A 115,343-nucleotide genomic window follows, 5' to 3' on the forward strand; every position below is an offset into this window, starting at 1 on the left:
ACATTGATAGTGACTGACCCACCGCCTTCGCGAGCAAGCTTCGCTCCTACACAGGCGCTGTTGCGCACACAAATTTCGCACTCGGCAAAGATCCCCTGTAGGAGCGAGGCTTGCCCGCGAAGGCGGTTTCACATTCAACATTGATGGCAGCTGACCCACCGCCTTCGCGAGCAAGCTTCGCTCCTACACAGGCGCTGTTGCGCACACAAATTTCGCACTCGGCAAAGATCCCTTGTAGGAGCGAGGCTTGCCCGCGAAAGCGATTTCACATTCAACATTGATATTGGCTGACCCACCGCCTTCGCGAGCAAGCCCGCTCCCACAGGGGATTTGTGTTTCGGCCCCAACTAAATGCATTTATTTCATATTGAACATCACGATAATCAGCTTACTTAATAATTAGCATATAACCAGAAAGACTTTCCCAAGCGCTTTTTATAGAGATAACGTCAACTCCAGACCGACCCCTTCTCCAGGCGGAGGCAATACGAAGCACAACAACTCGCCTGGAGCATCTCATGTCACTCAAACCACTGTTGTTGAGCCTCTTCTGCACTCTGGGCTTTACCGCCGCCAGTTACGCCGCCGACCTGCAACCGCTGCTGGTGGCCAATCAAAAATCCTCGATCAAAGTGCTGCTGGAAGTCTCCGGCGAATTGAAGGATGTGCCCTACGAAATCCAGTTTTCCGAGTTCCCCGCCGCCGCACCGCTGGGCGAGGCATTGAATGCCGGCGCGGTGGACATCGGCGCCCTCGGCGATGCGCCTTATGTGTTCGCCCTCGGCGCCGGCGCACCGCTGAAAGTCGTCAGCATCATCCATGCCGAGGGTCGCTACACCACGGCCATCCTCGCGCTCAAGGATTCGCCGCTGAACAACGCCAGCGACCTCAAGGGCAAGCGGATCGTCACCACTCGCGGTTCCATCGGCCACTTCCTGGCGATCAAGGCCTTGCGCAGCGTCGGCCTGAGCACCCACAACGTGCAGTTCATCTACCTGTTGCCGAGCGAGTCGCGAATCCTGCTGGACAACGGCAGCGCTGATGCCTGGTCGACCTGGGACCCGTACACCACGATTGCCACCACCCAAAGCCAGGCCAAGGTTCTGGCCAGCGGCGACTCGCTGCTGACCAACCATTTGTACCTCGCCGCCACCAGCCAGGCGATCGCCGGCAAGCGCCAGCAACTCGACGATTTCGTCGCCCGGGTCGATCGCGCCTACCGCTGGACCAACAACCATCCCGAGGAATACGCCGCCGCCCAGGCCAAGGTCACTGGCCTGCCGCTGGCCGTGCATGTCGCCGTGGCCAAGGGCACGCACATGCAGCCCGTCGCCATCGACGACACGGTGATCAAGGGCCTGCAAACCACTGCGGACATCTATCAGGAAGAAGGAATTCTGACCAAACACATCGACGTCTCCCAAGGCTTCGACAAGAGCTTCAACGCCCAGCGTGCCCCCACCACCCAGGCATCGCGCTAATTCAGGAGTAGAACCATGAGCAAACAACGTCAATTGAAACTCGGCGCGATGGTGCATGGCGTCGGCCACGGCTGGGGCGAATGGCGCCACCCGCAGGCGCGGCCAAACGCCAGTGTGAACTTCGATTTCTACAAGCAGCAGACGCAACTGGCCGAAGGCGCGAAGTTCGACTTCGTGTTCATCGCCGACAGCCTGCACATCCACGAAAAATCCAGCCCGCACTACCTCAATCGCTTCGAGCCACTGACCATCCTTTCGGCGTTGGCGGCCACCACAAAACATATCGGCCTGGTGGCGACCGTCACCGTCAGCTACACCGAACCGTTCCAGGTCGCACGCCAGTTCGCCTCCCTGGACCACATCAGCGGCGGTCGCGCCGGCTGGAACGTGGTGACCTCGTGGCTCAGCGGCACCGCCGATAATTTCGGCAAGACTGAGCATCCGCCGCATGCCGTGCGCTACCGCATCGCCAAGGAGCACGTGAATGTGGTCAAGGGTTTGTGGGATTCCTGGGAAGACGACGCCTTCGCCTACGACAAGCAAAGCGGCGAGTTTTTCACCCCCGGCAAACTGCACGCGCTGGAGCACAAGGGTGAATTTTTCTCGGTCAAAGGCCCGCTCAACATTGCGCGTTCTCAGCAAGGTCAGCCGGTGATTTTCCAGGCCGGCACCTCCGAGGCCGGACGCAATTTCGCCGCCGAGAACTCCGATGCGATTTTCGTCAGCCCCGAGTCCTTCGACGAAGCCCGCGCCTACTACAAGGACCTGAAACAACGCGCCAGCGGTTTCGGTCGGGATGCACAGAAACTGTCGATCCTGCCGGGCATCCGCCCGATCGTTGGTCGCGATGAAGCAGAAGTCGAAAGCCGTTACCAGCAAGCGGTGGAACTGGTGGGCATCGAGGATGCGATTGTCGCCCTCGGCCGGCCGTTCAATGACCATGACTTCAGCCAGTATCCATTGGACGCACCGTTCCCCGAATTGGGTGATCTGGGTTCCAACAGCCAGAAAGGTGGGTCCGACCGGATCAAACAATTGGCCAAGGACGAAGGCCTGACCTTGCGCCAGGTCGCCCTGCGCTTCTCACGACCACGTCGAGACTTCGTCGGCACGCCGGAGCAGGTCGCCGATGCTTTGCAGACCTGGTTCGAAGAAGGCGCCGCCGACGGTTTCATCATCAATTCGCTGCTGCCGGATGGCCTGCAATATTTCACCGAACTGGTAGTGCCGGTGCTGCAACAGCGCGGTCTGTTCCGCGATGAATACAGCGGCTCTACTTTGCGTGACAACCTCGGGCTCGACGTGCCCGCCAACCGTCACACCACCCCTCAAGTTCACGAAAAAAGCGAGGCAGTGGCATGAGCGAATCCCTCAATCAACTGCTCGCGAACCTGCATGCCGAACGCGTCGCGACCTGGGAGCCGGCGGCCCTGCAAGTCAATATTGATCAGCGTCAACGGCTGGTGAATGAAGCCAGGCTCGACGATTTCGTCAAGGTCGGCGACACGCTGGAGCCGTTCACTCTGCTGAAGGTCGAAGGTGGCAGCCTGAGTCGCGACGAATTGCTCTTCAACGGTCCGGCGGTGCTGATTTTCTTCCGCTTCGCCGGCTGCCCGGCGTGCAACATCGCCCTGCCCTATTACCAGCGCCGGCTCTATCCGCAACTGCATGCACTGGGGGTGCCGCTGGTGGCGGTCAGCCCGCAAGTGCCGGAGCGCCTGATCGAAATCAAGACCCGCCACACCCTCGACCTGCATGTGGCCAGCGACCCGGATAACCAGCTCGGCCGGCGCCTGGGCATTCTCTACAGCTTCGATGAAGCCTCGCGCAACGCCGCACTGGCCAAGGGCAAGGGCATCGGCGAAACCACCGGCACCGGCACTTGGGAGTTACCGCAGCCGACCGTGGTGGTGATCGCCCGGGACGGCAGCGTGGCCTTCGCCGAGGTCAGCCCGGACTGGCTCGTGCGCACCGAAGCCGACCCGGTATTGCGCGCCGTTGAACAATTGCTGGGGCAAACCGCCTTGCAACTCGCTATCTGACCAGAGCCTGACCATGACGAAAAACATCTCACAGGGGCAGTTCAATCGTCGCCGCTTCCTGACGGCCAGTTCGATTGCCGTCGGCGCGCTGGGGTTGTCCTCGCTCGGCTTGAGCCCGCGTGCATTCGCGCAAAACACCCAGCTCTCGGACGTGACCCTGGGCGTCGCCACCTATCGCGGCCAGGAATCGTATTTCACCGAAGATGCCGGCACCGCCAACCGCCCTTACAAGGTCGATTACGCGGAATTTGCCGGCGGCAACCTGATCGTCGAAGCGCTGGCCTCGGGCAGCCTGGACATCGGTTCCATGAGCGAAATCCCGCCGATTTTCTCGATCCAGAGCCATCGCCAACCGAAGCTGATCGCGGTGATTCAGGGCGACGTGAACAATCAAGTGTTCCTGATCCCCAAGGATTCGAAACTCGAATCCGTCGGCCAGTTGCGCGGTAAACGCGTCGGGTACGTACGCTCCACCACCTCGCACTATTTCCTGATCAAGGCCCTGAAGGAACAGGGCTTGACCATGAAGGACATCACTGCAGTCGCGCTGACGCCGCAAGACGGTTTCAGTGCGTTCCAGAGCGGCCAGCTCGATGCGTGGGTGATTTATGGGGTGTTTATCCAACTGGCGAAATTCCGCAGCGGCGCCCGGGTGTTGAAGACCGCGCAGGGTTATTTGTCCGGCAACTATCTGATGGCCGCCCGCCCCGCCGCCCTCGAAGACCCGCTGCGCAAGCAGGCGATTCAGGACTATGTGCAGCGCACCGCACGCACGCTGGAATGGATCAACAACAACCCCGAGCCGTGGGCGACAAAATCCGCGCAGTTGCTCGGCGTGGACAAAGCGGTGTTCCTCGACATGTACAACAGCCGCAGCCAGCCGTGGAAAGTCCTCGAAGTGGATGACCAGGCGATTGCCTCGCAGCAGGAAGTCGCGGATCTGTTCTTTGATGCCGGGGTGCTGAGTGAACGGCTGGATGTCGGGCCGTTGTGGGATCGGCAGTTCAAGTTGTTGCCGTTATGAGTCCTAAGGCCGAGCGCAAAACCCTGTGGCGAGGGGTTTACCCCCGTTCGGCTGCGAAGCAGTCGCAAAACCTGCTGGCACGGTATGACTGAAAAAATGCTGGGGCCGCTTCGCGACCCAACGGGGGTAAACCCCCTCGCCACAGTTGATCGCGCCGGCATAGATATCGATTCCAAGCCATTTTTGATCGAGTGATTCCATCATGAGTCTTTCTTCTCAACACGCCCCGCCGCTGCGCTCTATCGAAGCGGCCAATTTCGAAGCACTGCTGGAAACCCTCGGCGCGCAACTCGGCGCCACGGCCCACGTCTATGACGAAAGCGGCGCCTTCCCCCATGACAATTTCAAGCTGCTGCACGAGCATGGCCTGGTCGCTTTGACCGTGCCCAAAGCCCTCGGCGGTGGCGGCGCGAGTCTGGTTCAGGCACGCAAGGCAATCAGCGCAATCGCCAAGGGTGAACCCTCGACAGCGTTGATCCTGGTGATGCAATACCTGCAACACACACGCCTTCAGGACAGCAAAACCTGGCCCGAAGCGTTGCGCCTGCAAGTGGCCCGTGACGCGGTCGAGCACGGCGCGCTGATCAATGCCCTGCGGGTCGAGCCCGATCTCGGCACGCCGGCTCGCGGTGGTTTGCCGGCGACCGTCGCCCGACGCACGTCCGCCGGGTGGCGCATCAGCGGGCGCAAGATCTATTCCACCGGCAGCCATGGCCTGACGTGGTTCAGCGTTTGGGCGCGCAGCACCGATGAAGACCCGCTGGTCGGCGCCTGGCTGGTGCACAAGGACACGCCGGGGATCAGCATCATCGACGATTGGGATCACCTCGGCATGCGCGCCACGTGTAGCCATGAAGTCGTGTTCGACAACGTGCTGGTGCCGCTGGATCACGCCGTCAGCGTCAGCCCCTGGAGTGCGCCGCAACCGGAACTGGATGGCGATGGTTTCCTGTGGATGTCGGTGTTGCTGTCGTCGGTCTACGACGGCGTTGCCCAAGCTGCCCGCGACTGGTTGGTCGGTTGGCTCGAACAACGCAAGCCGTCCAACCTCGGTGCGGCACTCTCGACCCTGCCGCGTTTTCAGGAAACCGTCGGCCATATCGACACGCTGCTGTTCGCCAATCGCAGCCTGCTGGATGCCGCCGCCGAGGGCCGCACACCCGCGAGTAACGCCGCGCAGCTGAAATTCCTGGTGACCGGCAACGCCATCCGCGCCGTCGAGCTGGCCATTGAAGCGTCCGGCAACCCCGGTCTGTCGCGGCACAATCCGCTGCAACGGCATTACCGCGATGTGCTGTGCAGTCGCGTCCACACCCCGCAAAACGACGCCGTGCTGCAAGGCGTCGGCAAAGCCGTATTCGCCCAGCGCCAGCCAAAGGACAGCCAATGAGCCAGCTCGTGATCGCCAGCCAACTGGACGCAGATTTCAATGAGGTGATCCGCCAGCGCCTCGCCCTCACGCACCCGGGCGCTGAAGTATTGGACGTGCCGGCCGGAGTGCCTAGCGACCTGCCGGCCGAGGTCAGCATTCTGCTGGCGCGCCCGATCAACGTGCGCGGTTACCTGGCGCCGGACACGCCTCCTCCGGGTTGGCCCTATGGTTTGAAGTGGATTCAGGTGGTGTCGTCCGGTATCGACTTCTACCCGAAATGGCTGTTCAACGGACCGCCAGTCAGCACTTCGCGCGGCAGCGCCGCCGAGAACATCGCCGAGTTCGCCCTGGCCGCGATTTTCGCCGCTGCCAAGCATCTGCCGGACATCTGGGTGCATGACTCACAGTGGAATTTCACCGCGCTGACGCCGCTCAAGGGCACCACGTTGGGGATTCTCGGTTTCGGCGCGATTGGCCGCAGCCTCGCGACCAAGGCCCATGCCTTGGGCATTAATGTGGTCGCGTTGCGGCAGAGTGAGGCGCCGTTCGAGGTGGAAGGCGTCGAGGCCGCGCGGGATATCCATGACTTGTTTGCCCGCGCCGATCACTTGGTGCTGGCTGCGCCGCTGACCGGTGCGACGCGGCATATCGTCAACAGTGCGGTGCTGGCCAGCGCCAAGCCGGGCCTGCACCTGATCAACATTGCCCGGGGTGGTTTGCTCGATCACGGGGCGTTGCTTGAAGCGCTGGACAGCGGCGCGATAGGCCTGGCTTCGCTGGATGTCACCGAGCCCGAGCCGCTACCCGATGGACATCCGCTCTACTCCCACCCGAGGGTTCGCCTGTCGCCGCACACCTCGGCGATTTCCAGCAACAGTCGGCATGAGATTGCGGACAGTTTCCTGGCCAATCTTGAGCGCTTCCTCAATGGCTTGGCGCCGGAGAATCTGGCGAATGTAACGCGCGGGTATTGAGTCCGGCCGATCCACCGCCTTCGCGGGCAAGCCTCGCTCCTACAGGGGAATGCATTCCCTTGTAGGAGCGAGGCTTGCCCGCGAAGGCGTTTTATCATCCGCCACAACAACATCAGCTTTACGCATTTCAACTCAGAACTTAATGCCTATTTTTTATAATTAACTTATAACTAATCGGACTTTTACAGCGCCGTATTATACAAATATTGTTACAACCATCACCGACCCCTGACCAGGTGGAGGCCCACGGAACTGCATGTTTTTCCGGCCGACACCACTCCACGGTCAACCGCCACACCCAAAACCTGAAAACGGCTAAAGCCCCCGCTGCCATGGCTTTCAAACCATGGCCCCGGCAACGCTTTGCCTAAAAAAAACCTGACATCGCCAACGCTGCACTTACACACCTGGGGCTCACCATGCACAACACCTTCACTGCAAACCGTCTGACGCTGGCCGTCTCGCTGGCCCTGTTCGGCTTGTCGGCCCACGCCGATGAAAACACCAAGGATGGTGCCCTCCCCGTTGTCACGGTCACCGCCGAACACCACAGCGAAGACCTGCAAAAAACCCCGCTGGCGATCTCGGCGTTCGATGAGAAAACCCTCGACGACAAGCAGATCAAAAGCATCCGCGACCTCTCCGGGCAAGTGCCGAACCTGACCCTCAGCCGCCAGTCGATCTCATACAGCGCCCAGACCTATGGCATTCGCGGCATCGGCGAAACCGACCCGATCCAGGAATCCGCGGTCGCGGTGTACGCCGATGACCTGTACATCCCACGGGCAATTTCCTCGATGCTCGACTTCAACGACGTCGAGCGCGTCGAAGTGCTGCGCGGCCCCCAGGGCACGCTCTATGGGCGCAACAGCAGCGCCGGTGCGATCCGCGTGATCACCCGCGATCCGACCCAGGAAACCCGTGGTTTCTTCGAGCTCGGCGCCGGTAATTACAACGCGCAGAACGGCCGCTTCCTGATCAGCGGACCGCTGGTGGACAACGCCTTGTTCGGCAGTTTTTCGGCGATCCGCCTGACCCGCGACGGCACGGTCTCCAACCCGACGCGCGGCAAGGATGTGAACAACGTCGACATCCAGTCCTATCGCGGCAAGTTACGCTTCAACCCCATCGATTCGCCGTGGGATGTGCAGTTGACCCTGGCCGGCACCTTCGACCGTGGCGACACCACCAGCTACACACCGTTTGATGCCAACGGCCACTTCGACAAATTCAAGACCTACAGCAGCCTCGACCCGAAGAACCGCCTCGATCAAGGCAGTTCGGTACTGCGCGCGATCTATACGATCAACGATAACTTGAGCTTCAAATCGGTGAGTGCCTATTCGGCGTTCAACCAGCCGGTGGACTATGACAACTCCGGTCAAGCCGCGCTGATCCAGAACAACCTGATCACCTACAAGCAGGACTACGCCACCCAAGAATTCCAGCTCAACGGCGACTACGACAAATTCAGCTTCAGCACCGGCCTGTACCTGTACCGCGAAAAATTCGAAGCCGACCGCGACAACCTTACCTATTCCGTGGCACGCAACCGCGTGATCGGCCAGGGCCAATACAGCACGACCAACACCGAAAGCTACGCGCTGTATGGCCAGGGCAGCTACAAGATCACCCCGCAACTGTCGCTGATCGCCGGGCTGCGCTTTACCCGCGAGCACAAGAATTTCGATTACACCAACTACGCGATCAACACCAACCGGCAGATCACCGGGACCAACTTCACGGCTGATTCGAGCAAATCCTGGCAGTCCACCAGCCCGAAAATCGGCTTCGAATACGCCTGGACTCCGCACCTGAACCAGTACGCCTACGTCGCCAAAGGCTTCAAGGCCGGCGGCTACGACAACCGCGCACCAACCCGCGCTGCCGCCGAACAGGCGTTCTCGCCGGAAGACGTAACCACTTGGGAAACCGGCTTCAAGGGTGACTTCTTCGACCAGCGCCTGCGGGCCAACGTCGCGGTGTTCTACAACGACTACAAGGACCTGCAAACCAATGCCTACGATCCGGCGTTGGGCGTGAGCCTGCGGACCAACGTTGGCCAGGCCCACACCTACGGCGTCGAGCTGGAAACCCTGACCGCCCTGACCCGCGACCTGCAACTGACCGCCAACGTCGGCTACCTGCAAAGCCAGTATGACGACTTCGAAAACGCCAGCGGCCCCGGGGTCGATGCCAACGGCAAGCAACTGGTGTTCTCGCCGCGCTGGAACGCCAGCCTCGGCCTCAATTACACGATCCCGGCCGGACTGCCCGGCACCTGGCTGGCGGGCACCGATGCGCAATTCCAGACCAAGTCCTACGCCAACGCGTTGAACGACGACGTGCAGGAAATCCCCAAGCAGACCTTCTGGAACGCCAACACCCGCTACATCTCCAGCGACGGTCACTGGACCACCACGCTGGCGGTGAAAAACCTGCTCGACCGCGCCTACCCGCAATCGGTCGGCTACGTGCCGTCCAGTGGCGCCCGCTACTACTCGATCAACGACCCACGAACCCTGTTGTTGTCGGTGCGTTACGACCTCTGATCTCCGAAAACATCGACACCTACCAAAGCAAGTACATCAAGGAGCTGAACCATGGCCTTCTCCCGTAGGGAAATGATTACCCGTATCGCCGCTGTCGGCGGTTATGGTGCCGCTGTCGGCGCTCTCGGCGCGCTGGGGCTCACGCCTCAAGCCGTAGCCGCGAGCTTCAAACCGTTGCAACTGGGCAGCAGTGGCAAAGGTAAAAACGTGGTGATCGTCGGTGCCGGCATCTCCGGACTGGTCAGTGCCTATGAACTGCGCAAGGCCGGTTTCAACGTGACGATTCTCGAAGCCCGCGAGCGGGTTGGCGGACGCAACTGGACTTTGCGGCGTGGCACGAAAGTCGATTTCGACGACGGCGTCAGCCAGACCGTCGACTTCGATGAAGGGCAGTTCTTCAACGCCGGCCCGGCACGGATTCCCAGCCATCACCAGACCATTCTCGGCTACTGCCGGGAGTTGGGTGTCGAGCTGCAAGTGCTGGTCAACAGCAGCCGCAACGCGCTGGCCCTGCCGGACCCGAGCAAACCGGCGTTCCAGTTGCGCCAAGCGGTCAATGATACGCGCGGTCAGTTATCAGAATTGCTGGCAAGGACCGTCAGCCGCAAGGCCCTCGACCAGGACTTGAGCGTCGACGACCGCAAGGCACTGTTGAATTTCCTCAAGGTCTACGGCGACCTCAACGCCGATTTCCAATACAAGGGTTCGGTGCGCTCCGGCTACACCCGCGTGCCCGGTGCAGGCGATCAAACCGGTGTGACCCGCGCACCGCTGGAACTGCAAACCTTGCTCAATCCCAAGCTCTGGGGCGCATTGGTGTTCGATGAAATCCCCGAGTTCTCCTCGACCATGTTCCAACCGGTCGGCGGCATGGACCGAATCCCCTATGCGTTCTACGACAAGCTCAAGGACGCGGTGCGCTTCAACGCCGAGGTCAGCGATATCCAAACTTCCGAGAACGGCAGCCGCATCACTTATCGGGATCGCAAGACTGGCAAGACGCAAACCCTGAGCGCCGATTACGCCGTGGTCACTGTGCCGTTGCCGCTGCTGGCGAAACTGCCGAGCAACTTCAGCCCGCCGTTCAAGCAAGCGATTCTCAGCGCGCAAAGTGATCAGGCCAACAAAGTCGCCTGGCAGTCGCCGCGTTTCTGGGAAACCGACTTCAACATCTACGGCGGCCTCTCGTACCTGGATCACGAAGTCAAAGGCCTGTGGTATCCGAGCGATCGGCTGAACAGCGCCCAAGGCATTCTGGTCGCGGCCTACAACACCAGCGAATCAGCCCAGGCCTTCAGCAAAAAATCCCTCGCCGAACAGTTTGCCTCGTCCCGGCAAGCCGTCGAATTGCTGCACCCCGGTCACAGTGCGCAACTGCAAAAACCGGTGGCGATCAACTGGGCCAAGGTGCCGTTCAGCAAAGGCCCGTGGATCGTCAACGACGAAGTCGGCGAGAGCGCCTACCAGATTCTCAACGAACCCCAGGGCCGCACCTACCTGGCCAGCGACGCCCTCGCCCACGGCGGCGTCGGCATCTGGCAGAACAGCGCCGCCGACTCGGCGCGACGCATTGTCGGGCTGATTGGCCGGCATGCGGAGCGCACTCAATCGGGCGTTGCTGCCTGAAGCGCAAACCCCTGTGGGAGCGAGCCTGCTCGCGAAAGCGGTGTATCAGCCGCCATCAATGTTGCCTGACACACCGCCTTCGCGAGCAGGCTCGCTCCCACAGGTCATCGACTCATTTAAAGGAATAACCCATGAAAGCCATTACCTTGCTCACAGGATTGCTCATGACCGCCACCGCCCTCACCAGCCAGGCCGATGAAATCAAACGCATCGCCCTGCCCAATTCGAACTTCCCGATCTCGCTGGCAGTGTCGGTACCGGCGCAAACCGAATTGCTGTTCGTCAGCGGATTGCTCGCCGATCTGCACGACCCGAAAGCCCCCAAGGATTCCTTCGCCGCTTATGGCGATACCGCGACCCAGACCACTTCGATCCTCAACAAACTCAAGGGCGTACTGCAAAGCCAGGGCCTGGACCTCGGCGATGTGGTGCAACTGCGGGTGTTCCTGGTGGGTGATCCGGCCAAGGGCAACAAGCTCGATTTCGCCGGTTTGCAGGAAGGTTATACGCCGTTCTTTGGCAGCACCGCGCAACCGAACAAACCGGCACGCACGGCGATTCAAGTCGTAGCACTGCCGCTGCCCGGTGGCCTGGTGGAAATCGAAGCCGTCGCCGCACGCAAGAAATGACACGGAAAACACCCGAAATCCAGGAGCTTCACCTTTATGCGCAACTGCCAAGTACCTGCTTATCGCCCCTTATTATTGCCGCTGTCCTTTGCTTGCAGCCTGACCTCGTTCAGCCTCGAAGCCGCTGAAACCGGTGCGCCGACCCTCGACACTGTCGTCGTGACCGGCAACCGTGGCGCCGAGCAACGCACCGTCACCACCAGCCCGACACCGATCGATGTGGTGACCGGCGAACAACTGCGTTCCGTCGGCAAACCGAGCCTGCTCGAAGCGCTGAGCAAATTCATTCCCTCGTTCAACCTGCCGGACCGCGCCGGTTGGGACGCCAGCGGCGTGGTGCGCTCGGCGACTCTGCGCGGGTTGACCGCGTCCCATGTGCTGGTACTGGTCAACGGCAAGCGTCGGCACACCAGCGCCACGCTGAATATCAACGGGATCAACAGTGGTGCGGCACCGAGCGATCTGGACTTGATCCCGGTGGCGTCCATCGACCATATCGAGGTGCTGCGCGACGGTGCGGCGGCGCAATATGGTTCGGATGCGATTTCCGGGGTGATCAACATCATCCTCAAGCAGACCACCGGCGGCAGCTCCGACACCACCCTCGGCCAGGGTTATGACGGCAAGCGCGGCACCGGGCAGGAAGCGCTGAATTATGGTTTCCAGGTCGGTGAGGCGGGTGTGCTCAACGTGTCCCTCGACACCCGCTATCAGGAGCGCGACAACAAGGCCGGCAGCAACGGCTACAGCGCCCATTACTACCCGCAGGCCGACGGCTCGCCCGACCCGCGCGAAGCCGACGCCAGCCATCACACCTACAAGGGCTACGGCTTGCCGCGCAGCCAGTTGGCCGATGCCGGCTACAACCTCGACTTGCCGCTGAACGATGCGCTGACCCTGTATTCGTTTTCGACCGTGGCCACCCGCGAGAACAACGACGGCCAGAACTTCCGTCTGCCCAGCGGGCGCAACACCATCACCACCGGCCCCAACGGTTATCCCGATGGCTACAGCCCTTATTGGCTGGTCAACGAAACCGACTTCCAGTCCGCGTTCGGCGCCAAGGGCGACAACTTCGGCGGTTGGGCCTGGGATTTGAGCAGCACCTACGGGCGCAACTACGCCAAGCAACGCACCTACGACAACCAGAACCCGTCGCTGGGGGAAAACACCCCGAACAAGTTTACTTCCGGCATCTACATCGCCGATCAACTGACCAGCAACCTCGACCTGAAAAACAGCTACGAGATCGGCCTGGCCAAACCCGTGGACGTGGCCTTCGGTTTCGAGCATCGACGCGAAAGCTACGAAACCCGCGCCGGCTCCGAAGCTTCGTATATCGATGGCGGCTACGTGTTCCCGGTCGGTCATCCACGGGCCGGGCAACGTCCGGATCCGGGGGCGCAGGTCACCAACGGCATCACCCCTGAAGATGCACAGAAAGTCAGCCGCAACAGCGTCGCCAGCTACATCGATCTCGGCTTCTATCCGGTGGAACAGTGGTACGTCGGCGTCGCCGGGCGTTACGAGCATTACAACGAAGGCGTCGGCGGCACCCGCAGCGGCAAGCTCAGCACCCGCTACGAATTCAACCCGGTGTTCTCGGTGCGCGGCAGCGTCAGCAACGGCTTTCGTGCGCCGTCCCTGGCGAACCAGATTTTCACCGCACGCTCGACCGGGTTCGACACCATCAATGGCGTCTACCAGTCCTATAACTACGTGATCTTGCCGGTGGACTCTGCGGGTGCTCAGGCCTTGGGCGCCGAAGCATTGAAACCCGAACGCTCGACCAACTTCAGCCTCGGTTTCGCCCTGACGCCAAGCGAAGACTTGAGCCTGACCGTCGACGGTTACGTGATCAACCTGCGTGATCGCCTGGTCCTCAGCGAACGCTTCCAGGGCCCCGGCGTGGCCGCCCTGCTCGACGGCATCGGTGTGCCGGCCACGGCGGGCGCGCAGTACTTCACCAACGGCGCCAACACCCGCACGTCCGGGGTCGATGTGGTGGGTAATTATCGGCAGAACCTGAATCGCTACGGCACGGTGAAATGGACGGCGGCGCTGAACTACAACCACACGCAGATCCTCAGCGTGAACGACACGCCGGAGCAACTGACTGCGCTGGGCAACTTTCAACTGATGGGCCGCCAATCCCGGGCGCTGATCACTAAGACCTCGCCGAGCAGCAAGATGATTTTCGCCGCCGATTGGGGCATCAACGACTTCGACGTCAACCTGCGCCTGACCCGCTATGGCACCTACACCGAGGTCAACAGTTCGAGCGATCCAAGCCTGGACCGCGAGTATTCAGCCAAATGGATCACCGACCTCGACGTCGCCTATGCCCTGAGCAAACAACTGACCGTGGCCGTGGGCGCGCAGAACCTGTTCGACAAATACCCGGACCATATCGGCGTGTCCAACTCGTCGTTCGGCGATAACTGGGGCAGCTATTCGCCGTTCGGTTTTACCGGCGGTTACTACTACACCCGGTTGCAATATGCGTTTTGATCGCAGCTTCTTTTGAGGGACAAATCGCAGGCAAAAAAAAATCCCAGGCAGCTGATGGACGCCTGGGACTTAAAAATGCATAAACCGTGGTGGTGAACGCGGGGCAATATTAACCTACTAAAACACTTTGAAACAATATATTTCTGCGCACCGTTCGGTTAATTAAAATCGTAAGCCCTTATATATCAACACTATTTGTGCGGACTTCCACGCCTCAGGCGATCGGAATCAGCGGATCTGCAGCCGCCCACGCCGTTTCACGATTGGCCGCTGGCGGGTAAATCCACACGGTGTTGATCTGGGTTTTAAGCTCTTTGCCTTCCTGCTTCACCAGTTTCACCTGGCGATCCCAACCCTCGGTGTACACCGCTCCCCAGGCGCCCAGGTCCAGGCACGTCACGTACTTGGGCTGGCTGTACGGCGTCGGGTCTACGCCGAGAATCTGCGCGGCCACGTTGTTGCCGGCATGACGACCGAGGACGATGGCGTGTTGGCAAGTCATCAACGCGTGATTGCCGATGTCGTCGGAGGCTGCATAAGCCACGTCTCCGGTCGCGAAGATATCGTCCTGGCCAATGACTTTCAGGTGCTCGTCCACGTGCAGACGGCCAAGGTTATCGCGTTCACCCGGGATCTGTTCGGTCAGCGAGCTGGCGCGCACGCCAGTGGTCCAGATCACGGTGTTGGCTTCGATGCGCTGGCCGTCGGCCAAAGTCACACCGTTTTCGTCGACCGACACCACCGTCGATTTCAGCTGCCACTTCACCCCCAGTTCAGTACTGGCTTCGGCGATGGATTGGCTGATTTCAGCGCCCATGGACGCACCGACTTTTTCGCCGCGATCAACGATGATCACGTTGATGTCGGCGCGATCACCCAGGATCGCTCGCAGGCGGGCGGGCATTTCAGTCGCAGTTTCAATCCCGGTAAAGCCGCCACCAGCCACCACAACGGTGTTGCGGGCGTTGCTTTCTGGCAGGTTGGCGAGGGATTTCAGGTGGTTTTCCAGGCGCACGGCTTGTTCGATCTGATCGACGTCGAAGGCATGTTCGATCACGCCGGGGGTGTTGGACGACGCCAGACGGCTGCCGGTGGCCAGAACGAGTTTGTCGTAGCTGCACACCTGTTTGGCGCCCGACGCATCAATGTAGCCAACCTGTTTTTGCTCGACGTCGATGGTTTCGGCGGCGCCCTGGAGGAACTTCACGCCGACCGCGTCGAACAACTCGCCAATCGGCGCAGCTAGTTGATGCGCATTCGGTTCGTAGAAGCGCGGACGCACGCGCAGCTCGGCCTGTGGGGCCAGGACGGTCACTTCAACGGCGTCGTGATTGTGAATATCGAACAGACGCGTAGCGCTCAAAGCCGTCCACATGCCACCGAAACCTGCACCAATGACCAGAATCTGTTGTTTCATTTTTAACTCCGAGTGGAAAACCAGGTAATGAATTTGTTTAGGGTCAACGACCGCTGCCGACCGAACAACTACGACTCTATTAGTCGCCTTTAAATCAAACAAGTCAACATTACTGATCATTCCAATCGGTTTATCAGATCTGTTTGTGCAACCCTTCTAAACCGGCCATCACTGGCCCGGCGCATCTTAAAAACATGAAGCACCCAGCAACCGCAGCCGATGAAGCGCGTTGCCGCCCTCCCGTTTCGCTGCTAATATTTACGACTATATTAGTCGGAGATCACTATGTCTCTTTACAGCGCAGGCGTTGAGTACGGCATTCATTGCCTGCTTTTTCTGGTGGGCAATGGCGGCGACTCCCGCGAGGCGAGCGTGCGCGACCTCGCGGAGCTGCAAGGCGTGCCGCTGGATTATCTGGCCAAGATCTTCACCAAACTGGCCAAGGCCAAACTGGTGGTGGCCACTGAAGGCGTGCGCGGTGGTTTCAAACTGGCCAGGTTTGCCGATGAAATCACCCTGCTGGATATCGTCAACGCCATCGACGGCCAGAAGCTGATCTTTGATTGCCGCGAGATTCGTGGACGTTGCGCCTTGTTCGAAGGCTCGGCGCCAGCCTGGGCGCTGGACGGTGGCTGCGCAGTGCACGGGGCAATGATGACCGCGCAGAAACGTATGGAAGACGCCCTCGCCCAGACCACCATTCTGGACCTGGCCCGAAAGGTCGGACGCAAGGCCCCGCCGGAGTTTGCCGGGCAGGTGGATGAATGGCTGGTGGATCGACGGGAGAAGAAAGGCATCGGCAGCGAGCAGAACATCACGCTGACCGACATCACCGACTAATTAACTGTGGCGAGCAAGCTCGCTCGCCACAAAAAAAAGCCGAAGCTGGAATCATCCGGCTTCGGCTTTTTGCATATTCAATACCCAGTCTTACAGGCAGTCGCGCACCGCCTGCCGCATCGCCGCCGATTTCGCCCACGGCGGCCCCTGATACAACGACACCCGGCTGCCATCCTTCGACTTCACGATATCCAGGATCTCGTCCGCCGTGATGATGCTCGGCGCGGTCAGGCGATAGCCGTTGGAAATGCCAATCTGAGTGGTCTTGGGAATCTGCTGCTGCCACAACGGCAGCACGCACGCGACGTAGTCTTTGGGCGGCTTGCTGCTGTATTTGCTGACATTGGGCTCGCCGGGAACCAGGGACGCGGGCAATGAGCAACCCGCCAACATAGCCACCGCTACCCCCGCTATCAACATCCGCATGATGCTTCCTTATCCTGAAAAACGGCGAATGTAACGCGTCGTTGCAAAGACATCCAGCGAACGATTGGTAAAAGCGACAGACCGCCACGCGGCCTTACGAACGGAACACCCGGCGCGGCAAACGGGGCTAATCTTTCGTAGCGGGGATTTTGCAGGAGATCATCATGTGGCTTAACGAACTCGAACAGGAACTTCGGCGCGACCTCCAGGGCGTGGAGTCGAATCTGCGGTGGTCGGCGGTAGAACTTTTGCGCCTGGCGGAGCAGTTTCGCCAGGCCGGCAATGAAGTGGATGCGCAAGTAGCCCTACGTCTGCGGGAAGTGCTCCAGGGGGACGAAGAACGGCTGAAGAGCTACGCCGAGGAGGTCAAGGCGCGGCACATCAGCCGAACGAAACCTCAATAACGCCTCTCCCGGCTCACCGGCGGCATGGGCAATGATGGCGGTCGCCCCCCCCATAAAAAAAGCCCCGACACAGGCCGGGGCTACTCGTACGACATTAACTACTGGCTACGCGCCGGCCGACTCGCCCGCGCCTTGTAGGCCGGCAAGGATGCGGCGAATGCGAGTGCCTCTTCACGGCTGCCAAAGGCACCCAGGCGGTCACCTTTGGTGCACACCCGCCATGGGCCGTGGTTCACGCTGAGTACGTCGTAACCGTTCATGTGCATCTTGGTCAGCATCTCAATGCTCATAGTCACCTCCTTTTGGGCAGTGAAAATCAAAGATTGACCGGCCTACCTTACACCCGGCCCCGGCGCGGGTGCCGACCAGACGTCGCGACATCGGGTGGCACTTTCGGCTTGCGCGGCAACTCCAACCCTTGAAACCGCCGAAATACGGGGCCTTGGCCCTAATATTGCAGTTTTATGACTGTTTTATGACAAACGAGCAATCAGGTAACACATGAAAGTACGCGCCACCGTTATTTGCGAGCAAGACCGACACGTCCTCTTGGTGCGCAAGCCAAGGTGTCGCTGGACCTTGCCCGGCGGAAAGGTCGAGCCAGGCGAAACCAAAATGGACGCCGCTGTGCGGGAACTGGCGGAAGAAACCGGGCTTGGGGTCGACGGCATGCTGTACCTGATGGAGCTGGAGGACGGCAGCACCCGCCACCATGTTTATGAAGCGTCGGTGGTGAACCTGCATGAAGCCCGGCCGCTCAACGAGATTATCGATTGCATGTGGCATCCACTGGACGCCGTCCACAACCTGAAAACCAGCGACGCCACGCTGCGAATCGTCAAAGCGTTTCAGCGCCGCTTGTAAGGTGCTCAGCCCAGATCGCCACCGCCCACCGGCATGATCATCCCGGTGATGTACGAGGCCTCGTCGCTGGCCAGAAACAGGATAGCGCTTGCCTGCTCATCCAGCGTGCCGTAACGCTTCATCAAACTGCTGTCGAGGGTCTGGTCGACGATCTGTTGATACCAGACCTGTTCCTGGGCACTTTGCCCGGCGCTGTTGCGCGGAATCGCACGCGGTGGCGCATCGGTTCCGCCGGGCGCCGTGGCATTCACCCGAACCCCGCGCCCGGCGGTCTCGAAGGCCAGGCACGCGGTCAGTGCATTCACTCCGCCCTTTGCCGCGCCGTAAGGCACGCGATTGAGGCTGCGGGTGGCAATGGAGGACACATTGACGATCGCGCCGCTGCCTTGCTCCAGCATGAATGGCAGCGCGGCATGGCAACACCACAGCGTCGGAAACAGCGAGCGCCGGACTTCGGCCTCGATCTGCTGTTCTTCGTAATGCTCGAACGGCTTGGCCCAGATCGTCCCGCCGACGTTGTTGACCAGCACATCCAGGCGCCCAAAGCGCTCGACGGCGGTTTTGATCACGCGACTGCATTCGCTGTACTGCTCAAGATCGGCGGTCAGCGCGAGCACCTGATGGGCCTGGCCCAATTGCTGTTGCACCTCGAATATCAGCTCCGAACGATCGACCAGAATCAACCGCGCGCCCTCCGCCGCCATCCGCTCGGCAACCCGCCGGCCGATGCCTTGGGCGGCGCCGGTGATCAGCACGACTTTTTCCTGAAACCTGTTCATATATCCCTCACTTGCACAAAACGCGATCTGTAGCAGCTGGCGAAGCCTGCGTTCGGCTGCGAAGCAGTCGTAAAACCTGAGCGCGAGGTCTTCCTGGAATACCGCGTCGCCTGATATCACGACTGCTCCGCAGCCGAACGCAGGCTCCGCCAGCTGCTACAAAAATAAGTTGTGGCGAAGATAGTCACGCCGCGCTGGCGGCAAACTTTTCGTAGTAGAAATTGGCCGGCGCGATGCCCTGCTCGCGGATGAACTGGCTGACCGCTTCGACCATCGGCGGCGGGCCGCACAGGTAGACGTCCACGTCGCCATCGTTCAAATGCCGGGGCTCGATGTGCTGGGTCACGTAGCCCTTGAGCGGATGCTGGCTGTCGGGGTTGGCCACGCAGGCGCTGAAGCTGAAATTCGGGATGCGCGCAGCGAAGGCTTCCAGTCGATCCAGCTCCACGAGATCGAAGTCATTGGTCACGCCGTAAATCAGATGCAGCGGTTGCTCACTGCCCTGCTCGGCAATTTTCTCCAGCATCGCGGTGAACGGTGCCAGGCCGGTGCCGCCCGCCAGCAATAACAGCGGTCGGCGGATTTCACGCAGGTAGAAACTGCCCAGCGGTCCGGCCAGGGTCATGCTGTCGCCAGCCTTGGCCATGCCGGTGAGGAAGCTGCTCATCAAGCCGCCGGGCACGTTGCGAATCAGGAAACTGACCTCGCCGTCACGCTGCAACGAGCTGAAGGAATACGCACGGGTCTGCTCGCTGCCGGGCACCCCGAGGTTCACGTATTGCCCCGGCAGGAACGCCAGTTTGCTCAACGCCTCGCCCTTGATCGACAGCGCGATGGTGCTGTCGGACAACTGGCGCAGGTTGCTGATGGTGGCTTCAAAACTGGCCTGGCGAGTGCGGCAGACATCCGACGCAACCGGCACCCGCACCACGCAATCGCTCTGGGCACGCATCTGGCAGGTCAGGACAAAACCCTGCTCGGCTTCATCGGCGCTGAGAGCGTCTTCGATGTACTCGTCGCCCAAGTCATAACGACCGGCCTCGGCGAAACATTTGCAGGTGCCGCAGGCGCCGTCACGGCAGTCCAGCGGGATATTGATTCCCTGGCGGTACGCGGCGTCGGCCACGGTTTCGTCGGGATTGGCGTCGATGAACCGGGTGACGCCGTCTTCGAAATTGAACGCGATGGAATGAGTCATGACGGCCGCCTCACAAGTGGTAAACGTCGATGACCTGGCGAACGTAATCGTTCTTCAGGATCACTTTCTTGGCCTTGATCAGCGGGTTTTCGCCGCGCACATCGAGGGTGTAGAAACTGCTGCCGAAATAGCTGTCGACGGTCTTGTAGCGAAAGCTCAGGGTGTGCCAGTTGAAGCGCACCTTGCACAGGCCATCGGCGTGTTCGAGCAGCTCGATATTGCTGATGTTGTGTGAGGTGCGGGTGTCCGGAATGCTCGCGCTGGAGCGCTCGGTCTTGATGCGGTAGATGCGGTCTTCCAGGCCGGTGCGATTGCCGTACCAGATCAGCGAGATTTCCCGCTGCGGGTCTTCGGTGAGCTCGTCGTTGTCGTCCCACGACGGCATCCAGAACGACGCATCGGCGGCGTACAGTTCCAGCCAGTCGTCCCATTGTTTGTCGTCGAGGTAGCGCGCTTCGCGGTAGAGAAAGTCGCGCACGGCTTCGTAGGTGATGGTCATTGCACGGCCTCCACGTCGATCAGCTCGGGCTGTTCAGCGGCCAGCGCCTTGAGCATCGTCTGTTGCCAGTATTTGTGTTGCAGCACGAACAGGCCTTCGTCTTCAGTGCGCACACCGCTGAGCAACGGGTGCAGGTCGATTTCCCGGGCTGCGTCATCGGCACCTTCGACCCAGTGTTCGGCGCCACGGGACATGTCGTTCCAAGTGGTGACGCTGCCCTGATAGCCGGTCTGGCACGAGCGAAATTCCTCCAGATCGTCCGGGGTGGCCATGCCGCTGACGTTGAAAAAGTCCTCGTACTGGCGAATCCGGCTCGACCGCGCACTGTCGCTTTCACCTTTGGGAGCGATGCAATAAATGGTGATTTCCGTGCGGTTGACCGAGATCGGCCGGGCGATGCGAATCTGTGAGCTGAACTGGTCCATCAGGTACACGTTCGGGTACAGGCACAGGTTGCGCGAGTTCTCGATCATCCAGTCGGCGCGGGCCTGGCCGAAGTCTCGGGCCAACTCGTCGCGACGTTCGAACAATGGACGGTCCTCGGGGTTGGACCAACGGGTCCAGAGCAGCATGTGGCCCTTGTCGAACGAGTAAAAACCGCCGCCCTGCTTGGCCCAGGTGCCGGCGCTCATGGTGCGGATGTCTTCGCCGGCCTCACGCTGTTTGCGCTGGTTCTGGGTGGCCGCGTAGTTCCAGTGTACCGAGCTGACGTGGTAACCGTCGGCGCCGTTTTCGGCGGTGAGTTTCCAGTTGCCTTCGTAGATGTAGCTGGAGGAACCGCGCAGCACTTCAAGGCCATCGGCGGACTGGTCGACGATCATGTCGATGATCTTCGCCGACTCTCCCAAGTGCTCCACCAGCGGCACCACATCGGCCTTGAGGCTGCCGAACAGGAAACCGCGATAGGACTCGAACCGCGCGACCTTGGTCAGGTCGTGGGAGCCCTCGCAGTTGAAACTCGTTGGGTAACCCGCTTCGGCCGGGTCCTTGACCTTGAGCAGCTTGCCGGAGTTGTTGAAGGTCCAGCCGTGAAATGGGCAGGTGTAGGAGCTTTTGTTGCCGGTCTTGTGCCGGCACAGCATGGCGCCGCGATGGCTGCAGGCATTGATGAATGCGTTGAGTTCGCCAGCCTTGTTGCGCGCGATAAAGATCGACTGGCGGCCCATGGTGGTGGTGTAGAAATCGTTGATATTGGGGATCTGGCTTTCATGTGCCAGGTACAGCCAGTTGCCTTCGAAGATGTGTTGCATCTCCAGGTCGAACAGGCGCGGGTCGGTGAACATCTCGCGTTTGCAGCGGTAGATGCCGTGTTCTTTGTCGTCTTCCAGCAGGGAGTGAAGGTATTCGGGTCGCAGGGAAATGGCCGCCGCCTCCATTGTTTTTATTCAGGCAGGGCCATGCTAGGACGGGGGGACGGGGCGGACTATCCGATGGGTGCAGACCTTTATCCGTTTAGTGCAGCAGCAGATGCACACGCACACGCACACGCACAAGTACACTTAAACGTACACGTAGCAGCTGTCGAGCCTGCGAGGCTGCGTTCGAGTGCGAAGCGCTCGCAAAATGGCTCCCCGGCATTGCAGGCAGAGCGCGTTGTTCCTTGGCGAGCGCTTCGCACTCGAACGCAGCCTCGCAGGCTCGACAGCTGCTACAGGTGCTTTGCGATGTTTCAGTGCCGGCGCTTGAGGGTGTCCGACGGCAACTCGCCAAACTGCTTGCGATAGCTGTCGGAAAACCGTCCCAGATGCAGGAAGCCGTAATCCATCGCCACTTCCGTGACGTTGCGCACGTTGCAGGTCGGGTCGCTGAGGCAGGCGTTGATGCGCTCCAGGCGTTTCTGGCGGATGTAGTTTTTCGGCGTGGCCCCGGCGTTACGTTCGAACAGGCCATACAGCGAACGCACACTCATCCGCGCCTGACGCGCCAGTGCTTCGCTGTCGATGTCTTGCTTGAGGTTGCGCGCAATGTAGTCGGCAATCCTCTCGAAGTTGGCCGACGGCGCGCCGAGGCTGACCCGGCTCACATTGGTTTTCATCAGGCTGAGCATCTTGCTGATGATGATCTGCGCGTAATGCTCCTGCACTTTAAGAATCTGCTCGGTGGCCTCGGCCTCCTGGCAAATCATCGCCAGCAGGTTGACGAAGCCCTCCAGTTGATCGAGCTGATAACGGTTCTGCAGAAACCGCACGCCCTGCCCCGGATAACCCCAGCGCTGCTCATCACACACCGACTCCAGCAACCGGGTCGGGACTTTAAGGATGAATTTTTCGCAATCGTCGGAATAGGTCAGGTCCACCGGATCGTCGGGGTTGATCAGCAATAACTCGCCGGGTTCGAAGTAGTGTTCCTGGCCATGCCCGCGCCACAGACAGTGGCCGCGCAGCAAGACTTGCAGGTGATAAATGCTGTGGAGCGCACCCGAGGTGACCCGCACGCTGGCGCCGTAGCTGATGCGGCACAAGTCCAGGCTGGCGAATTTGCGGTGATCGAGACTGGCCAGCGGCTGGCCGGCACGGGGCATCAGCAGGCAATGGTTGCCGACGTGCTGATTGACGTAACCCGACACCGCGTAAGGGTCGGCGTGGTCGAATACTCTGCTGCGCTGACTCAACAGTTGCGCGTGCATCATCGGGTCACTCTCGTTGTTATTGTTGATGTGTGTGTGGGAGCGAGCCTGCTCGCGAAGGCGGAATCAGCTTCAACATCACCGTTGACTGATACTCCGCTTTCGCGAGCAGGCTCGCTCCCACAGGGGACCTGTCAGTCTTCCAGGGCACGCACCCGCTCATGGCGCTGTTGTTCCTCCGGCTGGGCGGACGACTGCAAGGTGAAGTCGAAGTCGATTTCGGCAAATCGACCGCTGACACCGTGGGCCGCCGCACGCTGCGGATCGTCGCTGAAAGTGATGTGTGCAATCAGCTCATCACGGGTGGCATAGGCGAAATCGTCGTGCAGGTATTTGTCGCCGTCGAGGTTGATCTGGGTGGTCAGGTGGCGATGGTCCGGCGCCGAGATAAAGAAGTGGATATGCGCCGGCCGCTGCCCGTGACGACCCAGTTGATCGAGCAATTGCTGGGTCGGACCGTCCGGCGGGCAGCCGTAGCCCGACGGCACGATGCTGCGCAAACGATAACGGCCCTCGGCATCGGTGACGATCCGGCGACGCAGGTTGAATTCGGATTGCGTGGCATCGAAGTACGAATAGGTGCCACCGGTATTAGCGTGCCAGACATCCACCACCGCCCCGGCCAACGGTTCGCCAGCGGTATTCAACACCCGGCCTTGCATGAACAGGGTCACCCCCGGATCGACACCGTCATCCAGCCGCGACTCACCTTCCGACAATGGCGCACCGGCCACATACAGCGGCCCTTCGATGGTCCGCGGCGTGCCGCCAGACTTGCCGGCCTGCTCGTCTTCGGCGTCCATCAACAGGTCGAGGTAATGTTCCAGGCCGAGCCCGGCCACCAACAAACCGGCCTCCTGACGCGCACCCAGCACGTTGAGGTAATTCACGGCTTTCCAGAACTCTTCCGGGGTCACGGCGAGGTCTTCGATGATGTTCACCGAATCCCGCAGGATCCGGTAAACCAGCGACTTGACCCTTGGATCACCGGCCTCGTTGAGCAGACCGCTGGCCTCTTCGAGAAACTTCTGGGCGCTGGCAGTGTGGGAAATCTTGACGTTCATGGTGGTTCCTCATCTTGTAGTTATTAGCGTAGCGAACTGAACGGGCCGGGGTCAGCGGTCATCCTCGCGAATCGAAGACGGATGCCGGCACAGCGCATCGATCTCGATGGCCATGTACGGAAACAGCGGCAACTGCATCAGCAGGTCGTGCAACTCCTGAACGCTATCGACATCGAACACGCTGTAATTGGCGTAGTGCCCGGCGATGCGCCACAGGTGGCGCCATTTGCCCTGCTCTTGCAGGCGCAGGGCCAGGGCTTTCTCGTCGGCCTTGAGCCGGGTGGCGAGTTCGGGGTTGATGTCGAGCGGCAGGTTCACGGTCATTTTTACGTGGAACAACATGATGCTCTCCTCAGGCTTGATAAACGGCAGTGGAAGATTTGTCGCGGCGCAAGAACGCCAGGCGCTCCTCATCCAGGCTCAGGCCCAGGCCCGGCGTGTTCGGTACGTGCAACTCAAAATCGCGATAGATCAGTGGCTCGCTGAGAATGTCTTCGGTCAGCAGCAACGGGCCGAACAGCTCGGTGTCCCAGGCGAGTTTGTTCAGGGTGATAAACGCGTGGGCCGAGGCCAGCGTGCCGATCCCGCCTTCGAGCATGGTGCCGCCGTACAGGCCGATACCGGCTGCTTCGGCAATCGCGGCGGTTCTTAGCACCGCGCGCGGGCCGCCATTCTTGGCGATTTTCAGCGCGAACACTGAGGCAGCACCTTCGCGGGCCAGGTTGAAGGCATCTTCGACGCATTCTATGGACTCGTCGGCCATGATCGGCGCCGGGCTGATCGCGTTCAAACGTGCCATGCCGGCGCGGTTGTTGCGCGAGATCGGTTGTTCGATCAGGTCAATGCCGTTGGTGCCGAGGATCCGGCAGGCGCGCAGTGCCACCGCTTCGTCCCAGGCCTGATTGACATCGACCCGCACACTGGCGCGATCGCCCAGGGCTTTCTTGATCGCGATGACGTGGGCCAGGTCGCGGTTGACTTCGCCAGCACCGATTTTCAGCTTGAAGATCCGGTGGCGGCGCAGGTCGAGCATTTTCTCCGCTTCGGCGATGTCCTGCGCGGTGTCACCGCTGGCCAGGGTCCAGGCCACCGGCAGTGCTTCTCGAACCCGACCGCCCAACAGCTCGCTGACCGGCAGGCCAAGGCGCTTGCCCTGGGCGTCGAGCAACGCGGTTTCGATGCCGGATTTGGCAAACGTATTACCCCGAATGCAGCGCTCCAGACGCAACATCGCCGCGTTGATGTTGCCGCTGTCCTCGCCGATCAGTAGCGGCGCGAAGTGTTTGTCGATGTTGGTCTTGATGCTGTCCGGGCTTTCATTGCCATAAGCCAGGCCACCGATGGTGGTGGATTCACCGATGCCTTCGATGCCGTCGGCGCAGCGCACACGGATGATCACCAGGGTCTGGTTCTGCATGGTGTGCATCGCCAGTTTGTGCGGGCGGATGGTCGGCAGATCGACGATGATCGTCTCGATCGATTGAATGGCTGTTGCACGCATGTCGATACCCGTCAGGTTCTTAAAGTTCTAAATCGGATTCTCATACGGCTTTTCCGTGGCGGCCAATATAGAATTGGTCTGGCTCGATACCTTAAAGGTATCCAACCTGTCAGTGCCCGGAGGCTCCATGGAACTGCGTCACCTGCGTTATTTTCAGGTGTTGGCTCAAACCCTCAACTTCACCCGCGCCGCCGAACTGTTGCACATCGCCCAGCCGCCATTGAGTCGCCAGATCCAGCAACTGGAAGACGAACTCGGAGTGCTGTTGCTGGAACGTGGGCGGCCGCTGAAACTGACCGACGCCGGACGGTTTTTCCATGAGCATTCCAGTGCACTGCTGGAGCAACTGGGCAAGGTCTGCGACAACACGCGGCGGATCGGCCTCGGTGAAAAGACCTGGCTGGGCATCGGTTTTGCGCCGTCGACGCTGTACGGCGTGCTGCCGGAACTGATTCGGCGATTGCGCAACCCCGAGGGTATGGAGTTGGAACTGGGGCTCTCGGAAATGACCACCCTGCAACAGGTGCAAGCGCTCAAGGCCGGGCGCATTGATGTGGGTTTCGGGCGGATCCGTATCGACGACCCGGCGATCATCCAGACCGTGCTCACCGAGGATCGTCTGGTCGCCGCCCTGCCCGCCGGCCACCCGCTGTTGGCAGGACCTATCAGCCTGCGGGAGCTGGCGAAAGAACCCTTCGTGCTCTACCCCGGCAACCCGCGCCCGAGCTATGCCGACCATGTGATCGCCCTGTTCGAATCCTATGGCGTGAGCATCCACGTGGCGCAATGGACCAACGAACTGCAAACCGCGATCGGCCTGGTGGGCGCTGGCATCGGCGTCACGCTGGTGCCGGCCTCGGTGCAACTGCTGCACCGCGACGACATAGGCTTCACCCCGCTGCTGGAAGACAACGCCACCTCACCGATCATCCTCAGCCGACGGGTGGGCGATGTGTCACCGGGATTGAGCCATTGTTTGCAGATGATTGATCAATTGCTGCCACGAAACTGAACCGTGATCCAGCACCCAGGCTGGCGTCAGGCCAGTCGGGTCGGCCGAGTTTGCTCGCAAGCTCCCCGGCCCATTCACCACAAATCCCTGCGTCCATCACCCTTTCTTATCCACCATGACTTCCCCCCAAACCCGGCGCATGTTGTGATTTCAACCGGAGGGATTCGTCATGCTCAATGCACTCAAACAGATCAATTCAACTTCAGCCTTCAACCGCTGGGCTGGTTTTGAAGTGACCCGCGCCGAGAGCGGTGAAGCCGACCTCACTATGGCGTTTCGAGAAGAGGATATGGCGCAATACGCCGGTTTCCTGCACGCAGGGCTGATCGGCGCGCTGCTCGACACCGCCTGCGGGTTTGCTGCCGGGACGGTGGCCGGGAACGTGCTGGCGTCGCACTTCTCGGTCAACTGCCTGGCCCCGGCGGTCGGTGAAGTGTTTATCGCCAAGGGCCGGGTGGTGAAGGCCGGCAAGAAGCAAGTGTTCGCCCGTGCCGAGTTGTTCGCGCAAACCGGTGACCAATTGAAACTGGTGGCGACCGGCGACGCGATTCTGGTGCCGGTCGAAAGTCGCTGAGGGTCTAGGCTGTCTTGAGTCCATTCAAGAACCGCCGGAGGTTGTCATGCAGCTCGAAGGTTCGTGCCATTGCGGCGCGGTGTCGTTCAATCTGACCAGCGCCCACCCCTACCCTTACCAGCGTTGCTATTGCTCGATCTGCCGCAAGACCCAGGGCGGTGGCGGCTATGCGATCAACATCAGTGGCGACGCCAACAGCATGAAAGTGCGCGGGCGCAAACACATTGCGATCTACCATGCGCGGCTCAAGGAAGACGGCGATAAACGCGCGCATAGCAGCACCGCAGAACGGCATTTCTGTTCGGTGTGCGGCAGCGGGTTATGGCTGTTCAGCCCGGAGTGGCCGGAGCTGATCCACCCGTTCGCCTCGGCCATCGACACCCCGCTGCCGGTGCCGCCGGAGCACACGCATTTGATGCTGGGTTCGAAGGCGTCTTGGGTGGAGGTTGAGGTGAAGCCCAAGGATCAGGAGTTCGATGTTTACCCAGAAGAGTCGATTGCCGAGTGGCATGAGCGGTTGGGTTTGAGCCAGTGACACCAACTGAACACACTCCCTGTGGCGAGGGGGCTTGCCCCCGTTCGGCTGCGAAGCAGTCGTAAAACCAGGGGACTCGGTGTATCTGGCAGATTGCGGGGGCCGCTTCGCGCCCCAACGGAGGCAAGCCCCCTCGCCACAGCAAGCTCCCTCGCCACAGGTTTTGTGCTCGGAATCAGATTATTTTCCACCCCGCAGTTCCCCTTTGCGTTTTTCGTTCGGTTAACCCTTCAGAAGCATTCAATTACCGACCGATTGATACAAAGGGACCGCCATGCCGCACCACCTCGCCGCGCGTTTTCGTTTTGCCTTGTGCCCTTTGGCACTGGCCCTTCCGGCCGCCCTGCTGAGCCTTGCCTCCGCCGCCCAAGCCGCTGAAACCGGCACTTCGAAAGGCGATGCATTGCAACTGGACGCCACCAACATTTCCGCTCAGGGTTTGGGCGCGACCACCGAAGACACGCATTCCTACACCACCGGCCAGACGTCTTCGGCCACCGGCCTGCCGTTGTCGCTGCGGGAAACCCCGCAATCGGTCACCGTGATCACCCGTCAGCAAATGGACGATCGCGGTGTGCAGAGCGTCGGCGATGCGTTGCGCAATACCCCCGGCATCTCGACGCAAAAATACGACAGCGACCGCACCGAGTTTTCCGCCCGTGGTTTTGCCATCACCAACTTCCAGTACGACGGCGTGAACCAGCCTTACGACGGTGTGTATGGTGAAAACCCCAACAACAGCGACGACTCCGCCAGCCTCGACCGCATCGAAGTGATCAAGGGCGCGACCGGCCTGATGACCGGCTCGGGCGATCCGTCCGCCACCGTCAACCTGATCCGCAAAAAGCCGACCAAAGAATTCAAAGCCTCGATCAGCGGCACCGTGGGTTCGTGGGATGCCTATCGCAGCGTTGGCGATATTTCCGGTTCGCTGAATGAATCCGGCAGCGTGCGCGGTCGTTTTGTCGGTTCGTACTCGGACAAGAATTCCTATCAGGATCACTACAGCCAGAAGAAAGACCTGTATTACGGGATTCTCGAAGCCGACCTGACGCCCGATACCCTGCTGACCTTCGGCATCGACAAATCCAGTGCGACCCCGCGCGGCAGTTCCTGGACCGGCAACCCGACATACTTCTCCGATGGCGGGCGCACTGACTTCCCGCGTCACTTCAACCCGGCCGCCGACTGGAGCCGCCGCGATTTCGACGAAACCACCTATTTCGCCTCGCTGGAGCAGGCCCTGGCGAATGACTGGAAACTCAAGGTCAGCGTCGATCAGAAAACCACGGTTCACGACACCCAACTGGCCTCGGCCAGCGGCGGCAACCCGGATCGCGCCACCGGCGAAGGCATGTTCCTTTACTGGGGTCGCTGGGAAGGTCATCGGGTGCAGAACACCGCTGACGTGAACGTCTCCGGACCGTTCAGCCTGGGTGGTCGCGAGCACGAACTGGTGGCTGGCGTCATGACGTCCCACTCGCGCCAGACCGGTTCGACCTACGACACCAGCGCCTTCGAACTGGTGCCGGGCAGTATTTATGACTGGAACGGTCATCTGCCGAAACAGGAGTTCCCGAAGAACGGCAAATACGAGCGCACCCAGAGCCAGAACGGCGTGTACCTGGCCACACGCCTGCGCCCGACCGACGACCTCTCGGTGATCCTCGGCAGCCGCTTGAGCACTTTCAAGTACAACGAAGATTACGGCTACAACCCTGGCGCCGGCCTCGACGACACCCACGCCAGTTACAAGGAACACGGCGTGGTCACACCTTACGCAGGGGTGATCTATGACCTGAACGATGTGTACTCGGTTTACGCCAGCTACACCTCGATCTATCAGCCACAAACCTACAAGGACATTAACGGCACGACCCTGGCCCCGATCGAGGGCGACGCCTATGAAACCGGTCTGAAAGCGGCTTATTTCGACGGCAAACTGAATGCCAGCCTGGCCTTGTTCCGCATCGAGCAGGACGGCGTCGCGGAGTCGATCGGCACCAACGCGATCACCAACGAAGGCATCTACAAAGCGGTCGATGGCACCAAGACCCAAGGTATCGAGCTGGAACTGGCCGGTGAACTGGCGGACGGCTGGAACCTGTCGGCCGGCTACACCTACGCCCGCACCCGCGATGCCGACGAACAACGGATCTTTGGCTTCCCGCTGTCCACCAGCAAACCGGAGCACGTGGTGCGCACCTTCACCACCTATCGCCTGCCCGGCGCGCTGGACAAGGTGACCGTCGGTGGCGGCATCAGTTGGCAGAGCGCCTTCTACGGCAAGATCTACAGCCCGACCGTCGGCGACTACACCCAGATCAAACAGGGCGGCTACACCCTCGTGGACCTGATGACTCGTTATCAGTACAACGAGCATCTGAGCTTCACGGCCAATGCCAACAACGTGTTCGACAAGCGTTATTTGACGGGTTTGGGCAACTTCGACACCACGTTCTATGGCGAGCCGCGGAATTTGACGTTGACCACGAAGTGGGATTTCTAAGGTCGGACGGACAGCTTTTGTGTGGCTGATGGACTCTTCGCGGGCAAGCCTCGCTCCTACAGGTCATGTATCGATCATGAATACATCGATAACCTGTAGGAGCGAGGCTTGCCCGCGAAGGCGTCCTCAAGAACGGCACTAATCCAAATGCGCCCAGGTCATGCGAAACGACGCCCCACCCCACGGCGAATCCGCCACTTCCACCTGCCCGCCATGGGATTGCGACACCCGTCGCACCAATGCCAATCCCAGCCCGAAACCACCAGTACGCCGATCCCGACTGGCATCCAGCCGCGAGAACGGTTCGAAGATTTTCTCCCGCCCATCCACCGGCACGCCCGGCCCATCATCATTGACCTGCACTTCGTACTGATCGCCGCTGCGCACCAGCGACACTTCGACCCGCCCGGCCGCATAACGAATGGCATTGCGCAGCAAATTGATCACCGCCCGCGCCATGAAACGCGGCTCGATCCGCACTTCGTCAATCTGACATTCGACAATCAGCAGCTGCACCCCCGCCGCTTCCGCTTCCAGCGCCACGCTGCCGACCACGCTGTCTAGCCAACTGCTGGCCTGGATATTCTCCCGGGTGATCACCGTGGCGCCGCGTTCGAGGCTGGCGTAGGTCAGTAACTCCGAGACCATTTCTTCCAATTCGCCAAGGTCGGCGTACATGTCGGCAATCAGTTCGCGGTTCTGCGCCGGATCGGGTTGTTGCTTGAGCTGATCGAGCTCGAATGACAACCGCGCAATCGGCGTGCGCAACTCATGGGACACCGCGTTGGTCAGCTCGCGTTGATTGGCGATCAGGCCTTCGATGCGCGCGGCCATCAGGTTGAAGTGTTCGGACAAATCGCGAATGTTCGAGCGCTTGGACAGCTGGATCCGCGACGACAAATCGTTATCGCCGAAACGCTCGGCAGCCAGGCGCAGTTTTTCCAGATCCCGCCAGTGCGGTCGCACCCAGAAGAACAGCACGATGCCGATCAGCACCGCCAGCATCAGGTAGGCCGCCGTGATGTAGAACGGCATCAGGCTCGGTTCCGCCGGCAACTTGATGCTCAGCAACTGCGGACCGCCATCAATCGAAGAAATGAACTGCGTGTACTTCTCCCGAATCACCAGCAGGCCTTCGGCCAACAAGGCTTTTTCCTGATCATCGAGGGCAAGATCGTCAGCATTGACCAGCGTCAGACCCAAGCCGTAATGCGGGCGCAACGCATCCAGTTCTTGCTCGCGCCCCGGCCCTTCCAGACCGCGAATCTGCTCCACCAGCGAATACGCCTGCCCGCGCACGGCCTCGCGGTTATACGCCTGCATCTGATTATCGAGCAGTGCGTTAAAGGTGTGTTCGACGGTCTGCAACGCCAACACCAGCCCAACGGCCAGCATCAGGTACAACCCAAGAAATAACCGCAGCATCTAAAGCTCCCACGCGAACGGATTGAACAGGTAACCCTTACCCCAAACGGTCTTGATGCACACCGGCTCCCGAGGATTGTCCCGGAGCTTGGCGCGAAGCTTGCTGATGTAGACGTCGACGCTGCGATTGAGGCCATCGAAAGCGATGCCGCGCATCCGGTTGAGGATGTCATCCCGGGACAGAATCTTGCCGGCGGCACTGGCCAACAACCACAGCAGCTCGAACTCCATGGTGGTCAGCTCGATGCCCTCGCCCGCCAGGCGCACTTCGCGGCAGCTGCGGTCGATGCTCAGATGGCCGAACTCCAGAGCGCTGCACACGGCGGTTTCCGGCACTTGCCGGCGTTGCAAGGCGCGCAGACGGGCCAGCAGCACCGGCGGTTTGATCGGTTTGATCACGTAGTCGTCAGCGCCGGATTCCAGGCCGAGGATGTGGTCGAGGTCGTCTTCCTTGGCGGTGAGGATGACGATGGGCGTGTCGGACACGCTGCGAATCTCGCGGCACACGTGCAAGCCGCTCTGGCCCGGCAACATCAGGTCGAGCACGACGATTTTCGGTTTGAATTCCAGAAACGCGGCCAACGCCAGGTCGCCACGGTGCACCGCCCGAACCTCGTAGCCATGTTGGGACAGGAAATGCGCGATCAGCCCGGCGAGCTTCTCGTCATCTTCCACCAGCAAAACTTTGCCAAAACCCAGGTTATCCATAACGACCGTCTGCCAACCCTTGTTTGAAGTGGGCGGCATTATGGCGGCAATCGATGGCGGGACGGTGACGGCAGGCGGCAAAAACCGGCCACGGGGGCCGGTTTTGGGTGATGTTTCATACTCTTAAGAGTTTTTAACAATATTGAATCAAAACATCACGGGACTGCGGATAACGCTTTTTGTAGGAGCAAGGCTTGCCCGCGAAGGCGATTTCGAGGACGCCTTCGCGGGCAAGCCTCGCTCCTACAGGGGATTAGGCCGCGGTTGGTAGGGATAGGCCGCGGTGGGTAGGGTTAGGTGGCGGTTGGTTGGGTTAGGTGGCGGTTGGTTGGGTTATGCGGCGGTCGGGATACCGCTGTGGAAGCGGAATTCCACGTCCGGCGATTCGATCAATTCCTGCTCGGCGGCACGCGCCCGGTCGATGACCTGGGCGATGTCCTTGGCGTCGCCGTACTGGTAGGCCAGTTTCAGGTAACCCTGGAAATGCCGGGCCTCGCTTTTCAGCAAGCCAAAGTAGAACTTGCCCAGTTCTTCATCCAGATGCGGCACCAGCGCCTCGAAACGCTCGCAGCTACGGGCTTCGATGAAGGCGCCGACCACCAGGGTATCCACCAGTTTCACCGGTTCGTGGCTGCGCACGACTTTGCGCAGGCCCGAGGCGTAACGCCCGGCGGAGAGCTGGCGCAGTTCGATCTTGCGCTTTTTCATCAGGCGCATGACCTGTTCGTGGTGCACCAGTTCTTCCCGGGCCAGGCGCGACATCAGGTTGATTAGATCGACATGCGAGTGATACTTGGCGATCAGGCTCAACGCCGTGCTGGCGGCCTTGAATTCGCAGTTCTTGTGGTCGATCAGCAAGGTTTCCTGATCGGCCAGCGCGGCCTGGACCCAGCCGTCAGGGGTGCGGCAGCCGAGGAACTCGTGAATTTCGGGAAGGATCATGGGGCTCACGGATAAAAGGTTCAAAACGAAGGGCGCCGATTATACGGGCTTGTCGGCAGACCACCAGTCGCCGCCATTGATATGCATCAAGTCCCGTGTTGCCGGGCAGCAACTATAGTTGTCCAACGCAGTGTTTTTCATCTTCAGGAGATCCCGATCATGCAAGCCATACGCAGCATTCTGGTGGTCATCGAACCCGAACACTCGGAAAGCCTGGCGCTCAAGCGGGCCAAGCTGATCGCGGGCGTGACCCAGGCCCATCTGCACTTGCTGGTGTGTGATCGCAAGCATGATCACAGCGCGATGCTGGGCGTTCTCAAGGCTGCGCTGGTGGAGGACGGCTACAGCGTCACCACCGAGCAGGCCTGGAACGAAAGCCTGCACGAAACCATCGTCGATGTGCAGCAAGCCGAGGGCTGCGGGCTGGTGATCAAGCAACATTTCCCCGACAGCCCGCTGAAAAAGGCCCTGCTGACCCCGGCGGACTGGAAGCTGCTGCGTTACTGCCCGACCCCGGTATTGCTGGTGAAAACCTCGAAACCCTGGACCGGCGGAGTCATCCTGGCGGCTATCGACGTCGGCAACACCGACGGCGAACACCGCACGCTGCATGCCTGCATTGTCGATCATGGGTACGACATCGCCAGCCTGGCGAAGGCGCAGTTGCACGTAATCAGTGCGCATCCGTCGCCGATGCTCTCGTCAGCCGACCCGACCTTCCAGCTCAGCGAAACCATCCAGGCGCGCTATCGCGAGCAGTGCAAGGCGTTCCAGGCCGAATTCGACATTGATGATAACCACCTGCATATCGAGGAAGGCCCGGCGGATGTGTTGATTCCGTTCATGGTGCATAAACTGCAGGCGGCGGTGATCGTGATCGGCACGGTGGCGCGGTCCGGGTTGTCCGGGGCGTTGATCGGCAATACGGCAGAAGTGGTGCTGGATGCGGTGGAGAGCGATGTGCTGGTGCTCAAGCCGGATGAGATCATGGATCATCTGGAAGAGGTTGTGACGCGGCATTGAGAGGTGTGGTGTCAGTAAGGACGCCTTCGCGGGCAAGCCTCGCTCCTACAGGGTATGTGTCTCACACAAATTTTGTGATCAACACGATTCTGTAGGAGCGAGGCTTGCCCGCGAAGCTTTTAAGCTTTAGCCACCAAAGGCATCCTTGAGGAAACCCGGTGCGATATATCGCTGGTAATGCGCTTCCGACAGCAGGAAAAACTCCCGATCAATGGCATCGCGCAATTCCGGCAGGTTCCAGTCGCGGAACTCCGGCATCAGCACCATCCCGTAAGCCTCCAGATTATTGATGACCCGCGCGCCACGGGCGATCAACTGATAGGCCCAGCAATATTCCGACTGATGCGGCACAAAGCGGATTTTTCGCTGTTCGAGCTGCAAACGCAGGCGCTGCGGGTCGAAAACTTCCAGTTTGCTGGCCATCACCTGGGACAGCAGTTGCTCCAGACGCAACCACACCGCGCGTTTTTCTTCCTCGTTGTAACCGTTCCAGTTGATCACTTCGTGGTGGAAACGCTTGCAGCCACGGCACACCAGGTCACCGTAAACGGTGGAGCAGAGGCCGACGCAGGGGGTCTTGATGGTCTGATTGGGCATAGGTAGGCAAAACACGGGAAAGCAGAACAGGTCGGCATGTTAGCCCTTTGTCTAACATTGATCACCCCTCAAAGTTCAGGGGCTAACTTACGTTTATATTTTTTTTGCCGTAGAATCAGCCAGCCTTTTAAGGCGCCAATGTCCGTTAGAAGCTGTTTTCAAAGCGTCACGAGCACAGTCGTTCCTTCAGAGCGGTGTTGGCGAAGGGTTTTTCCAGCGGGGAAAAGCTCTACGCCAACCCTCATCAGCTCCCCGTTCTGCAGGCGTAAAACTTTGAAAGCAGCTTCTGTAAGGAATTGTCGGTAATTCTGGCTAAGTGGCCCACAACGCCACGCAGCGCATGAGTACGGCAATTTCGGGATGAGCGTCCCGGACACCCATTTGGGACCACTGATGAGGGTAATAACTGTGCTTGAAGCCTACCGCAAACATATCGAAGAGCGTGCAGCACTGGGTATCGTTCCCCAGCCGCTTAACGCCGAACAAACTGCAGGCCTGGTCGAGCTGCTGAAGAATCCCCCGGCTGGCGAAGAAGCTTTCCTCGTTGACCTGATCACCAATCGCATTCCACCTGGCGTGGACGAAGCAGCCTATGTAAAGGCCGGTTTCCTGTCTGCCCTGGCCAAAGGCGAAGCAACTTCCCCTCTGATCGACAAGAAACGCGCTGTTGAACTGCTCGGCACCATGCAGGGCGGCTACAACATCGTGACCCTGGTTGACCTGCTCGACAGCGCCGAACTGGCTCCAGTCGCTGCCGCTCAACTCAAGCACACCCTGCTGATGTTCGATGCGTTCCACGACGTTGCGGAAAAAGCCCGCAATGGCAACGAACACGCCAAAGGCGTGATCCAGTCCTGGGCTGATGGCGAGTGGTTCCGCAACCGTCCAACCCTGGCCGACAAGATCAGCCTGCGCGTGTTCAAGGTCACCGGCGAAACCAACACCGACGACCTGTCCCCTGCCCCGGACGCCTGGTCCCGCCCGGACATCCCGCTGCACGCCCTCGCCATGCTGAAAATGGCCCGTGAAGGCATCGTGCCTGACGCCCAAGGCGTTACCGGCCCGATGAAGCAGATCGAAGAAATGCGCGGTCAAGGCTTCCCGATCGCCTACGTCGGTGACGTGGTCGGTACTGGTTCGTCGCGTAAATCGGCAACCAACTCGGTACTGTGGTTCTTCGGCGACGACGTTCCTTACGTGCCGAACAAGCGCGCTGGCGGTTTCTGCTTCGGCAGCAAAATCGCTCCAATCTTCTACAACACCATGGAAGATGCCGGCGCACTGCCAATCGAGTTCGACGTCACCAACATGAACATGGGCGACGTGATCGACCTGTACCCGCATGCTGGCAAAGTCTGCAAACACGGCACCGACGAAGTCCTGACCACCTTCGAAATGAAGACTCCGGTGCTGTTGGACGAAGTTCGTGCCGGCGGCCGTATCCCGCTGATCATCGGCCGCGGTCTGACCGACAAGGCTCGCGCTGAACTGGGCCTGGGCCCTACCGATCTGTTCAAACTGCCTGAAGCACCTGTCGACACCGGCAAGGGCTACACCCTGGCACAGAAAATGGTCGGCAAGGCGTGCGGTTTGCCAGAAGGCAAAGGCGTTCGTCCTGGCACCTACTGCGAACCGAAGATGACCACCGTCGGTTCCCAGGACACCACCGGTCCTATGACCCGTGACGAACTGAAAGACCTGGCGTGCCTGGGCTTCTCGACCGATCTGGTGATGCAGTCGTTCTGCCACACCGCGGCTTACCCTAAGCCGATCGACGTGACCACCCACCACACACTGCCAGACTTCATCATGACCCGCGGCGGCGTTTCCCTGCGTCCGGGCGACGGCATCATCCACAGCTGGCTGAACCGTATGCTGCTGCCGGACACCGTCGGTACCGGTGGTGACTCCCACACCCGTTTCCCGATGGGCATTTCGTTCCCGGCCGGTTCCGGTCTGGTTGCGTTTGCTGCTGCCACCGGCGTTATGCCGCTGGACATGCCGGAATCGATCCTGGTGCGCTTCAAAGGCAAGATGCAACCGGGCGTTACCCTGCGTGACCTGGTTCACGCCATTCCTTACTTCGCGATCCAGGCTGGCCTGCTGACCGTCGAGAAGAAAGGCAAGAAGAACGCTTTCTCCGGCCGCATCCTGGAAATCGAAGGCCTGGACAACCTGAGCATCGAACAAGCTTTCGAGCTGTCCGACGCTTCGGCTGAACGTTCGGCTGCCGGTTGCACCATCAAGCTGTCGAAAGAGTCGATCACCGAGTACCTGAACTCCAACATCACCCTGCTGCGCTGGATGATCGGCGAAGGCTACGGCGATGCGCGTACTCTGGAACGTCGCGCTCAAGCGATGGAAGCCTGGGTTGCCAACCCTGAGCTGATGGTTGCCGATGCTGACGCCGAATACGCTGAAATCATCGAGATCGACCTGGCCGACATCAAGGAGCCTGTGCTCTGCGCGCCAAACGATCCGGACGACGCCCGTCTGCTGTCCAGCGTTGCTGGCGAGAAGATCGACGAAGTGTTCATCGGTTCGTGCATGACCAACATCGGTCACTTCCGCGCTGCCGGTAAGTTGCTGGATCAGGTCAAGGGTCAGCTGCCAACCCGTCTGTGGCTGTCGCCGCCGACCAAAATGGACGCTCACCAACTGACCGAAGAAGGCTACTACGGCATCTACGGCAAGGCTGGCGCACGCATGGAAATGCCGGGCTGCTCGCTGTGCATGGGTAACCAGGCACGTGTAGAGCCGAATTCGACTGTTGTGTCGACTTCGACCCGTAACTTCCCGAACCGTCTGGGTGACGGCGCGAACGTTTACCTGGCCTCGGCTGAGTTGGCGTCCGTTGCTTCCATCCTGGGTCGCCTGCCGACCGTCGAGGAGTACATGGAATACGCTGGCAAGATCGACAGCATGGCGGCTGATGTCTACCGTTACCTGTCCTTCGACCAGATTGCCGAGTTCCGTGAAGCTGCTGCGAACGCCAACATTCCGGTCGTTCAAGCCTAACGCTGCAACGCAATAAAAAACGCCGCCCATCGTGAGATGGAGCGGCGTTTTTTTATGCCCACAAGATTCACACTAACCCCTGTGGGAGCGAGCTTGCTCGCGATAGCGGTAGCACATTCAAATCAATATTGCCTGACACACCGCCATCGCGAGCAAGCTCGCTCCCACAGGAGGCGGTTATGCGTTTGGTCTGAGGGATTGTTGGACCGCACCGTCAACACTCAACCCACTGAGTATCACCTGTTCCAACTCCTGCGCCGGCAACAACGCCAGCACCGCTTTAGCCTCGTGCTTAAGCCGCGCCAGGATCAACAACTTGTCCTCCGCCCGCACCTGCAAAAAGAACGCTTCCAGCGCTTCGATGCTGGTGCCGTCCAGATCGGGCGACTCTTCCAGGCTCAGTATGATCGTGTGCACCGGCGGTGACGCATGCCGGGCCAGTCTTAGCGCGCCGCCGAGAATCCGTTCCACGTTGGCAAAAAACAGCGCCTCGCTGGGCCGCACAATCAGCACGCCAGGGATCTGCAGGGCGTCGGGATGGCGTTGCACATCGACGTAATCATGTCCGCCGCCCATTTGCCCCAGCACTTGGATATCTGCCGACGACATCTGTTTCAGCATCAGCACCACGCTGATCGCCACCGCCACCAGCAAGCCGTCCAGCACACCCAACACCAGCACTGCCGCCACCGCGCAGATCACCAGCACACGGTCGCGACGCCAGATGAAATAACGGCCCAATGGCTGCAAGCTCAAGCCTCGCGCCAGGGCATGAATGACGATGGCGGCCAGCACCGGTTCAGGCGTCAGGGCGATGTAGGGCAACACCGTCAGGACGATCAGCAACACCACCGCTGCCGCAACCATGCCGGCCAGCCTTGAACCGGCACCCGCCGCCTCGTTCGCCGAGGTCGCGGAGTAACCGGCACCCGCCGGCATGCCATGGAACAGGCCGGACAACAGATTCGCCGCGCCGAGGGCCAGCAGGTCGCGGTTCGAGTAAACCCGGTCGCCATGCTTGAGCGCGAAGGAGCTGATTGAGCCGTAGGATTCGGCGTACAGAATCATCACCATGGCAATCGCCAGCTCCCCGAGGCGCAACCAGTCTGCAAACGGCAACACCGGCAGCCGGGGCACTTCCAGGCGCAGGTCGATCACGCCGATCAGGTCTACCCCGTAAGCCGGCAGGTTTAGCCACTGGCCGGCGGCGATGCCGAGCGCCACCACCAGCAATCCGCCCGGCACCCGCCGAAACCTTGCGCACACCCACAACACCAGCAGCGCTACCGCAGCCACCAGCAAGCCGACGCGGTTCCATTGCGGCCACTGCTCCAGCAATTGCGGGACGAAACGGATCAGGTTGCCGTTGCTCAGGTGCACGTCAACGATGCTCGCAACCTGCTTGAGGATGATGGTCGCCGCCAGACCCAGGGCAAAGCCACGCAGTACCGGTTTGGCGATAAAAGAGGTGACACTGCCGAGCTTGAACAGCCCGGCCAGCAGAAAGAACCCGCCGGTTACCAGCACCAGGCCGATGGCCAGGGTCATGCGCAGGCCGGCATCGCCATTGGCCAACGTGGCGGTGGCGGCTGCGAGAACTGCCGCTGAAGATGAGGTCGCAGAAACGATGGCAAATCGGCTGGTGCCCAACAGTCCGTAGCACAGCAAACCGGCAAACAGCGCAATCACCCCGGCCTGGGGCGGCACGGCGGCGATACTGGAGTAGGCCACCGCCTCCGGCAACAGCAAACCGGCAATCGACAGCCCGGCCAACAGGTCTCGCCAACGGTTGGGATTATCGGCAAGGGACAGCGCACGAGCCATGAAGCGTCTCCAGAGAAAATCGACAGGCCGTCGAAGACGCGTCAATGAAGGCTCTAGGTTAGCCGTTTATCGGGCTCGGCGTGTGCTCTGGGTCATGGCGTGCGTCATAAAAAAACGCCACCCCTTCCGTAGGAGCGAGGCTTGCCCGCGAAGAACGATAATGCGGTTGTTCAGATACACCGCGTTATCGTTCTTCGCGGGCAAGCCTCGCTCCTACAGGGGGATGCGTCAGGCGGTCAGCGAATAGATCAACGCCGAAATCGCCACCAGGCCCACCGCCGTCACGAACACGTTCGACGCCTGGCCGCGATAGCGCGCCATGGCCGGCACTTTGCGGATCGCGTACATCGGCATCAGGAACAGGATCGCCGCGATAACCGGGCCACCGAGGGTTTCGATCATGCCGAGGATGCTCGGGTTCAGGGTCGCGACGATCCAGCACACCACCAGCATGAACGCGGCAGTCATGCGGTCCAGGGCTTTGGGCGAAGGACGCTTGCCGCTCTTCACGATCAGGCCTTTCAAGCCTTCGCTGGCGCCGATGTAGTGGCCCAGGAACGACTTGGAAATCGCCACGAAAGCAATCAACGGCGCAGCGAAGGCGATGGTCGGGTTGCTGAAGTGGTTGGCCAGGTACGACAGGATCGACAGATTCTGCGCCTTGGCTTCGGCCAGTTGCGCCGGGGACAGGGTCAGCACGCAACTGAAGACGAAGAACAGCACCATCACCACCATCAAGGCGTGGGCGCGGGACAGGATCTGCGAGCTGCGCTCTTCAGCGTGTTCGCCATAGCGACGCTTCTGGTCCACCGCAAACGCCGAGATGATCGGCGAATGGTTGAACGAGAACACCATCACCGGAATCGCCAGCCACAACGTGTGCAGCAGCGCCGACGGTTCAGGCAGCGTGGACGCGGTGCTGAGGATGCCGCCGTTCCAGTGTGGAATCAGGAACACCGCCAGAAACAGCAGCGCCACGATGAACGGATAGACCATCAGGCTCATGGCCTTGACGATCACCTGCTCGCCGCAACGCACCACCGCGAGCAGGCCGAGGATCAGCACGAACGACAGAATCGCCCGTGGCGGCGGCATGATGTGCAGTTGGTGTTCGAGGAAGCTGCCGACGGTATTGGTCAGCGCCACGCTGTAGATCAGCAGGATCGGGAAGATCGCGAAGAAGTACAGCAAGGTGATCAGCGCACCGGCCTTGATGCCGAAGTGTTCTTCGACCACTTCGGTGATGTCCGCGCCTTCGCGACCGGACAACACGAAACGGGTCAGGCCACGGTGGGCATAGAACGTCATCGGGAACGCCAATACCGCCAGCACCAGCAGCGGCCAGAAACCGCCCAGGCCCGCGTTGATCGGCAGAAACAAAGTACCGGCCCCGATCGCCGTGCCAAACAGGCCCAGCATCCAGGTGGTGTCCTGGCGATTCCAGCCTTCAATAACTACTGGTTTCGCCGCTACATAGCGTTCGTCGACGCTATTGGCCTGATCATTCATCCGGTGGGATCTCCGCATTCCGGTCAGTTGCTACCCGGTCAGGACGAGTCGGAAAAACCCGACAGGCAGCGCCCTGGCCGAAACAGGGGCGCGATTGTCCGGGATTAATGAACAGAAGCAAAGACTTAGCTGAGGAGCGGTTATGCGGATCAGATGGCAAAAGCGCCGCGAGGCCACAGTGGCAGCGACTTAAGACCTGTGGGAGCGGGCTTGCTCGCGAAAGCGATTTCACCTTAAACATTAATGTTTGCAGGTATTCCGAATTCGCGAGCAGGCTCGCTCCCACACCCTCCTTGCGTCGGGATTTAATAGATGCTCTGAAAAATCTATTTAATAAAAGACAGCCGTCATGTATTTTCAATCTCACCTGCTGACCGGCAGCTTCACTCGCGGAGCCCTCCCATGCCACTCGTTCGCATCGACATCAAAAAACACCAGGACCCGACCTTCGCCAAGCGTGTCGGCCAACTGATCTACGCGGCCATGCACAGCACCATCAACGTTCCCGAGAACGACAACTTCCAGATCCTCGCCGAACACGATGAAAACCACTTCATCTACGACCCGACCTTCATGGGCATCAACCGCACCGACGGCTTGGTGATCATTCAGATCACCCTGATGGAAGGCCGCACCACCGAGCTGAAAAAACTGCTCTACAAGACCATCGCCGAGAGCCTGAATACTGAACTGGACGTACGCCTGGAAGATGTGTTTATCAACCTGGTGGAGGTCAAGCGCGAGAACTGGTCGTTCGGCAATGGCATCGGCCAATTTGCTGGCTAAGCGATCTAACTCGTCACCTCGTCAGGGAGACACGGCGCCGGCAGTTGCCTAAGATGCCGGTCATCGATACGTTTAAGAATGTGAGCTGCCCATGCCCCGAGTCTCCCGCAAACAAGCCGAACTCAACCGCGAAATCATCGTCGAGGCCGCCACGCGGTTGTTTCGCGAGCGCGGCCTGCATGGGATCAGCGTCGTCGACGTGATGGGCGCCGCCGGCCTGACCCATGGCGGGTTCTACGGCCACTTCGAGTCCAAGGAAGCCCTGGCGCAAGAGGCCTGCAGCCGGGCGTTCAGCCAATCGCTGGAACGCTGGAAGCAGAGAATCGACGACAGCAGCGATCCACTCTCGGCCCGCGAAAGCATCATCGCGCCGTACCTGTCAGTGGCCAATCGCGACAATCCGGGGGAAAGCTGCCCAGTGACCGCGTTTGCCGGCGACATGTGCCACGAAACGGCTGAAAGCGGTTTGCACCAGACCTACACCCAGGGCCTGGAAGCCTTACTGCAAATGCTCACGCCACTGATGGGCGCGGATCAGCCCGACGCCAATCGGCAACGAGCGTTGGTGGATTATTCGTTGATGGTCGGCGCCCTGACCCTGGCTCGCGCGACTCGTGGCGATACCCTGTCTGATGAGATTCTTGATGCGACGCGGGCGTTTTTGACGGTCGAAGATGGCGTTGACAAGCCCGACGCCGCGACAGCATGATCGGCCTCATGAATTTTCCTGCGCTGAACCTCACCCGTACCACCACGACCGCTTCCGGCGGGTCGTGGGGTGGCTGGCTGAGATAAACCCAGCGCAGTGAACCCAAGGCCCCGCCAGCAATGGACGGGGCCTTGTTGTTTCTCCCGTCCGTTCGGCACTTCACGGAGAAACACCTATGTCATCGGCACTTTTGATCATCGATATGCAGGTCGGCCTGTTCAATGGCCCGGACCAACCCCACGACGGCGAACGGATACTGGCCAACATCCAGCAGCTTATCCGCCGTGCCCGGGAGCGCGACATACCGATTTTTGCGGTGCGCCACACCGGCCCGCAAGGCTCTCCGATCGAGGTCGGCAGTGCCTTTTGGCAGTTGCTGCCTGCCCTGGAGCTGAATCCCGGCACCGACATCCTGTTCGACAAGCGCAAACCCAATGCCTTTCACGGAACGCCGCTGGCGGAGCAGTTGCGGGCCGGCGGGATCGACGAGTTGCACATCGTCGGCATGAAAACCCAGTACTGCATCGACAGTACCTGCCGGGCGGCGGCCGATCTGGGGTTCAAACCGGTGCTGGTGGCCGATGCCCATACCTGCATGGACACACCCGCCCTGCCGGCCCGGGCAATCATCGAGCACCATAACGCGACCTTGAACGGTGCGTTCGCCAAGGTCTTGAATACCGTAGACGTCATTTTCTAGCGTGCTGAAAGATCGCAAGCTTCGCCAGCTCCTACACTGTGTGAAGCCTGCGATCTTTGGCGATTGCCAAACCGCTCTGGAATCAGCAATCTGAAGCGACTTTCGAGCCCCCCGACATTTCGATGCCCACAGGAGCCCAGCATGACTGCAACCGTCCTGGTATTGGTTGAAACCATCAATGACTATTTACCGATTCTCGAACATCAGGGCTTTCATTTGATTCTGGCGCCTACGCCTGCCGAACGAGCCCAAGCCATTGCTTCCCACGGATCGCGCATCGATGCCGTGCTGACTCGCGGCCCGCTGGGTTTATATGCCGAAGAGATTGCCGAGTTGCCCGCGCTGAAAATCATCTGCGTGATCGGCGCCGGTTATGAACACGTCGACCTGCAAGCAGCCAGCGACCGCGGCATCACCGTGACCAATGGCGCCGGGGTCAATGCCTCGTCGGTGGCCGACCACGCGATGGCGTTGTTGTTGTCGCTGGTGCGTGACATTCTCCGAGCCGATGCCGCCGTGCGCCGTGGCGAGTGGCCGAAGATCATGCGCCCTTCCCTGTCCGGCAAACGCCTGGGCATTCTCGGGCTGGGGGCGGTCGGCATGGCAATCGCCAAGCGTGCGGCCAACGGGTTCGACATGAGCGTGAGCTATCACAACCGCCAGCACCGCAGCGATGTGGCTTACCACTACTGCTCGACGCCGACAGAACTGGCCAAGGCGTCGGACTTCCTGATCATCGCCACGCCTGGCGGCGTGGGCACGCAGCACTTGATCAACCGCCAGGTGCTGGACGCGCTGGGGCCTAACGGTTTTCTGGTGAACATCGCCCGCGCCAGTGTGGTGGTCACGGCGGATCTGATCAGCGCCCTGGAACAACGCAGGATTGGTGGCGCCGCGCTGGATGTGTTCGACCACGAACCCAAAGTGCCCGACGCCCTCAAGGCGTTGACCAACGTAATCCTGACGCCCCATGTCGCCGGCCTATCCCCGGAAGCGACCCAAGGCACCGTGGAACTGGTGGGCAAAAACCTGGTGGCATTCTTTGCCGGCCGGCCGGTGTTGACGCCGATTACATTGCCGATGTCTGTGATTACCCGGACGGTCTGACCCCAGATTTCCAGGCCATACACACAACCCCTGTGGGAGCGAGCTTGCTCGCGAAGAGGCACGTTGACTGACACACCGCTTTCGCGAGCAAGCCCGCTCCCACAGGGGAATGTGGTGGATGCAAACTCCCGACTCACCACCGAAAAAATGTGGGAGCGGGCTTGCTCGCGAAGAGGCCGTGTCAGTCGGCATCATCGTTGACTGACACACCGCCTTCGCGAGCAGGCTCGCTCCCACAGAGGGATGTGGTGGATGCAAATTCCCGACTCACCACAGAGAAAATGTGGGAGCGGGCTTGCTCGCGAAGAGGCCGTGTCAGCCGGCATCATCGTTGACTGACACACCGCCTTCGCGAGCAGGCTCGCTCCCACAGGGGGATGTGGTGGATGCAAATTCCCTATTCACCACAGAAAAAATGTGGGAGCGAGCTTGCTCGCGAAGAGGCCGTATCAGTCGGCATCATCGTTGACTGACACACCGCCTTCGCGAGCAGGCTCGCTCCCACAGTTGTTTTGTGGTGTGCCGAGGTTAGAGGACGCCCAGTAGCGTCCAGAGCCGCCGCGATTCAGCATCCGCTGAGATCAGTTCACCCAACAATTCACTCAACGGCTTGTTGCCCCACTCCACTCCTCGCCGGATCAAGTAAGGCACCGGGCTGTGGGGTTCGGTGCGGGCCAGGTATTCGGCGATCAGCAGCAATTGCCGATACGCCTCTTCACGACTCGCGGGTTCACGAAACACCTGTGGCGCTACCGCGACATCCACAGGAGCCGAAGCCAGCACCGGCGCGGCTTCAACAGGTACCTCGACGGACTGTCGTGGGTGCATGGCGATGAACTCCTCAACCAGCGTCAATAACGCCGTGATGACATCCTGCAAGCCTTTGAAGCCTGGCGCCTGGTCGCCGAGATAGGCATCGCTCCAAACTTCCAGCCGTTGCAAATGCTGCAGGCTCAACAACAGGCTGCCTTGGTTGTGGAGCCAGAAGGACAACGGCGTGGCGCGAATCTGCTCGTTGATTTTCTTCTGTTCGCCCCGAGCGTTTTCCGCCGAGGTTTTCGCGACCTTGCTGTCATTCACCAGCACCTGCTGCACCTGTAGACGCCGCCAGGCGTCCAGGCACAAACCATCGAATTCACCGTTTCGCGGCTCCAGCAGCGGCACCCGGGTCAGCAGCACTTCGGTGTAGCGCCGGGCCAGCCATTCGAGCGGAATCACCCGCCACGACTGATCACCGTCCTCCGCCTGCGGATGCAGGTGCTCGGGATAGCGCTCGCACAACCCGGCGACCAGCGCCAGGCTGCCCGGCAACCCCTCCAGCCCATCCTGATGCAACCACGCCTCGCCAAGCCAGGCACTGAGCATCAAGTCTTTGCTGCGCTCCAGCAGCAGACTGGTGGTCAGTTTCTCTAGCTCGGGCCATTGCGCACGTTTGATCGACGACTGCCAAACCCCGGTCGGCAGGCTCGTATCGTCCTCCCGGCGCAACTCCCGGGCTTGGTCGAATTCACGTTCGTAACGCAAATCCTGACCACAAGGCGCCTCGCTGCTGATCGGTTCCAGCAAGCGGTCAATCAATTCCGGCAGCGGTGTCGAAGGCATATTCAATAGCCCTCCTCCTGAGTCATGGCCGTGGTGGACGCGGTTGCCCGGGTCTGCATAAACGGCGAGCGCGGGGCGCGGGTGGGCAGCGGTTGAATCGACAGCGGCAGCTTCGAGCCCTGGCTCATCAATGACAGGCGTACAAACATCAGGGTTTGCTCGGCCGTGCTGGATTGCGCGGTGACCGGCAGGCGCAGGGTCAGTGGGAAATCCGTGAAGTCCATGTTCGGTTGACGTGTCACCGACTGGTGCGAACGCATCAAGCGCAGCAGCGACCAGGGCCCGCCGTACTCCCAACCGGCCTCAAGGTCGCGCACCACCAGGTTCGGCTGCAACTGATCGTTAGCCGGACGCTGGGAACCATTGCGCGCCCAACGCAGCGTCAGCCGCACCGGTTGCCCAACCATCCAGCGCAAGTTCGGCTGCGCTTCGCCGGGGTAGCTGATCTGCTGATTGCCGGCATTCAGACTCCAGGCGATGACTTGGTCGGCACCGCGTTCTTCCTCGCGATCGGTGCGCCAGCGCACGTCCATTTCCACCCCGAGGATGCCACTCTTGTCCCGCACAAACAGCGGCGTCAGCCAGGTACTCGCCTGCTTCAGACGATTGAGAAAATCCTCGGCGGCCAGCCGTTCCGGGGTCTGGCTCAAGACCAGACCGGCTTGGGCCACCGGCAGGCGCTTGTCGATCAGCTCCAGAAAATGCTCAACCCGCGCCGGATCGGCATCCGCGACCCGCACCCCATTGGCAAACGGAAAGCGCTCGGCCAGGTATTGGTTGAAATAGTTGGCCAGGTCGTTCCACGCCGCCGAGGCTTGCTGCTGTTGCAGCATCTGGCAACGCTGCATGGCGGTTTGCTGCAGTTCCAGAGCACGCATGGCCAACGTGCCACGTCCGCCGGACAAGCTCGCGGTTTGCAGGATCTGGCCGCAGGACGTGGTGTCCATTTCGATGAAGTCACGGCTGACCAATTGCTCGATCTGCGCGGGCGAACTGGCAGGATTCGCATCCTTGTACTTGAGCAGTTCGTCGTTGAGCGCACTGAATTGCGTCACCCGCTCGTAATCCAGTGCCGAGAGATTTTGCTGCTGGGTTTTCAACCATTCCAGCGCCGAAGTACGCCGCTCGGTGATGCCGAGCATGGTGTTGAATTGCTGCTTGAGGCTCAGCTTCAAATCCTGCACATCACTGGCGCCATACAGTTGCAGGCCGAGGTTTTTCGAGCCGTCCCACTGGCTGATTTCAGTGCGCCCGCTGAACAGCGGTTGCGCGGTGATTTCATCGAGGCCGCCGACCACCTGATCCAGCGCACGCCGGTTCAAGGCACTTTGCAAACGCGTCGCGAGGTCGCCACGGCGCAATTCAATAAAGGCTTTCTGCAACGCCACCGCTTGCGGCGCCTGCACGTTGAACACCCCGTAGGCGTGGGATTGGTCATTGTGATCCTTGAGGCTCAGCCACATGGCCTTGGCCACCGCACCTTCGGCGGCGGCCAGCACCGCACCGCGATACGCCGGCGGAATGCGCGGCAGTTCTTCGGCGGAGTAACTCTTGTAACTGGCGAAATAATTCAGCGCGCCATTGAGGTCATCACCATCGACGTTTTGCCCCTGCACATCGGCGCCGTCCTGATCCGCACGCAAGGCAATCGCCACGAAGTCGCGTTTGAACAACGCTTGCACCGCGTTATTCAACTGACTCACATGTTCCTGCAACACCAACTGTCCGCTGCCTTGTTGCACCAACAAATTGCCCCTGGAACCGGCCTGGGCAATCCACTGATCGCGAAAACTCTGCTGCAACTTCGAAGCCTGCTGCTCCAGTTGCTGCTCGACCTGCGGGCCGAGCAAGACGCTCTGGCGCACCTTGTCCATCATCTCGCGGTAACCGGGCACCAGGTCCTGGCCCTTGCCGCGACTCCACGCCGAGTTGGTCAGGCCGATCAGTGCTTGCAGGTCGTCGATCAGCGCGCGCAGGTCTTCAAGTTCGGTCAGGGAATTGCCACCGCCCGCCTCCAGGCGTTCCAGGTGCAACTTGAGATAACCGGCCTGGCGCACGAAGTTGTCGGCGAGGAAATACTGGTCGAGCCAACGCTCCATCAACCCGGAAAAGTTTTCCTCGATCACCGGACGCTCCATGCTCAGGTCCAGCGATTTCAGGTTGCCGTCATCGGCATCCAGCAATACCCGATTGTAAAAAGCCGCGCGACGCAAGGTGCCGACGTTGAGGTTAAGGGACAGCGCGTTGTTGCTCAGCGACACCAGGTCTTCCAGCGGTGCCTTGGGGTTGTTCAGGGCCTGATTGAACCACTGGTTCTGTTGTTCCAGGCGCACCGCGCGTGCCACCAGGTCCTTGGCCTTGACGTAGTTTTGCCATTGCGCCGGGTCCTCACTTTCCACATTGCCCCGGCGTTCGGTATTGCGAATCGTCTTGAGTTGCGCCAGTTCCGTGGTCAACAGTTCGTGCAACGGCTCCAGCAAATGACTCTTGGCGGTGGTGCGCAGTTCGTTTTCCAGTTGCACGTCCAGGGACGAGAACCAGGAGGTCGGAAACACCAACGAAGTGAAGGTCCAGCGCGGCGCCTTTTCCAGCACCCGCCAGAACCCCTGGACGTTGCGCCGGGTCGCGTCCAGTCGATGGGATTCATCGGTGACCGCCACGTAGTTCTTCTGTGCACCTTGCAACAGGCGCGACAGTTCATGGGCATCCTTGACCGAGTCCTGCCAGACCCAGAGCATGCCGGCGATCCAGATCACCCCGACCACCAACGCAATCGCACCGGTCAAACGCTGCCAGCGCTGACGCAGACGCAACAGCCGCGGCACAACTTGGGCCAAGCCTCGCTCGGCGACCACCCGCCGCTGCCACAACTGCCGGGCGAACACACTTTGCTGCAGGCCGCTGTCATCGGCGGAAAACCCGTCGAGGGCATCATCCGACGCCTGGTTGGCGGTGAAATACACCCCGCGAAAACGCGGGGCCTCGCCTTGGGCGTTGCCCTGGAATACCGGTTCCAGCAGGGTTTGCAGATTGCGGCGCAAGGCTTCCAGGCGTTCCGGCAAGCCGTACAAATCGCCACTCAAATGGCCGGACAAGGTGCCGAGTTCGATGATCGATTCCGCCAACGCCCGGTTGACCTGATCCAGCGCCTGATCGCTCCATTGTGATTGCCACATCGTCTCGACGCCGTGGGGCGACGACCAGCCCAGCGCTCGCTCGCGGCTTTCTTCCGGCAGTGCACTGATCAGCTCCTGAAAGCCCGGCAGTTCTTCCATGCCGGTGATCACCACGTACACCGGCAGGCTCAGGCCGAAGCGTTGCAGCAAATCGATAAAGCGCCGACGCGCCGCCAGCCCGAGGTTCGCGGCCTGTTCGACATTGCCCAGGCGACTGACCGGCACGGTCCAGATAATCCCGTCGAGTGGCCGTTTGCTGCGCAGGCGCAGGATCAAGCCGAGCAAGCGCCACCAGCCGCCGCGTTGCAGGTTCATGCCTTCATCGGGCAGGAACAGTGCTTGCGGCACCACCAGCACCGCGCCTTCAGGGTCCGACCACCAACGCCCGAACCAGGCCGGTTTGTCGGTCGGTTGCAGGCGCCACTGGCTGCACAATTGCGTGCCCTGGGTTTCGTTGCCGAGCATCAGCAGCCACGGAATCTGATAACGATCCTGCGCGCCCTGCTCCTGCTCCATATGGCGTACCGCCGCATAAAAACTGCGGATCGCCGCGCCACTCTGGGTGCGCAACCACCACAACGCCACGACGATCAGCGCCAGCAACACCAGCAGCGCGATGACCAGGCCGACAATCTGCAGGGTGCTCATGAGTCTTGCTCCGACACGGCAACGGAATCGGTCATCTGCAACACCGGCTCCAGTTCCTGGCAGATATCGCGCCAGAACAATTGCCCCAGCCCGGTCAATAACAACACCATGGCGACAATCCCCAGGCCGAGGCGAAAGCCATCGGGCAACGACAGGCGCACCGGCAACTGCACCGGCGGCGCCGTCGCAGGCTGCGCGAGCCGGGTGCTGACATCGGCATAATCCGCCTCGTGCTGCCAGGCAAAGGTGAACAGCGCCAGGCGCAACTTCTCATGCTGGACCTGACTGTGTTCGCCACGCAGCCGCCCTTGAAACCCGAGCACCAGACATTGCAAATAAACGTTGGCGAGGTCGCGGGTGGTGGGAATTTGCTGGTCCAGCAGCTCTTTGATCGCCGATGGCAGTCGTTCACCGGCCTGACGGCTGGCATACATCCGCGATTCCAGGGGTTTGTCCTGCCAGGCGGACTGGCCCGGCCACGGGGTGAACAGCAGGGTTTCATCAATCAGCGCGACAAAGGCATAGACCAGCGCCTTGACCTGCTCGGTCGCCGCATCGCCGACCCGGGCGAACGCGGTGCGCCACAAGCGCTGGGAAATTTGCGTGGACAGTTCGACCACAGCCTCGACCAGCACCGTTTCATCGCTGTCCTTGGGCAGCTGATTCCATTCCTCGGACCATTGCAACCAGGCCTGGCGAAAGGCGCTGCTCAGCGGTGCTTCGTGGAGGCCCCGTGTACCCGCCCCGGCATTCCCTTCAGACATACGACGCCCCTTCCTTGATCAAGCGCTTTCACTGGCCTGGGCCACAAACAACACCACTTGCCACGGACTGCTCGCAGGCTTGGACGCCGGCGCGGCAATCAGCAACGGCAACTGCCCGTCGAACCATTGGCCTTCGGCCGTCACCACGAACAACCGCGTATCGTCGCCGACGCTATAGGCGACTTGCTCGTTGCGGCTCATGGCCTGATGCGCCAAACCACTCATGCGCTGGCGGCTAAGCAACGGGATATGCGGCTGCGAGGCAATGATCGCGCCGCTCAGCCATTCGCTCGCGGCCTGCTCGCCAACACCGTTGGGCATGCGCAAACCGATCACAAGGCGTTGGCTCGGTTGATCGTCGGGCAGTTGAATCGAGAAGCTCTGTTCGCTGCGGGCAAACGGCAGGCTGCGATAGCCGGCACGGATCAATTCGAGGGTTTTCTCCAGCCAGTCGAGGACTGTTTCATAGCCGCGTTGCAGCTCCAGAAAATCCAGCGGAGCGAACGGCGGAACACCGGCCAACGGGTCCAGCGCCGACCAGGCACCCGCCAGCCCGAGCAACCCGCCATAAATGGTTTGCGGGTTGGCCTGGCGGCTACTCAGCGAACCTTCGACCTCCGGCAGCCGCGCCCAAAGCGCGGTCAACTGACGACGGATTTCCAGCACATCATCCTGATTGCCGGCCTGCTGCGCCTGGCGCAAACGGCCGCCGAGGAACATGCATTTCTCTCGCGCCCGGGCACACAAACCGGCGACGCGACGGCCGATCACGGACTCCGGCAACAGGATTGGCGTGGGTGGTGTATACGGCAACGGGATAAAACCGCCGCCCTCTTTACGGATCTTCAACAGCGGCAGGCAGATGGAATCAGCCTTGTTCAGTTGCGTGCACAAACGCGGATTCGGCCGCCACACGGTGATCGATTCGGGGTACTCGCCGCTGGTCAAATCCGGCAGCGCATCGCCGACTACCGATTGCAACCGGCCCTTGAGCGGCAGCAACTGCCCGGCGCGCCATAACGGGCTGATCGCGAGGTAAACCGTAACCGTGGCATCGTCGGTGGCATTGATCGCTTCGCCGACGTCGAGCTCCAGGGTCGGCCCGATTCCGGCCTGCAGATTGACCGGCAACCCGTCGGGCATCGTCGCTTGCAGATTGATCAGTCGCACCAGTCCGGCACTGAGGGCGCCAGGGTCGACTTCGATGCGATTCACGCCCCAGAACCACGGGTTACACGCCTGGGCAAAATGCGCGACCAGCGCCTCGGCCCGCAGCCCTTGCAACTGAAAATGCTGGGGCAACAACTGCATGCCCTCGTGCCAGCAAACCGCATCAGGTAACAGGCTCATACGATTCCTTTCGAGGTCATGGTTTCGCCGCGCAACGCGGTGTTCTTGCAAGGTGTTCAGTTCGCGCTGTCGCCCACCAGCGTCATCTCGCGACTGTCGAACTTGAGCCAGGCATTGCTCTGGTCATCCAGCCGCAACCGGTGGGCTCCGGGAGTGTTATAGCTGGCGAAGACCAAAAGTCCAGCCGCCCGCTTGCCCCCCAGCGGGAAGGGTTGTTTGTCGATGAATTGCCCCGGCACCAACTCCAGGCCCCAGACCGTCATCAGCTGTCGGTAGTCGCGCTGGTACTGCTCGCGCTCGGTGAACCACTGGCGGGCGGTGATGCCCGACAGTTGCTTGAGCAGGTCGGGGTCGTTCACGGCGATGAAATCCACTGCAATCGGTGTGTCGTCGTTGGCCCTCGGCGCGACGTCGAGGGTCAGGTTATCGAGGTCCACCCGTGGCCCGAACAGCGAACATCCGGCGAGGGACAAAAACACGGCGCAGGCAAAAAAACGTGCAAACAAAATGAATTTTCCTTTTCTCATGACAGTCCTAAAAAGGTTTTCCCTTGCTTTTTTATAGACCTGTTCTAGCGTCTTGGGTAGTTCGGCCCACACGGCGAACGAGGAAGGTTTGTCAAAGGAACGACAGGTCCATCTGCCACCCTTTCTAACCTACGGTCCAGCAAGGGAAAGCGATGAACGGGCCTCCCGATGCATTGCGCCCGCTCATGCATCGGAGTCACTCAACATGGCAGAAAGTACTCAGCACAAGCTCGACAGGGTTCGCCCGCCCCGGGTGCAAATCACCTACGACGTCGAAATCGGCAACGCCATCGAGAAAAAAGAATTGCCACTGGTGGTGGGCATTCTCGCCGACCTTTCCGGCAAGCCTCTCAACGCACTGCCGAAGCTGACCGAGCGGCGCTTCACCGAGATTGATCGCGACAACTTCAACGAAGTCCTCGCCTCGATCGCTCCCCGCGCCACCTTGCAGGTCACCAACACCCTCACCGGCGACGAGAGCAAGCTCAACATCGAACTCAACTTCAAGCACATCGACGATTTCGATCCGGTGAAAGTGGTCGAGCAAGTCACGCCATTGCGGCGCTTGTTCGAAGCCCGCCAGCGTCTGCGCGACCTGTTGACCAAGCTCGACGGCAACGATGATCTGGACAAGTTGCTGCGCGATGTCATCGCCAACACCGAGGGCCTGCAAGAGATCAAGTCAGCGCGTCCGGACACCGCTGCGCCTGCCGCCGCTGGCGACAGTGAAGCACCGGCCGAACCGCAAGCCTGATCACTCATTCACTTAGGGAGAAGTCGCCATGCCCGCTTCAGCCGCCGCCAAAACCAGTGAAAGCACCACAGAAAGCCTGTCCCTGTTAGACCGGATCATCGCCGAAGGCCGCATGGCCCATGACGACAGCCAGCAGGACTATGCCCGCGACATGCTCGCGGAATTCGCCACCCAGGTACTCGACGAAGGCATGGCCATCGACAAGGACACTGTGGCGATGATCAACGACCGCATCAGCCAGATCGATGAGCTGATCAGCGCGCAACTTAACGAAGTGCTGCACCACCCGGACATGCAGAAACTCGAAGCGTCCTGGCGGGGCTTGCACCTGCTGGTGCAGAACACCGAGACCAGCTCCCGGCTGAAACTGCGCCTGCTCAACGTGACCCAGAAGGAGCTGCAAAACGACCTGGAAAAAGCTGTCGAGTTCGACCAGAGCGCGCTGTTCAAGAAGATCTACGAAGAAGAATACGGCACCTTTGGCGGCCACCCGTTCAGCCTGTTGGTGGGTGACTACACCTTCGGCCGGCACCCGCAGGACATCGGTCTGCTGGAGAAACTCTCGAACGTCGCCGCCGCGGCCCACGCGCCATTCATTGCTGCCGCCAGCCCGCGTCTGTTCGACATGAACAGCTTCACCGAACTGGCCGTGCCACGTGACCTGTCGAAAGTCTTCGAGAGCCAGGAGCTGATCAAATGGCGCTCCTTCCGCGAAAGCGAAGACTCGCGCTACGTGTCGCTGGTGCTGCCGCACTTCCTGCTGCGCCTGCCCTATGGCCCGGAAACCTCGCCGGTGGAAGGCATCAACTACGTGGAAGACGTCAACGGCACCGACCACGGCAAATACCTGTGGGGCAACGCTGCCTGGGCCTTGTCGCAACGCATCACTGAAGCCTTCGCCAAGTACGGCTGGTGCGCGGCGATTCGCGGTGCTGAAGGCGGTGGCGCGGTCGAAGGCTTGCCAGCGCATACCTTCCGTACCAGTTCCGGCGACCTGTCGTTGAAATGCCCTACTGAAGTGGCGATCACCGACCGCCGGGAAAAAGAGCTCAACGACCTCGGCTTCATCGCCCTGTGCCACAAGAAAAACAGCGACGTGGCGGTGTTCTTCGGCGGGCAGACCACCAACAAGTCCAAGCTCTACAACACCAACGAGGCCAATGCCAACGCGCGGATTTCGGCGATGTTGCCGTACGTGCTCGCGGCGTCGCGTTTCGCGCATTACCTGAAGGTGATCATGCGCGACAAGGTCGGCAGTTTCATGACCCGCGACAACGTGCAGACCTACCTCAACAACTGGATCGCCGACTACGTGCTGATCAACGACAACGCGCCGCAAGAGATCAAGGCGCAGTACCCGTTGCGTGAAGCCCGGGTGGACGTGACCGAAGTCGCCGGCAAGCCCGGTGCCTACCGGGCGACGGTGTTCCTGCGGCCACACTTCCAGCTCGAAGAACTGACCGCCTCGATCCGCCTGGTCGCGACCCTGCCGCCACCGGTAGCTGCCTGACCGCTGAGCCTGTGGCATCACTGATAGCTGGGGCAACACTAAAACTTGTGGCGAGGGGGCTTGCCCCCGTTGGGCTGCGCAGCAGCCCCAAAAAATAGGGCCGCTTCGCGCCCCAACGGGGGTAAACCCCCTCGCCACAGGTTCGGTGTTTGGTTTTGCAGGTTCAGTGTTCGGCCTTACAGGTTTGGTGTTCGACTCGACAGCCCATTTGCCTAATTTGAATTTCTTCAGGAGTTTCATGCGATGGATGCAATTATTCTCGACCTCGGCGGCGACATCAAAGGTGACAGCCTGCTCGAGGGCTACGCGGACAAAATCGAAGTCATGTCCTACAGCCACAACGTGGCGATGCAGGTCACCAACGACGTCAGCAACTCGGAACGGACCTCCGGCAAACCGCACATCGGCGAGTTCACCCTGACCAAATTCGTCGACAGTTCCACGCCTTCCCTCAACGAATACTGCTGCGCCGGCAAACCGATCCCGGAGGCCAAGATCACCATCGGCCGTAACGCCGCCGAAGGCAGCGGCAAGCTGATGCCGTTCATCATCTACACCCTGACCAATGTGGTGTTGTCCAACGTCAGCGTCAGCGGCGGCACGGGCGGCAAACCGGTGGAAACCATTTCCCTGAACTTCACCAAGATCAAATGGGAACTCACCGCCCAGAAAGACGATGGCACCAAGGAAGGCACGGCCGCCTCGACCTGGGACATGGCCGCCAACAAGCTCGTCAAGTAAGCGGGCGCGTCGGCCATGGCAGGCACCGGCATTCTTCCTCCGCTGTTCGAACGACTGTCCTCAAGCGACGCCGACACGGTGCAAGTGTTCGATCGCCAGGGCTTGCTCGACTCGGTGCAAACGGAGTTACTGCGCCTGTTCAACACCCGTCGCGGCCAACGCCCGTTGACCTCACCGCCGAGCATTCTCGACTACGGCATCGCTGACTGGACCGCCCTGCAACAGCAGCGCAGCGATGACCGTCGTCAGTTGGCGCGGGAAGTGCGCGAGGCCATTACCCATTTCGAACCGCGCCTGAAACTGGGCGAGGTTCAGGTCAATCCAGTCCCTGGCCATCCGCAGCAACTGAGCATTCGTCTGCTCGGCGAGTTGCGCAGCGGCCAGCAGCTCTGGCCCGTGGCATTTGTCATCGAGAAGGCCGGCGATGGCCTTGAGGTGCGTCATGAGCGACTCGATTGACCCGCAACTGCTCGACTACTACCAACGGGAACTGACCTGGCTGCGACATGCCGGGAGCATTTTCGCCGAACGTTATCCCAAGGTCGCCCGGCGCCTGGAACTGTCCCCCGGCGAATGCCCTGACCCACACGTCGAGCGCCTGCTTGAAGGCTTTGCGCTGCTGGCGGCGCGCCTGCAACGACGGCTCGACGACGACTACGCCGAATTCAGCGATGCGCTGCTGGAGCAACTTTACCCGTTGGCCATGCGCCCGTTGCCGTCCTGCGCGATCGTGCAATTCCAGCCAGACCCGAGCAAAGGCAACCTCGCCGGCGGCTATCCCCTGCCCCGGGACACACCGCTGTTCGTCACCACCAGCAAAGGCGAAAGCATCCACTTTCGTACGAGTGCCGCGGTTCAATTGTGGCCAGTGGAAATCAACGAAGCCCTGCTGCTGGGCAGCGATGAAGCCCAGGCCCTGACCGGTGTTCCCCAGGCCCGCTCGGCGCTGCGCCTGAGCCTGCGTTGCCTCGGTGAAAGCCAATGGTCGGAGCTGAACATCCAGCATTTGCGCATCCATCTGGCCGCCTCCCCGGTGGTCAACGCCTGCCTGTATGACCTGCTCGGCGCACATGCGGTGAACGTGTTGGCCGGGCCGGCGGGCAGCGTGCCGAAAGCGTTGATGGGGCTGCCGCAGATTGTCGGGTTTGCCAGCAATGAAGTCTTGCTGCCGGACGAAGACGGTGTGCATCCGGGCATGCGCCTGCTGGCCGAGTACTTTGCTTTCCCGGACAAATTCAACTTCTTCGACCTGCCCCTGGCCGGCGCCAGCAGCGACAGCCAGACGCTGTTTGTGTACATCGTCTTCGACCGCCCACCCACCAGCCGCATGCACCTTCAGGCCAGCGACATCGCCCTCGGTTGTGCGCCGGTGATCAACCTGTTCCCGCGCACTTCCGAGCCCCTGCGCCCGGACGGCACCCGCAGCGAGTATCGACTGGTGGCCGACAGTCACCGCGAAAACAGCGTCGAGATCCACAGCATCCGCGCGGTGCGCGCCACCACTCGCCAAGGCGTGCAACGGGTGCCGGCCTACTACGGCAGCCAGCACGGCGGCGGCGACAAACAGTGCTACTGGCACGCGCGACGGGTCAGCGGCATGACCCCGAATCGACTCGGCACCGACCTGTTGATGAGCCTGGTGGACACCCGACTCGATCCGCTCTCGGAAAAAGTCGAATACAGCCTTACCGCCGAGCTGCTGTGCACCAATCGACACCTGGCGCAAAGCCTTCCCGCCGGGACGCCGTTGGGTTTTGAGCGGCCGGGTCCGGTGGCCTGGGCGCGTCTGCGCAACCCGCCGAGCCCGCAGAGTCTGCCGCGACTGGACGGCGAATCGCGCTGGCGGCTGGTGTCGCAACTGACCCTCAATCATTTGTCGCTGGTCGAAGGGCCTCAAGCGTTGGACGCGCTCAAGGAAATTCTCCAGTTGCACAACCTGCGCGATGAGGCCAGTGCTTTACGGCAGATCGAAGGCCTGCTGAGCCTGAGTTGCGAGCGGGTCATCGGCCATGTCGGCGAAGACGCCTGGCGCGGTTGGCGCAATGGGCTGGAGGTGCAACTGCAACTCGATGCGCAGCATTTTGTCGGCAGCAGCGCGGTGTTGTTTTCGGCGGTGCTGGCGCAGTTCTTTTCCCTGTATGCCACGGCCAATCGCTTTGTGCGCACGGTGCTGGTCCAGTCAGACAAGGAGGTGAAAACATGGCAACCCCAAGCCGGCATGCCGCTTTCCCTCTGAACCTGAGTGAAAAGCTGCGCCGCGATCCGCAGGCGTTTGAGCTGTTGCAAGCGCTGTTGCTGCTGGAGCGTGAACACCCGCAGGCTGAATCCCTGGGCAGCGGCACCTCGCCCCAGGCAGAAGCCATTCGCCTGCGCGGGCCGTTGACGCCACTGTTCGCCGCCAGCGAAATCGAAAGCCTGACTCAGCAAACCGATGAGCAACCGGTCCTCAGCACACCGGTGTTCGGCCTCGGTGGCCCCGACGGCCCCCTGCCCTACGCCTATCAGGAATGGCTGCAACAACGGGCTCGGGCGAAGGATCACGCACCGGCGGAATTCCTCGACCTGTTCCAGCACCGCTTGTTGAGCCTGTTGTACAAGGTGATGCGCAAACACCGGATCGCCATTGGCTTTACGGTGCCCGGCGCCTCGCCGGTCCAGTCTCAATTGCGCGCACTGACCGGGCTGCTGCCCAAAGCCTTGCAGGAACGCGGGGCCATGCCCGACTCGGCGGTGTTGGCGTGCAGCGCGTTGTTCGCTGACGGGCGCCGCTCCCTCGCCGGTTTCGCCGCCGTAGTGCGCGAACATTTCGAACTGCCGGTGGAACTCAGCGCCTATGAAGGCGCCTGGCGCGAGATCCCGCCCGCCAGCTGCAGCCGCATGATTCCAGGCGGGCGCAATCTGCAACTGGGTCGCACGGCAGTGGCCGGCACTCGGGTCTGGGATGAACACGCAGGTTTCAGAATGACCCTCGGCCCGTTGTCCTCGGCCCAGGCTGCAAAGTTTTTGCCGGACGGCGAATCCCACCCGGCACTGGCCAGCCTCAGCGCTCTGTACTTCGGCCCGGACCTGGATTGCACTTTGGTGTTACTGGTGCGCGGCGCCGGCCCGATGAAACTCGGTCGCGAGGCGCCGCCACTGCTGAGCTGGAACGGTGGTTTGCAACGTCAGACCAGCCTCGCCGTGCAACGCATCGAAACCCGTCTTCGTCAGCTGGAGATCACCTGAACATGGAACTGGCCAGCCTGATCGGACGCCTCAACCCGGACAACCGCCGCGCTCTGGAACGGGCTGCGCAACGCTGTCTGCAACGGGGTCATCATTACGTCGAAATCGAGCACTTGCTACTGGAACTGCTGGACATCGAGGGCGGTGACTTTGCTTATCTGCTGCCGCGTTTCGGCCTGGAACGCGATGCCCTGACCGCCGAAATCAACAAGGCTCTGGAGCTGTTCAAATCCGGCAGCACGCGCACGCCGGCGTTGTCGACCCACACCACCGGGTTGCTGGAAGACGCAGTGGTTCAGGCCAGCGTATTGGGGCTGGACAGCATTCGTTCGGGCTTGCTGCTGTTGGCGTTGATCGACCGCGACGAGCGCCGCAGCTTGTTGCTCAACAGTGCGTCGTCGCTTTTGAAGATTCCTCGCGAAGCGCTGCGTAGCAACTTGCTGGAATGGACCGAAAGCTCTCGCGAACATGTCGGCGGTGTGCGTTCGGTTAGTTCGGGTAACTCGCCGCCCAAACAGGATTCGGTGCTGGACCAATACACCCAGGACCTGACCGCCGATGCGCATGCCGGGCGCATCGATCCCATCGTCGGGCGCGACGGCGAGATTCGTCAGTGCATCGACATCCTGCTGCGTCGCCGGCAGAACAACCCGATCCTCGTCGGAGCGCCGGGTGTGGGCAAGACTGCGGTGGTCGAAGGCCTGGCCCTGCGCATCGCCGCCGGGGATGTGCCGCCGTCGTTGCAGGAAGTCAGCCTGCGAGTGCTCGACCTCGGTTTGTTGCAGGCTGGCGCCGGGGTTAAAGGCGAGTTCGAACAACGGCTCAAAGGTGTGATCGACGCGGTGCGCAGTGCGGAAAAACCAATCATCCTGTTCATCGATGAAGCCCACACCTTGATCGGAGCCGGTGGCGCGGAAGGTGGCAGCGACGCGGCCAACCTGCTGAAGCCGGCCCTGGCCCGTGGCGAGTTGCGCACCCTGGCGGCGACGACCTGGCTGGAGTACAAAAAATACTTCGAGAAAGACCCCGCCCTTGCCCGGCGTTTTCAACTGGTGCAAGTCGAGGAACCGGACGAAATCACCGCCGTGGAAATGCTCCGTGGCGTAGCGGCGAAACTGGAACAGCATCACGGTGTGCAGGTGCTCGATGCGGCGATTCACGAAGCGGTGAAATTGTCCCATCGCTACATTTCCGGTCGGCAGTTACCGGACAAAGCCATCAGCGTGCTCGACACCGCATGCGCCCGGGTTGCCCTCGGTCAGCATGACGTTCCGCCCCCGCTGGAAAGTTTGCGGCATCGACAAAACAGCCTCAAGGATGAAGTCGAACGTCTGCGCCGGGAACAGGCCACCGGGCTCGATCACCGCGAGCGCATCACCCTGCTGGAAAGCGAATCCATCAGCAACGTGCAGGCGATTCGCGAACTGGAAACCCGCTGGAATGAAGAACGGGTCGCCGTGCGTGAACTGCTGGAAACCCGCCGCGAGCTGCTGGCCTTGAGCGAGCGTGCCGACAGCGATAAACCCGACGAAAACATCGACAGCCGCATCGATCACCTGGCCGCCGAACTGGTGCGCCTTGAAGCCGGCCTCGACGCGATTCGCCAGGACGATCCGCTGGTGCCGGAACAGGTCGACACCAAAACCGTCGCAGCCGTGATCGCCGGCTGGACCGGGATCCCGGTCGGCAAAATGCTCGCCGACGAAGCCCACGCCGTGCGCACCCTCGGCCAGCGCATGGGCCAGCGCGTGATGGGCCAAAGCATCGCCCTCGGCACCATCGCCCAACGCTTGCAGGCCTACCGCGCCGGCCTCACCGATCCGCAAAAACCGGTCGGCGTGTTCCTGCTGGTCGGCCCCACGGGCGTGGGCAAAACCGAAACCGCCTACGCCCTGGCCGACGCCCTGTACGGCGGCGAACGCAACCTGATCAGCATCAACCTTTCCGAATACCAGGAAGCCCACACCGTCAGTCAACTCAAAGGCGCCCCGCCTGGTTATGTCGGTTATGGCAGCGGCGGCGTGCTCACCGAAGCCGTGCGGCGCAAACCGTATTCGGTGGTGTTGCTGGATGAGATTGAGAAGGCCCACCCGGACGTATTGGAGGCTTTTTATAACGTCTTCGATAAAGGCGTGATGGAGGACGGCACCGGGTTGGTGGTGGACTTCAAGAACACCGTGATGCTCGCCACCAGCAATGTCGGGGCGGAGTTGTTGCTGGATACGCCCGTCGCGCAACTGGGCACCGATGCGTTTAACGAAGCGTTGCATAAGGTGCTGTTGCAAGCATTCAGACCGGCGTTTTTGGCGCGGATGACGGTGGTGGCGTATCGGCCGCTGGATGAGGCGACGCTGGAAGGGATTGTGTTGGCCAAGCTTGAGAAGTTGCGCGGTCGGTACAAAGCCGCGACCGGCAAGCAGTTTGAGTTTGATGCCGGGATTGTGCAGGCGGTGTTGGCCAAGTGCAGTGCTGCCGGGGCACGGGATGTCGAGAATGTGTTGATGACGCAGGTGACGGGGAAGTTGGCGGAGTGGGTGTTGGAGTGACCACTGCCGAAGACACACTGGAAAAAAGGAGCCTCCGATGCCGTTAGGTCACTGGGGAAAAAATCTAAAAAGAAAAAATTTCAGCGAAATAACTTATCTCGGCATTTATTCCTTGCTGATGTTTTGGTGCATGAAAAATGACAATTACGATTTTGACAGCGTTGAGACCAAAAGGGACTTTGCTGCCCTGAAAGAGACGGAGCGCAAGCTTCTGGAAACCGATTACCTAGCACAAACCATGGGCAATTGCGGCGCACTGGCTAACTATTTCCTGGAATACGGTGAAAAGCTGGCCTCTGTCAAAACCCCGCTCAAGCATATTACCGACACGTTCGAGAGCAACCCGTGCGGTGTCTTCCGGGTTTCCGTCGGCCAGTCACATACCTTTATAGGAATCAAGAGCACCGATCCTTCATGTCCTATAGAGCTGCTTCAAGCCTGGGAAAACGAATACACGATCGATGACTGGTTGAGCCGAAATGACAATGTGTTTGCCGTGCCGGACTTTCTGGAATTACTGGAAAACCTTTCTGACGTGGCTACTTACAAGGCAGCTTCGAACAGGCTGTTTAAAACGAAAAATAAAGGCGGAGTCGCCCAGCAAGTAAAAATCACGTCATTTGCCTTCAAGAAATTTGAAACTGTCGAGGCGTTGAATGGCTTTTTCACACTGGAAACAACACCGCCCGAGCATGTAGCGCTCAAAGGGGGCAAGTATGAATGGGATGCCTGACCGCAGGTGCAGATATAAAAAGTCGACTGACGGCGCATAGGCCCAACCTCAATGACCTGGATGATGAAAGGAAGCAATCATGCCTAACCTGCTTGATGAAGCCGCACAAATTGCCTTGGCGATTCTATACACCTACCATCATGTCGATGTCAGGGTCGAGGCGCCCACCAAAGCGACTGTCCAGGCAGCGGCGGATCAAGCGCGAGCAACTTATCAAGGGCCCGGAAAACCTCCGAATGCCCCAAAAGCACTGGCGACGGCCCAGGCCCACGCTGTCGCAACCATCAATCACGAAATCACAACACTGAAAAGCGAGCGAGGGGATGCTCTGGTGGCTCATGTCTCCGACAACTTGCTACTTTACAAAGGCTCAGAGATTGATCTGGATACGGTGGCCATCACCGCACAGGGCACCACACTCTACATGGCCTGCAACTTCAAAGTTCGCAGAAACAAACCCTCCGACCAACTCAGTTCGATAGGAAACTTCAACTACTTCCGGTTCAACAAAGTTGATCCGGCGGTGTTTAGTGCCATTGCCGGTGACGTCTGGAAAATGCTGGACGAACAACCGAGAGAGCGCATGGGAGAGTCGCGGGCAAGGCACATGAACGCCATCGAGTTCATCAGCACCATAGAGGAGGCTACCGATGCTTATCAATCAGCCGCCCCTCACGCGGAAATGCAGATAATCAGTTATCTATACCGGCAGAACCTGAGCTTTATGGATTTGTACATGGGCGTCTCGAAACAGTGTTGTAAAAAATGCGCCATTATCCTTGACGCCTTGACTGTTAAATACAATGACCAACACGACAATACCGTTAAAAACTGGTTTCACCCTAAAGCGCTCAGTACCACCAGCATTATGACGGCACCTCGCTGGGCCTGATGCCCGGCGCGAAAACCGACATGCACTTTTGCTCAACAAGCCCATAAGAAGGAGCGTTGCATGTACTCAATCATGATCTGGAACGCCCAGCACTTTGATAACCAGAAGGCACAGCTTTCCAGTGCCTACACCGAAAAGAAAAAGTTCCTTGATTATTACATCGCGCAGAAAAAGCCCGACATTATCGCCCTGTTCGAAGTGGGCAAGACCGGAACGGTCAACGAGAGTCTCATCAGCGACTTGATGGACAGTTACTCACCCGTTGCCTTACTGGAGCAGGAGGGTGGAAAAAAGAAACATACAACACTGGGTTCGATGGTGTTGATTCGAAACGCTATCGCATCAGAGTTCGACGATGTGACGGGGCGCTATATCCTTTCACACACAGAACAACGGGCGCCGCTGATCATTCGGCACAAGAAGACCACTTATGGCTTTGCTTTTTATCACGCCAACGCCTCCTTCATGGCGCCCAGCAACATTGTTGATACGGTGGGCTTCATTGAAAGCAATGCCGAAAACTTGGGAATAAAGGGATTACTGTTTTTTGGCGGCGATTTAAATGTAATTGCTTCAGAGGCATCAAACGACATACTCGGCATGACCAAACTGTTGCCAAACGGCGCCGGATTCACGCATGTGAGCGTGCGTAATGTCACGTTGCAAAGAGCAACTAATGAACTTCGAGACCTGCATGAACGAGGGCTGTATAGAAACAATACGCCACAGTCGTACTTGCAAGAATACATGATGGCCCAGGGCATAGAAAAATGTGAGCTGCAGCCGATCTTGTTATTACTTGACTATGCTTATGTGCACCATCCAAACGCCTGGAAAGCTGTGTGCGAAGGCAGTTTGCATGTTAAAAGCGACGGCGACGGCAATGTAGTGGCCGTCGTGCCACTTTGCGCGGGCCAACCAATTCGAAGCGATCATTTCCCTGTGTTGTTCACCCTCAACGCCACACTCGGATGACTGGCCGCTCACTGGGTAAACAGGACAATGAATACCCCATGAGCAACACAATAAGGAAAGCTTAATCAAGGAACGCAGATGAACACACTATCGGCGACTAACCCCTCTCACTTGTGCATCCTCAGTTCAGTGCTCACCGTCATTGGCAAGAATATAGACTCCAAAGGAGAGGAAATTACCGAAATCCAGGCCTACACGAACACCGGCGGCAATATCATCTACGTGGCCGGCAACCCAGGTGAGTCAAAATACGTGCACCTGGCCTGCTGCGTGTTGCTGGATACAATAAAATCCGGCCCTACCAATGTTAAAACCATCATGGAAGCGACACGTCTGCTGCATATTATGTTTTCAAGAGATGCGGACAAAGCCATCTCTAAAATCCCCCGATACAGCGAAGAAAACAAATGGCTGCAATCGGCGCGTAACGGCAACCTCAACGGCGACTGGACGACCCCTCAAGATATAAAGGCAATAAAAGCCCGATTGATGCCAGCGCCCGTAGCTCCGCCTAAAAAGCCCGGAAAAGCAAAAGGCGCGTCCACCACGGATACACCGGATGAAAATACGCTGGTGATCAAGCTCACCGAAGGCCAAATAGCGGGCGTCATGGCAACCCTCGATAAGTTATCCGAAAAAAACTACCCGATTGAACCCATCAAGAAACTGACAACATTAAAGAAAACCATCACCTACGATGAACCCGAATCACTCGTCTGCATCGCCAGCACCACCTCCCATGCAGAGATAACGCTGATGATGGCCGCCATCACAGGCAAGGGCTATGACCTGTCCATAAAGGGCAACCTTGGAGGCAAGAAAAGACCCTGTGTGGCCTGTGAAAGTTGGTTCTCCGAATTCACCGCTGCCACCGGACATGTCTTCGACCCCAGCCTGGCCGATGAGCGAGATTTCAGCACGGTCGATTCGGAGAATCGCTCACAGGGCTCAGCCCATGACAACTGGGAACCCCCGACGTTTGCCGATCCGGGAAACAACGTTGCTTTTAACGCGCTAAAACTTCAATTCGCGACTATTCCTCTAAGGTCAGGGAAACCGATGTTGGGTTTCAAGTAAATCAATGACTGCCAGCGAGTCTGATTAATGTCCCGCGCCACCGACAGCAACACCAGCCTTTCCCTCACCGCCACTTCACTGTCGGCGCTTTACCCTGAATCATTGTCTGGCGAGGAAGCCCTCAACTCACTCGGTTCACAAATCCTTAACGGCCTCAACGACGGCGCCTCCCTCAGCCTGACCACCGCCGTCGCCACCCACGTCACCACCACCCTGCACAACGACGCCCTGCTCCGCCCCTTTGACGCGCTGGTCGCCGAAATCCGCCAACTGCCCGCCGACGCCACCGCCGAGCGCTATCAACTGGTGCTACGCCCATGGCTGTGGTGGTTGACCCTCGCCAGCAACAACCGCGTGTTCCAGAACCTCAGCACTTCGGACATCGTCACCACGATTTTCAAGGCTCACGGCTTTACCGATTTCAAGCTGTCCCTGACCGGCAGCTACACCCCGCGCGAATACTGCGTGCAGTACGGCGAAACCGATTTCGCCTTCGTCTCGCGGTTGCTGGAAGAAGAAGGAGTTTTCTGGTTTTTCACCCACGACGACGGCAAGCACACCTTGGTGCTCGGGGACAGTAACGACGCCTTCCCGCAGATCCCCAACGGGCCGACCGTCACCTATCTCGGCCAGCAGTTGGGCGAGCGCGAGTTGCATGGCATTCGCTCCGGCCAGGTCTGCATGCAAGCGGTCGCCGGGGTGTATCGCGCGACGGATTACGAGTTCACCACGCCGACCACGTCGCTCTACGGCCAGGCCGAAGCCGTCGCCGGGCCGCTGTCTATGTACGAGCATCCGGGCGGCTATAACGCCAAGGCGCGGGGCGACGCGTTGACCAAGCAGCGAGTCGATGGGTTGCGCAGTCAGGAGAAACGTTTTATCGGTGAAAGCGACTGTCGCTGGCTGGTGCCGGGGCATTGGTTCACCCTCGCGGGGCACGATGATGCGAGCCTGAATATCGATTGGGTGGTAACGGCGGTCACCCACGAAGCCAGTCACGAAAACTATCGAAATCGCTTTGAAGCGATCCCCAAAGCCACGCGGTTTCGTCCGGCGCGGACCACGCCAAAACCACGGATGCATACGCAAACCGCGATCGTCGTCGGCAAGTCCGGCGAAGAGATCTGGACCGATGAATACGGCCGGATCAAGTTGCAGTTTCCTTGGGATCGCGACGGCAAGAATGACGAAACCAGTTCCTGCTGGGTGCGGGTCGTGTTGCCCTGGAGCGGCAAGGGTTTCGGCATGCAGTTCATCCCGCGCATCGGCCAGGAAGTGATCGTGACCTTTATCGATGGCGACCCCGATCGGCCGCTGGTGACCGGTTGCGTCTACAACGGCGACAACGCCCTGCCCTACGCGCTGCCGGCGAATCAGACCCAGTCCGGGATCAAGACCCAGTCGTCCAAGGGCGGTGGCGGGTTCAACGAATTGCGTTTCGAGGACAAGAAGGATGCCGAAGAGGTGTTCTTGCAGGCGCAGAAGGATTTCAAGATCAACGTGCTCAACGACACCACCGCCACGGTCGGCCACGACGAAACCCTGACCGTGCAAAACGCGCGCACGCGTACGGTGAAGGACGGTGATGAGACGGTGACGCTGGAGAAAGGCAAACGCAGCGTGACGATCCAGACCGGCAGCGACACGCTCGATGTGAAGGACAGCCGCACGGTGACTGTCGGCGCTGATCAGACCCACAGCACGGGTGGCAACTATGAGCACAAGGTCACCGGCAATTACAGCCTGACGGTGGACGGCAATCTGACGATCAAGGTATCCGGCACGCTGACCCTGCAAAGTGGCGGCAGCTTCAGCATTAAGAGTGGCGCCGATTTGGCGGCGGAGGCCAGCACGTCAGTCACGCAAAAGGCCGGCACATCCTTGAGCAATACCGCCGGCACTTCGCTGACCAATAAGGCCGGCACCACGCTGACCAATGACGCCGGGGTCAGCCTGATGAACAAGGGCGGCGCCGAGCAGACCGTGGACGGCGGCGGCATGCTGACCATCAAGGGCGGGTTGGTGAAGGTCAACTGAGGAGGTTTACGACGATGTCATCCAACAAAGTGGACCTGGACCGTGGTGACAGTCACATGGACGGGCGTCTGGTCGATGAGCGCCTGGAAGGCCCGTTGCATATCAAGGAAGCCGGGCGGCCCCAGGCGGATCTGAATTACAGCCAGGGGGAATTGCAGGGCACCAGCTTGCTGTATCACCCCAACGGCAAGGTCTCGGCGCATTTGCCCTTTGTGCGGGACAAATTGCAAGGCGTCGCCAGTTTCTATGCGCCTGAGGGTTGGTTGCAGCGCAAGGCCAGTTACCGCCGGGGTTTGTTGCATGGTGAGGCGAATAATTACTTCCCGGACGGGCAATTGGCCGAGGCCGAGTTTTATCGCGACGGTGTGCGTGAGGGGCGTTATCAGCGTTTTCATCCCAACGGTAAACCGGCGGTGGATGCGCGGTATTTGAATGGGCAATTGGTGGAGCCGGAGCGGGGTTTTGCCAACGATGGGCGACCGCTGGATGCCGAGGGCAAGCCGATTTCCCGGGTGCGTTGGTGGGTTCGGCGGTGGACGGATCCCGAGCAGGTTTGAATTTTGTGTTGGTAGTGAGGGCCTCTTCGCGGGCAAGCCTCGCTCCTACAGGTTTTGTATTGCCCGCAATCGACACATAACCCTGTAGGAGCGAGGCTTGCCCGCGAAGAGGCCAGCAAAGACAACAAAAATCCTCAGGGAATGAGCATCTGCATCTGCCCCGGCATGGCGATTTTGATCACGCCTGCCCAGTTGCACATCAGGATGCTGTTGGCGTCCAGCGCCGGCATGTTGCCCAGCAGCACGGTTGGCGCGCCGGGGAGCCATGGCGAGGTGGTGGCCGGGATGCAGGGCATCGGGGTCAACACGCCGAGGGCCGCTGCGGTGGCGGCCGCGACCATCGGGTTGGCCATGCTCATGCACACGCCGAAAGGCATGACGTTGACCAACGGAATGTGGTCCATGATGTTGGCGGCCGGCATGCCGCCGGTCAGGGTTCGGTTCACCGGCAACACGTTGAGCACGGCGGGTGCCGCGCCGAAACTGCATTGCAGGGTGGCGGTGGCACAGACTTGCGGACAGCCCATTTCTAAGCTCCTTCCTGGAAACACTGCATCCCCAGAACCATAGACCGCCGCGCCGGTTCTCGCATCAGGAACGCTGATTATCCAGCAACACGCTAACCTATAAGACCGAGCCGCGCTTGTGGCACGCCCGTCTCACCATTAGATTAGCCAATGATGTCTGGCCTCCAAAATAAGCAGAAGGGATAAGCATGGCGCTTACTGACCAGTCCACCCGTATCCGCTCCGGCGAAGAACTCGATGCCAGCCTGATCGATCCGTACCTCAAGGCGCATATTCCGGGCTTGAGTGGCGAACCTGTGATCAGCCAGTTTCCTGGCGGCGCGTCGAACCTGACCTACTTGCTGGAATACCCCGAACAGGAATTCGTCCTGCGACGTCCGCCGTTCGGCCACAAGGCCAAGTCCGCCCACGACATGGGCCGCGAGTTCCGCATTCTCAACCAGCTCAAGGACGGCTTCCCGTACTGCCCCAAGGCCTACGTGCACTGCACCGACGAATCGGTGATCGGCGCCGAGTTCTATGTGATGGAACGGGTCAGCGGCATCATCCTGCGCTCGGAACTGCCGCCGGAACTGGGCCTGGATTCGGCCAAGACCGAAGCGCTGTGCAAAAGCTTTATCGACAAGTTCGTCGAGTTGCACCGGGTCGACTACAAGGCCTGTGGACTGGCCGATCTCGGCAAACCCGAAGGCTACGTTGCACGGCAGATCAAAGGCTGGAGCGAACGCTACGAGAAAGCCCTGACCCCCGACGCGCCACAGTGGGAAGCGGTCAAGGCCTGGCTCAACGACAAGATGCCGGCCGATCACCCAACGTCGAGCATCGTCCACAACGATTACCGCTTCGACAACGTGATCCTCGACCCGAACAACCCGATGGAGATCATCGGCGTGCTCGACTGGGAACTGACCACCCTCGGCGACCCGCTGATGGATTTGGGCAACACCCTCGCCTACTGGATCGAGGCCGGCGACCCGGCACCGGTGCAACTGATGCGCCGCCAGCCAAGCCATGCGCCAGGCATGCTGACCCGCCGCGAATTCGTCGATTACTACGCCGAACGCTCAGGCATCCAGATCGACAATTTCGACTTCTACTACACCTACGGCCTGTTCCGCCTGGCCGGTATCGTGCAGCAGATTTACTACCGTTTCTTCCATGGTCAGACCCAGGACAAACGCTTCGCGCAGTTCATTCACATGAACAAACTGCTGGAGCAGATGAGCTTGCAGGTCATTTCGAAATCCAGTCTCTGATCCAGGCTGTCTAATAAGACTTTTTATAAGAGAATCCCATGTCCAAGACTCAGTTGTTCGACCTCGACGGCAAGATCGCTTTCGTCTCCGGCGCCAGCCGTGGCATCGGAGAAGCCATCGCCAAACTGCTGGCCCAGCAAGGCGCCCATGTGATCGTGTCGAGCCGCAAACTCGACGGCTGCCAACACGTGGCCGACGCGATCATTGCCGCCGGCGGCAAAGCCACTGCCATCGCCTGCCACATCGGTGAGATGGAACAGATCACCCAAGTCTTCGCTGCCATCCGCGAACAGTTCGGGCGCCTGGACATTCTGGTCAACAACGCCGCGACCAACCCGCAATTCTGCAACGTGCTGGACACCGACCTCAGCGCCTTCCAGAAAACCGTCGACGTGAACATCCGCGGCTACTTCTTCATGTCGGTGGAAGCCGGCAAGCTGATGCGCGACAACGGTGGCGGCAGCATCATCAACGTGGCGTCGATCAACGGCATTTCGCCTGGGATCTTCCAGGGCATCTATTCGGTGACCAAGGCGGCGGTGATCAACATGACCAAAGTCTTCGCCAAGGAATGCGCGCAATTCGGCATCCGCTGCAACGCCCTGCTGCCGGGCCTGACCGACACCAAGTTTGCGTCGGCGCTGGTGAAGAACGATGCGATTCTGAAGACCGCACTGCAGCAGATTCCGCTGAAGCGCGTGGCGGATCCGAGTGAGATGGCGGGCGCAGTGTTGTATCTGGCGAGTGATGCGTCGAGCTATACGACTGGGGTTTCGTTGAATGTGGATGGTGGGTTTTTGTCCTGATTTGATTCGCCGGGTACATGAAGGCAGCCTCAGGGCTGCCTTTTTTGTTGAGTTTGAGGGCCCCTTCGCGAGCAAGCCCGCTCCCACAGGGGATTAGGGCTGGCTGCAAATATCGCATCCGCGCAGATCCAATGTGGGAGCGGGCTTGCTCGCGAAGCAGGCAACTCGGTCTCACAGACCCGCTCAACGCAAAGAAATTTAATTCCAACATTTGCAAATAACGAATATTTATTCCATAAATAGCCTTCCTGAAAACAAAAATCCAAAAGGACCCCGGCTATGCGCGAACTTGGTATCGGACTCATCGGCACAGGTTTCATGGGCCGTGCCCACGCCCTGGCGTTTCGTAACGTCAGTGCGGTCTTCGAGCTGCCCTTGAAGCTCAAACTCGCCGCCCTGGCCGATGCCGATCCACAGCGCGCGCGGCAGTGTGCCGAGGCCTGGGGTTTCGACGGCGCCCACAGCGACTGGCAACTACTGATCGACGACCCGAAGGTCAACCTGATCGCCATCACCACGCCCAATCATCTGCACTACCCCATGGCCATGGCCGCCCTCGCCGCTGGTAAACCGGTGTATTGCGAAAAGCCTTTGGCGGTGAGCCTCGAACAGGCCAACGCCATGCGCCTGGCGGCCAAAGCGGCGGGTGTGGTGACGCGGGTTGGTTACAACTATCAGCACAACCCGATGATTGGTCTGGCGCGGGAACTGATTCAGAACGGCGAGTTGGGCGACCTCATCAGTTTCCAGGGTGAGTTCAGCGAAGATTTCATGGCCGATGCCGCCTCGCCCTGGTCCTGGCGTTGCGACGCCGCGCATGCCGGTGGTGCGCTGGCGGACCTGGGCAGTCATTTGCTGGCGATGGCGCGCTATCTGATGGGCGATGTCGAAGCGGTGTGCGCCGACACCCAGACTGTGCACCGGCAGCGCCCCGCCGCTGCCGGCAGCCGGGAACAACGCAGCATCGCGGTGGACGATCAGGTGCATGCGCTGCTGCGGTTTGCCAATGGCGCCCGGGGCACGTTCAGCAGCAGTTGGCTCAAACACGGCTACAAGAATCACCTGAGTTTCGAGATCAGCGGCACCAAAGGCACCCTCGCCTTCGATCAGGAACGCTTGAATGAATTACGCCTGTTTCGTGCCGGTCAGGATGGCTTCCAGCGTTTGCTGGCGGGGCCGAACTTGCCGGGCTACGCGGCGTTCAGCCCGGCGGCCGGGCATCAGCTCGGCTACAACGAACTCAAGACACTGGAAGTGCACGATCTGGTGATGGCGTTGGCCGGGTTCAGCCAGGGCGGGACAGATTTCGAGCAGGCGTGGGAAGTCGAGCGATTGGCGACCGCGATACGTCTGGCTGCCGACGAGTCGCGCTGGGTCAGGATTGAAGAGGTGTAAGGCCTGTGTGGCGAGGGAGCTTGCTCCCTCGCCACAGGTTATTCAGTGTCCGCTTGATTATTGAGTCACGCAGCGGGTGGTCGTGGTAGTTCGAGTCACCTGCTCGTCCTGGCGAGCGTCGCCCATCACATCGGTATTATTCAGGGTTTCACAGGTACGTTCAGGCGGTGGCGGTGGTGTCACGGGGGGCGGAGGTGGTGGACTGGCACAACCACTGAGTATCAACGCGCAAAATGCGAGCGACAGTGGCGTAAAAACGCGTTTCCCAAGACTGTTCATAGGCAGACCTGCGGTGGGTAATCGACGTATTTCCGCGACACAAAAAAACACCGCGCAGCCGCGGACCGGTCACAGAAAAATAAGTACCACGCATTTCTTATAGCCTAGCTATCGGCCAATGCCAGTAAACACCATGAAACGAGGGGGATGTATCGATCACAAATGGCGAGAACACCATCAATCTACTGTGGGAGCGGGCTTGCTCGCGATGACGGTGTATCAGTCAACAATGATGTTGAATGTGATGGCCTCATCGCGAGCAAGCTCGCTCCCACAGGGGTATGACTTACGAAGTTTCGGGGCGATGCAAGCCATTGCTCTCAAGCTCATACCGCAGCTCTTCGATTAATGCGACCACTGCATCCGGGGTCCTGAGGTTCGCCACACTCAACCCGCTGACCACCAGATCCACCTGGCCAGACGCCGGGTGATAGAGCTTCACGGTCAAGGAGTTGTCGCCCGTGAGCGTGCATTCACAAGCCAGCGGCGAAAAACTGCGCTCCAGTTGAGCACGCAACTGCGCTAGATAAATCATCCGATTCACCCGACCAACACTGCTTGATCGAACACTTTATTGAATTTTTGATAAGCCATCTGGCTGTTCCTCTAGCTGTTTCGAAGGGGACGCGATAGCGCTCCGAAGACGCCTTTCGCACCCTGACAGACTAAGAACTGTCGCCCCCCTTCAGAACATCCATTTGCACCCTCCCCACTAGTGCATTTGCACCTTATCGCTGGCCCTTTGGTCGCCACTCGCTGGAGAACAAACCACGCTCCCGCGCCCAGACAATCGCCTCGCTGCGACTGTGCACATCCAGCTTCGAATACACCGTGGAAACGTGATTGCGCACGGTGTTCGGTGCCAGTTTCAACCGCGCGGCGATTTCCTTGTCGGCCAGGCCTTCGCAGATCAGCCCGAGCACGTCGCGCTCCCTGGCCGTGAGGTCGGTGAACGACACGCTGGGCAACTTCGGCGAGTTGACGCTCTTCACGTTGGCGAGTTTTTCGATCAGGGTGCGACTGAACCAGGAGGCGTCTTTCATCACCTCTTCAATTGCCGACACCAGCTCCAGCTCGGTGCGTTTGCGTTCGGTGATGTCCATAAACACCAGCAGGTAGCAGGGGCTGTCCTGGATATTCACAGTGTCGGCGGACACGGTGCACTCGATCAGTTCGGCGCCCTTCTTGCGCACCTGCACATCAACACGATCCAGGCTGCCGGCCTTCTCCAGCGCGGCGAACAGTCGCGTGCGGGTACTTTTGTCATCAATAAAATCGACCTCGGTCACGGTCTTGCCGAGGACTTCCTCGCTGGGGTAGCCCAGGGTATCGAGGAAGGCTTCGTTGACGTCGATCACCAGCTGATTCTCGGCGCTGCACACCAGCGTCGGCACCGGCGTCAGGCGAAAGGCCTTGGCGAAACGTTCCTCGCTCTGGCGCAGGGCGAGTTCGACCTTGTAACGCGGCTCCATGTCGACGAACGAAAACAGCATGCAGTCTTCTTCGTTGAGCTCCAGAGGCTGCCCAGCCACGATTACCTGCTTAGTGCTGCCATCCGGCAATTTCAGCTCGGCCTGCATCTGCGGAATGGTCGAATGCTGGCGCAGGCGCTCGATCGCCAGGTCTTTCTTTTCCGCGCCTTCCAGGATGTCCAGCTCATAGATCGACACGCCAATCACCTGGTCACGGCTATAACCGGTCATTTCCTGGAAGCCCTGATTGACCTTGATGTAGCGCAAATCGCTGAGACGGCAGATCACCGCCGGGGCCGGGTTGGCGTTGAAGGTTTTCTCGAAACGCTGCTCGGCGCTGGCCCATTCGGTGACGTCGCTCATGATCAGCACCAGGGATTCCGGCTCACCGGCGCCGTTAGCAAGCCCCATGCTGCGTACGCTATGGACCCGCATGCGTTCTTCGTCGTCGGCCGGCATCACTTCCACCAGCACATCACTGAAAATCTCGCCCCGGGCGATCCGGTTGATCGGGTAATTGTCCGCCGGCACCGGGTGATTGTTGCGATAGCGCAAGGCGAAGCGCTGGGCGTACTCCTCGGCATTGGCGCCCAAATCGCCAATCTGGCTGACCCCGTGCATGGCCAGCGCGGCGTCATTGGCCCAGAGAATGGTCTGGTCAAGCTCAAGCAAAATCACCCCATCGGACAAACCGGCGATGATCTGCTGCAACTGCCGACGATTGGTTTCGGTGGTCAGGACGTCCTGGCTCATTGGATCTCCACAAATTGCGGCGGCGCTGTTACGCGCCGCCCTGTGAAGATTACGACCGCGGGGGATTACGATCGTGCAACCGAACCAGCTCAATGCTCGTGGCGGACACGCTCCATGCAGCGTTTGAAGATACAGACTGTGGTCGTTTTGGCTGTCGGGAAATCAACTTAGAATTTCATTGATTTTGGGGGTGTCCGAGCTCTTCACCAAATCAATCAACCAGGTTCTAAAGGCCACGACTTTTTTCGAGTTGGCTAACTCAATCGGGGTCACGAGATAAAAGCCGAGGTCGGACTTTAACCTCAGATCAAACGGTGCAACCAATCGACCGGCCTGCAGATCATCATCAACGTAAGTTGAGCGTCCAATGCAAACGCCCAAACCGTCGATGGCCGCTTGTACCGCCATCATCGCCAGGTCAAATGTCAGTCGCGTGTCTTCGGCGAGTTTTTTTGGTTGTCCGGCGGCACTCAACCAGATATTCCAGTCGTTACTGGTCATCCCGCTGACTTGCAACAGTGTCTGATTGGCCAGGTCAGCCGGACTTTTCAAGGCGTTTGGACCGGTCAACAACTTGGGACTGCACACTGGAAAAACTTCATCGGACATCAGCCAGTCGGCGCGCAACCCCTTCCACTCACCAAAACCGTAACGGATCGCGGCGTCGATTCCACCCTTGCGAAAGTCGACCAGTTCGGTGGAAGCCGTGACACGCACATCAATAGTGGGAAACGCTTCCTGGAATGACGCCAACCGGGGCAACAGCCATTTAGAGGCCAATGAAACCAGAGTGCTGATGGTCAACACGCTGTTGTTGCAGGTGTCCATCAACCTTTCTGTTGAATAGCGTATTTCCTGAAAGGCAGAACGAATGCCGGGCAAGTAAGAGTGCCCCTCACTGGTCAATGCCAAGCCGTCCTTTAGTCTCAAGAACAGTCGGATACCCAGTTCATCTTCGAGTCGTCGAATCTGATGGCTGATCGCAGTTTGAGTGACGTTCAACTCTTCTGCCGCTTTGGTAAAACTCATATGCCGGGCTGCACACTCGAAAGCTCTCAACCCATTGAGGGACGGAATTCTGGTGGCCATACGTCTTGATGATACTCATGAGATTTTGTCATAAGGTAGCAGCCAAGAAGTCCATTGCGAAATGTTTCAGCTATCGCGGATCCTAGCGTCGCCTGGCATCCAACCAAGATGTCCAGAGCAGTGTTCACAGGCGTATTCCACGACTCTGGAACGCGACACGCCCGTTAAGCCACTCCCCCTTTATAAGGAAATAAACATGAAGCTGTACTTCGCCCCCATGACTTGCTCGTTGTCCCCGCACATCGTGCTGCGCGAATTGGGTCTTGCCTTCGAGTTGATCCGTATCAACAACAAGACCAAGCAAACCGCTGACGGGCGCAACTTCCTCGACATCAATCCCAAGGGCTACGTGGCCGCCCTGGTACTGGACAACGGTGACGTGCTGACCGAAGGGCCGGTGATCATCCAGTACCTGGCCGATCTGGTGCCGGGCAACATACTGGCACCGGCCAATGGCAGTTGGGAGCGGGTTCGCCTGCAAGAATGGCTGAACTTCATTTCGTCAGAGATTCACAGCGGTTGCGCTCCACTGTTCAACACCGATTTCCCGGAAGCCACCAAGACTGTTTTCCGGAAAAAGCTGTTCCAGCGCTTTGAATACCTGAGCGAGGCGCTGGCCAAACGTGACTACCTGATGGGCACCTTCGGCCTGGCCGACGGCTATCTGTTCACCGTCCTCAAATGGTTGCCGTTCTTCAAGATCGACATCAAGGACTGGCCGGTATTGGCCTCGTTCATGGACCGGATCGAAGCACGCCCGAGCGTCCAGGCTGCCATTGCTGCAGAAGAGGCAACGCAGCCGATTTAACCGCCACGGCTGATTGAGTGACGCCGTTGTTTTTAAGGCATACGCAAAACCTGTGGGAGCGAGCCTGCTCGCGAAAGCGGTGAATCAGGCAACACAAATGTTGAATGTTCTACCGTCATCGCGAGCAAGCTCGCTCCCACAATGGACCTAGTCTGCCTGTCCTGGCGGGTCAAGATTATCCAGCGCCCGGTTCACTGTCAGCTCGCCCAACATGATGATCTGAGCAATGCCAAGCAGTGTGTTGCGGTGCGGGCCTTCGAGGAATCCCGCCAGATCACTGGCCATGACGTTGGCCGAGGCTAATGATTCACAGGCATGGGCCAGCAACGATTCGGTGTTGATGTCGGGGGAAACGAAGAAGAATGGACTGGGTTTGCGCGGGGGGTTGGGGGTGTCTTTGAACATGGTGAAGCTCCTCCTAAGTGGAGCCATCTTGGCTTGTCGCTAAACAAGTTAAGGTGGCGGCTGAACGCAGGTTAGCGAACCGGTAGAAGGCACCCGGTAGACCCGAAGATCTCCCGCGCACAGCCGCCATAACTCAAATTGCACATAAAAAGAATGCAATCGGGTTTGGTGCTTTTGCGCGCTTTCTAGACGGGTCGCTAAACCCGATCGCTGAACATTCAGCGACCCGGAGATGATAAAGACCCGATACAAGGCGCAAAAGCCGGCGGATTCTGGCTTAGTTGTAGGCAAAGGCACAAGGCGATGTAGCCTCGCTTTCCCCCTCGTAGGAAAAGTCTTTAGCTACAAGATTTTTCGATGATGGCGGCCAGAGCGGTCAGGAAAAATGAACCGAAAGATCAAAAGATCGCAGGCTCCGCCAGCTCCTACAGAAATTGCATACAACACGAAACATCGGATGTACCTGATTCCTGTAGGAGCTGGCGAAGGCTGCGATCTTTTCGGCGCACTGATTTAGTTACGCTCTGATCGAAGCAGCCAATCCCATCGCAACCAATTCTTTGCGCAAGATAGCCCGTTCAAAGACAAGCATCCCGGACTGACAACAGACCTGCAGCAAATCGCTTAACTTCTGCTGACTGATAATAGGTCCCGCCAGAAAATAACTCCTGCGCTCGCTAATACTGATGACATTCAGCAGCCAGTCATCCCCTTGTACCGCCAGCCATTCAGAGATCGTTTGACGATGCAGCTGAATCAATGCCTTGGCATTCCACACCGTCATCTGCGCAAACGCCTGAGGCAGACCTGTTTCCGGTTTCATCCGTTTCATGTCCGCCGCCAACGCTGCGGCAAGATCAGATTCGATCATCGACTGGCATTCGAGGAAATACAGTTCAGGCCAGTCTTCGGGCAGTTTGGCGTACCGCATCAGCGTCTCATACGCCCGGATATCCGCCTCAGTGACCTGTCGCCCGGTGAAGTTCATCGTGTTGTCGAGGATCGCCGTCGCCAGCAGGGCTGCGCTTTGCTCGCTGATTTGCGGCAATAACCCTGCCGCTTCCCAACGCTCAAACACCTGCGTCGCCGCAGCGCCAATCCGCCGAATGTCAGCGGCGCGGCCCAGTTTCTGCGTCCAGTAATGCTCGAAACCTGGATGGTGATCGATCACTTCCACTACCTGATCGAGCACCACCAGCGGATCAAAATGATCATAGTCAGAGACGTCCACCAGCACGAATTCATCGCCGGCCACGGGCAGGTAGTCGTCCAGGGTAACCGGCCAGTCGAGGACGGTTTTCGAGACACTGGCATTGGGCGCCGCGCTACTGACCGCGCGCGCCGCGACGCCTTGAAGATTGAGTAATTCGGCATAGGCAATCGCGCAGGCGTACGCGTCAATATCCAGATAGGCCGAACCTGATGTGACCACTTTCATCACAGTTGTGCCATCGATTGCTGTGGATGATCCGCGCAGGTCAGGCTTAGCGCTTGTGCGAAACCTTCGATAATCCGTTCGTAGGCAAATTGGCAATGCTCTTCGTCAATGGAAATGCGCAACGTGCTACTGGCCATTCGCTCGGGGTATCCCAGTTGAGTGACAGTATGGGAAACACTGTTCTTTTTGTCGGAACACGCCGACCCGGTAGTGATGTAGATCCCCCGGTTGTTCAACGCCCATTGCAACTTTTTGGTATTGACCCCTGGTAGTGCGACGAAGCTGACACACGGTATGCGTGAGGCATGCTGACCGATCACGACGACGTCCCCAAGCAACGCTTGCAGCCGACACTCGAACGCCGCTCGGGCCTGCTGAGCCAAGGCATTACCGAATGAAAACTTGGTCTGTTTCTCCAAAAGTGCCGTTTCTATCGACAGGATACCTGGGTAGTTCTGGGTGCCACCGCGCAGCCCACCTTCCTGACCACCGCCGGCGATCAGAGGCGACAAACCGTAACGGTTCCTCGCGTACAGAAACCCGGCACCAGGCAATGCGCCGAATTTATGTCCGGATGCAACAGCAAAATCGACGCCGCTGGCATGCAGATCTACTGCGATTTTGCCAATCGCCTGGGTCATGTCCGAAAAGAACAATCCACCGTAGGTCTTTACCAGATCGGCGATCGGCTCGATGGGCTGAATCACCCCGGTTTCGTTATGCACCGCCATGACGCAAACCAGTATCGGACGACCCTCATGGGTTTCCAGCAACTGCTTCAATTGTTCGGTATCGAGCAATCCATCTGCGTGATGCCCGATTTCCAAGGCTTGCAGACCCTCCAGGCAGTAGCGCTTGATGTTCTGCAACGTACAGGAATGCTCGATCACAGAGTGGAGTACCAGCGGCTGGTCATGTTTATAGCGTTCGAAAAAATCATGAAATACCTGCGCGCAACCTTCACTGGATCCACTGTTGAATATCAGGCAGTCGGCGTCGACGCTCAAGAGACTGGCAATCGTCCCGCGCGCCCGCTCCACACGCTCCAGCAAATGAACACCGAGGGCGTGATTGGCATTGGGGTTGGCGCATTGTTTTGTCGAAAACAACATTTGAAGCATGTCGCTTACACTCTTTGAAACCGGCGCCGAACCACACACATCTGCATAAATAGCATCCACAGCAATATCCATATCAAACACTTCCAGTTTTCTGTTTTATGTCATTCAGGATGCTGCTCGCACCAAGCGAGCAGTCAGTCTTTGCTAGAAAATTAAACGCGCCATGAGTTGGACCGAACACAACAGAACGAACACGTTGAGTGCCCGTTTGAGGTGTCGTGAATCCAGGCGGTGCGACAGTGCTGCTCCCAGATAGCCCCCCAGCAATATCCCCACCACCAATTCTGCGGTGTAGTCGAGGAAATCCATTTGCGAGCCCACCCTCCCGAGTAATGCACCACTGGCTCCGATGATGCCGATCACTGCGGAGGTCGAAATGGCTTGTTTGATCTGCAGGCCAAAAAGGCTGATCAGGACAGGCAGGTAAATGAACCCGCCACCCTGACCGACCAAGCCACACAACACGCCCAGAATCAAACCTGTCAGCGGTAACGACACGACCTGATGATTGCACAGTAAAGCCACCGGCCTGCGGAACAGGTACGTCACCATCAACGACATAAGTCCCAACAGGCCAAAAACGAACAGGATGAAGTTTTCACTGAAGGCATCGGCATGGATCGAAGCGAAGAAGTTAGCGATGGCCATCGGCACGGCGAAACTTCGGATCACTCGCCAATCGGGCCTAAACCTCACACGGTGCAGCGCGAACGACACCATTGAGGAGAAAAATCCCTGTGCCGAAGAGAGGCCGGTCACAACTTCAATCGGCAGTTTCTGACCGCCGAGCATCGGGTAAACAAGCACCAACAGAGGGGTCACAATGATCCCGCCACCAATACCGAACAAACCCGACATGAAACCGGCCATCACGCCAACTCCGATCATCATCGGATAGACCGTCATGGCGACCATTAGCAGACCTTGATCTTGCCTGTCCCTTCAGTGATTTGCCCAATCACCGACAAGTCGGGGCAGATACTGCGCCAAGCTTGCTGGTTGGCCGCAAAACCGGCTGCACTGACGGTGAACAGCAATCCACCGTTGGTTTGCGGGTCATGCAACAAAAACTTTCTGGCAAGTGAAAGCTCGGCAAGGTACGCAATGTTTTGAGCATACTTTTTGATGTTGGCAAAGATGCCACTGTCAGCGGAAGTGACCGCGACAGCGAGTGCTTCGGCGCCGTCATAAAAGGCCAGGGCATTCATGTCCAGCGAAACGTCCAACTGGCCCAACCCGACCATTTCGCTGATATGGCCGATCAAGCCGAAACCGGTAATGTCGGTCAGGCTGCTGACGTCCTGACATTCGCTCAAAGTACGACCAAAGGCGTTGTCACCTGTAATCCTGGCCAACGTATGGGGGGCCAGATCAGATTGTTCCAGGACTCCAGCCTTCAGTGCATTCGCCAGAATGCCAACGCCCAGTGGTCGCGTCATGACCAGTAAATCGCCAGATTGCGCCGTGTTGTTTTTCTTGAGCCGATGCTTTTCAACTTCACCGATTATCGAAAAACCATATAAAGGCTGGCTGTTCTTGATCGTATGACCGCCCACGATGCTGACGCCAAATTTGTTCATAACCGACTGCGCGCCCAAAATCATCTGTGTTACCTGCTCGACCGAAACAACTTCCGGGTCGAAGGCCATGATCGAATTGGCGATCAGCGGATAACCACCGGACGCAAAAATATCGCTGACGGCATTACTTGCAGCCAATTGGCCAAAAATATAGGGGTCATTGACGATAGGGGAGAAATAATCTGTGGTGAAGAGCAGATAGTTATTGCCGTTGTCATAGACAGCGCAATCATCAGAAGACTCGAAACCCAACACAACTCTGTCATCAGATACCGTATTGGCCGCAGCCGTTTGCGAAAGTATTTTTGTTAAAACGCTGGAAGGAATCTTGCACCCGCATCCACCGCTTTCAGATTTATCCATAATCTGACAAGACATCGACATCACACTTCCTTAGCATCCATTTCCATATTTTCAACAGAGCATCCGCTCTGCCACTCGTGTTACCTGATATTTCAGGCAGGGCAAAATCGCACATCTTTATGACGTAAATGTGACAGCTAAAAGGGATGAGACGATGCCGATATCGCTTAGGAGGAAGCAGGAAGATTTGTGCGTTTCCATAAATTGCCCCGATAACTCGCCCACTCTGTTCTAAAGTTGATGAACACACCCGCCCGACTTCAAGCAGTGTCCGGCCCTGACTTTGTATGGAAACCCAGGCAGGTAAAGGAGACAGTCGATGATTCTGGTCGCTCGCCCGTTGATCAGCCTTCCCTCGCAACGAAGCACCGTGCGGCTTTGGGTCGGTTTGTTCGGCATCGAGAACCCGCAGGTGCCGACGTTTTTTCTGGGGGCGACGCCGGCCTCACAGGCCCCGGCCAACCCCGCGCCCGGGGAAAAGCTTTATCCAATTGACGATGGCGTAACGAATGCGGCGAAAAAACCGCTGAACCACCAGGGCGTGTTCACCTTTGCCCGGTTGGGCGCCGGCATCAATCACTGTTTGCGCATCGTTGCCAACGGTGTCGAATACAGCCTCGCGTTTGTGTCCCAACCTGATGCGGTGCCGGCCAACGGCGCGCCGTTGAATGTGCTGCTGACGTCCTGTTACTACCAGCCCAATGGCGATGACAAGGCGCTGGAGAGCGCTGTCGCGCACCTGCCCTCCGGCTACAAGCCGCACCTGAGCCTGATGGTCGGCGATCAGGTTTACCTGGACGTGCCGGTGATTCCGTCCTGGCGTTTCAGCCTGGAAGGCGTGCAAAAGCTGATCGGCCAGAAGTATTACAAGAACTGGTGCTCCGACACCCTGGGCACTGGCGGCTTGCAATCGGTGCTCCGGACCGCGCCGACCGCTTGCATCCCGGATGATCACGAGTTCTGGAACAACTATCCGCTCGACCAGTTTCAACTGCCGCCGCTGGCCTTTGTCGACAAGCAGGACTGGTCTGACACGGCGATGGATTTGTACGCCGGTTTCCAGTTGGGCGGCCCCGCGAAGACGCCGCAGGAGATTCCCGGTTTCCAGCGCATCGAGGTCGATCCGCTGATCATTTTGCTGCTCGACACCCGGACCCGGCGCGACGACACCTTCAATCGCCTGATGCCCGACGATGCCGCGATGGCCCTGCAAAAATGGGCCGATGACCTGATTCTGGCCAAGCAGAACAACGCACCCAAAGTCGGTGTGTTGTCGGCAGGCCAGCCGCTGTTTACCAAGCCGCCGGGGGACTTCAGCAAAAAATACGTCGATGCCGACCTGGCCAATTATCAGCAATTTGAACTGATCGAGGTGCAGCTTGAGCGACTGGCCAGCCAGGGTATTCCGGTGGCGTTCCTGACCGGCGATGTGCACTGGAGTCGTGTGTGCGCGGCCCGCCACGGTTCGCAACCGACGCCAATGTTGTACGAGGTGATCTGCTCGCCATCGACCATGATTCCCCGTGGCTCCCTTTCAAAAATCACCCTCGACACCCTGCGCGGCAAGGACTGGCCCGGTTACCCCGAAGCGCCGGAAGAAAAGGACCTGACGAACAAGTTTGGCAGTCGCAATAGCTTCGTCGTGTCCCGCACCACCCAGGACAACTATTTCCAGTGCAACGGCAATCAGATTGCCGTGTTGCAGTTCACCCGATCAGGTTTTGGCCTGGACATGAAAGTGACCTTTTTCGGGGTCAGCAACGACAGTCGACTCAAGCAACCCAAGTCCACCGCTAACTACCTCTTACGCTTTTATTGAATCGATCCGACAGGAGATCTGCCATGGCGCACGCGCGCAATTCTTCGGCAAAGGATAAAAACCCGGATTTCGTACCGTTGAAACGCACCAAGCAGGAAGGCAATGACGCCTGGGTGTTGCGGGCGATTCAGAAGCTCGACCTGAACCCGAAAGAGTGGTCGTTCATCGCGCTGTTCGGCGCCATCGACATCCTCGCTTTCCGTCTTCGGGTGGCCCAATCGCACTTGCGCAATGACCTGCTGCCTTCGTATTGGTCCGAGTCAGCATTTATCGACGTGGCACCGCGATCGGCAGCCAAGACCACCGCGATCCACGTGCCGCTGTTCCAGCCGGAACAGGCTGCGTTCGCGACCAAACGCAACGGCGTGGTGGAACAGCCCTTGAGCCATTTTGCCGATGCCTCGCACTGGGAAAACGTCTGCGTGATTGCGCTGCCGGTGCCGCAACAGACCATTCGCGAGTCGATCAATCGCTTCCAGCATTCACGCTCGCCGGTCGATAGCCTGGAGCATATTCTGCGCTGGCTCGCCTACGCCTGGGGCGCCGATCGCACGCCAAACCCGATCCATGAAGGCATCGGCATGCCCGGCGCGACGATGCTCGAAGCGGTCTACAACACCGCGCAATTCGATGTTACGCCAGGGCTGGAATCCCGAGCGGCGTGCCCGGAATACCTGTGGATCATGGCCAAGTATTGGTATCCGTATTACCAGCAACTGGGTACGCAACAGACCCCTCGCGGGTTCTTCCATATCCAGCACACCTACGACATCAAGGAAACCCGCTGAGCCGTCGCCGGTTCACGTCGCGTCGAGGCGTGAACCGGCGACGGGTTTCCACTCACGCCGCGAGTTGACCGCTGGCAATCGCCGCCGACGCCGCCAGCATCGCGCGCAACAACACCGCGCACCCGGCGGCCAGATCATCCGGCGCGGCGTTCTCGATTTCGTTGTGGCTGATCCCGCCTTCGCACGGCACGAAAATCATCCCGGCCGGGCCGAGTTCGGCGACGAAGATTGCGTCGTGCCCTGCCCCGCTGACGATGTCCATGTGCGACATGCCCAGCCCTTGCGCGGCGCCACGGACCGCGTCGACGCAGCCCTTGTCGAAGTACAGCGGCGGGAAGTCGGCGGTGGGGGTCAGTTCGTAGGTCAGGCCGTGTGCTTCGCAGGTGGTTTCGATGACTGCGCGCACTTCGGCGATCATCGAGTCCAGGCGCGCCGGTTCCAGGTGCCGGAAGTCGAGAGTCATGCGCACTTCGCCGGGGATGACGTTGCGTGAGCCGGGGTAGGCTTGCAGACAACCGACGGTGCCGCAGGCGTGGGGTTGATGGCCGAGGGCGGCGCGATTGACCGCACCGACGATGACGGCGGCACCGACCAGGGCGTCCTTGCGCAGGTGCATCGGGGTCGGGCCGGCGTGGGCTTCGACGCCGCGCAACTTCAGGTCGAACCATTTTTGGCCGAGGGCGCCCATCACCACGCCGATAGTTTTGTGTTCGTCTTCAAGGATCGGGCCTTGCTCGATGTGCGCCTCGAAATAGGCGCCGACGGCATGGCCGCTGACCTTGCGAGGACCGGCATAACCGATGGCGTTTAGCGCATCGCCAACGCTGACGCCCTCGGCATCGACTTTGGCCAGGGTTTCTTCGAGGGTGAATTTTTCCGCGAACACGCCGGAGCCCATCATGCACGGTGGGAAACGCGAGCCTTCTTCGTTGGTCCAGACCACCACTTCCAGCGGCGCTTCGGTTTCTACGCCGAGGTCATTGAGGGTGCGCAGCACTTCGACGCCGGCGAGCACACCGAAGCAGCCGTCGAATTTGCCGCCAGTGGGCTGGGTGTCGATGTGGCTGCCGGTCATGACCGGTGGCAGGTCGGGATTACGGCCGGGGCGGCGGGCGAAGATATTGCCGATGCCGTCGACGGTAACGGTGCAACCGGCCTCCTCGCACCAGTTGACGAAAATGTCCCGGGCCTGGCGGTCGAGGTCGGTCAGGGCCAGGCGACAGACCCCGCCCTTGACCGTGGCGCCGAGCTTGGCCAGTTCCATGAGCGACTGCCACAGGCGATCGCGGTTGATGTGCTGATGGGTGGATTGCAGAACGTCTACGGCAGCGTTCATGGGGATCTCCTCAGGCTGTTCTTATGAGTTTCTTCAGGCAAATTTTTGGTGTGTTTGAGGCCGCCTTCGCGGGCAAGCCTCGCTCCTACAAGGGCCTGCGCAAACCTGTAGGAGCAGAGCTTGCTCGCGAAGAGGCCATCCACTACACCGGAGATTTCGCAACGGAGGGGCTCGGGCGCATCGAGCACAACCCGTAATAAATCACCCCGCCCAGCGCCGAGCCGGTAAACCAGCCATAGCTGTAGAACCAGCTGAATGCATCGCTGCCCAGCGACAGCAACGTCAGCACCACCGGCACGCCAAACGCGATAAACCCGTACCAGTTCCACGCCGGGTACACGTCATCGCGGTACAGGCCAGCCAGGTCCAGTTGCTGTTTCTTGATCAGGAAATAGTCCACCACCATGATCCCGGCAATCGGTCCGAGCAGGCTGGAGTAGCCGAGCAACCAGTTGGAATAGACGGTTTCCAGGCTCACGTCAGAGACGATCAAACCGAGTTTTTTCAGCAGTTCATGCCCCATCAGCAGCAAGCCGACCAGTCCGGTGAGCAACACCGCTTTGGTGCGATTAATGTGTTTCGGGGCGATGTTCTGGAAGTCGTTGGTCGGCGAAACGATGTTCGCAGCAGTGTTGGTCGAGAGTGTGGCGATGATGATCAGCGCCATGGCCACGGCAACCCAGACCGGGCTCTGGATATGGCCGATCAGCGTGACCGGATCAGAGACGGTCACGCCCACCAGTTTCACCGACGCGGCGGTCATCACCACGCCGAGGGAGGCGAACAGGAACATGGTCAGCGGCAGGCCGATAATCTGCCCGACAATCTGGTCCTTCTGGCTTTTCGCGTAGCGGCTGAAGTCCGGGATGTTCAGCGACAACGTCGCCCAGAACCCGACCATCGCGGTCAGCCCGGCGGCGAAGTAACTGACCACGCTCGCCCCTTCCGGACGCTTGGCCGGGATCGCCAGCAATTCGGTCATCGACACATTCGGCATAGCCCACACCAACAGCCCGACGCCCACCGCCACCAACAGCGGCGCGGACAGGGTTTCCAGCCATTTGATCGACTCGGCACCACGGATCACCACCCACAGGTTCAACGCCCAGAACACCATGAAGCCGATCACTTCACCGGTGCCGCCGAGGGATTTCCAGCCCTCGAACACTGAACCGAGAAACAGGTGAATCGCCAGTCCGCCGAACATGGTCTGGATGCCGAACCAACCACACGCCACCAGTGCGCGAATCAGGCACGGCACGTTGGAACCGAGGATGCCGAAGGACGAACGCAGCAGCACCGGGAACGGAATGCCGTACTTGGTCCCGGCGAACGCGTTGAGGGTCAGCGGGATCAGCACGATGATGTTGGCAAACAGAATCGCCAGTAGCGCTTCGCCGACCGTCAAGCCGAAGTACGCGGTAAGCACGCCGCCGAGGGTGTAGGTGGGCACGCAGATCGACATGCCGATCCACAGCGCGGTGATGTGCCATTTGTTCCAGGTTCGTTCGTGCACCTTGGTCGGTGCCATGTCGTGGTTGTAACGGGGACTGTCGAGGACGTCGGTGCCGGCTTCGAGCTCAAACAAGCCGTCGCGCTCGGTCACTTGCGATCTGATCTGTTGCATGGCCACTCCACTGTTCTTTGAATTATTTTTGCTCATCAGGGGCTGGTGCCTGGGGCGCGAGCCGACGATGGCCGGAGGAACTGACAACTTTTACGGACCGGCCAAGGTGTCAGCGGCGGCATCAATAAACGTGCCGGGGTCCCCACTGGTGCATCGCGCCGTGCCATAAAAACTTTATAACCAACTGATGTTCATCAGTTTTATTCATTCAACTTTCGAGTCTCCGGTTACTTGCCTCATCACTCAGGCCGAATGTGCAGCAAGTTGTCGGAACAGTCAGGACTCAATCTGGTGCATGGATCTTTTTTTCAAAGTTGCGCATCAACCATAGACCATCCTCAAGCGGCTGATTTCACATAAGAAATCTGGTCTTTTTTTCGATCCTGTCAAGTGCGTCAAAATGGTGATTGGCCTCACCATTTTGGTGATTTTCATTTTTAATCGTTATTTATCAACATGTTATTAACGATATAAGCTTATAAAAAATAATCTTGCTCATTCGATCAACACCAGCTAGCGTCTATTCTTGACAGCGCTGACAGGAATACACCTGTTTGCATCAGCTTCATATAAAACATTTAGAACCGGCATAAGTCGGTCATGCCTGCGAGGAACTCGGAATGTCTCTGTTGATCCGTGGCGCCACCGTTATTACCCACGATGAAAGTTACCGCGCCGATGTGTATTGCGCCGACGGCGTGATCAAAGCCATTGGTGAAAACCTGGATGTTCCCGCCGGTGCCGAAGTGCTCGACGGCAGCGGCCAATACCTGATGCCCGGCGGCATCGACCCCCACACTCATATGCAACTGCCGTTCATGGGCACCGTGGCCAGTGAAGACTTTTTCAGTGGTACGGCGGCCGGTCTGGCCGGTGGCACCACGTCGATCATCGACTTCGTGATTCCCAACCCGCAGCAGTCGTTGATGGAAGCGTTTCATCAGTGGCGTGGCTGGGCCGAGAAGTCGGCGTCGGATTACGGTTTCCATGTCGCGATCACTTGGTGGAGCGAGCAGGTGCGCGAGGAAATGGCCGAGCTGGTCAGCCATCACGGCATCAACAGCTTCAAGCATTTCATGGCCTACAAGAACGCGATCATGGCCGCCGACGACACGCTGGTGGCGAGTTTCGAGCGCTGCCTGGAACTCGGCGCGGTGCCGACCGTGCATGCGGAGAACGGCGAGCTGGTGTATCACCTGCAACGCAAGTTGATGGCCCAGGGCATTACCGGCCCGGAAGCGCATCCGCTGTCGCGCCCCTCGCAAGTGGAAGGCGAAGCCGCGAGCCGGGCGATCCGGATTGCCGAGACCATTGGCACGCCGCTGTACCTGGTCCACGTCTCGACCAAGGAAGCCCTCGACGAAATCACCTATGCCCGCAGCAAGGGTCAACAGGTCTACGGCGAAGTCCTCGCCGGGCATCTGCTGCTGGACGACAGCGTCTACCGACACCCGGACTGGCAGACCGCCGCCGGTTACGTGATGAGCCCGCCCTTCCGCCCGCGCGGCCATCAGGAAGCGCTTTGGCATGGCTTGCAATCCGGCAACCTGCACACCACCGCCACTGACCACTGCTGCTTCTGCGCCGAGCAAAAAGCCGCGGGCAAGGACGACTTCAGCAAAATTCCGAATGGCACCGCCGGCATCGAAGACCGCATGGCCGTGCTTTGGGATGAAGGGGTCAACAGCGGTCGTTTGTCGATGCAGCACTTTGTGGCGCTGACCTCGACCAACACCGCGAAGATCTTCAATCTCTACCCACGCAAAGGCGCGATCCGCGTCGGCGCCGATGCTGATCTGGTGCTGTGGGATCCCGAAGGTACGCGGACCATCTCCGCCAAGACCCACCATCAGCAGGTGGACTTCAACATCTTCGAAGGCAAAACCGTGCGCGGCGTGCCCAGCCACACCATCAGCCAGGGCCGCGTGGTCTGGGCCGATGGCGACTTGCGCGCCGAGCGTGGGGCCGGACGGTATATCGAACGGCCGGCGTATCCGGCGGTGTTTGATTTGCTGAGCAAGCGGGCGGAGTTGAATAGGCCGGTTGCCGTCAAGCGCTGAGATCGAGGCCTTCGGCCTTCGCGGGCAAGCCTCGCTCCTACATTTTGGAATGCATCCCCCTGTAGGAGCGAGGCTTGCCCGCGAAGAGGCCGGCCCAGGCAACACAAAAACCACTGCCCACCAGAGGCAGCACCTCAAAAAAACATGAGGCCTTAAACCGTGATCAAGACCTTGAACCACCTCCCGCATCCCTACGAGAATGCGGCCGCCCTCGCCGGCCATTTCACCGATCTGGCGCCGCCGCTCAACGACCGTCAGGCGCATCTGGAAGCCTCGCGCTGTCTGTACTGCTACGACGCGCCATGCGTGAACGCCTGTCCGAGCGAGATCGATATTCCGTCGTTCATCCGCAATATCCATCAGGAAAACGTCCAGGGCGCCGCGCAGAAAATCCTTTCGGCGAACATCCTCGGCGGCAGTTGCGCGCGGGTGTGTCCGACGGAAATCCTGTGCCAGCAAGCCTGTGTGCGCAATAACGACCACGAGTGCGCGCCGGTGTTGATCGGCCTGCTGCAACGCTACGCCGTGGACAACGCGCACTTCAGCGAACACCCGTTCCAGCGCGCCGCCACCACCGGCAAGCGCATCGCGGTGGTCGGTGCCGGTCCGGCGGGTTTGTCCTGCGCCCATCGCAGTGCGATGCACGGGCATGACGTGGTGATTTTCGAGGCGAGGGAAAAGGCTGGCGGCCTCAATGAATACGGGATAGCCAAGTACAAACTGGTGGACGATTACGCGCAAAAGGAACTGGATTTCCTGTTGCAGATCGGTGGCATCGAAATCCGTCACGGGCAGAAACTCGGTGAGAACCTGACCCTGAGCGAACTGCATCAGCAATTCGACGCGGTGTTCCTCGGCCTCGGACTGGCTGCCAGTAAACAACTGGGTCTGGACCATGAAGATGCACCGGGTCTGCTGGCCGCCACCGACTACATCCGCGAACTGCGTCAGGCCGATGACCTGACACAACTGCCGCTGGCCGACCGTTGCATCGTCCTCGGCGCCGGCAACACCGCGATCGACATGGCGGTGCAAATGGCCCGGCTCGGCGCTCGCGATGTGAACCTGGTCTATCGCCGGGGTGTCGAGGACATGGGCGCCACCGGTCACGAACAGGACATCGCCAAGGCCAATCAGGTGCGCCTGCTGACTTGGGCACAACCGGAACAGGTGCTGCTCGACGATCAAGGCAACGTGCGCGGCATGCAGTTCGCCCGTACAACCATGGTCGAAGGTCGCCTGCAAACCACCGGGCAAACCTTCGAATTGGCCGCCGATGCGATTTTCAAAGCCATCGGCCAGGCCCTCGACAGCAGCGCCCTCGCCGACCCGCTGGCCCGGGAGCTCAAGCGCCAAGGTGATCGAATCCAGGTCGACGACAACCTGCGCACCAGCATCCCCGGCGTGTATGCCGGCGGCGACTGCACCAGCCTCGATCAGGACCTGACCGTGCAAGCGGTGCAGCACGGCAAACGCGCGGCGGAAGCGATCAACGCCCAACTCATGCTCAACGTGGAGGCTGCGTAAATGGCCGATCTCTCGATTGTCTTCGCCGGCATCAAAGCCCCCAATCCGTTCTGGCTGGCCTCCGCGCCACCGACCGACAAAGCCTACAACGTGGTCCGCGCCTTCGAGGCTGGCTGGGGTGGCGTGGTCTGGAAAACCCTGGGTGAAGACCCGGCGGCGGTCAACGTCTCGTCGCGCTACTCGGCGCACTTTGGCGCGAACCGCGAAGTGATGGGCATCAACAACATCGAGCTGATCACCGACCGCTCGCTGGAGATCAATCTGCGGGAAATCACCCAGGTCAAAAAGGACTGGCCAGACCGCGCGTTGATCGTGTCGCTGATGGTGCCGTGTGTCGAAGAGTCGTGGAAATTCATCCTGCCGCTGGTGGAAGCCACTGGCGCCGACGGTATCGAGCTGAACTTCGGCTGCCCCCACGGCATGCCGGAACGCGGCATGGGCGCGGCGGTTGGCCAGGTGCCGGAATACGTCGAACAGGTCACCCGTTGGTGCAAGACCTATTGCTCGCTGCCGGTGATCGTCAAGCTCACGCCGAACATCACTGACATCCGTGTCGCCGCCCGTGCAGCCCACCGAGGCGGCGCGGATGCGGTGTCGCTGATCAACACGATCAACTCGATCACCAGCGTCAATCTGGAACAAATGGTCGCCATCCCCACCGTCGGCCACCAAAGTACCCACGGCGGTTATTGCGGCTCGGCGGTGAAGCCGATTGCGCTGAACATGGTCGCCGAAATCGCCCGCGACCCGCAGACCCAAGGCTTGCCTATCTGCGGGATTGGCGGCATCGGCAGTTGGCGCGATGCGGCGGAATTCATCGCGCTGGGCAGCGGTGCAGTGCAAGTGTGCACGGCGGCGATGCTGCATGGGTTCCGGATTGTCGATGAGATGAAGGACGGTTTATCGCGCTGGATGGACAGTCAGGGCTACGCCAGCATTTCGGAGTTTTCCGGGCGGGCGGTGGGTAATACGACGGATTGGAAGTACCTGGATATCAACTATCAGGTGATCGCGAAGATTGATCAGGAGGCGTGTATTGGCTGTGGGCGTTGCCATATTGCGTGCGAGGACACCTCGCACCAGGCAGTGGCCAGCATCAAGCAAGCGGATGGCACGCATAAATATGAAGTGATTGATGACGAGTGTGTGGGGTGCAATTTGTGCCAGATCACTTGTCCGGTGGAGGATTGCATCGAGATGGTGCCGATGGATACCGGCAAGCCGTTTCTGGATTGGAATCATGATCCGAGGAATCCCTACCACGTCGCCCTCTAAGACCTGCGGCGCCTGAACGGACGCCTTCGCGGGCAAGCCTCGCTCCTACAAGGATCACGCCGAACCTGTAGGAGCGAGGCTTGCCCGCGAAGAGGCCATTAACCGCGCCACAAACCTCAAGGCTCCAACCCAATCCCGCGCAATATCACGCTCGTCACCGTCTGCACCGCCCGCTCGAACTGCATGTCCGACAGCGGCTGATGGTCATTCAAAATATTCACCTGGTGATCAAAGTCCGCGTAATGCTGGGTCGAGGCCCAGATCATGTATAGCAGCGCCGAAGGCTCCACCGGCAGGATGCGTTTGTCCTCCACCCACTGGCGAATTTTCGCTTCTTTCATCTTGGCCCAGTCGTACAGGCTGGCGTCCAGCGCTTCGCCCAGCGTTGGCGCGCCGTGGATGATTTCGTTGGCCCAGACTTTCGAACCGTACGGCCGGCTGCGGGAATGGTTCATCTTGGCGCGGATGTAGCTGCTGAGCACCACCCGCGGGTCGTCGAACATTTCGAAGCACAAGGCGTCCTGCTTCCAGACTTCCAGCAGGTCGAACAACACCGCGCTGTACAACTCGCCCTTGGTGCTGAAGTAGTAATGCAGATTGGAGCGCGGCAGTTGCACTTCGGCGGCGATGTCCGCCATGGCGGTGCTGCCGAAGCCTTTTTCGGCGAAGACCTTTTCGGCCCCGAGCAGGATTTTTTCGACGTTACTGCGACGAATCTCGATCTTGTGATTGCCCATGAGGGCTCCCTGACAACAGCGTTGTCCAAGACTAGCATCCGCTCTGGGTCGCGGCGACAGACCTTTTTCACTTCCCCGGGGAAAACCGATTGGGTAGCATCCGCCGCACTTTTCCCGCCGCAATGGATCACCCCACCGTGAACATTCGACCTCGCGTCGCCGCCGACGATGCCGCCCTCGCCGCCCTGTGGGAACGCTCGGTGCGCGCCACCCACGATTTCCTGAGCGAAGACGACATCCGCTTCTTCTATCCATTGGTGCGCGACGCCTACCTGCCAGCGCTGACGGTGTGGGTCGGCGACAACCCGGATGGCACGCCCGCCGGCTTCATCGCCACCGGCAACAGCAACGTGGAAATGCTGTTTATCGAACCGGCCTATCGCGGTCAGGGCATCGGTCGACAGTTGCTCGACCACGTCAAAGCCCTGCACGAAACCCTGAGCGTCGACGTCAACGAACAAAATCCCCAGGCCCACGGCTTCTATCTGCACTATGGTTTTGAACAGACCGGCCGCTCGCCAACCGATGGCGAAGGCCGGCCGTTCCCTATCATTCACCTGAGATTGCGCGCGGCGTAAACATTCGCCGGCGCGTACCGTTCATGCTTAAGTAACGCCCATTAAACTGCCCAGAAGGAAACTGACCATGTTGCTGAAAAAAGCCCTGACCACCGCCGCCCTGCTCGGCTCGCTGCTCGCCGCTTCGTCGGTGTTTGCCCACGCACATCTGAAAAGCCAGACCCCGGCAGCTGACAGCACCGTGAGCGCACCTGCGGAACTGCGCCTGGTATTTTCCGAAGGCGTTGAAGCGACGTTCACCAAAGTCACGATCAAAAAGGACGGTGTCGATGTGCCGGTGAAAAACCTGGCCACCGAAGGCAGCGACAAGAAAACCCTGGTCGTTACCCCGGCCGTACCGCTGGCCGCCGGCGCCTATAAAGTCGAGTGGCACGCGGTGTCGGTCGATACCCATAAAAGCGAAGGCGCCTACAGCTTCAAGGTTGGCCAGTAATTCATGACCGACGCGCTGGTGCTGTGCCGCTTCCTGCATTTTGTGGTGGTGTTGATGCTGTTCGGGGCCTGGGTGTTCAGGCCCCTGCTGTTGAAGGCTGACGCCGAGCATTTGGATCGGCGCCTGTCGCGCGGGGGGCTTTGGCTGACCGCTGTGGCATTGGTTAGCGGCGTCACTTGGCTGCTGCTGATCACCGCGAGCATGGCCGGGACCTGGGACGCGGCTTTTGATCCGTCGACCCTGGGCCTGGTGCTGCGCAATACGTTTTTCGGCCAGGTCTGGACTTGGCACCTGCTGCTCAATGCCGTGCTGCTGGGATTGCTGCTGACGCCGTTGCGCACCCACGTGCCGCTCAGACTGATCGTGAGTGGCCTGCTGCTCGCGACCCTGGCGCCGGTCGGTCATGGCGCGATGCTCGACGGGCTCAGCGGCCAGTTGCTGATCCTCAATCAGATCATCCACCTGACCTGCGTCGGCGCCTGGCTCGGTGGCTTGATGCTGTTGGTGATGATCCTGCGTCACCCGACCAACCATTCGTTGAGCACGATCCTGCGGCGCTTCAGCGGTGTGGGTTATGGCTTGGTCGCGGGGTTGGTGGTTACCGGTCTGATCAACGTCCGCGTGCTCACCGGCGCATTCTGGCCGACGCCGTTGCTATCCGGGTTTGCCTTGATTCTGTTGATCAAGGTCGTTCTGGTGGCGGCGATGCTGGGGCTGGCGCTGTTCAATCGGTTGCGGATCAAGGACTGTGAACAGCGGGTTGGCATGCTCAAGACCAGCGTGATCTTCGAATGGCTGCTGGGGATGGGCGCGGTGGCGGCGGTTTCGCTGCTGGGCACCATGCCCCCCATGATCGCCAGCTGACCCGTCCCCCTGTAGGAGCGAGGCTTGCCCGCGAAAGCGGTATATCAGCCGACATCTACGGTGCCTGACACACCGCCTTCGCGGGCAAGCCTCGCTCCTACGGATTGTTGTGTGGGTCGGGTACGCCTTCCCCAGCCGTATCAATACTCACCACCACCGACATCCCCGGCCGTAACCGCTCACTCTGCTCCTGCCCCTCATCCACGGTAATCCGCACCGGCACGCGCTGGGCGATTTTGACGAAGTTGCCGGTGGCGTTATCCGCCTGCAACAGGCTGAACTCCGAACCGGTAGCCGGCGAAATCCGCTGCACCCGTCCCTTGAATTTGCGATGGTCGAGGGAGTCGACGGTGAAGCTCACCGGTTGGCCGACCCGCACGTCGTCCATCTGGGTTTCCTTCATGTTGGCGATCACCCACAACTGGTTCGGCACCAGCGCCATCAATTGCGCGCCGGAGTTGACGTAGGCGCCGAGGCGCACGCCGATCTGCCCGAGCTGGCCGTCACGCGGGGCCAGCACGCGGGTGTTGGACAGGTCGATGCGCGCCAGTTGCACCGCCGCTTCCGCGCTGGCCACCGCCGCTTCCAGCGAACCGCGATTGACGATCACCGTTTGCAGGTCTTGCCGGGCGATTTCCAGATTGGCCTGGGCTTGGGCCACGGCGGCGATGGTCTGGGCGTTGGCGGCCAGGGTCACGTCCAGTTCGCGCTTGGACACCGAACCATCGTTGATCAGTTCTTTGTTGCGTCGCAGATCAGCCTCGCTTTTGCGCGACTGAGCCTGGGCGTCGGCGACCGCTGCTTGACGCAACTTGATGGTCGCTTCGGCGCTGTTGCGTTGCTGCACCACGTTGGCCAGCGCGGCTTTCTGCACCGCCAGTTGCGCCAGGGATTGATCGAGGTGTTGCTTGTAGATGCGGTCATCGAGGCGCACCAGCAAGTCGCCGGCCTTCACAAACTGGAAATCCGTGACCGGCACTTCGTACACGTAGCCGCTGAGTTGCGGGCCGATGATCGTCACCTGACCGCGCACCAGGGCGTTTTCCGTGGTTTCCACCGCGCTGCTGAACGGCGGCAGTTGCCAGGCGTACAACACGATCAGCACGCCGACGATGGCAATCGCCGCAAAGCCCAATGACGAGATGACCCGCACCCGCAACGAGCGCGGTTCGGTGTCCGGCGTGGACGGTGGTGCCACGCCTTCGGGGGTGGCGGCGATGGCGTTGGTGGTCGTGGTGGTCGGTTCGGTCATGAAGAAGTGACACCGTTGGGTTGAACGGAGGGAGTGGCAGGCGCTGGGGCGACGGTTTGGGTGGTGCTCATCAGCCACAGGGCGCGAATGGAAATCCAGATCATGGTCAGCACCGCGATCACGGCGATCAGCATGAACACATCGTTATAGGCCAGCACGTTGGCTTCGCGCGTGGCCGCCGTCGCCAGACTGCGAATACCTTGAATATTGCGCAAACTTGGATCGGCGATCAGTGAACCCACTGCGTTGCCGCCGCTCTGCACCCGGGCGGCGACGCGCGGATCCATCATAGTCAGGTGTTCGACGATGTTGCTGGAATGGAATTTCTCGCGAACGATCTGGAACGTGCCCAGTAACGCCGCCCCGATCAAGCCGCCGAGGTTCTGGCAGATCCCGAACAGCACCGAAAAACTCACCAGGTTGCGCGGGTTGGTCAACACCCGGCGCGTGCCGAGGACCATGGTCGGGCCGAGGAAAAACGTGCCGCCGAAGGCCAGCAAGAACTGGCTGAAATACATGTTTTCCGGGCGGGTCAGGTTGTTCGAATAACTGTCGATCACCGATCCCACCGCCATCAGCGCCAGGGACACGATCAGCGGCATAAACAAGTGTTTGGGATCGATGGTCAGGGCGCTGGTGGCCAGACCCGCGATACTGCCGAGCAACATCACCACGTACAGGCTGTGCAACTGCTGACTGCTCATGTTCAGCATCTGCATGAAACCAACCGCGCCGGTGGACTGCTCGGACAACACCATGCGAATCAGGATCACCGCCAGGGCCAGGCGAATCATCACGCCGCTGCCGAGCCAACGGGTCATCAGCATCGGGTTGCTGCGGTTATGTTCGATGGCCAGGCCGGCGAGGATCAGCACGATGGACGCCGCCGCTGCGACGCCGATCCACGGTGCTTCCAGCCACCAGTCGATGCGTCCCAGGGACAGCACGGCGCACAGCAACGCCACACCGCTGGCGAGGATGGCGAAGGTCAGGAAGTCGAGTTTTTCGAAGGTCTTGAAGCGGTCACCCGGCGGCAATTTAAGCAGGAACACACAGCCCAGAGTCAGCAGCGCCATGCCCAATTCGAACAGGTACAAGCCGCGCCATTCGGCGATCTGCATCAGGTCTTCGGAGAATAATCGCGCCAGCGGCAGCGCCAGTTGCGACGTCCCCAGGCCCAGCACCAACGCCTTCATCCGCCATTTCGCCGGGAACGCCTGGATCATGTAATACAGGCCCAGGGAACTCAGCGCCGCACCGACCATGCCGTGGGCCGCACGCACGGCGATGGCCGAACTCAGGTCGTTGACGAACAAGTGGCCGAAGGTCACCAGCGCGTAGAGCACCAGGAACACTTCGGTGAACGCGCGCAAGCCGAACTGCTGGCGAAACTTCACCAGCAGCAGGTTCATCGAGACGTTGGTCATAACGTAGGCGGCCGGCAGCCAAGCCATCTCGGCGGTGGTCGCGCCGAGCGCACCTTGCAGGTAAGGCAGGTTGGCGATGACCAGCGAATTGCCGAGGCCACCGGTCAACGCCACCAGCAAACCCACCAGTGCATAGGCCAGGCGTTTGGGTGTGGAGTGATCGGGCGTCGAGGGAGAACCGGGCAAACTGGGCCGCTCGTGGGGCTGCCAGTCGCGCGGGGCGTAGTGATCCATTCAAGGGCCTTGTTCTGAGAGGCTGTCAGTTTGCCGCAAAACCGTAAGCGAAGCACAAATCCCTGTAGGAGCGAGGCTTGCCCGCGAAGACGGACTGTCAGCCACTGTCGATGTTGAATGTTAGATCGCCTTCGCGGGCAAGCCTCGCTCCTACAGGTTATTTTTTGCAGCCCCACGTCATCGTACAACTTGTGATTGACATTCCCGCAAAGCCTCGCAAATAATCGCCGCTATGTTGTACGACGACGTATAACAAACAATAAAAACAACAAGAAACAAAAGGGAACGTCACTGTGAGCAAACTCGTCCGTCATTCCTCCGTCTGCACCCCTCGCCCGACTTTCGTCCGCCGCCACACCCTGAGCCTGATCGGTTGCAGCAGCCTGGCCCTGGCCTTGCCCATGTGCGGCCACGCCGAGGGTTTTGTCGATGACGCCAGCGCCACGCTGAACCTGCGCAACGCCTACTTCAATCGCAACTACACCAATCCGGCCTACCCCCAAGGCAAGGCGGAAGAGTGGACGCAAAGCTTTATCCTCGACGCCAAGTCCGGCTTCACCCAAGGCACGCTCGGGTTCGGCGTAGACGTGCTGGGGCTGTATTCGAAAAAACTCGATGGCGGCAAAGGCACCGGCGGCACGCAACTGTTGCCGCTGGATCACGACGGTCGCCCGGCGGACAACTTCGGTCGCACCAACGTGGCGTTCAAGGCCAAGGTCTCGAAGACCGAATTGAAGGTCGGTGAATGGATGCCGGTGCTGCCAATCCTGCGCTCGGATGACGGTCGTTCCCTGCCGCAAACCTTCCGTGGCGGCCAGGTCACCTCCAGCGAAATCGATGGCCTGAAGCTCTACGGCGGCCAATTCCGCGCCAACAGCCCACGCAACGATTCGAGCATGGACGACATGTCGATGAACGGCAAAGCGGCGTTCACCTCGGACCGTTTCAACTTCGGCGGCGGTGAATACACCTTCAATGAAAAGCGCACGCTGGTCGGCGTCTGGTACTCGGAACTCAGCGATATTTACCAGCAGGAATATTTCAACCTGAGCCACAGTCAGCCCATCGGCGACTGGACCCTGGGCGCCAACCTCGGGTTCTTCACCGGCAAGGAAGACGGCAGTGCCCTGGCCGGCGATCTGGACAACAAAACCACATTCGCCATGCTCTCGGCCAAATACGGCGGCAGCACCTTCTATGTCGGCCTGCAAAAACTTACTGGCGACAGCGTCTGGATGCGCGTCAACGGCACCAGCGGCGGGACCTTGGCCAACGACAGCTACAACTCCAGCTACGACAATGCCAAGGAAAAATCCTGGCAACTGCGCCACGACTACAACTTCGTCGCCCTCGGCATCCCCGGCCTGACCATGATGAACCGCTACATCAGCGGCGATAACGTGCACACCGGGGCGATTACCGACGGCAAGGAATGGGGCCGCGAGAGCGAACTGGCGTATACCGTTCAGAGTGGTGCGTTGAAGAACCTCAACGTGAAATGGCGCAATGCGAGCATTCGCAAGGACTTCAGCACCAACGAGTTCGATGAGAACCGGATCTTTATCAGCTATCCGATTTCGTTGTTGTAAGACAGGGATCGCTTCAAGACTGAAACCCTATTCGCGCGACAACTCACTTTTTTGTAGCAGCTGGCGAAGCCTGCGTTCGGCTGCGAAGCAGTCGCAAAACCTGCGTACGCGGTTCTTCTGATACACCGCGCCGCCTGGGTTCACGACTGCTTCGCAGCCGAACGCAGGCTTCGCCAGCTGCTACATGGATCGGGGAGCGGAAAGACCCTCCGTCAACTTCCAACGCTGGTGCGTTGACAAGCACCGGAAAGCCTAACGATACTTCGCCCAAGTCATACGACAACTTACAACAACTGCAATGACTCCGCATTCAGGAACCGCCATGACCACGACTTCCCCTGCCCCTTTCAATCGCCTGCTGCTGACCGGCGCCGCCGGTGGCCTCGGCAAAGTGTTGCGCGAAACCCTGCGCCCTTACGCCAACGTGATTCGCCTGTCGGACATTGCCGACATCGCCCCGGCCCTCGATGACCGCGAAGAAGTCGTGACTTGCGACCTCGCCGACAAAAACGCCGTGCATCAACTGGTCGAAGGCGTGGACGCAATCCTGCACTTTGGCGGTGTCTCCACCGAGCACGCGTTCGAAGAAATCCTCGGCGCCAACATCTGCGGCGTGTTCCACATCTATGAAGCCGCACGCCGCCATGGTGTGAAGCGAGTGATTTTCGCCAGCTCCAACCACGTCATCGGCTTCTACAAACAGGACGAAGTGATCGACGCCCGCTCCCCGCGCCGCCCGGACAGCTACTACGGCTTGTCCAAGTCCTACGGCGAAGACATCGCGAGTTTCTACTTCGATCGCTACGGCATCGAAACCGTCAGCATCCGCATCGGCTCCTCGTTCCCGGAACCGCAGAACCGCCGCATGATGAGCACCTGGCTGAGCTTCGGCGACCTGACCCAATTGCTCGAACGCGCGCTGTACGCACCGAATGTCGGCCACACCATCGTCTACGGCGTGTCCGACAACAAAAATGTCTGGTGGGATAACCGCTACGCAGCGGGCCTGGGTTATGTGCCGCAGGACAACTCCGAAGTGTTCCGCGAAAAAATCGAAGCGCAACCGATGCCTGCGGCGGATGATCCGGCGATGGTTTATCAGGGGGGCGCGTTTGTGGCGTCCGGCCCGTTCGGCGATTGAGTCAACGTCCAAAGGAATGAGCTGCCATGCAAGCCGAATTGATTGTCGATGCCCGTAACGCGGTCGGTGAATGCCCGGTCTGGGTCCCCGAGGAAAACGCCCTGTACTGGGTCGATATTCCCGCCGGGGGCTTGCAGCGCTGGAGTGCCGCCACCGGTCACGTGGACGCCTGGACCACCCCGGAGATGCTCGCTTGCATCACTCGTCACCGCGACGGTGGCTGGGTTGCGGGAATGGAAAGCGGGTTCTTTCATCTGCGCCCGCACAACGACGGCAGCCTCGACAGCGAACTGCTCGCCCACGTCGATCACGCCCGTCCTGACATGCGCCTGAACGATGGGCGTTGTGATCGCCAGGGGCGTTTCTGGGCCGGCAGCATGGTGCTGAACATGGGCGCCAACGCCGCCGATGGCACGTTGTATCGCTACAGTCATGGGCAGCAGGGTCCACTTGAACCTCGCCTGACGGGATTCATCGTGCCCAATGGCCTGGGTTTCAGCCCGGATGGCCGGACGATGTACTTGTCCGATTCCCATCCCCTGGCCCAGCAGATCTGGGCTTTCGATTACGACATCGACAGCGGCACGCCAAGTAATCAGCGGTTGTTCGTCGACATGAATCACTTCGAAGGCCGTCCCGACGGCGCCGCTGTGGATGCTGACGGCTGCTACTGGATCTGCGCCAACGACGCCGGGTTGATTCACCGGTTTACTCCGAATGGCCGGCTCGACCGCTCCCTCTCGGTGCCGGTGAAAAAACCGACCATGTGCGCGTTTGGTGGCAGTCGACTGGATACGTTGTTCGTGACCTCGATTCGGCCGGGGGATGATCATGATGAACAGTCTTTGGCGGGTGGGGTGTTTGCCCTGAATCCTGGGGTGAAGGGATTGCCTGAGCCGCTGTTCCAGGATTGATCAACAGCCTGAAAGATCACAGCCTTCGGCAGTTGCTACAGGATTGACGTTCGCCCGGATGTACCCGATCTCTGTGGAGCTGCCGAAGGCTGGGATCTTTTCAACCCTTCACGCAGAACAAAAATCATGAAACTGCTCGAACTCGAAGACACCCTCACCCACCTCACCCTCGCCCCGGAACTCGGGGCAAGCATCGTCAACTGGACGGTTCGCAGCACCGGCCAGCCGCTGTTGCGCCACAACGACGCCCAAGCCCTGAACACCGGTCTGCCCGGCAAACTCGGTTGCTATCCCTTGGCCCCTTGGTCCAACCGGATTTCCGAGGGCGGTTTCGACTGCCCCGAAGGCTGGCTCGCGCTAAAACCCAACAGCCTCACCGATCCCCTGCCGATACACGGCAGCGCCTGGCAACAGGCGTGGCGGATCGTTTCCCGGACCGCCAACGAAGCCGTCCTGCAACTCGACAGCACCAGCCCTTTCGCCTACCGCGCCGAGCAGCGTTTCCACTTGAGTGAAGGACGGTTGAGCATCGATCTGAAGGTCACTCATCTCGGCGAACACGCGGTGTGGCACGGCCTCGGTTTGCACCCTTACTTCCCACGCACCGCACACACCCGATTGCAGGCCAAGGCCCGGCAAGTCTGGTTGTGCGACGCCGCGAAACTGCCGACCCAACTCAGCGCGATCCCAGAAGCCTGGGATTTCCAGCAGCTCAAAGCCTTGCCGGAAACCCTGGTGGATAACGGCTTCTGCGAATGGGACGGCCACTGCCTGATCCAGCAACCGGAGCTGGGTTATGAGCTGGAATGCCAAGCCACTGGCAGCGACTACTACCTGCTCTATTGCCCGGTGGGCCTGGGGTTTTTCTGCATCGAGCCGGTGAGCCACCCGGTCAACGCGCACCACTTGCCCGGTCGGCCAGGCTTGCGTTTGCTGGAACAAGGCCAATCCGCCGAACTGGGTTTCAGCCTGCAATACCGCGCACTCGCCTAACCCAGCAACTGACTCAGCACCGCGCGCAACTTGCCGGGTTTCACCGGTTTGTTCAGCAGTGGCGCATCGAGTCGTTGCAGGGATCGGCGGCATTGGTCGGTACGGTCGGCGGTGATGATCACCGCCGGAATGGCCCGGTCGAAATGCTCGCGCAAGTGCCGCACCACGTCACAGCCCACCACCCCGTGGTCGAGGTGATAGTCCGCCAGAATTAGTTCCGGTGCGCGCCCCTGCAACGCCGCCAGTGCCGAGAACTCATCGGTGGCGATCACCACTTCGCACCCCCACTGCCCGAGCAACGCGCTCATGCTTTCGAGGATGCTGACTTCGTTGTCCAGCACCAGCAAACGGCGGCCCGGCAACGGATTACCGGTGCCCGGTTGCGGCGCAGCGAGGCTGATCGGCAGCGGCACTTCATGGGATATCGGCACGTCGATGCTGAACACCGACCCGCGTCCCGGCCAAGAACGCACCTGAATCCGGTAGCCGAGAATCTTCGCGATACGTTCGACAATCGCCAGGCCGAGGCCCACGCCTTTGCGGTCAGCGGCGCGGCCAACGTCCAGTTGATTGAACTCCAGGAAGATCGAATCCAGCCGATCCGCCGCGATCCCGCGCCCGGTGTCCCAGACTTCCAGACGCAGGTTATCGCCCCGACGACGCGCCCCGAGCAGGATGCAGCCCTCGTCGGTGTAGCGGCAGGCGTTGCTGAGGAAGTTGCGCAAGATTCGCGTCATCAGGCGCAGGTCAGTGCTGATCGCAAAATCGCCCATGTGCACCCGCAGGTTCAACCCCGCCGCCTCGGCCACCGACTGGAATTCCGAGACCAGTGGCGCGAGCAATTCATCGAGGCGGTACAGCGCGACGTCTGGCTTCACCGCCGCCTGATCGAGACGCGAGATATCCAGCAAATCCGTGAGCAAATCCTCGGCGCCCTCGAGCGCCTGATGCGTGCGCTCCACCAGTACCTGCTCGACATCGGGCAACTTGCGCTCGCGCAGGGTTGAGATCAGCAACCGCGCGGCATTGAGCGGTTGCAGCAGGTCGTGGCTGGCGGCGGCGAGGTATTTGTCCTTGCTTCGATTCGCCGCCTCGGCGGCATCCCGGGCATCGCGCAGGGCCTGGGCGATCTGTTTACGCTGGGTGATCTGCTGTTGCAGGTTGCGGTTGGCTTCGAGCAATTCGTCGGTGCGCGCGGTGACCCGCTGTTCCAGCTCGTCGTTGAGTTGTTGCAAGCGTTGCTGGGCGAGTTTGCGTTCGGTGATGTCTGCGACAAAGCCTTCCACCAGCCCTTCCTGATCAGGCTTGAGCAACAGGTTCATCAGCACGTCGAGGCTGCTGCCGTCCTTGCGCCGCAACTGGGTTTCATAGCCGTGCAGGCTGCGCTCGGTCTTGAGGATTTCGCCGATGCGTTCCAGCTCCTTCGCACCGCCGACAAACAGGTTGCTGGCCAGGTCTGCCAGGGAAAACAGCACCTCCTGCGGATTGTCATAGCCAAGCATCCGCGCCAGTGCCGGGTTGGCGGCGCGCATGCCTTCCAACAGGCTGGCCTGGAAGATCCCGTGCACCGCGTTTTCGAACAGCCATTTATAGCGATTGCGTTCGGCTTCGAGCTCGTCGAGGCGCGCGTTGAGCTCCGGGTAGTGGCTCTTGCGCGCCGAGTGGCTGCCTAATCCCAGCAGTCCGGCGAGCGCCCGTTGCTGCTCGTCAGAGGGCTTCGCCATAGACGACCTCGACATCTCGCTGACTGGACTCGCGCGGGTTGGTCAGGATGCACGGGTCGTGCATCGCGTGCTGCGACAGGAACGGAATGTCCGCCATGCTGACCCCGTGCAGGCCCAGGGTTTCGTGGAAGCCGATCGCGTGTTTCAACGCGATCAGGTGTTCCACCAGGCGCCCGCAAATCTGCCGGTGATTCAGGCCCCGGCAATCGATGCCGAAGGTCTCGGCGATCACCTTGAAGCGATCTGGCGCCGAGTTGTAGTTGAACGCCACCACATGTTCCACCAGCACCGCGTTGCACAGGCCGTGGGGCAAGTCGAGAAAGCCGCCGAGGCTGTGGGACATCGCGTGCACCGCGCCAAGGATCGCGTTGGAGAACGCCAGCCCGGCCTGCATGCTGCCGAGCATGATTTTCTCACGCAGGGCGATGTCCGTCGGGTTGGCGATCATCTGCACCAGGTTGCCATTGATCAGGCGCATTGCTTCCAGTGCATGCGGGTCGGTCAGCGGCCCGTGACCGGTGGAGACGAAAGCTTCGATGGCGTGCACCAACGCGTCGATGCCGGTACAAGCCGCCAGGAACGGGTCCATGCTCAGGGTGGTTTCCGGGTCGATCAGCGACACGTCGGGAACCACGGCTTTGCTGACGATGGAGAACTTCATGCGTTCTTGCTGGTTGGAAATGATCACGAATTGCGAGACGTCCGCCGAGGTGCCGGCAGTGGTCGGGATCAGGATCAGCGGCGGGCTCGGCACGCGGATGGTGTCCACGCCCTCGAATTCCAGAATGTTGCGCCCGTGGGCCACGACGATGCCGATGCCTTTGCCGCAATCCATCGGGCTGCCGCCGCCGATTGCCACGATCACATCGCAGTGATTTTCCTTGTACAACTCGGCGCCGAGCATGACCTCTTCGACCCGAGGGTTGGGCGAGACATCGCTATACAGGAAGTAATCGATGCCCTGGGCTTGCAGGCTGGCCTCGACGTCCGCGACCCATCCGGCGGCAATCACCCCGGGATCGCTGACCACCAGCACCTTGCGGGCGCCGAAGGTCTTGGCGTAATTGCCGACGTTGTGCCGGCAACCGGCACCAAAAATGATTTCAGGCGAAACGAATTTACGCAACTGGCTGAGATTCTGGCTCATTGGAAAGCCTGTTTTTATTGTTTTGGAAGGTAGATCCACACTAAAGCATCCGGCTGCGAATGCAATCAGACCAATGGGTAGCACGATCTTGAATCCACCGCTGGTCTCCTGTGGGAGCGAGCCTGTGTGGCGAGGGGGCAAGCCCCCTCGCCACACAGGCTCGCTCCCACAGGGGTTTTGCGTTTGATGCTTTATCCGCGATAGATCAGCCGCGAAGCCTTTTCATTGCGCAACGTCAGGTGTTCCATGCCCTGCCCCGGCGCATCGGCTTCATCCCGGGCCTTGAGGATCACCCCGTGGTGCGGCGACTTGCTGCACACCGGGTCGGCGTTTTCGGCATCGCCGGTCAGCATGAACGCCTGGCAGCGGCAACCGCCCAAGTCTTTGTGCTTTTCATCGCAGGAACGGCACGGCTCCTTCATCCAGTCGTCACCGCGAAAACGGTTGAACCCGAACGAATCGGTCCAGATGTGTTCGATGCTGTGCTCGCGCACATTGGGAAACTGCACCGGCAGCTGTCGGGCGCTGTGGCACGGCAATGCGGTGCCGTCCGGGGTGATGTCGAGAAACAGGTTGGCCCAGCCGTTCATGCAGGTTTTCGGGCGTTCTTCGTAATAGTCCGGAGTGACGAAAATCAGCTTGCACGGGTGCCCCTGGGCCTCAAGCCGTTCGCGGTACTCGTTTGTAATACGCTCGGCGCGCTGCAACTGATCGCGGGTCGGCAACAGCCCGACGCGGTTGAGCTCGGCCCAGCCGTAGAACTGACACGTGGCCAGCTCGACGAAGTCCGCCTCCAGCTCCAGGCACAAGTCGATGATGCGGTCGATCCGGTCAATGTTGTGCCGGTGGGTGACGAAGTTCAGCACCATCGGGTAGCCCTGGGCTTTCACGGCGCGAGCCATTGCGAGTTTCTGGGCGAAGGCCTTGCGCGAACCGGCGAGCATGTTGTTCACCGCTTCGTCGGCGGCCTGGAAACTGATCTGAATATGGTCGAGCCCGGCGACCTTGAAGTCGCGGACCTTTTGCTCGGTCAGGCCGATGCCGGAGGTGATCAGGTTGGTGTAATAACCCATGTCCCGCGCAGCCTTGATCAGCTCGGCGAGGTCCTGACGCACCAAGGGTTCGCCACCGGAGAATCCCAGTTGCGCGGCGCCCATGTCCCGCGCTTCGCGGAACACGCGAATCCATTCTTCGGTGCTCAGTTCCTCACCTGACTGGGCGAAATCCAGCGGATTGGAACAATACGGGCATTGCAGCGGGCAGCGATAGGTCAGTTCCGCCAGCAGCCACAGCGGCGGCCCCGGTGGCGCATCACTCGATCCAGAATTGCGCACGGGCCACCTCCAGAAACGCCAACACGTCCTCGTCGATGTCCGATACACCGGGGAAGCTCGCGCACAGCAAATTGATAATCGCCGCCACACTGCGTTTGCCATCCACCAGATCGAGGATCTGCCCGGCACTGGCGTTGAGTTTGATCATGCCTTCGGGGTACAGCAGCACGTGGCAATCCTGCCGGGGTTCCCATTGCAGGCGAAAACCCTGGCGCAAGGCCGGTAACTGTTCGCGGCTGATCAGGCTCACAGGGCAATCCCCCGGTGCCAGACGTTTTCGCGGGTGACGCTGTGGTACGGCGGGCGTTCCAGCTCGTAGGCCATGCTCATCGCATCGAGCATGCTCCACAGCACATCGAGTTTGAACTGGAGGATTTCCAGCATCCGTTGCTGACTTTCGAGGGTGACGTAATGCGCCAGGGTGATGCGCAAACCGTGCTCGACATCGCGCCGCGCCTGACTCAGACGCGTGCGGAAATAGTCGTAGCCACTGACGTCGATCCATGGGTAATGAGTCGGCCAGGCGTCGAGGCGGGATTGGTGGATGTGTGGGGCGAACAGTTCGGTCAACGAGCTGCTGGCCGCTTCCTGCCAGCAGGCGCGACGGGCGAAATTGACGTAGGCGTCCACGGCGAAACGCACGCCGGGCAGCACCAGTTCCTGGGAGAGGATTTGTTCGCGGTCGAGCCCCACCGCTTCGCCCAGGCGCAGCCACGCTTCGATCCCGCCTTCGCTGCCGGGCGCGCCGTCGTGGTCGAGAATCCGTTGCACCCATTCCCGGCGCACGTCGCGGTCCGGGCAGTTAGCGAGGATCGCGGCGTCCTTGAGCGGGATGTTGACCTGGTAATAGAAGCGATTGGCGACCCAGCCCTGAATCTGCTCGCGACTGGCGCGGCCGGCGTACATGGCTTGGTGGAACGGGTGATGGATGTGGTAATAGGCGCCTTTGGCGCGCAGGGCGGCTTCGAATTCGCTGGGGGACATTGGGGGGGTGGTCAAAGTGGTTCTCCTGGGCGTTTTGCGGTGTCTGGTCTGGCGCCTTCGCGGGCAAGCCTCGCTCCTACAAGGGATGTGTGTACGCCACGAAATTCGCGTACGACGACGTCACGTCGGTCAACCATGAAATTCGCGTACGACGATGTCCTGTAGGAGCGAGGCTTGCCCGCGAAGAGGCCATCCGCTACAACTCAATACTCATGCCATCAAACGCCACTTCGATCCCCCGCCGCTCCAGCAACGCCCGCTCAGCCGAGTCTTCATCCAGGATCGGATTGGTGTTGTTAATGTGGATCAGCACCTTGCGCTGACGCCCAAAACCTTCCAGCACTTCGAGCATCCCGCCAGGTCCGCTTTGCGGCAGATGCCCCATTTCACTGCCCAGGCTCTGCCCGACTTCACACACGCGCATCTCGTCGTCGCGCCATAACGTACCGTCCAGCAGCAGGCAATCGGCGCGCTGCATCCAGTTCAAGACTTCTGCGTCGACTTGCCCCAGCCCCGGCGCATAGAACACCGAGGCGCCAGTGCGCAGGTCTTCGATAAACAGGCCGATGGTGTCGCCCGGCTGCGGGTTGCCACGGTTGGGCGAGTACGGCGGTGCGTTGCTAACCAGGGGGATCGCGTGAAATTGCAGGTGCGCGCAAGCCGCGATGCTGAACGGCTCACGCGCCAGTCCGATCGGTTGCCACTGCAAGCCGCCGTTCCAGTGTTTGAGCATGTTGAACAACGGAAAACCGCTGCTCAAATCCTCATGCACCCGCTCAGTGCACCATACGTCATGCGGGCAGCCTTCGCGCAGGCTCAACAGGCCGGTGCAATGGTCGATCTGGCTGTCCAGCAGGATCACTCCGGCGATGGCGGTATCGCGCAATCGGCGCGCCGGTTGCAGCGCCGGGAAGCTTTCCAGTTGCGCACGAATGTCCGGTGAAGCATTGCACAGCACCCAGTCCACGCCGTTGTCGCTGACCGCAATCGACGACTGCGTGCGGCGTTGTGTGCGCAGGCTGCCGTTGCGCACGCCGGTGCACTGGCGACAGTTGCAGTTCCATTGCGGGAAACCGCCACCAGCGGCGGAACCGAGAACCCGGATGTGCATGAGCAATGCTCCAGAAGGCAGGCCCGGCCAACGCTGCGGCTGGCCGGGTGATCAATCAACGGTTGGCGAAATACATCGTCACTTCGAAGCCAATACGCAGATCGGTAAACGCGGGTTTAGTCCACATGGGTCAATCCTCTTCTTGTGCCGGGCAATTCCGGTAAAGCCATTAATGCACGCCGCGCCAAGGGCCCGAATGCTACTTTCGAAGGAGGTGGCGGCGTGCGTTGGTAGGGGGTGTTGCGGGGTGTCAGGCACAACCATTCGCGGGCAAGCCTCGCTCCTACAGATTGAGGTGATCTGTAGGAGCGAGGCTTGCCCGCGAAGGCCATCACACGGTCTCGTGTCGGGTTAGAAGAACCCCATCGGGTTGATGTCGTAGCTCACCAGCAGGTTTTTGGTCTGTTGGTAATGGTCGAGCATCATCTTGTGGTTTTCACGGCCAACGCCGGATTTCTTGTAGCCACCGAACGCGGCGTGAGCCGGGTACAGGTGGTAGCAGTTGGTCCACACGCGCCCGGCCTTGATCGCCCGGCCCATGCGGTAGGCGCGGTTGATGTCGCGGGTCCACAGGCCGGCGCCGAGGCCGAACTCGCTGTCGTTGGCAATCGCCAGGGCTTCAGCTTCGTCTTTGAAGGTGGTGATGCCCACCACCGGACCGAAGATTTCTTCCTGGAACACGCGCATTTTGTTGTGGCCCTTGAGCAGGGTCGGCTGGATGTAATAACCCGTCGACAAGTCGCCCTCAAGGCGTTCCGCCGCGCCGCCAGTGAGCAGCTCCGCGCCCTCCTCCTGGGCGATTTTCAGGTACGAGAGGATCTTGTCATATTGCTGCTCGGACGCCTGGGCGCCGACCATGGTTTCAGTGTCCAGCGGGTTGCCGCGCTTGATCTTGACGATCTTCTGCATCACCACTTTCATGAAGTCGTCGTAGATCGACTCCTGTACCAGCGCCCGGGACGGACAGGTGCAGACTTCGCCCTGGTTGAAGAACGCCAGCACCAGGCCTTCGGCGGCTTTTTCGATGAACTGCGGCTCGGCGTTCATGATGTCTTCGAAGAAGATGTTCGGCGACTTGCCGCCCAGTTCCACGGTGCTCGGAATGATGTTCTCGGCGGCGCAATGCATGATATGCGCGCCCACTGGGGTGGAACCGGTGAAAGCGATCTTGGCGATGCGCTTGCTGGTGGCCAACGCTTCACCGGCTTCGCGGCCGAAACCTTGCACGATGTTGAGCACGCCGGCCGGAATTAAATCAGCGATCAGCTCGGCGAAAATCATGATCGACAGCGGCGTTTGCTCAGCAGGTTTGAGCACCACGCAGTTGCCGGCGGCCAGGGCCGGGGCAAGTTTCCACGCGGCCATCAACAGCGGGAAGTTCCACGGGATGATCTGCCCGACCACGCCCAACGGCTCGTGGAAGTGATAGGCGGTGGTCAGCTCGTTGATCTCGGCGGCGCCGCCCTCTTGCGCGCGGATGCAGCCGGCGAAGTAACGGAAATGGTCGGCGGCCAGCGGTACGTCGGCGTTGAGGGTTTCGCGCACGGCTTTGCCGTTGTCCCAGGTTTCGGCGACGGCGAGGATTTCCAGGTTTTGTTCGATACGGTCGGCGATTTTCAGCAGCACCAGGGAGCGATCCTGGGCCGAGGTCTTGCCCCAGGCATCGGCAGCGGCGTGGGCGGCGTCGAGGGCTTTGTCGATGTCGGCGGCGCTGGAGCGCGGGAACTCGGCGATCACTTCACCGTTGACCGGCGAGGTGTTGGTGAAGTACTCGCCATTGACCGGCGGCACGAATTCGCCACCGATGAAATTGCCGTAGCGCGGTTTGAAGCAAACGACGGCGCCGGGTGTGCCAGGTTGTGCGTAGATCATGGTGGGCCTCTGTCTGGGTCGATGCCTGTCGTGCAAACAGGCGATGCACCGATAGTAGAGAGCCCCGCGCGCCAGACGAATGCGCCGTTGGCAGGGGGGATCTCGTTATTTGGTAGTAGGTCTGGCGCAAATCCCCCTGTGACAAATAACCCTGTGGGAGCGAGCTTGCTCGCGAAAGGGCCAGCACATACAACAATGATGTTGAATGTCAGATCGCCTTCGCGAGCAGGCTCGCTCCCACAGGGGGAATTGCAGTGGAGTTGGGTTTTAGTGTTTGGCCACTACCAGGTCTTTCGGCAATTTGAAGGTCCAGAGCATGCCGCCCTGGTTGAAGTCCTTGATGCGCTTGGCCACTTCGCCGCCCCACAGCGGCACCGCGCCGCCCCAGCCGGAGAGCACCGAGACGTACTGTTCGCCGTCCATCTCCCAAGTCACAGGCGAGCCAAGCACGCCGGAGCCGGTCTGGAATTCCCAGACTTTCTCGCCGGTCTTGGCATTGAACGCCTGGAGGAAACCTTCGGGCGTGCCGGTGAACACCAGGTTGCCCTTGGTGGTCAGCACGCCGCCCCACAGCGGCGCATAGTTCTTGTGGCGCCAGACTTCCTTACCAGTGACCGGATCGATGGCGCGCAGCACCCCGATGTAGTCTTCGTTCAACGGTTTGATGGTGAACCCGGCCCCGAGGAACGCCGCGCCTTTCTTGTAGGCGATGCCTTCGTTCCAGATGTCCATGCCCCACTCGTTGGACGGCACGTAGAACAGCTTGGTGTCCTTGTTGTAGGCCATCGGCATCCAGTTTTTCGCGCCGAGGAACGCCGGGGCTACGAATACAGAACTGCCCTTGGCTTCAGAGCCGGGCGCGCCGGGACGGCTGGCTTCGTTGTAGATCGGCCGGCCATCCTTATCCAGGCCGGTGGCCCAGGTGATCTTGTCCACGAACGGGAAGCCACGGATGAACTTGCCGTTGGTGCGGTCCAGCACGTAGAAGAAGCCGTTGCGGTCAGCGGTAGCGGCGGCTTTGATTTCCTTGCCGCCCTCGGTGTAGTTGAACGAGACCAGCTCATTCACGCCGTCATAGTCCCAACCGTCGTGGGGCGTGCTCTGGAAGTGCCATTTGATCGTGCCGTCGTCCGGGTTCAGCGCCAGGCGCGACGAGGAGTAGAGGTTGTCGCCCGGACGCAGGTGCGAGTTCCACGGCGCCGGGTTGCCGGTGCCGAACAGCAGCAGATTGGTTTCCGGGTCGTAGTAACCGCCGAGCCAAGGCGCGGCGCCACCGGTTTTCCACAAATCGCCGGGCCAGGTCTTGCCCGCTTCGCCGCCAGAGATGCCGTTCTCTACAGCTTTGCCGTCCTTGTAGACGTAGCCCATGTGGCCTTCGACCGTTGGCCGGGTCCACAGCAGCTCGCCGTTTTTCGGGTCATAGGCGGAGATCTTGCCGACCACACCGAACTCGCCACCGGCCACGCCAGTAATCAGTTTTCCGTTGATCACCAACGGCGCGGCGCTGATCGAATAGCCTTCCTTGTGATCGGCTACCTGCTTGCTCCACACCACTTTGCCGGTGTCTTTGTTCAGGGCCACGAGCTTGGCGTCGAGGGTGCCGAAGAACACCAGGTCGCCGTACAGCGCCACGCCACGGTTGATCACGTCGCAGCACGGACGGATGTCATCCGGCAGGCGCGCGTCGTATTGCCAGAGTTTCTTGCCGGTGCGCGCGTCCACCGCGAACACCCGCGAGTAGGAACCGGTCATGTACATCACGCCGTCCTTGATCATCGGCTGCGCTTGCTGGCCGCGTTGTTTTTCACCGCCGAAGGAAAACGCCCAGACCGGCCGCAGGTCCTTGACGTTGTCGACGTTGAGGGTGTCCAGCGGGCTGTAGCGCTGACCCTGGACGCCCAGACCGTTGGTGACGATCTGCTCCGGGTTCTTGGGGTCCTGGAGAATGTCCTGGTCAGTGACGGCGGCCAATGCCGAGCCGGACAACAGCATGGCACTGAGCAGCACGCTCAAGACGAAGGGTTGGCGACGTGCGGGTTGGGTCATGACGGCTACCTCTGCGGTTTTTGTTATACCCGGGAAATTTTCCCGGTCTGGTGCAGATTCTTGGGCGCCGCCGCCTCTGCAACAATTGCCCGCAGTGTTGAGATTGCTAGTTCCTTAGTACGGGGTCGGATGATGCCACCCCCTCAGACTCACCTCGACCTGTAGCAGCTGGCGAAGCCTGCGTTCGGCTGCGCAGCAGTCGTGAAATCAGAGTTCGCGGTGCATCAGGCAAACCGTGCAAGTCGGGTTTACGACTGCTGCGCAGCCGAACGCAGGCTTCGCCAGCTGCTACAAGGGTTGCGCCGCTGGGTCATTGGGTCGCGGTGGAATCGACACGGGTCATTTTTGCGCGTTCGTAACGCGGATACAGATGGCTGACACTGCGAATCAGCTCATACCGACTCAGGCTGATCCCGCCAAAACGCTCGGGAATCGGGCTGCGGATCATCTCCGCCATGTCGCTGCCATTCGCGGCGCCGTCGCGCAGCAGCTGATCCAGCCAGGTCAGGTAGTCACGCATTTGCTCGAAGGGTTTGGCATCCGTGGCCACCGGCCCGTGGCCCGGCACGATCAGGATCCAGGGCAAGCCTTGCAGGGTCGCGATGTCCGCCAGCCACACCGCCAGCCCGGGGCTGTTCGGGGTGGTCAGGGCCCGTTGATAAAACACCAGATCCCCGGCAAACAGCACGCCGGTTTGCTGGTCGAGAATAGCCAGATCCGCGCCCGTATGCCCACCCAGGCTTAGCAGGCGCAAATCGTGGTTCCCAAAACTTCGCACGCCCGGTGTCAGCGTCTCGGTGGGCAACACCACTTCGGTGCCGCGCATCCAGTCGCCCACCAGGCGGTACATGTTCTCCGCCATCGCATCGCCCTGCTGATGCAACAACTCGGTGGTGCCGGCCAGCGCGCCGATCGGCACATCGGTGAAGGCCTGATTGCCCAGCGCATGGTCGGGGTGATGGTGGGTCAGCAGCACCTCGATCACCGGTTTGTCGGTGACCGCCGCAATCGCCTTGCGCAGCGCTTCGCCGTAGCGTTTCGACGGCCCGGTGTCGATCACCACCACCCCGCGCTCGGTGACGATGAACCCGGTGTTGACGATATTGCCGCCATTGGTCTTGGCGAAGTTATCGGTGCTGCCTTCCAGCAGCCAGGTGTCGGCGGCGATCAGCCGGGGCGTGAGCGAGTATTCCAGCTCCGCCAGGGCCGGCAGGCTCAAACCGATCAACAACAGCCACATCCAACGCATGACGCGCTCCTTTGGGTCAGGGTATCGCCGCATCGAATTGATTGCCGCTGTTGTCGCGCAACAACAGGCGCGTCTGCCCTGGCCCTTCGATGTCGAAGGTCAGGTTGGGGTTTTCGCTGACGGCGGGAAACAGCTCCAGACGCGCCAGCAGTTGATCGTTCTGATCCCGCAGTTCGGCGTGGTTGATAAAGAATTCCGGGATGCCGCTGACCATGCCGTTGTCCATCGGATGCGCTACCTGCAAGCGCACGCGGCTGAATTCACCACGGGGATAACGCCCGCCGAGCACTTCGCCGATGTGTTCTTCCCAACCCGGCTGGGTGCGCACCACGCTCGGCGCCGTGCAACCGCCGCCCGCCGCATCGATCAGGGTCGAGCCGACGTGCCACACCCCGTCGCGGGTCAGCACCGCTGCGCGCAATGGCGTGGCCTGTTCGATGCGGATGCGGATCGACAGCCACGGCAACACCCGCTCCAGCGGTTGGAAATCGACGATTTTCGGCAGCGGGTTGAGTTCGGCCCAGGCAAGGATTTTTACCACTTCGCCCTTGAACGCCCGGGCGTCGATTTCCAGCGGCACCTGACGCGCATCTTCAGCGAACGGCGGCGCCAGCAGCTTGACCCGCTGATCGAACACGAACGGTGCGTCGCCGAGCATTTGCTTGTGATAGAACGCCCACATCACCGACGGCACCGGGTCTTTACCCGGATCGATCTCCGCTGCATGGGCGGCCATCGGCAGCCAGCAGGCCAGCAGGCAACTCGCTCGCCAGTTCACTATTGGTACATCTCCGGCACTTCGTATTGCAGGCCGTAACCGGCGTAAATCGCTTGCACTTTGCCTTCGCGGATCAACGCTTCGAGCGCCTCTTCCACGGCATACGACAATTGCCGATTGCTTTCATGCACCGCCATGCCGATTTCCCAGCGTTGCTTGCCCATGTTCGGGTAGGCGTTCTCCGCGAGTGCCACTTGCGGGTCGTGGGCTTCATGCACTTGCCAATCGACTTCGCCGCGCATCGCCATCACCGCATCGACTTCACCGGCCTTCATCGCCGCAAAGGCCTGGGGCACGCCGGGATAGTGGTGGGTCTTGGCGGCGAGCATGCCATTGAACACCGAGGTCAGGTAGAACGACGGCACGCTGTCGACTTCGACGCCGATCGGGTGCTGCTCGAACACCGCGACGCTGCCCACCGACTCCAGCCGACGGCGGTCAAACGCGACTTGCCATTGTTCGTTCTGGTACGGGCCGAACATCACCACGTGATCGTTTTCCAGCTCACCGAGTTCGTTGCGCTTTTGTGAGTAATCGCGGTCATACGGCACGCGCATCATCAGGTCAGCCAGTTGCTGATTGTGCAACTGGCTGCTGCGCCAGATGTAATCACGCAGGTCGTCGTCGAGCTTCTCGCCGGCCGGCGCCCAGATCAGTTTGAGCTTCACGCCCAGCGCCGTGGCCAAGGCTTGCGCCAGATCGACATCAACGCCCCGAGCCTGATCGGCATCCTCGAAACTGTAGGGGGCGAAATCCTTGTACACCGCGACTTTCAGCTCTCCGTCGGCGATCATTTGGTCATAGGTACGGACCTGCGCCTGCGCCACCTGGCAGCACAGCAACACAGCACTGATCAACACAGCGAGCAGGCGCATGGATTACTCCTCGACGTGCACGCTGTCCAGGTAAGTACGCACCGCCCACAGGGCTTCCTGACTCAGGTAATCGGCCATCTTCGGCATGTAGACCCGGCCATCGCGCACCGCGCCGTGACGGACCCGTTCGACGAACCATTCATCACCGGCATCGCCGACATCGAGCATGCGCAAGTCGGGAGCGATGCCACCGGACTTGGCTTCCAGGCCATGGCAGGCCGCGCAGTTCTGGTTGTAGGCGGACGAGCCGATTTCCACCGCTTTATCGTGTTGCGGCGAGGTGCGATACGGGTTGACTGACGCCCAGCCATCGGCATCCAGCGGCACACCGGCGTCCTTGATCGGGGTCAGGCCCGGAGTTGCCACCGCTTGCGGCACCACGTTGCCATGGGCCCAGACCGAACCTGCGCTGATAA

General features: G+C 60.0%; 101 protein-coding genes (1 of these 101 running past the window's edge). 52 read left to right on the plus strand and 49 right to left on the minus strand.

Annotation, left to right across the window (positions count from 1 at the left end):
* Positions 1 to 518: 518 nt before the first annotated feature.
* From ACIOYV_RS06800 to ACIOYV_RS06845, 10 genes are all read left to right on the plus strand, one after another.
* A complete protein-coding gene (locus ACIOYV_RS06800) occupies positions 519 to 1,481 on the plus strand; it encodes an ABC transporter substrate-binding protein (protein ID WP_401322083.1) in 963 nt (320 codons plus the stop codon).
* Positions 1,482 to 1,496: 15 nt separating this feature from the next.
* Entirely contained in the window at positions 1,497 to 2,843 is a 1,347-nt protein-coding gene (locus ACIOYV_RS06805) for an LLM class flavin-dependent oxidoreductase (RefSeq protein WP_401322086.1), read from the plus strand.
* Positions 2,840 to 3,523, plus strand: a complete 684-nt coding sequence (locus ACIOYV_RS06810; RefSeq protein WP_401322089.1) for a peroxiredoxin-like family protein — start codon at positions 2,840 to 2,842, stop codon at positions 3,521 to 3,523. Before ACIOYV_RS06805 ends, ACIOYV_RS06810 begins: the two co-directional genes overlap by 4 nt.
* A gap of 13 nt (positions 3,524 to 3,536) precedes the next feature.
* Entirely contained in the window at positions 3,537 to 4,547 is a 1,011-nt protein-coding gene (locus ACIOYV_RS06815; RefSeq protein ID WP_401322092.1) for an ABC transporter substrate-binding protein, read from the plus strand.
* Between the two features lie 202 nt (positions 4,548 to 4,749).
* Positions 4,750 to 5,937, plus strand: coding sequence for an acyl-CoA dehydrogenase family protein (locus ACIOYV_RS06820; protein ID WP_401322095.1), 1,188 nt, complete (start codon positions 4,750 to 4,752; stop codon positions 5,935 to 5,937).
* Positions 5,934 to 6,893: a D-isomer specific 2-hydroxyacid dehydrogenase family protein gene (locus tag ACIOYV_RS06825; RefSeq protein ID WP_401322097.1), complete on the plus strand. Its 960-nt coding sequence runs from the start codon at positions 5,934 to 5,936 to the stop codon at positions 6,891 to 6,893. Before ACIOYV_RS06820 ends, ACIOYV_RS06825 begins: the two co-directional genes overlap by 4 nt.
* A gap of 419 nt (positions 6,894 to 7,312) precedes the next feature.
* Positions 7,313 to 9,445, plus strand: coding sequence for a TonB-dependent receptor (locus ACIOYV_RS06830; RefSeq protein WP_054050691.1), 2,133 nt, complete (start codon positions 7,313 to 7,315; stop codon positions 9,443 to 9,445).
* Between the two features lie 51 nt (positions 9,446 to 9,496).
* Positions 9,497 to 11,071 (plus strand): flavin monoamine oxidase family protein, encoded by a 1,575-nt coding sequence (locus ACIOYV_RS06835; RefSeq protein ID WP_401322100.1) that lies wholly within the window; start codon positions 9,497 to 9,499, stop codon positions 11,069 to 11,071.
* Between the two features lie 131 nt (positions 11,072 to 11,202).
* Complete coding sequence (locus tag ACIOYV_RS06840) at positions 11,203 to 11,700, plus strand: RidA family protein (RefSeq protein WP_054614442.1); 498 nt, start codon at positions 11,203 to 11,205, stop codon at positions 11,698 to 11,700.
* A gap of 36 nt (positions 11,701 to 11,736) precedes the next feature.
* Positions 11,737 to 14,211: a TonB-dependent receptor plug domain-containing protein gene (locus ACIOYV_RS06845; protein ID WP_401322103.1), complete on the plus strand. Its 2,475-nt coding sequence runs from the start codon at positions 11,737 to 11,739 to the stop codon at positions 14,209 to 14,211.
* Positions 14,212 to 14,425: 214 nt separating this feature from the next.
* Here ACIOYV_RS06845 and ACIOYV_RS06850 read toward each other — a convergent pair whose 3' ends face one another.
* On the minus strand, positions 14,426 to 15,628 hold the full coding sequence (locus ACIOYV_RS06850; protein ID WP_401322106.1) for an NAD(P)/FAD-dependent oxidoreductase: 1,203 nt from the start codon (positions 15,626 to 15,628) through the stop codon (positions 14,426 to 14,428).
* Between the two features lie 285 nt (positions 15,629 to 15,913).
* Here ACIOYV_RS06850 and ACIOYV_RS06855 point away from each other — a divergent pair, with 285 nt between their 5' ends.
* Positions 15,914 to 16,468, plus strand: coding sequence for an Rrf2 family transcriptional regulator (locus tag ACIOYV_RS06855; protein WP_265038923.1), 555 nt, complete (start codon positions 15,914 to 15,916; stop codon positions 16,466 to 16,468).
* Between the two features lie 90 nt (positions 16,469 to 16,558).
* Here ACIOYV_RS06855 and ACIOYV_RS06860 read toward each other — a convergent pair whose 3' ends face one another.
* Positions 16,559 to 16,894 (minus strand): hypothetical protein, encoded by a 336-nt coding sequence (locus tag ACIOYV_RS06860; RefSeq protein WP_401322110.1) that lies wholly within the window; start codon positions 16,892 to 16,894, stop codon positions 16,559 to 16,561.
* A gap of 164 nt (positions 16,895 to 17,058) precedes the next feature.
* On the opposite strand from ACIOYV_RS06860, the gene ACIOYV_RS06865 reads away from it, so the two are divergent.
* Positions 17,059 to 17,298: a hypothetical protein gene (locus tag ACIOYV_RS06865; RefSeq protein WP_054050678.1), complete on the plus strand. Its 240-nt coding sequence runs from the start codon at positions 17,059 to 17,061 to the stop codon at positions 17,296 to 17,298.
* A 98-nt stretch (positions 17,299 to 17,396) separates the two neighbouring features.
* On the opposite strand, the gene ACIOYV_RS06870 is transcribed toward ACIOYV_RS06865, so the two are convergent.
* Positions 17,397 to 17,588, minus strand: coding sequence for an SPOR domain-containing protein (locus tag ACIOYV_RS06870; RefSeq protein ID WP_163914482.1), 192 nt, complete (start codon positions 17,586 to 17,588; stop codon positions 17,397 to 17,399).
* 211 nt (positions 17,589 to 17,799) lie between these two features.
* Between ACIOYV_RS06870 and ACIOYV_RS06875 the strand changes: the two genes are divergently transcribed.
* Positions 17,800 to 18,162 carry an NUDIX hydrolase gene (locus tag ACIOYV_RS06875; RefSeq protein WP_163914480.1) on the plus strand — a complete coding sequence of 121 codons (363 nt, stop codon included), beginning with the start codon at positions 17,800 to 17,802 and terminating at the stop codon, positions 18,160 to 18,162.
* Positions 18,163 to 18,167: 5 nt separating this feature from the next.
* Here ACIOYV_RS06875 and ACIOYV_RS06880 read toward each other — a convergent pair whose 3' ends face one another.
* The 8 genes from ACIOYV_RS06880 to ACIOYV_RS06915 all read right to left on the minus strand — a co-directional run bounded on the left by ACIOYV_RS06880 (position 18,168) and on the right by ACIOYV_RS06915 (position 25,829).
* A complete protein-coding gene (locus ACIOYV_RS06880; protein WP_401322115.1) occupies positions 18,168 to 18,941 on the minus strand; it encodes a 1,6-dihydroxycyclohexa-2,4-diene-1-carboxylate dehydrogenase in 774 nt (257 codons plus the stop codon).
* A 184-nt stretch (positions 18,942 to 19,125) separates the two neighbouring features.
* Entirely contained in the window at positions 19,126 to 20,139 is a 1,014-nt protein-coding gene (benC, locus tag ACIOYV_RS06885; protein WP_290027230.1) for a benzoate 1,2-dioxygenase electron transfer component BenC, read from the minus strand.
* Positions 20,140 to 20,149: 10 nt separating this feature from the next.
* Positions 20,150 to 20,638: a benzoate 1,2-dioxygenase small subunit gene (gene benB / locus ACIOYV_RS06890; RefSeq protein WP_401322118.1), complete on the minus strand. Its 489-nt coding sequence runs from the start codon at positions 20,636 to 20,638 to the stop codon at positions 20,150 to 20,152.
* On the minus strand, positions 20,635 to 21,999 hold the full coding sequence (gene benA / locus ACIOYV_RS06895; protein ID WP_401322628.1) for a benzoate 1,2-dioxygenase large subunit: 1,365 nt from the start codon (positions 21,997 to 21,999) through the stop codon (positions 20,635 to 20,637). The genes benB and benA overlap by 4 nt, the downstream gene beginning before the upstream one ends.
* Positions 22,000 to 22,307: 308 nt before the next feature.
* Positions 22,308 to 23,267 carry an AraC family transcriptional regulator gene (locus tag ACIOYV_RS06900; RefSeq protein ID WP_401322121.1) on the minus strand — a complete coding sequence of 320 codons (960 nt, stop codon included), beginning with the start codon at positions 23,265 to 23,267 and terminating at the stop codon, positions 22,308 to 22,310.
* A 131-nt stretch (positions 23,268 to 23,398) separates the two neighbouring features.
* A complete protein-coding gene (catA, locus tag ACIOYV_RS06905) occupies positions 23,399 to 24,328 on the minus strand; it encodes a catechol 1,2-dioxygenase (protein WP_401322124.1) in 930 nt (309 codons plus the stop codon).
* Between the two features lie 51 nt (positions 24,329 to 24,379).
* Positions 24,380 to 24,670, minus strand: a complete 291-nt coding sequence (gene catC / locus ACIOYV_RS06910; protein ID WP_401322126.1) for a muconolactone Delta-isomerase — start codon at positions 24,668 to 24,670, stop codon at positions 24,380 to 24,382.
* Between the two features lie 10 nt (positions 24,671 to 24,680).
* The gene (locus ACIOYV_RS06915) at positions 24,681 to 25,829 is read right to left on the minus strand and encodes a muconate cycloisomerase family protein (RefSeq protein WP_401322129.1); all 1,149 of its coding nucleotides are present in this window, start codon (positions 25,827 to 25,829) and stop codon (positions 24,681 to 24,683) included.
* 127 nt (positions 25,830 to 25,956) lie between these two features.
* On the opposite strand from ACIOYV_RS06915, the gene ACIOYV_RS06920 reads away from it, so the two are divergent.
* From ACIOYV_RS06920 to ACIOYV_RS06935, 4 genes are all read left to right on the plus strand, one after another.
* On the plus strand, positions 25,957 to 26,841 hold the full coding sequence (locus tag ACIOYV_RS06920) for a LysR family transcriptional regulator (RefSeq protein ID WP_401322131.1): 885 nt from the start codon (positions 25,957 to 25,959) through the stop codon (positions 26,839 to 26,841).
* 169 nt (positions 26,842 to 27,010) lie between these two features.
* The gene (locus ACIOYV_RS06925; RefSeq protein WP_163909730.1) at positions 27,011 to 27,415 is read left to right on the plus strand and encodes a PaaI family thioesterase; all 405 of its coding nucleotides are present in this window, start codon (positions 27,011 to 27,013) and stop codon (positions 27,413 to 27,415) included.
* 46 nt (positions 27,416 to 27,461) lie between these two features.
* Positions 27,462 to 27,950, plus strand: coding sequence for a GFA family protein (locus ACIOYV_RS06930; RefSeq protein ID WP_401322134.1), 489 nt, complete (start codon positions 27,462 to 27,464; stop codon positions 27,948 to 27,950).
* 274 nt (positions 27,951 to 28,224) lie between these two features.
* A complete protein-coding gene (locus ACIOYV_RS06935) occupies positions 28,225 to 30,459 on the plus strand; it encodes a TonB-dependent siderophore receptor (RefSeq protein ID WP_401322136.1) in 2,235 nt (744 codons plus the stop codon).
* A gap of 138 nt (positions 30,460 to 30,597) precedes the next feature.
* Here the strand turns inward: ACIOYV_RS06935 and ACIOYV_RS06940 are convergent, their stop codons facing one another.
* The 3 genes from ACIOYV_RS06940 to ACIOYV_RS06950 all read right to left on the minus strand — a co-directional run bounded on the left by ACIOYV_RS06940 (position 30,598) and on the right by ACIOYV_RS06950 (position 33,534).
* Positions 30,598 to 31,884: an ATP-binding protein gene (locus ACIOYV_RS06940; RefSeq protein ID WP_401322139.1), complete on the minus strand. Its 1,287-nt coding sequence runs from the start codon at positions 31,882 to 31,884 to the stop codon at positions 30,598 to 30,600.
* Positions 31,885 to 32,592, minus strand: coding sequence for a winged helix-turn-helix domain-containing protein (locus ACIOYV_RS06945; protein WP_054047704.1), 708 nt, complete (start codon positions 32,590 to 32,592; stop codon positions 31,885 to 31,887). It lies immediately after the preceding gene.
* Between the two features lie 333 nt (positions 32,593 to 32,925).
* Positions 32,926 to 33,534, minus strand: coding sequence for a tRNA-(ms[2]io[6]A)-hydroxylase (locus ACIOYV_RS06950; RefSeq protein ID WP_401322143.1), 609 nt, complete (start codon positions 33,532 to 33,534; stop codon positions 32,926 to 32,928).
* Between the two features lie 159 nt (positions 33,535 to 33,693).
* Between ACIOYV_RS06950 and ACIOYV_RS06955 the strand changes: the two genes are divergently transcribed.
* Positions 33,694 to 34,557 (plus strand): universal stress protein, encoded by an 864-nt coding sequence (locus ACIOYV_RS06955; RefSeq protein ID WP_054047464.1) that lies wholly within the window; start codon positions 33,694 to 33,696, stop codon positions 34,555 to 34,557.
* A gap of 126 nt (positions 34,558 to 34,683) precedes the next feature.
* Here the strand turns inward: ACIOYV_RS06955 and ACIOYV_RS06960 are convergent, their stop codons facing one another.
* Positions 34,684 to 35,154 carry a DUF1289 domain-containing protein gene (locus ACIOYV_RS06960; protein WP_008028699.1) on the minus strand — a complete coding sequence of 157 codons (471 nt, stop codon included), beginning with the start codon at positions 35,152 to 35,154 and terminating at the stop codon, positions 34,684 to 34,686.
* A gap of 408 nt (positions 35,155 to 35,562) precedes the next feature.
* On the opposite strand from ACIOYV_RS06960, the gene acnB reads away from it, so the two are divergent.
* Positions 35,563 to 38,172 carry a bifunctional aconitate hydratase 2/2-methylisocitrate dehydratase gene (gene acnB / locus ACIOYV_RS06965; RefSeq protein WP_054047462.1) on the plus strand — a complete coding sequence of 870 codons (2,610 nt, stop codon included), beginning with the start codon at positions 35,563 to 35,565 and terminating at the stop codon, positions 38,170 to 38,172.
* 177 nt (positions 38,173 to 38,349) lie between these two features.
* On the opposite strand, the gene ACIOYV_RS06970 is transcribed toward acnB, so the two are convergent.
* Positions 38,350 to 39,996, minus strand: coding sequence for a SulP family inorganic anion transporter (locus ACIOYV_RS06970; RefSeq protein WP_401322147.1), 1,647 nt, complete (start codon positions 39,994 to 39,996; stop codon positions 38,350 to 38,352).
* A gap of 228 nt (positions 39,997 to 40,224) precedes the next feature.
* The gene (locus ACIOYV_RS06975) at positions 40,225 to 41,505 is read right to left on the minus strand and encodes an HAAAP family serine/threonine permease (protein WP_163909726.1); all 1,281 of its coding nucleotides are present in this window, start codon (positions 41,503 to 41,505) and stop codon (positions 40,225 to 40,227) included.
* A gap of 402 nt (positions 41,506 to 41,907) precedes the next feature.
* On the opposite strand from ACIOYV_RS06975, the gene ACIOYV_RS06980 reads away from it, so the two are divergent.
* The 4 genes from ACIOYV_RS06980 (at position 41,908) to ACIOYV_RS06995 (ending at position 44,807) form a co-directional block, all read left to right on the plus strand.
* The gene (locus tag ACIOYV_RS06980; RefSeq protein WP_401322150.1) at positions 41,908 to 42,291 is read left to right on the plus strand and encodes a tautomerase family protein; all 384 of its coding nucleotides are present in this window, start codon (positions 41,908 to 41,910) and stop codon (positions 42,289 to 42,291) included.
* A 91-nt stretch (positions 42,292 to 42,382) separates the two neighbouring features.
* The gene (locus tag ACIOYV_RS06985) at positions 42,383 to 43,000 is read left to right on the plus strand and encodes a TetR/AcrR family transcriptional regulator (RefSeq protein WP_401322152.1); all 618 of its coding nucleotides are present in this window, start codon (positions 42,383 to 42,385) and stop codon (positions 42,998 to 43,000) included.
* Between the two features lie 175 nt (positions 43,001 to 43,175).
* Entirely contained in the window at positions 43,176 to 43,700 is a 525-nt protein-coding gene (locus tag ACIOYV_RS06990) for a cysteine hydrolase family protein (RefSeq protein ID WP_401322155.1), read from the plus strand.
* Between the two features lie 141 nt (positions 43,701 to 43,841).
* Positions 43,842 to 44,807: a 2-hydroxyacid dehydrogenase gene (locus ACIOYV_RS06995; protein WP_401322158.1), complete on the plus strand. Its 966-nt coding sequence runs from the start codon at positions 43,842 to 43,844 to the stop codon at positions 44,805 to 44,807.
* Positions 44,808 to 45,335: 528 nt separating this feature from the next.
* Here ACIOYV_RS06995 and tssA read toward each other — a convergent pair.
* The 5 genes from tssA to ACIOYV_RS07020 are packed head-to-tail and all read right to left on the minus strand — an operon-like array spanning position 45,336 to position 52,853.
* Positions 45,336 to 46,415 (minus strand): type VI secretion system protein TssA, encoded by a 1,080-nt coding sequence (gene tssA / locus ACIOYV_RS07000; protein WP_401322161.1) that lies wholly within the window; start codon positions 46,413 to 46,415, stop codon positions 45,336 to 45,338.
* Positions 46,412 to 50,233 carry a type VI secretion system protein gene (locus ACIOYV_RS07005; protein WP_401322164.1) on the minus strand — a complete coding sequence of 1,274 codons (3,822 nt, stop codon included), beginning with the start codon at positions 50,231 to 50,233 and terminating at the stop codon, positions 46,412 to 46,414. The genes tssA and ACIOYV_RS07005 overlap by 4 nt, the downstream gene beginning before the upstream one ends.
* A complete protein-coding gene (locus ACIOYV_RS07010) occupies positions 50,230 to 50,997 on the minus strand; it encodes a DotU family type IV/VI secretion system protein (protein ID WP_401322167.1) in 768 nt (255 codons plus the stop codon). Before ACIOYV_RS07010 ends, ACIOYV_RS07005 begins: the two co-directional genes overlap by 4 nt.
* Positions 50,998 to 51,015: 18 nt before the next feature.
* A complete protein-coding gene (tssK, locus tag ACIOYV_RS07015; protein WP_401322169.1) occupies positions 51,016 to 52,347 on the minus strand; it encodes a type VI secretion system baseplate subunit TssK in 1,332 nt (443 codons plus the stop codon).
* A 56-nt stretch (positions 52,348 to 52,403) separates the two neighbouring features.
* A complete protein-coding gene (locus ACIOYV_RS07020) occupies positions 52,404 to 52,853 on the minus strand; it encodes a type VI secretion protein (RefSeq protein WP_177332704.1) in 450 nt (149 codons plus the stop codon).
* 226 nt (positions 52,854 to 53,079) lie between these two features.
* Between ACIOYV_RS07020 and tssB the strand changes: the two genes are divergently transcribed.
* From tssB to ACIOYV_RS07085, 13 genes are all read left to right on the plus strand, one after another.
* Positions 53,080 to 53,628 carry a type VI secretion system contractile sheath small subunit gene (gene tssB / locus ACIOYV_RS07025; RefSeq protein WP_401322173.1) on the plus strand — a complete coding sequence of 183 codons (549 nt, stop codon included), beginning with the start codon at positions 53,080 to 53,082 and terminating at the stop codon, positions 53,626 to 53,628.
* Positions 53,629 to 53,656: 28 nt separating this feature from the next.
* Complete coding sequence (gene tssC, locus ACIOYV_RS07030) at positions 53,657 to 55,138, plus strand: type VI secretion system contractile sheath large subunit (protein WP_054615119.1); 1,482 nt, start codon at positions 53,657 to 53,659, stop codon at positions 55,136 to 55,138.
* 243 nt (positions 55,139 to 55,381) lie between these two features.
* On the plus strand, positions 55,382 to 55,879 hold the full coding sequence (locus ACIOYV_RS07035) for an Hcp family type VI secretion system effector (RefSeq protein WP_054615120.1): 498 nt from the start codon (positions 55,382 to 55,384) through the stop codon (positions 55,877 to 55,879).
* 15 nt (positions 55,880 to 55,894) lie between these two features.
* The gene (tssE, locus tag ACIOYV_RS07040) at positions 55,895 to 56,338 is read left to right on the plus strand and encodes a type VI secretion system baseplate subunit TssE (RefSeq protein ID WP_401322175.1); all 444 of its coding nucleotides are present in this window, start codon (positions 55,895 to 55,897) and stop codon (positions 56,336 to 56,338) included.
* Positions 56,322 to 58,115 carry a type VI secretion system baseplate subunit TssF gene (gene tssF / locus ACIOYV_RS07045; protein WP_401322178.1) on the plus strand — a complete coding sequence of 598 codons (1,794 nt, stop codon included), beginning with the start codon at positions 56,322 to 56,324 and terminating at the stop codon, positions 58,113 to 58,115. Before tssE ends, tssF begins: the two co-directional genes overlap by 17 nt.
* On the plus strand, positions 58,079 to 59,104 hold the full coding sequence (gene tssG / locus ACIOYV_RS07050) for a type VI secretion system baseplate subunit TssG (RefSeq protein WP_401322181.1): 1,026 nt from the start codon (positions 58,079 to 58,081) through the stop codon (positions 59,102 to 59,104). Before tssF ends, tssG begins: the two co-directional genes overlap by 37 nt.
* Before the next feature lie 2 nt (positions 59,105 to 59,106).
* Complete coding sequence (tssH, locus tag ACIOYV_RS07055; RefSeq protein ID WP_401322182.1) at positions 59,107 to 61,650, plus strand: type VI secretion system ATPase TssH; 2,544 nt, start codon at positions 59,107 to 59,109, stop codon at positions 61,648 to 61,650.
* A 37-nt stretch (positions 61,651 to 61,687) separates the two neighbouring features.
* Complete coding sequence (locus ACIOYV_RS07060) at positions 61,688 to 62,383, plus strand: hypothetical protein (protein ID WP_401322185.1); 696 nt, start codon at positions 61,688 to 61,690, stop codon at positions 62,381 to 62,383.
* 79 nt (positions 62,384 to 62,462) lie between these two features.
* Positions 62,463 to 63,275, plus strand: coding sequence for a hypothetical protein (locus ACIOYV_RS07065; RefSeq protein WP_401322188.1), 813 nt, complete (start codon positions 62,463 to 62,465; stop codon positions 63,273 to 63,275).
* Between the two features lie 60 nt (positions 63,276 to 63,335).
* On the plus strand, positions 63,336 to 64,250 hold the full coding sequence (locus ACIOYV_RS07070) for an endonuclease/exonuclease/phosphatase family protein (RefSeq protein WP_401322190.1): 915 nt from the start codon (positions 63,336 to 63,338) through the stop codon (positions 64,248 to 64,250).
* 78 nt (positions 64,251 to 64,328) lie between these two features.
* The gene (locus ACIOYV_RS07075; RefSeq protein WP_401322193.1) at positions 64,329 to 65,327 is read left to right on the plus strand and encodes a hypothetical protein; all 999 of its coding nucleotides are present in this window, start codon (positions 64,329 to 64,331) and stop codon (positions 65,325 to 65,327) included.
* Between the two features lie 27 nt (positions 65,328 to 65,354).
* Positions 65,355 to 67,364 (plus strand): type VI secretion system tip protein TssI/VgrG, encoded by a 2,010-nt coding sequence (tssI, locus tag ACIOYV_RS07080; protein ID WP_401322196.1) that lies wholly within the window; start codon positions 65,355 to 65,357, stop codon positions 67,362 to 67,364.
* 14 nt (positions 67,365 to 67,378) lie between these two features.
* Positions 67,379 to 67,921, plus strand: coding sequence for a toxin-antitoxin system YwqK family antitoxin (locus ACIOYV_RS07085; RefSeq protein ID WP_401322199.1), 543 nt, complete (start codon positions 67,379 to 67,381; stop codon positions 67,919 to 67,921).
* A 134-nt stretch (positions 67,922 to 68,055) separates the two neighbouring features.
* On the opposite strand, the gene ACIOYV_RS07090 is transcribed toward ACIOYV_RS07085, so the two are convergent.
* Entirely contained in the window at positions 68,056 to 68,448 is a 393-nt protein-coding gene (locus ACIOYV_RS07090) for a DUF4280 domain-containing protein (protein WP_401322202.1), read from the minus strand.
* A 188-nt stretch (positions 68,449 to 68,636) separates the two neighbouring features.
* On the opposite strand from ACIOYV_RS07090, the gene ACIOYV_RS07095 reads away from it, so the two are divergent.
* The 3 genes from ACIOYV_RS07095 (at position 68,637) to ACIOYV_RS07105 (ending at position 71,905) form a co-directional block, all read left to right on the plus strand.
* Positions 68,637 to 69,704 carry a phosphotransferase family protein gene (locus ACIOYV_RS07095; protein WP_401322205.1) on the plus strand — a complete coding sequence of 356 codons (1,068 nt, stop codon included), beginning with the start codon at positions 68,637 to 68,639 and terminating at the stop codon, positions 69,702 to 69,704.
* Positions 69,705 to 69,742: 38 nt separating this feature from the next.
* A complete protein-coding gene (locus ACIOYV_RS07100; RefSeq protein WP_054047414.1) occupies positions 69,743 to 70,510 on the plus strand; it encodes an SDR family oxidoreductase in 768 nt (255 codons plus the stop codon).
* Between the two features lie 279 nt (positions 70,511 to 70,789).
* The gene (locus ACIOYV_RS07105) at positions 70,790 to 71,905 is read left to right on the plus strand and encodes a Gfo/Idh/MocA family protein (RefSeq protein ID WP_401322208.1); all 1,116 of its coding nucleotides are present in this window, start codon (positions 70,790 to 70,792) and stop codon (positions 71,903 to 71,905) included.
* Between the two features lie 565 nt (positions 71,906 to 72,470).
* Here the strand turns inward: ACIOYV_RS07105 and ACIOYV_RS07110 are convergent.
* From ACIOYV_RS07110 to ACIOYV_RS07120, 3 genes are all read right to left on the minus strand, one after another.
* Positions 72,471 to 72,719, minus strand: a complete 249-nt coding sequence (locus ACIOYV_RS07110) for a DUF1652 domain-containing protein (protein WP_163909718.1) — start codon at positions 72,717 to 72,719, stop codon at positions 72,471 to 72,473.
* A gap of 193 nt (positions 72,720 to 72,912) precedes the next feature.
* A complete protein-coding gene (locus tag ACIOYV_RS07115) occupies positions 72,913 to 74,409 on the minus strand; it encodes a helix-turn-helix transcriptional regulator (RefSeq protein ID WP_163909717.1) in 1,497 nt (498 codons plus the stop codon).
* A gap of 162 nt (positions 74,410 to 74,571) precedes the next feature.
* Positions 74,572 to 75,498, minus strand: coding sequence for a transcriptional regulator GcvA (locus ACIOYV_RS07120; RefSeq protein ID WP_401322212.1), 927 nt, complete (start codon positions 75,496 to 75,498; stop codon positions 74,572 to 74,574).
* Between the two features lie 196 nt (positions 75,499 to 75,694).
* Between ACIOYV_RS07120 and gstA the strand changes: the two genes are divergently transcribed.
* Positions 75,695 to 76,306 (plus strand): glutathione transferase GstA, encoded by a 612-nt coding sequence (gene gstA, locus ACIOYV_RS07125; protein ID WP_401322213.1) that lies wholly within the window; start codon positions 75,695 to 75,697, stop codon positions 76,304 to 76,306.
* Between the two features lie 147 nt (positions 76,307 to 76,453).
* Here the strand turns inward: gstA and ACIOYV_RS07130 are convergent, their stop codons facing one another.
* The 5 genes from ACIOYV_RS07130 to selD all read right to left on the minus strand — a co-directional run bounded on the left by ACIOYV_RS07130 (position 76,454) and on the right by selD (position 81,234).
* Positions 76,454 to 76,711 (minus strand): DUF6124 family protein, encoded by a 258-nt coding sequence (locus ACIOYV_RS07130; protein ID WP_401322214.1) that lies wholly within the window; start codon positions 76,709 to 76,711, stop codon positions 76,454 to 76,456.
* 517 nt (positions 76,712 to 77,228) lie between these two features.
* Complete coding sequence (locus ACIOYV_RS07135; protein ID WP_401322217.1) at positions 77,229 to 78,149, minus strand: bifunctional oligoribonuclease/PAP phosphatase NrnA; 921 nt, start codon at positions 78,147 to 78,149, stop codon at positions 77,229 to 77,231.
* Positions 78,149 to 79,342, minus strand: a complete 1,194-nt coding sequence (locus ACIOYV_RS07140) for a cysteine desulfurase family protein (protein WP_401322219.1) — start codon at positions 79,340 to 79,342, stop codon at positions 78,149 to 78,151. Before ACIOYV_RS07140 ends, ACIOYV_RS07135 begins: the two co-directional genes overlap by 1 nt.
* Positions 79,343 to 79,414: 72 nt before the next feature.
* Positions 79,415 to 80,185, minus strand: coding sequence for a sulfite exporter TauE/SafE family protein (locus ACIOYV_RS07145; RefSeq protein WP_163909711.1), 771 nt, complete (start codon positions 80,183 to 80,185; stop codon positions 79,415 to 79,417).
* Complete coding sequence (selD, locus tag ACIOYV_RS07150) at positions 80,185 to 81,234, minus strand: selenide, water dikinase SelD (RefSeq protein WP_290027361.1); 1,050 nt, start codon at positions 81,232 to 81,234, stop codon at positions 80,185 to 80,187. Before selD ends, ACIOYV_RS07145 begins: the two co-directional genes overlap by 1 nt.
* A 298-nt stretch (positions 81,235 to 81,532) precedes the next feature.
* Here selD and ACIOYV_RS07155 point away from each other — a divergent pair, with 298 nt between their 5' ends.
* Both ACIOYV_RS07155 and ACIOYV_RS07160 read left to right on the plus strand, forming a co-directional pair.
* Entirely contained in the window at positions 81,533 to 83,032 is a 1,500-nt protein-coding gene (locus tag ACIOYV_RS07155) for a hypothetical protein (RefSeq protein WP_401322222.1), read from the plus strand.
* Between the two features lie 23 nt (positions 83,033 to 83,055).
* Positions 83,056 to 83,820 (plus strand): hypothetical protein, encoded by a 765-nt coding sequence (locus tag ACIOYV_RS07160; protein WP_401322224.1) that lies wholly within the window; start codon positions 83,056 to 83,058, stop codon positions 83,818 to 83,820.
* A 52-nt stretch (positions 83,821 to 83,872) separates the two neighbouring features.
* On the opposite strand, the gene ACIOYV_RS07165 is transcribed toward ACIOYV_RS07160, so the two are convergent.
* Together ACIOYV_RS07165 and ACIOYV_RS07170 are read right to left on the minus strand one after the other, a co-directional pair.
* Positions 83,873 to 85,156: a Zn-dependent hydrolase gene (locus ACIOYV_RS07165; RefSeq protein WP_401322227.1), complete on the minus strand. Its 1,284-nt coding sequence runs from the start codon at positions 85,154 to 85,156 to the stop codon at positions 83,873 to 83,875.
* Between the two features lie 142 nt (positions 85,157 to 85,298).
* The gene (locus ACIOYV_RS07170; protein WP_163909706.1) at positions 85,299 to 86,783 is read right to left on the minus strand and encodes an NCS1 family nucleobase:cation symporter-1; all 1,485 of its coding nucleotides are present in this window, start codon (positions 86,781 to 86,783) and stop codon (positions 85,299 to 85,301) included.
* A 620-nt stretch (positions 86,784 to 87,403) separates the two neighbouring features.
* On the opposite strand from ACIOYV_RS07170, the gene hydA reads away from it, so the two are divergent.
* The 3 genes from hydA (at position 87,404) to preA (ending at position 91,645) form a co-directional block, all read left to right on the plus strand.
* Positions 87,404 to 88,843 carry a dihydropyrimidinase gene (hydA, locus tag ACIOYV_RS07175; RefSeq protein ID WP_401322230.1) on the plus strand — a complete coding sequence of 480 codons (1,440 nt, stop codon included), beginning with the start codon at positions 87,404 to 87,406 and terminating at the stop codon, positions 88,841 to 88,843.
* Between the two features lie 159 nt (positions 88,844 to 89,002).
* Entirely contained in the window at positions 89,003 to 90,370 is a 1,368-nt protein-coding gene (locus ACIOYV_RS07180; protein WP_401322232.1) for an NAD(P)-dependent oxidoreductase, read from the plus strand.
* A complete protein-coding gene (preA, locus tag ACIOYV_RS07185; RefSeq protein ID WP_290027365.1) occupies positions 90,371 to 91,645 on the plus strand; it encodes an NAD-dependent dihydropyrimidine dehydrogenase subunit PreA in 1,275 nt (424 codons plus the stop codon).
* A gap of 116 nt (positions 91,646 to 91,761) precedes the next feature.
* Here the strand turns inward: preA and ACIOYV_RS07190 are convergent, their stop codons facing one another.
* A complete protein-coding gene (locus ACIOYV_RS07190) occupies positions 91,762 to 92,382 on the minus strand; it encodes a TetR/AcrR family transcriptional regulator (protein WP_054047384.1) in 621 nt (206 codons plus the stop codon).
* 137 nt (positions 92,383 to 92,519) lie between these two features.
* On the opposite strand from ACIOYV_RS07190, the gene ACIOYV_RS07195 reads away from it, so the two are divergent.
* From ACIOYV_RS07195 to copD, 3 genes are all read left to right on the plus strand, one after another.
* Positions 92,520 to 92,960 (plus strand): acetyltransferase, encoded by a 441-nt coding sequence (locus tag ACIOYV_RS07195; protein WP_265044996.1) that lies wholly within the window; start codon positions 92,520 to 92,522, stop codon positions 92,958 to 92,960.
* Between the two features lie 67 nt (positions 92,961 to 93,027).
* Positions 93,028 to 93,393: a copper homeostasis periplasmic binding protein CopC gene (gene copC, locus ACIOYV_RS07200; RefSeq protein WP_054615147.1), complete on the plus strand. Its 366-nt coding sequence runs from the start codon at positions 93,028 to 93,030 to the stop codon at positions 93,391 to 93,393.
* A 3-nt stretch (positions 93,394 to 93,396) separates the two neighbouring features.
* Positions 93,397 to 94,257, plus strand: coding sequence for a copper homeostasis membrane protein CopD (gene copD, locus ACIOYV_RS07205; RefSeq protein ID WP_401322236.1), 861 nt, complete (start codon positions 93,397 to 93,399; stop codon positions 94,255 to 94,257).
* Positions 94,258 to 94,354: 97 nt separating this feature from the next.
* Here the strand turns inward: copD and ACIOYV_RS07210 are convergent, their stop codons facing one another.
* Positions 94,355 to 95,509: an HlyD family secretion protein gene (locus tag ACIOYV_RS07210; RefSeq protein ID WP_401322239.1), complete on the minus strand. Its 1,155-nt coding sequence runs from the start codon at positions 95,507 to 95,509 to the stop codon at positions 94,355 to 94,357.
* Positions 95,506 to 97,170, minus strand: a complete 1,665-nt coding sequence (locus ACIOYV_RS07215; RefSeq protein WP_401322241.1) for an MFS transporter — start codon at positions 97,168 to 97,170, stop codon at positions 95,506 to 95,508. Before ACIOYV_RS07215 ends, ACIOYV_RS07210 begins: the two co-directional genes overlap by 4 nt.
* A gap of 293 nt (positions 97,171 to 97,463) precedes the next feature.
* Here ACIOYV_RS07215 and ACIOYV_RS07220 point away from each other — a divergent pair, with 293 nt between their 5' ends.
* The 4 genes from ACIOYV_RS07220 to ACIOYV_RS07235 all read left to right on the plus strand — a co-directional run bounded on the left by ACIOYV_RS07220 (position 97,464) and on the right by ACIOYV_RS07235 (position 101,807).
* Positions 97,464 to 98,759, plus strand: coding sequence for an OprD family porin (locus ACIOYV_RS07220; RefSeq protein ID WP_401322243.1), 1,296 nt, complete (start codon positions 97,464 to 97,466; stop codon positions 98,757 to 98,759).
* Between the two features lie 322 nt (positions 98,760 to 99,081).
* Positions 99,082 to 99,900, plus strand: a complete 819-nt coding sequence (locus ACIOYV_RS07225; RefSeq protein ID WP_401322246.1) for an NAD-dependent epimerase/dehydratase family protein — start codon at positions 99,082 to 99,084, stop codon at positions 99,898 to 99,900.
* Between the two features lie 26 nt (positions 99,901 to 99,926).
* Positions 99,927 to 100,814 carry an SMP-30/gluconolactonase/LRE family protein gene (locus ACIOYV_RS07230; protein ID WP_401322249.1) on the plus strand — a complete coding sequence of 296 codons (888 nt, stop codon included), beginning with the start codon at positions 99,927 to 99,929 and terminating at the stop codon, positions 100,812 to 100,814.
* A gap of 126 nt (positions 100,815 to 100,940) precedes the next feature.
* Positions 100,941 to 101,807: an aldose 1-epimerase gene (locus ACIOYV_RS07235; protein WP_401322252.1), complete on the plus strand. Its 867-nt coding sequence runs from the start codon at positions 100,941 to 100,943 to the stop codon at positions 101,805 to 101,807.
* Here the strand turns inward: ACIOYV_RS07235 and ACIOYV_RS07240 are convergent.
* From ACIOYV_RS07240 to pedF, 13 genes are all read right to left on the minus strand, one after another.
* Positions 101,804 to 103,531 (minus strand): NahK/ErcS family hybrid sensor histidine kinase/response regulator, encoded by a 1,728-nt coding sequence (locus ACIOYV_RS07240; protein WP_401322255.1) that lies wholly within the window; start codon positions 103,529 to 103,531, stop codon positions 101,804 to 101,806. The genes ACIOYV_RS07235 and ACIOYV_RS07240 overlap by 4 nt on opposite strands.
* Positions 103,515 to 104,678: an alcohol dehydrogenase-like regulatory protein ErcA gene (ercA, locus tag ACIOYV_RS07245; protein WP_054047363.1), complete on the minus strand. Its 1,164-nt coding sequence runs from the start codon at positions 104,676 to 104,678 to the stop codon at positions 103,515 to 103,517. Before ercA ends, ACIOYV_RS07240 begins: the two co-directional genes overlap by 17 nt.
* A 191-nt stretch (positions 104,679 to 104,869) precedes the next feature.
* The gene (pqqE, locus tag ACIOYV_RS07250; protein ID WP_401322258.1) at positions 104,870 to 106,012 is read right to left on the minus strand and encodes a pyrroloquinoline quinone biosynthesis protein PqqE; all 1,143 of its coding nucleotides are present in this window, start codon (positions 106,010 to 106,012) and stop codon (positions 104,870 to 104,872) included.
* Complete coding sequence (gene pqqD, locus ACIOYV_RS07255; protein ID WP_054047359.1) at positions 105,990 to 106,262, minus strand: pyrroloquinoline quinone biosynthesis peptide chaperone PqqD; 273 nt, start codon at positions 106,260 to 106,262, stop codon at positions 105,990 to 105,992. Before pqqD ends, pqqE begins: the two co-directional genes overlap by 23 nt.
* A complete protein-coding gene (pqqC, locus tag ACIOYV_RS07260; RefSeq protein ID WP_401322632.1) occupies positions 106,259 to 106,996 on the minus strand; it encodes a pyrroloquinoline-quinone synthase PqqC in 738 nt (245 codons plus the stop codon). Before pqqC ends, pqqD begins: the two co-directional genes overlap by 4 nt.
* Positions 106,997 to 107,192: 196 nt before the next feature.
* Positions 107,193 to 108,107 carry a pyrroloquinoline quinone biosynthesis protein PqqB gene (gene pqqB, locus ACIOYV_RS07265; RefSeq protein ID WP_401322261.1) on the minus strand — a complete coding sequence of 305 codons (915 nt, stop codon included), beginning with the start codon at positions 108,105 to 108,107 and terminating at the stop codon, positions 107,193 to 107,195.
* A 55-nt stretch (positions 108,108 to 108,162) separates the two neighbouring features.
* Positions 108,163 to 108,234: a pyrroloquinoline quinone precursor peptide PqqA gene (gene pqqA / locus ACIOYV_RS07270; RefSeq protein WP_003253598.1), complete on the minus strand. Its 72-nt coding sequence runs from the start codon at positions 108,232 to 108,234 to the stop codon at positions 108,163 to 108,165.
* A gap of 224 nt (positions 108,235 to 108,458) precedes the next feature.
* Positions 108,459 to 109,979 carry an aldehyde dehydrogenase family protein gene (locus tag ACIOYV_RS07275; RefSeq protein ID WP_401322264.1) on the minus strand — a complete coding sequence of 507 codons (1,521 nt, stop codon included), beginning with the start codon at positions 109,977 to 109,979 and terminating at the stop codon, positions 108,459 to 108,461.
* A 267-nt stretch (positions 109,980 to 110,246) separates the two neighbouring features.
* Positions 110,247 to 112,025 (minus strand): PQQ-dependent methanol/ethanol family dehydrogenase, encoded by a 1,779-nt coding sequence (locus ACIOYV_RS07280; RefSeq protein WP_401322266.1) that lies wholly within the window; start codon positions 112,023 to 112,025, stop codon positions 110,247 to 110,249.
* 310 nt (positions 112,026 to 112,335) lie between these two features.
* Positions 112,336 to 113,274, minus strand: a complete 939-nt coding sequence (locus ACIOYV_RS07285) for a quinoprotein relay system zinc metallohydrolase 1 (RefSeq protein ID WP_401322267.1) — start codon at positions 113,272 to 113,274, stop codon at positions 112,336 to 112,338.
* Positions 113,275 to 113,290: 16 nt separating this feature from the next.
* A complete protein-coding gene (locus tag ACIOYV_RS07290) occupies positions 113,291 to 114,052 on the minus strand; it encodes a quinoprotein dehydrogenase-associated SoxYZ-like carrier (RefSeq protein WP_401322270.1) in 762 nt (253 codons plus the stop codon).
* Positions 114,052 to 114,927, minus strand: coding sequence for a substrate-binding periplasmic protein (locus ACIOYV_RS07295; protein WP_401322272.1), 876 nt, complete (start codon positions 114,925 to 114,927; stop codon positions 114,052 to 114,054). The genes ACIOYV_RS07290 and ACIOYV_RS07295 overlap by 1 nt, the downstream gene beginning before the upstream one ends.
* A 3-nt stretch (positions 114,928 to 114,930) precedes the next feature.
* Positions 114,931 to 115,343: the 3' portion of a cytochrome c-550 PedF gene (pedF, locus tag ACIOYV_RS07300; protein WP_054047345.1), read on the minus strand. The gene runs 49 nt beyond the window's last position; the window shows 413 of its 462 coding nt (coding positions 50-462); its start codon lies off the right edge, out of view; it ends in the stop codon at positions 114,931 to 114,933.

This window comes from Pseudomonas sp. NPDC087342 (genome assembly GCF_044744265.1).
Classification (GTDB): Bacteria; Pseudomonadota; Gammaproteobacteria; order Pseudomonadales; family Pseudomonadaceae; genus Aquipseudomonas; species Aquipseudomonas nunensis.

Excerpts from the sequence above, each read along its gene's own strand:
- ACIOYV_RS06800 (WP_401322083.1), top strand. The coding sequence starts at position 519 with ATGTCACTCAAACCACTGTTGTTGAGCCTCTTCTGCACTCTGGGCTTT.
- ACIOYV_RS06805 (WP_401322086.1), top strand. The coding sequence starts at position 1,497 with ATGAGCAAACAACGTCAATTGAAACTCGGCGCGATGGTGCATGGCGTC.
- ACIOYV_RS06810 (WP_401322089.1), top strand. The coding sequence starts at position 2,840 with ATGAGCGAATCCCTCAATCAACTGCTCGCGAACCTGCATGCCGAACGC.
- ACIOYV_RS06815 (WP_401322092.1), top strand. The coding sequence starts at position 3,537 with ATGACGAAAAACATCTCACAGGGGCAGTTCAATCGTCGCCGCTTCCTG.
- ACIOYV_RS06820 (WP_401322095.1), top strand. The coding sequence starts at position 4,750 with ATGAGTCTTTCTTCTCAACACGCCCCGCCGCTGCGCTCTATCGAAGCG.
- ACIOYV_RS06825 (WP_401322097.1), top strand. The coding sequence starts at position 5,934 with ATGAGCCAGCTCGTGATCGCCAGCCAACTGGACGCAGATTTCAATGAG.
- ACIOYV_RS06830 (WP_054050691.1), top strand. The coding sequence starts at position 7,313 with ATGCACAACACCTTCACTGCAAACCGTCTGACGCTGGCCGTCTCGCTG.
- ACIOYV_RS06835 (WP_401322100.1), top strand. The coding sequence starts at position 9,497 with ATGGCCTTCTCCCGTAGGGAAATGATTACCCGTATCGCCGCTGTCGGC.
- ACIOYV_RS06840 (WP_054614442.1), top strand. The coding sequence starts at position 11,203 with ATGAAAGCCATTACCTTGCTCACAGGATTGCTCATGACCGCCACCGCC.
- ACIOYV_RS06845 (WP_401322103.1), top strand. The coding sequence starts at position 11,737 with ATGCGCAACTGCCAAGTACCTGCTTATCGCCCCTTATTATTGCCGCTG.
- ACIOYV_RS06850 (WP_401322106.1), bottom strand. The coding sequence starts at position 15,628 with ATGAAACAACAGATTCTGGTCATTGGTGCAGGTTTCGGTGGCATGTGG.
- ACIOYV_RS06855 (WP_265038923.1), top strand. The coding sequence starts at position 15,914 with ATGTCTCTTTACAGCGCAGGCGTTGAGTACGGCATTCATTGCCTGCTT.
- ACIOYV_RS06860 (WP_401322110.1), bottom strand. The coding sequence starts at position 16,894 with ATGCGGATGTTGATAGCGGGGGTAGCGGTGGCTATGTTGGCGGGTTGC.
- ACIOYV_RS06865 (WP_054050678.1), top strand. The coding sequence starts at position 17,059 with ATGTGGCTTAACGAACTCGAACAGGAACTTCGGCGCGACCTCCAGGGC.
- ACIOYV_RS06870 (WP_163914482.1), bottom strand. The coding sequence starts at position 17,588 with ATGAGCATTGAGATGCTGACCAAGATGCACATGAACGGTTACGACGTA.
- ACIOYV_RS06875 (WP_163914480.1), top strand. The coding sequence starts at position 17,800 with ATGAAAGTACGCGCCACCGTTATTTGCGAGCAAGACCGACACGTCCTC.
- ACIOYV_RS06880 (WP_401322115.1), bottom strand. The coding sequence starts at position 18,941 with ATGAACAGGTTTCAGGAAAAAGTCGTGCTGATCACCGGCGCCGCCCAA.
- benC (WP_290027230.1), bottom strand. The coding sequence starts at position 20,139 with ATGACTCATTCCATCGCGTTCAATTTCGAAGACGGCGTCACCCGGTTC.
- benB (WP_401322118.1), bottom strand. The coding sequence starts at position 20,638 with ATGACCATCACCTACGAAGCCGTGCGCGACTTTCTCTACCGCGAAGCG.
- ACIOYV_RS06900 (WP_401322121.1), bottom strand. The coding sequence starts at position 23,267 with ATGATGCACGCGCAACTGTTGAGTCAGCGCAGCAGAGTATTCGACCAC.
- catA (WP_401322124.1), bottom strand. The coding sequence starts at position 24,328 with ATGAACGTCAAGATTTCCCACACTGCCAGCGCCCAGAAGTTTCTCGAA.
- catC (WP_401322126.1), bottom strand. The coding sequence starts at position 24,670 with ATGTTGTTCCACGTAAAAATGACCGTGAACCTGCCGCTCGACATCAAC.
- ACIOYV_RS06915 (WP_401322129.1), bottom strand. The coding sequence starts at position 25,829 with ATGCGTGCAACAGCCATTCAATCGATCGAGACGATCATCGTCGATCTG.
- ACIOYV_RS06920 (WP_401322131.1), top strand. The coding sequence starts at position 25,957 with ATGGAACTGCGTCACCTGCGTTATTTTCAGGTGTTGGCTCAAACCCTC.
- ACIOYV_RS06925 (WP_163909730.1), top strand. The coding sequence starts at position 27,011 with ATGCTCAATGCACTCAAACAGATCAATTCAACTTCAGCCTTCAACCGC.
- ACIOYV_RS06930 (WP_401322134.1), top strand. The coding sequence starts at position 27,462 with ATGCAGCTCGAAGGTTCGTGCCATTGCGGCGCGGTGTCGTTCAATCTG.
- ACIOYV_RS06935 (WP_401322136.1), top strand. The coding sequence starts at position 28,225 with ATGCCGCACCACCTCGCCGCGCGTTTTCGTTTTGCCTTGTGCCCTTTG.
- ACIOYV_RS06940 (WP_401322139.1), bottom strand. The coding sequence starts at position 31,884 with ATGCTGCGGTTATTTCTTGGGTTGTACCTGATGCTGGCCGTTGGGCTG.
- ACIOYV_RS06945 (WP_054047704.1), bottom strand. The coding sequence starts at position 32,592 with ATGGATAACCTGGGTTTTGGCAAAGTTTTGCTGGTGGAAGATGACGAG.
- ACIOYV_RS06950 (WP_401322143.1), bottom strand. The coding sequence starts at position 33,534 with ATGATCCTTCCCGAAATTCACGAGTTCCTCGGCTGCCGCACCCCTGAC.
- ACIOYV_RS06955 (WP_054047464.1), top strand. The coding sequence starts at position 33,694 with ATGCAAGCCATACGCAGCATTCTGGTGGTCATCGAACCCGAACACTCG.
- ACIOYV_RS06960 (WP_008028699.1), bottom strand. The coding sequence starts at position 35,154 with ATGCCCAATCAGACCATCAAGACCCCCTGCGTCGGCCTCTGCTCCACC.
- ACIOYV_RS06970 (WP_401322147.1), bottom strand. The coding sequence starts at position 39,996 with ATGGCTCGTGCGCTGTCCCTTGCCGATAATCCCAACCGTTGGCGAGAC.
- ACIOYV_RS06975 (WP_163909726.1), bottom strand. The coding sequence starts at position 41,505 with ATGAATGATCAGGCCAATAGCGTCGACGAACGCTATGTAGCGGCGAAA.
- ACIOYV_RS06980 (WP_401322150.1), top strand. The coding sequence starts at position 41,908 with ATGCCACTCGTTCGCATCGACATCAAAAAACACCAGGACCCGACCTTC.
- ACIOYV_RS06985 (WP_401322152.1), top strand. The coding sequence starts at position 42,383 with ATGCCCCGAGTCTCCCGCAAACAAGCCGAACTCAACCGCGAAATCATC.
- ACIOYV_RS06990 (WP_401322155.1), top strand. The coding sequence starts at position 43,176 with ATGTCATCGGCACTTTTGATCATCGATATGCAGGTCGGCCTGTTCAAT.
- ACIOYV_RS06995 (WP_401322158.1), top strand. The coding sequence starts at position 43,842 with ATGACTGCAACCGTCCTGGTATTGGTTGAAACCATCAATGACTATTTA.
- ACIOYV_RS07005 (WP_401322164.1), bottom strand. The coding sequence starts at position 50,233 with ATGAGCACCCTGCAGATTGTCGGCCTGGTCATCGCGCTGCTGGTGTTG.
- ACIOYV_RS07010 (WP_401322167.1), bottom strand. The coding sequence starts at position 50,997 with ATGTCTGAAGGGAATGCCGGGGCGGGTACACGGGGCCTCCACGAAGCA.
- tssK (WP_401322169.1), bottom strand. The coding sequence starts at position 52,347 with ATGAGCCTGTTACCTGATGCGGTTTGCTGGCACGAGGGCATGCAGTTG.
- tssB (WP_401322173.1), top strand. The coding sequence starts at position 53,080 with ATGGCAGAAAGTACTCAGCACAAGCTCGACAGGGTTCGCCCGCCCCGG.
- tssC (WP_054615119.1), top strand. The coding sequence starts at position 53,657 with ATGCCCGCTTCAGCCGCCGCCAAAACCAGTGAAAGCACCACAGAAAGC.
- ACIOYV_RS07035 (WP_054615120.1), top strand. The coding sequence starts at position 55,382 with ATGGATGCAATTATTCTCGACCTCGGCGGCGACATCAAAGGTGACAGC.
- tssE (WP_401322175.1), top strand. The coding sequence starts at position 55,895 with ATGGCAGGCACCGGCATTCTTCCTCCGCTGTTCGAACGACTGTCCTCA.
- tssF (WP_401322178.1), top strand. The coding sequence starts at position 56,322 with ATGAGCGACTCGATTGACCCGCAACTGCTCGACTACTACCAACGGGAA.
- tssG (WP_401322181.1), top strand. The coding sequence starts at position 58,079 with ATGGCAACCCCAAGCCGGCATGCCGCTTTCCCTCTGAACCTGAGTGAA.
- tssH (WP_401322182.1), top strand. The coding sequence starts at position 59,107 with ATGGAACTGGCCAGCCTGATCGGACGCCTCAACCCGGACAACCGCCGC.
- ACIOYV_RS07060 (WP_401322185.1), top strand. The coding sequence starts at position 61,688 with ATGCCGTTAGGTCACTGGGGAAAAAATCTAAAAAGAAAAAATTTCAGC.
- ACIOYV_RS07065 (WP_401322188.1), top strand. The coding sequence starts at position 62,463 with ATGCCTAACCTGCTTGATGAAGCCGCACAAATTGCCTTGGCGATTCTA.
- ACIOYV_RS07070 (WP_401322190.1), top strand. The coding sequence starts at position 63,336 with ATGTACTCAATCATGATCTGGAACGCCCAGCACTTTGATAACCAGAAG.
- ACIOYV_RS07075 (WP_401322193.1), top strand. The coding sequence starts at position 64,329 with ATGAACACACTATCGGCGACTAACCCCTCTCACTTGTGCATCCTCAGT.
- tssI (WP_401322196.1), top strand. The coding sequence starts at position 65,355 with ATGTCCCGCGCCACCGACAGCAACACCAGCCTTTCCCTCACCGCCACT.
- ACIOYV_RS07085 (WP_401322199.1), top strand. The coding sequence starts at position 67,379 with ATGTCATCCAACAAAGTGGACCTGGACCGTGGTGACAGTCACATGGAC.
- ACIOYV_RS07090 (WP_401322202.1), bottom strand. The coding sequence starts at position 68,448 with ATGGGCTGTCCGCAAGTCTGTGCCACCGCCACCCTGCAATGCAGTTTC.
- ACIOYV_RS07095 (WP_401322205.1), top strand. The coding sequence starts at position 68,637 with ATGGCGCTTACTGACCAGTCCACCCGTATCCGCTCCGGCGAAGAACTC.
- ACIOYV_RS07100 (WP_054047414.1), top strand. The coding sequence starts at position 69,743 with ATGTCCAAGACTCAGTTGTTCGACCTCGACGGCAAGATCGCTTTCGTC.
- ACIOYV_RS07105 (WP_401322208.1), top strand. The coding sequence starts at position 70,790 with ATGCGCGAACTTGGTATCGGACTCATCGGCACAGGTTTCATGGGCCGT.
- ACIOYV_RS07110 (WP_163909718.1), bottom strand. The coding sequence starts at position 72,719 with ATGATTTATCTAGCGCAGTTGCGTGCTCAACTGGAGCGCAGTTTTTCG.
- ACIOYV_RS07115 (WP_163909717.1), bottom strand. The coding sequence starts at position 74,409 with ATGAGCCAGGACGTCCTGACCACCGAAACCAATCGTCGGCAGTTGCAG.
- ACIOYV_RS07120 (WP_401322212.1), bottom strand. The coding sequence starts at position 75,498 with ATGGCCACCAGAATTCCGTCCCTCAATGGGTTGAGAGCTTTCGAGTGT.
- gstA (WP_401322213.1), top strand. The coding sequence starts at position 75,695 with ATGAAGCTGTACTTCGCCCCCATGACTTGCTCGTTGTCCCCGCACATC.
- ACIOYV_RS07130 (WP_401322214.1), bottom strand. The coding sequence starts at position 76,711 with ATGTTCAAAGACACCCCCAACCCCCCGCGCAAACCCAGTCCATTCTTC.
- ACIOYV_RS07135 (WP_401322217.1), bottom strand. The coding sequence starts at position 78,149 with ATGAAAGTGGTCACATCAGGTTCGGCCTATCTGGATATTGACGCGTAC.
- ACIOYV_RS07140 (WP_401322219.1), bottom strand. The coding sequence starts at position 79,342 with ATGGATATTGCTGTGGATGCTATTTATGCAGATGTGTGTGGTTCGGCG.
- ACIOYV_RS07145 (WP_163909711.1), bottom strand. The coding sequence starts at position 80,185 with ATGGTCGCCATGACGGTCTATCCGATGATGATCGGAGTTGGCGTGATG.
- selD (WP_290027361.1), bottom strand. The coding sequence starts at position 81,234 with ATGTCGATGTCTTGTCAGATTATGGATAAATCTGAAAGCGGTGGATGC.
- ACIOYV_RS07155 (WP_401322222.1), top strand. The coding sequence starts at position 81,533 with ATGATTCTGGTCGCTCGCCCGTTGATCAGCCTTCCCTCGCAACGAAGC.
- ACIOYV_RS07160 (WP_401322224.1), top strand. The coding sequence starts at position 83,056 with ATGGCGCACGCGCGCAATTCTTCGGCAAAGGATAAAAACCCGGATTTC.
- ACIOYV_RS07165 (WP_401322227.1), bottom strand. The coding sequence starts at position 85,156 with ATGAACGCTGCCGTAGACGTTCTGCAATCCACCCATCAGCACATCAAC.
- ACIOYV_RS07170 (WP_163909706.1), bottom strand. The coding sequence starts at position 86,783 with ATGCAACAGATCAGATCGCAAGTGACCGAGCGCGACGGCTTGTTTGAG.
- hydA (WP_401322230.1), top strand. The coding sequence starts at position 87,404 with ATGTCTCTGTTGATCCGTGGCGCCACCGTTATTACCCACGATGAAAGT.
- preA (WP_290027365.1), top strand. The coding sequence starts at position 90,371 with ATGGCCGATCTCTCGATTGTCTTCGCCGGCATCAAAGCCCCCAATCCG.
- ACIOYV_RS07190 (WP_054047384.1), bottom strand. The coding sequence starts at position 92,382 with ATGGGCAATCACAAGATCGAGATTCGTCGCAGTAACGTCGAAAAAATC.
- copC (WP_054615147.1), top strand. The coding sequence starts at position 93,028 with ATGTTGCTGAAAAAAGCCCTGACCACCGCCGCCCTGCTCGGCTCGCTG.
- copD (WP_401322236.1), top strand. The coding sequence starts at position 93,397 with ATGACCGACGCGCTGGTGCTGTGCCGCTTCCTGCATTTTGTGGTGGTG.
- ACIOYV_RS07210 (WP_401322239.1), bottom strand. The coding sequence starts at position 95,509 with ATGACCGAACCGACCACCACGACCACCAACGCCATCGCCGCCACCCCC.
- ACIOYV_RS07215 (WP_401322241.1), bottom strand. The coding sequence starts at position 97,170 with ATGGATCACTACGCCCCGCGCGACTGGCAGCCCCACGAGCGGCCCAGT.
- ACIOYV_RS07225 (WP_401322246.1), top strand. The coding sequence starts at position 99,082 with ATGACCACGACTTCCCCTGCCCCTTTCAATCGCCTGCTGCTGACCGGC.
- ACIOYV_RS07230 (WP_401322249.1), top strand. The coding sequence starts at position 99,927 with ATGCAAGCCGAATTGATTGTCGATGCCCGTAACGCGGTCGGTGAATGC.
- ACIOYV_RS07235 (WP_401322252.1), top strand. The coding sequence starts at position 100,941 with ATGAAACTGCTCGAACTCGAAGACACCCTCACCCACCTCACCCTCGCC.
- ACIOYV_RS07240 (WP_401322255.1), bottom strand. The coding sequence starts at position 103,531 with ATGGCGAAGCCCTCTGACGAGCAGCAACGGGCGCTCGCCGGACTGCTG.
- ercA (WP_054047363.1), bottom strand. The coding sequence starts at position 104,678 with ATGAGCCAGAATCTCAGCCAGTTGCGTAAATTCGTTTCGCCTGAAATC.
- pqqC (WP_401322632.1), bottom strand. The coding sequence starts at position 106,996 with ATGTCCCCCAGCGAATTCGAAGCCGCCCTGCGCGCCAAAGGCGCCTAT.
- pqqB (WP_401322261.1), bottom strand. The coding sequence starts at position 108,107 with ATGCACATCCGGGTTCTCGGTTCCGCCGCTGGTGGCGGTTTCCCGCAA.
- ACIOYV_RS07275 (WP_401322264.1), bottom strand. The coding sequence starts at position 109,979 with ATGATCTACGCACAACCTGGCACACCCGGCGCCGTCGTTTGCTTCAAA.
- ACIOYV_RS07280 (WP_401322266.1), bottom strand. The coding sequence starts at position 112,025 with ATGACCCAACCCGCACGTCGCCAACCCTTCGTCTTGAGCGTGCTGCTC.
- ACIOYV_RS07285 (WP_401322267.1), bottom strand. The coding sequence starts at position 113,274 with ATGCGTTGGATGTGGCTGTTGTTGATCGGTTTGAGCCTGCCGGCCCTG.
- ACIOYV_RS07295 (WP_401322272.1), bottom strand. The coding sequence starts at position 114,927 with ATGCGCCTGCTCGCTGTGTTGATCAGTGCTGTGTTGCTGTGCTGCCAG.